Here is a 115,343-nt window from a genome sequence, read left to right as displayed (position 1 = left end):
TATATACTGATGTTTCCAAATCTAAGGTAATGTATACGATGGGTAAGGGACGCACTTATAAAATATTAGCTCAACAGGGAAGTATGCAACAGGTATATTCGTATGGTAAAGGGCAGTATAGAGCTATTGGATGGATAAATGCTTCAAATACAGTTTCTAGTACCATTTCCAGTACAGGATTAAAAGGTGACGTAAATGGTGATGGCAGCGTTAATAGTGATGACTTAAAATTGTTAGAACAATATTTGCGAAATAGTGCTACAGCTATCAATAAAAAAGATGCAGATATGAATAATGATGGAATTATAAATTATGTTGATTATAATCTGCTTGTGAATTTTCTTAATCCTCCGAAACCGATTTTAAAGGGCGATGTAAATAGAGATGGCAAGATTGACGAAGCAGACTATAAATTGCTTAGTCAATATGTGATTGGACAGAAGGTATCTGGCTTTTATCATTATAATGCAGATATGAACGACGATAAGAAATTTACGTCAACAGATTTATCACAATTACGTACAAAATTGAATAGCATGAAACCACCTGTAGCTGAAAATTATACAGTCGTTAATATACAGAATGGTTGGTACGAAATTGCTCCGTTGGCTAATGAACGTATGCGTCTTGACGTAGATGGCGCCAGAGAAGGTAACGAAGTAAATATTAAGCTGTACAATAGCAATGGTAGTGTAGCGCAGAGATTTTACGTTAATAATGTTGGTAATGGCTATTTTACGCTTAGAACAGGCTGTAATGGTTATGTGGATTTAGGATTTGGAAAAACAAGTAACGGCAGTAATATATGGCAGTATGAAAAAGAAGCAGCTAACGGCAAATGTCAAAAGTTTAGAGCAATAAGACGTAACAACGATGCCGGAGTATTCATTGAACCATTGGCAAAGGAAGGTATTGCTGTAGCGTGTGCTAATAACAGTGCAGCTGCTCAGACTAATGTAGTTGTTTGGAGCAGAGAAAATAACAATTATCAAAAATGGAGATTTATTCAGACCTCTGCTGCTCCGGTGCCTGTAAATGTGGATAATGGATTATATTCAATTCAGCCGCAGTGTGCGCCTAATTCCGAGCTTACAGTTTTAAATGCCAGCAAAGACCGTAGTGTACCTGTTGTAATATATAGCAAGAATTCGCAGAATCATAAGCAGAAAAGCCATCAAAAATGGCAGGTTACTAAATTAAATAATGGGTATTATAAAATTACTGCAGAAAATTCTGGTTTAGCTTTGAATAACCACAATGGCTCCAATGCAAATGGCAATCCGATAACTTTATGGGATTATAGCGGTTTTTGCCAGGAGTTCAGATTCCTTGATGCAGGTAATGGCTATTATATTATTCAGCCTAAAAACGTTAATGGTGTTTTAGATGTTTCCGGTGGTAGCAGTGCGAATAATACCAAGATACAATTATTCCAATACAATGGTTCTGCTGCGCAGAAGTGGAAATTAGAACGCAGGGAACCGGGTGAAGATGAAAGATATAATGAATGGCGTGAATGGCCTAAGCGTAACTGTGATGTTTTTGAAAATGCAAATTTGACAGTGAAAAAAGGACGCGTAGATACAGCAGATCCTGTTACTGTTTTTGGTGAAACCGGAAGCTCGTACCATATCCGTTATAAAACGAATAGTGGTGGTATGAAAGAAGGTTGGGTAACGAGGGAGATATTTAAAGAATTGTCAGTTCCTCCTAATAATGAAACTCTTAATTCTTTGATGAATAATTGGGTTGGGAGAAAATGGGATAACAGAAATTATAATGTATTAAAGGGTAAAGAATGTTTAGGATTTGCAAATTACATTTTTAAACAATTGCATGGTTCTATTTGTGGTTATGGTTATACGCCTAATAAATATGTAATTTATAATAGAGAACCTGGTGTAAAGGAAGTAGCTTCTTTAAGCTATACGAACTATAATAATTTACATACCTTTTTCCAGTCACTTAAACCAGGCGATTTTATGCAAGGTTGTAGAAGCAACAACACTTCTCAACATTCTATGATTTTTGTTTCTTACAATTCTAATACAAAGACTGTATGTATTTTTGATGCAAATTTTGTGAAACCCAATACTGGAAAATATAATTTGATACAAAAAAGATATGTCGGGTTATCTGACTTTATAAATAGGTTTGGTAAAGTTTCAGCTTATACTAAGTGATTTAGGAGGTCTACACAATGAAAAAACTTTTATCGCTAACGCTTGCGTTAGCAACACTTTCTGCAACCTGTTATGCAGAACAGCCTAAAGCAGCAGATTACAGAAATATTATGTCATCCGGTAATTATTATGTTGAGTATGAGTATAATTACGCTAAAAAGATTCTTGCAGTGCAGAACGGCAAGCGTATGGATTATACAATGCTGCAAAGCCAGCCTAATACAGCATTGGCGGCTCTCGGTTTTATCAATCCGCTTTTTGCAATTGCCGGATTTTTAGGTGGTGGCGAAAAGAAAGTACCGAGCACCTTGTATCAGGATGGTAAGTATTATCAATTTGAAAGCAAGAAGAAAGCAACTATGGCGTATTATAACCAACTGGATGATCCTAATATCGATCCTGCCGCTGGTTGGAATATGGTGCGTGTAAAGCTGGCGCTGCCGGAAGCATTAGTAACTTTTGCTCCTAATGATGTGTTTAATTCGTTTACCGGTTTTAAAGCACCGCGTTTTATCGAAAGCGGTAAGAAAACTTTCGGCAAGAAAGAGTTCAATTATGACAAGTATTCCACTACTTATAATAATATGAACGGTCAGCCAATGTATAAAAAGAATTTCTACATGCTTTACGATTTGGAGAAAGGTGAGCTGCAAAGTATTAAGGTTATGGTTCGCGTTGGTAATGAAGAAGAATGCGAGGCAGATGAAATAAAGAATATCAAAATTACCGGTGAGCTTCCTGAAAAGATTACCGATATCCCAGAAGGCTGCAAAGTTTATGCGGTTGGCCTGGGTGATATCAATGACCTGGTGCAAAGGCCGGTTTTGGTAGAAAATTACAGCAAAAAGGAGACTGAGGCGAAATGAAAATAAAGAAATTTTGTAAAGTAACATTAGCTTTGGCTGTTGCTGTAAGTACTATGGCTAGTGTTGTTTGTGAAGCAAGCAATCTTGATACTTATCGTAATTTGTTGATGAGAAAGACTTATACAATTAAATATCAGGAAATTACTCCGCAGGCACGTGCAACTAATAAGGACAGAATTAATCTTTATGGTAAAAACAGCATGGATACCGGTACCAGTGATTTGTTTGTTAATAAGCCCACACAAAGTATTTTAGTATGTGACGGAGATAACAAATATGAAGAAATAGGCGTTGGCAATGCCTATCTGGAAAGTGCCGGTGTCAAGAGCGTTGCCACTTGCCGTTTACAAAAAGGGGACGAAGTTTTTAACTATACAAAATATTACGATAAAGATAAGCTTGTATATCGTGGAACAAAGAAGGGTTCTGTGAGTGCGGTAGAGTTTAATATTCTTGCTAACCTTGAACAAGGCGATTCTTTCGGTACAGCAAATATGACTCGTTTGCTGAATGCTATGTTGCCTGATGGTAATAAAGCTGCCGGAATGCCATCATTTAGATATGTTGGTTCCGGCTGGTTGAATAATGGCTTGAACTATGAAGACTATCGCAGCGATTCTAATGGTGTATTTGAAGCGGTAAGATATTATTTCAATGGTTATACTTTAGTGAAGATTGCTTCCGCAACGTATTATACTAACGCTAAGGGCGAACTTGACGGAACACGCTGCATTATTAAGATTGACGAATTTTCTCCGACACCTGATAAGAAGTATTTGAGCTTGCCGGAAGGTCTGAAGGATACTACAAAACGCAAGGCAGCGGATAAATAAGGGGGCAGTGAAAATGAAAAAGGTAGCTATATTGCTGGCAGCCTTGGCTGCAAGCAGTGTTGTGTCGGCGTCTGTTGGTTTTGCGGAAACTCCGACCTGTGTAATGATGAAATTTACAGATGATACAAGATTTGATAAGGTAGATTCTGCCGGAATGTTATCCGATTTGGTTATGGAGAAATTGGTTAATACGGGTAAGCTGAATTTTCGTGGAACTAAAGTTATAAATCAGGATATCGAAAAAATGCTTTATAATGAGCGTGCAGCAGAACTGCGTAATGCACGTCGTGCGATTAGCTGGGGCGATTATAATACTTTGTTTGAAGGCCCCGGCTTTAAGGAAAATATGGCGCAATCTATGGCAACGGCAACCGTTGGACAGATTGTAGATCCGAACCTTACTGCTCCTATCGGCAGAAACAATAGTGCAGAATATCTTATTCAGGGAACTATCTGTAATATCGGTACAGGTCAATGGATGAATACGGATATCAATTCAGCTGTTGGTTATGCTAATATGGCAGCTTCTACACTTGGTATGGCGGGAGTATCCAGTTTCCTTGGCCCAGTAGGCCCATTATTAAGCGGATTACAAAACAAGAAGACCTCTATTGGTTTACAGAGTGAATTGCGCTTGATTAAGGCTGCTACCGGCGAAGTTGTTTGGTATAAAAAATGTACCAGTAAAGTAGAATCTGACCATTTCACTGTTGCCGGTGCAGGCGGCTTGCTTGGCGCAGGTGGTTTAGCTGGTGTTGCTATGGCGAATATTCCTGCTAGCTGGGGCGATGACAAGCTTTCCTCAGAACTGTTATATAAGGTGTTGGATAAAGCTTCACAAGAAATTAGCGACGCTATTGTTGCTGATGTTAATGCAGGTAAGCTGTTTTTGAAATAAGGTGTTATTGTATGAGGAAGTTTATTAGTTCGTTAATAATGGCAGGATTACTTAGTGTTTCTGGAAGCGCTTTGGCCCTTGACAGAAATAGTGAAATTGCTATTATGGATTTTGGCACCAGACCGGGAGCAACTGAAGCAGAGATTAGTTTAAATAATGCCGAATATGTTACAAGCGAATATATAATTGACCGTCTGGTTGATGATAAATGCTTTCTGGTAAAAGAGAAAGATTTTGTTATGGGACAAGTTAATGATGCTGCTATTTCTACGGTTGGTATTATAGATCCTGATACTGCTAAAAAAATAGGTGCTTTACTTAATGTAAAGTATATTTTATGCGGCAATATTACTAACGTAAGTTTGAGTGAAGCGGGTGGCAGTTTAGGTGGAGCAGGCCTGACAAAGAATACTGTGCAGGCACATATAATCGGCAGAGTCATGGATACTGATACCGGTAATATTTTGTATATGACTAAGGGTACCGGCAAATCTGCAAGCACCTATACGAAAGTTAAAGGTGTTGTAGGCGGTACGATTCGGTTTGGAACAGTTCAAGTTACTCAAGATAGTGTTCATAATGCTATCCAAAAGGCAGCTTATGCTATGGTAGATGAACTGAATAAAAAGGTAATTTAAGGAGATGTTAACAATGTATTCAAAGAAAAATTTAATCGCTGCTGTCGTACTTGGCCTGTCCATGTCTTTAACAGGTGTTGCAAGTGCGGATGATGTATCCGTACAGGTAAATGTGCAGCAAAATGTTAAAGGGTCTGTAAACTGGGAAAAGGGTGCTGAGGCTGATGTTGAAGCATGGGGTGTAGGCCTGCCGCCGGAAAACGTGCCTGCTGCACGCGGTACTGCACTTGCGCGCCGTGCTGCCGTTGTTGATGCTTATCGTCAACTGGCAGAAATTATTAAAGGCGTTCAGGTTGATGCTGAAACCACTATGCGTGATCTGGCAATTGAAAGTGATATTGTTAATACTAAAATCAGCGCATTGGTAAAGGGTGCACGCATAGTTGAAGAAACTGCCAATGATGATGGCAGCTACACCGTCAGAATGGCTATTCCGCTGTATGGCGTGAAGAGTGTTGCAACAATTGCTGTACCGGAAGCACAAAAAACAATTCTGCCTGAAGAAGCGCCTGCAATAAGCGAAGATTACACTCCTGCTCCGGAGGTACAGGCTGAAGCTGCTTCCTATACCGGTGTTGTTGTAGATGCTGCCGGCTTAGGCTTGGAGGGTACCTTCTCTCCTGTTATTTATGATGTTAACGGCCGTGCGATTTACGGCATGCGTAACATTGATAAGGACTTTGCTATCAGCAAGGGCATGGTAGAATACTATAACGATTTGCATACTGCAACCGTTAATTCTCGTGCAGGCAGCAATCCTTTAGTTGTAAAAGCTGTGAGCGTTCGCGGTGGTGCTAATTCCGTAAATCCGGTTAACGTTGTTGTTAGTGTAGAAGATGGCGATAAAATTTTATATGCTAATGAAAAATCCGGTATGCTGGAAAATAAAGCAGTTGCCTTTGTAAAATAAACGGCAATGACGAAAGGAATGCTCGCATTAAAGGGCATTCCTTTTTTACTGATAGAAGGTGAGAGCTATGCTGAAAAAGTTGGTATTGGTTTTATCCTGTGCTTGCGCTATGAATACTTGCTTGGCCAATAATATTGCTGATAATGTCGAAGCGGATGCTGAAGCTGCTGCAGCCTATAATTGCTTGTACGATGCTCAGGGAAGAGTAATTTATGCTTCCGGCTGCAATAAATCGTATGAGTACGCAGGGGCGGCGCTGACAGCTTACAGGGAGGCCAGAGCGACAACAGATAAACGGACTGCAAATGCAAAATATACGGAAGCGATAAAAAATATTAATCTTGCGCTGGCGATTATTACGGAAAGTGCGGAATATAGGCTGTTGGCGGCGCAGATTTATCGTCATCGCGGCGGTTTGAGTTACGCAAAAAATTACTTTGCACAAGCATGCACGCTATATGAGAAGCAGCTTAAAGATTATCCCGACAGCGTAACGTTAAATTTGCAGTATGCCATAGCCTGCTATGCCGGTGATGCCCGCTATTATCCCGACTATGAGGACTATAAAAGCAGAGCTTGTTTATATGCGAAGCAGACATTAAAGCTGTTGGAACAGAATAAAAACAAATATAATGAAGCAGAAGCCTTGCTGCCGAGATTATTGGCTTATGTGCTTTTGCAGGAATATGATGCGGCTGCAAGGACAGTAAAGCGTATAAACAGTATTTGCGGAAAATATTCACCGGCATATACTTTGGCGGAAGAATATGAGCGCCTGGCTGCTGACGGGCAATGGTTGTGGCGCGTGAGCAGTAAGGAAGATGCAGAAAAGGATTTCCTGTTATATTCCGTTGATGAATGGGGTATTTAGGATAATCATAGCTTTACTGCAGAATAATAAATTTATTTTATGGAGAGAGAAATGAAAAAGTTTTTTACTGTAATATACTTAATTGCGTTTTGCTTTATCGCTGTCATATCAATGACAAATAGTGCTGCGGCAGCAGGCAGTAATGATTTTGCCAAGCATTCGATGGCAGCCAGACAAAGACAGGCTGCTCAACGTGACCGTGTAGTAAATCAGCGTAAATATGCCTTGGAAAAGCAGGCGAGAGATTGGCAGAAAAGACGTAATCCGCTGGCTGAGCTTTTTGCTCATCATAAGAATAAAAAATTTCATGGCGAACCGGCGCTGAATGCTCCTGCTTTTGCTGTAAGAGTATTGGAGCTTTGCAATACCGAACGCAGCAAGGTTGGGGTTGCTCCCTTAACTCTTGCAGCTGATTTGCAGGATAGTGCGGCAATCAGAGCTGTTGAAATAACGCAGCTTATGTCGCATACAAGACCTGATGGCAGCAGATGCTTTTCTGTTGTAAAAAATAAAAACAATACTCTAGGTGAAAATATTGCCGCGGGAAGAGGTACTCCCGAAGGTGTTGTTGATCAATGGATGCATTCTGAAGGACATAGGGCTAATATTTTAAATCCTGTATTTAAGGAGCTGGGTGTTGGCTATTGTTGTGATGAAAATACTGAGTATGAATATTATTGGGTACAGATATTCAGAGGATAATGCTTAAAGGCAGGCTCTTTTTCTCCATTATTAGAAAATAGTAATAGTATAGCTTTGTAATATGCTTAAATTTATGATAAGCATTATGGCTTTATGCTGTAGTTTTAGCTATTTTTGTGGTCGTTATGCTTGTGTTAGGATATTTACGTTATAGATATAGTGGCGGTGAGACAAGACTTCTTGATTATCTAATTCTTGCTGCATGCACGGTGTTTTTGAGCTGCATCAATGATGTTGGTTTCATTGCGTATTGGCTACAAATATTTGCTTTTAATTATGTCAAAGATTTTGTGATTGGTATGTATGTACCTTGTAGCACTGGCCTAATATATTTTTTTGAAGTGATGATACGTAATGAAGTTTTACATGTTGATTTTTCAAATTAAGGGAATTAGTAGACATAGCGATTTTTCTTGCTATTTATCTAACAACTTCTTATAATTATAATTAGAAAAGTAATTAGCAAGGAGGTAGCTTATGTTAGAGGGTAAGAATATAGAATTCAAGCGTCAATATACTGATGATATTAAATACGCAGTGTTGGCGTTTGCTAATACTGAGGGAGGAACATTATATATTGGTATTAATGATGATGGTAGCGTGGAAGGGGTAGAAAATCCGGATGCTGTGATGCTGCAGGTAATGAACATGATTCGTGATACTATTCGACCTGATATTACAGTAGCAGTTGATTGCAATACTGAGCTTATGGAGAATAAGCATGTTGTTGTGCTCATAATTCAGCGAGGAGTTGCCAGACCTTATTATTTAGCTAATAAGGGAATTAGGCCAGCGGGAGTGTATGTAAGACAGGGGGCATCATCTGTTCCTGCATCAGAGACTGCCATTCTTCAAATGATTAAGGAATCGAGTGGCGACGTTTATGAAGAAGCACGTTCTTTAAACCAAAATCTGACGTTTAAAGAAGCAGAGGCATACTTTGCTAAAAAACACTTGCAGTTTGGCGATGCGCAGAAGCGCACCTTGCAACTAATTAGTGCCGATGGAACCTATTCCAATCTTGGTATGCTGCTTTCTGACCAATGCATTTCTATTATTAAGCTGGCAGTTTTTGAGGGTAGCAAAAAGACTGTTTTTCACGACCGTAAAGAATTGAGTGGTTCGTTGTTCAAGCAGCTTGAAGATGCTTATGCTTATATTAATCAATTTAATTATACACGTTCAGAATTTCCTGGCTTGGAACGAGTAGACACACGGGACTATCCACCTGAGGCTGTGCGTGAGGCTTTATTGAATGCTGTAATCCATCGGGAATATGGCATTGGTGGACCGACGCTGATTAGTATTTTTGATGACAGGATAGAATTTGTGACGATAGGCGGGTTGGTAAAGGGCTTGTCTTTGGCAGATATTAAGCTTGGTGTATCTATGCTGAGAAATAAAAATCTGGCGAATGTTTTTTATCGTTTGCATTTAATTGAAGCCTATGGAACGGGGCTTTTAAAGATCGATGAGTGCTATGCGGATTGTGCAGTGAAGCCACAGCTTTTGGCAACAGATAATGCCTTTAAGCTTGTACTTCCTAATATTAATTTTGCTGCTAAACGGGTGAAAAATTATTCTTTGGCAGATGAAAGTAAGACTGCGTCTAAGAAAGAAGAGCGTTATCAAATTGTACTTGAATTAGCGCGCAAAAATTCTCTGGTTACGCGGAGTATGATAGAGAAGGCTTTGCATGTATCGACATCCACAGCGGTTCTTGTGCTCAAAAAGATGCTGCAGATGGGGCTGTTAAAAAAATATGGCGAAGGCAGGAATGTAAGCTATTCGTTAGCTTGCTGAGAGAGACAATAATTTTTTACTTCCCCTTAACCTATGCTTCATGTAGATTTCATTTTACTGCTGCATTGCTCATCTTTGGCGTATATCGTAATATGTAAAAAAGGCAGACGCTAGCTTGAACGTCTGTAAGCGTCAAATCAACCATGTATGAAAAAAGAGGCTGGGACAAAACCAACTTCGACAAATTAAAGAATCGCTAGAGTTTAAGTTTTTTTTGATTTTTTGCACTAAAAAACCAGCGGATATTTACCCTGACGGTAAACTTCCACTGGTTTTCTTTTTTATGCTGGGTTTTGTCCCAGCTTTTTTAGCTATAAAGAAGTTTGAAGTTGTATTAAGTGCTTTAATACGAAAGTGTGCAGAAAAAATTAACCTTTATCACGTGCGCAAGTTTTAAATTTAAAAGTCCACCCCTTGCAAATTTCTCTATTCTAAATTATGTTACTCATAAGTAATATACTTATGAGTAACATAATCGTGAGTTATATGATTTTGAATAGTGGTGAAGCAGATGGAAAAATTTTATTGTCGTGAAGAGGAATTGCGCAAGCTTAATGCACGTTATGAAAATGAAGAATTTGAGTGCCTGATTATTTATGGCCGTCGTCGTGTAGGCAAAACAGCCTTGATTAAGAAGTTTTGTGCAGACAAGCCAACGATATTTTTTTCTGCACTCAATACAACGGGGAAAGAAAATTTAAAGGCTTTATAAAAAGCAATTATGAGTTACGAAAAGCCTGAGGCTGTGGTTGCGCCGGAGTTTAAAAGTTATGATGATGCTTTAGCAGAGATAACGGAGTTGGCGCGTGAGCAGAGGCTTGTGTTTGTTATTGACGAATATCCTTATTTAGCAAAAGCCAAGCCTGCTATCTCAGCAATGCTTCAGCATTTAATTGATCACCAATGGAGTAAGGGAAAACTTTATTTGATTTTGTGTGGTTCATCTATGAGCTTCATGGAAAATCAGGTACTGGGTCAGGAAAGTCCGCTATATGGCAGAAGAACAGGTCAGTTTAAAATTGAGCCGCTGAATTATAAAGAGACAGCCGTATTCCATCCTGAGCTGACGTATGAAGACAATGCTTTGATTTATGGCATTACTGGTGGTGTACCGCATTATATTAATAAGCTGGGCGTAAAGAAAGATATTGATGAAGCATTGCTGACCAATTTATTTGATCGTTCGGGATATTTGTATGAAGAACCGGCTAATTTGCTTAAGCAGGAGTTACGTGAGCCTGCCATTTATAATGCTATTATTAAAGCTATTGCTGAAGGTTCATCGCGGGCTGCTGATATCTGCGGTAAAGTGCAGGAGACAAGCACAACTGTTTTAAAGTACTTAAAAACATTGATGGAATTAGGAATAGTCAAAAAGGAAACGCCGCTCACAGAAAAAGCAGGGCGCAAGACGATTTATCTTTTAGCAGATAATTTTTTCCGTTTCTGGTATAAGTTTGTGCCGAATAATGCGAATGCCATTGATTCTGGCAGGATTGCAAGGATTTATTCGCAAACGGTAAAACGCTATTTTTCAGATTACATGGGCCTTGTTTTTGAAAAAATGTGTCAGGATTACTTGCTGTATTATGCGAAGAGCTTGCCTATTGAGCTTGTTGATATCGGGCAATGGTGGGGGACGGATGCGCAAAAGAAGAAGCAGGTGCAGATTGATATTGTCGCAACAGGAATTACACCGGATGCTTATATTATCGGTTCTTGTAAATATCGTAATGAGAAAATCGGTTTAGATGAGCTGGAGCTTTTACGCGATTACGCAAGAGTTTTTGGCAAGGGAACAAAGTATTATTTTTATATTTTTTCTAAAGGCGGTTTCACTGAGGGCTTGCTGCAGGCAGCGCAGCGTGGCGAAGTGACGCTTGTGACGCTGGCTGATTTGTATAATTAAGTCTTTTCGTAAGCGTCAAACGGTCAACCGTTAAAACGTCCCTAATCGAGTAGGAGGTAGGTAATTAGTTTACCTACCTCCTACTCGATTCGACAAAGGAAGTTTTGGTTGAGGTTTCTCTTAACGATGAGGCTTAAAGCTGTAACAGCATATATGAAAGAAGTAATAAGGACAACAGATTTTTTCTTTTATTTTGGCAGGCAAAAGCTTATAAAAATCATGCGTAAACATAATATGAGGATATTTAGCTTCGCCAATACTGGAGAGCACTTTTTGTGTACGTTCAATCATATCACTTTGCATAATAAATGTAGGAGACTTACTGTTATGCTGTAGCTGAATAATATTGCAAATCCCTGCTTCCAAAACTACAAGGTAATGTATAGGGCAGTTGGCAAAGCTCTTGTTGGTTTCGCGTAATATTTTATGGATTGTTTTGTGCTTTGCCAGGATGCTTTCTATATTTGCTTTATCAAGATTCCAAAGAATAGTGATAGTATTGTCCTGCTGCTTTATTTCTATACATGCAGGATGCTTATACAGGTCTGTCAACAGCTTATTATAAAAGAATGAAAAGCTGGCAAAGAAATCAGGGGTTCTTCTGAAATTGGAGATTGATGTTTGCGCGTTAATCTTTAATGCGATTACGGCAATAGGAAGTTCAGTAGTCATAATTATTTTTCCTCGTCTGCCTGGAGGGCGTAAATCATAGTACAATAGTTTTCTGGGTTGGAAGTTATAAAATTATTAATAACATCTATGATGAAAATATTTCCTTGGATTTTTTTCTTTTCCTTGGCTAAATTTTGCAGGAAAATATTTACAGCGTTTCGCAAACCCTTTCCCCCGACATTGATAAGGAAACAATAATAGTTTCCATTGGGGACGAAAACTATCTCATCAGGATTGAATTCTTCCGGATGGTCTACTTTCAGACAATAGGTAGGTTTGTCAAAGGCATTGTTTTTTATATTTGCTTCAGTATACATACAGCCTAACTGGTAATGAGGCCACATACCGTTATGAAATCCTCTGATAAACAGGTTATCCGCGATATTGGATTCTGCACTGCCTGCAACTGTATTTAGGCTTAGACTCGGCGAACAGATAATAAACCATTCAGGAAAGTAATTTATAAATAGTTTTTCTCTGGGATTTTTGATAGTCAAGTCATAATAGTATTTAAGACTTGCAATGGTGCCTTGAATAGCCTGCAGCTCATTTATCATCTGTTGAAGGTTATCGTTTATGTGAATATAATGATTATATGATTTATCCGGATTGTCATCAAGAATAATGCTTTTGATTTCACTGAGAAGTACTTTGGCTTTTACACCAAACAGAATACGGGTTAATAAAAATGCCTGCTCCGGCAGATAATATCTGTAATTGTTTTCACCTATATAAGCAGGCTTAAGCAAATCGATTCTGTCATAATGCTTTAGAGTATCAATAGGTGTATGGGTAAGTGTACTGAATTCTTTTATGGTGAGGTAATTATTTTTTTTCATTTTTGGAAAAACCTCCTTGACATGTGAGTTACTCACAGCATTATAATAACATTGTTTACTAATGAAAGCAATTACCAATTTGATGAGTAGGATATTTGCTTTTTGAAATCAGATTACTATATTTTACAATGAAGTCAAGAAAGGGTGTATCGTGAATTGAAGAAGAGAAATTTATTAAGTACAGCAGTAACATTATCAGTATTAATGAGTGCTTTCGCTGTAAGCGGAGCATATGCTGCTGAAAAAATGAATCAATACAATTTAAGTGAGGTTGTTGTTGAGGCTGAACGCGGAAATCTTGCCGGCGGCATGATGCAGACAAGACAAAAAGTAGGTATGTTTTTAGGTGAAAAGGATACCTTGGATGTTCCTCTGCATGAGGTTACCTTTACCAAGGAAGCTTTAGATATATATTCTCAGCCTGGAAGAGGTATGCTGGATACCTTGGCTCTTGATCCCGCTGTAAGAGCTTCTCATGGTTCTATGGATACCAGCGTATCTATCAGAGGCTTATCCTCTCATGGCATGAAATGGACCTTGAATGGTGTACCGGGCATGAGCCATCAGATGCAGATGCCTTATAATTTTGTTGATACTGTTTCTGTTATTGCAGGTCCTTCAATTGGTATTACCGGTATGTCTACCAGCATGTCTACCCAGTCCGGCGGTGTAGTTAATATGGTAAGCAAAAAGGCTCAGGCTGAGCCTAATGCAGATTTAAAGCTTGGCTGGAGCACTAATAATTATTTGACACAGAGTATTGATGTAGGCCAACGCTTTGGCAAAAACAAAGAATATGGCATTCGTATCAATGCTATGAATGCATCCGGCGATTTGTCCGTTGAAGGTACCCATGATTTACAGCGCAATGTTTATATTAACCTTGATAGAGTCGGCAAGCACAGCAATACGAATTTACTGGCAGGCTACGATTATGATAATGAAGACGGCCGCTCTAATACCATTAATCTCACAGGCAATATGAATTCTTTACCGGGAGTACCTAATAATAAAAAGAATTTATCCCCGACATGGTCTAATGATACATATAAGAACTGGACTGCTGTATTGAATCATGAGCAGAAATTTGCCGATAATATGAGTTATTTTGTTAATGCAGGCTGGCATAAAGAAGATTATACAAGCTGGCTGCAACAATGGTCCGGCCGTGCTCTTATTGACGATAAAGGCAATTATAAAGGCACTTATACCCAAATGCCGGTATATCATTCTACACATTACTTTGGTGCCGGCTTAAAGGGTAATTTCGATATCGGTAACTTCAAAAATGAATATGCGTTTAATATTGACCGCAGCTGGTTCCGCAGAGCACGTGTTAATAATGTTACTGCTTCCAACAAGTATTCTGTCAGTGGCAACATTTATACAGGATGCACTACTCCGAAACCGAATATTACCTGGGATCCGGTTACCAAGCAATATACAACAGTTATGACAGGCTGGAGCCTGATTGATACTTTGACAACTAAGGATGGCAAGCTGGCTATTACAGGCGGTGTTCATCATCATAGCGTTGACACTTCTCATAATGATGACAAATCTGCGAGCGGCAGACGCGATCAAAGCTCTGCAACCTCTCCGATTTGGGGCTTGACCTATAAAGTAAATCCGAATACCACTGTTTATGCTAATCATACAGAAACCTTCAGTGAAGGCGGCGTAGTGTCACCTGGTTATTTGAATGAGGGCAGCACTATTCCTCCTTCTAAAACCAAACAGAATGAGATTGGTGTAAAAATGAAGAGCGGTGCTTTCCTGCATACTTTAAGTGCTTTTAAAAATACTCAGCAAAGCAGTATTACTGTTCCTGACAGCAAAGATCCCAGCAAATTCTGGTACACTTTGAATGGCGAAAATGAATATAAAGGAATTGAATATTCTGCAGTAGGTGCTTTAAGTGATAAATGGGATATGATTTTCGGTATTGCTTATATGGATGCAGAAAAAAGCAAAACTCAGGGCGGAAAAAATGATGGACGCAAGGTTTGCGGTATTCCCAAATGGAGCGGAGACCTGGCTTTAACCTATAAACCTGATAAAGCTACGAAATTCATCAGTCGTCTAAATTATACCGGTAAGACACGTATCCATGATACCAGCAGCTATGCAATGCCAATCGGTATTTCTTCCATTACTTTGTTAGATTTGGGTGCAAGCTATGACACCAAGATTGCCGGTTATGATGCTACTATTACAGCTATGTGCTATAATGTCTTCAACAAGAATTATTGGTACGCTAGCGGTGATAACAGTGTTGGCCTTGGCGCTCCTAGAAACTTTATGGTTACAGCAAACTTTAAATTTTAATTAGCTTTGTAATTCAGGCAGGAGTGTTTTCCTGCCTGAATCTTTCAAAAGAGGATTTGTATCAGTATGAAGCGTAAATATATTTTAATGTTTTTTCTATGCTGCTTGTTTATTAGTGGCTGTAAATCAATAGAAACTGATAGGCATCCGGCTTCAGATAAAGCTGTGGCTTTTAGCATTGAAAATTATGATAGCTCAATGAAACCACATATATATAAGTTTACGCAGCATCCGCAGAGAATAGTTGCTTTATGGCAGAATTCAATAGAAACGCTTATAGCTTTAGGTGCCGGTGATAAAATTATTGCCGCTGCCGGGGTGTATAATGAAAAGCATTTAAATCCGGATTATCTGGAAGCTTATAAAAGAATTCCTGTCAGACAAACGCAGATTTTTTCTCAGGAAAATGTTTTAATGATGCATCCTGATTTTATAGCAGGCTGGCTTTTTGATTTTACAGGTAAAGGAAGGTCAATCGGCAGCAGTAGCTTTTGGGAAGAGCGAAATGTTAATATTTATATGAACCTGATGAACGGCGCTGAATTTAAAGCGCATCATACAATAGAAGATGAGCTGCAATATATTACAGATTTAGGAAAAATTGTCGGTAATGAGACTAAGGCAGCGAGTCTTGTAGCAGGCATAAATAATAAAATACTGCGTTGCAGACAGCAGTTGGCTGCCAAGAAACGTTTAAAAGTATTAGTAGTCGGCAATTTTGGTAAGATAATAACAATCTATACACCAAGAACGTTAGCAGGAGATATTTTAACGAAACTAGGGGCAGATGTGATTGGTAAAAACCAGGAAGCTGTTGGTGAAAATGAATATATCAGCTATGAAGAAATTTTAATAGGTCAGCCGGATATTATTTTTCTGCAATGTTCGCCTGAAAATGAAAATATGCTGCTTAAATCAGTTTATAACAATCCTGCTCTGCGAAATGTTAAATGTATAAAAAACAGGCAGGTTTACTGCATACCTTTTTATACAATAAGAAGTCCTGGTGTACGTATTGACGATGCAGTGGATATTTTTGCAAAGGGGTTAATAAAAGGTAGCGAATAGAGGAAGGTAGCCTATATGGAAAAGACTATTTTGGAAAGAATAAAATGTTATTGGGAGCAACGTAGCGATGATTTTAGCAGACAGAGCTTTGCGGAAATGCAGAATGAAAAATATGATTTGTGGAGTAAAGAATTAAAACAAATCATAGGTGAGAGAACAGAGTTGCAAATTCTTGATGTCGGTACAGGTTCCGGTTACATGGCATTGTTACTGGCAAGTGCCGGCCATTTGGTTACGGGAATTGATTTATGCGATAACATGATAGCTTCTGCTATAGATTTACGTAATAAATTAAATTTAGACGCCGATTTTTTGGTTAGTGATGCGCAGCAGTTGCCTTTTGTGGATAACAGTTTTGATTTATTGATAACACGAAATTTGACATGGACGCTGCCAAATTTGGAAAAGGCGTATTATGAATGGTACAGAGTGCTGAAGCCGGAAGGTATTTTAGTTAATTTTGATGCTGATTTTGGCAAAAAAGATTTTACGGTACCTGCTAAGGGGCGTGTATCTAAACATGATCTGCATGGTGATTTAGACTGTGATCAGATAGAGGAATGTAATGCCATAAAGAATTCTTTGGATATCAGTAATCATAGAAGACCATTATGGGATGCTGATTTACTTATGAAAACCGGCTTCAGTAAAATCACTATGGATTTGGCATTAGGCTCAAGAATTAATCAGGCGCAAAAACTGAAAACGCAGGGAATGTTTGGTGTATATGCTTATAAATAAATGAGGGGAAACTTGTGGAAATATAAGTACAATCGCTAAGATTTTATGCTTTTGAAAACATAAAAATTGCTTCTGCAAGAGCTTATAGCATAAGCGTATGAAGCAGATAGGAAAACAGTTGATTTTAATGGGAGGTTAGTTGATATTTCTAACTGATTTCCCGTTAAGTATACTCATACATCATCTCCTACAAAACGCAAAATCAGCCTTTGAGCAAAAGCTCATTGGCTGATTTTGTGTTTTATGCAGCTTTTTATCTAATGATTATTTGTCTGCGGCTTTCCTTCCTCCTTCATCAGCCCCTCGTTATAAATCGCCGGTGAAGCGCCTGCTTCCGTAATGTGCGGCGTTAAAAGCAGCAAAACCTCTGTCTTACTGTGTGAACGCGAACGGTTTTTAAACAGCTCGCCCAAAAGGGGAATCTTGCTCAAAAAGGGCACCTTCTGCATAGTACGCTGCTGTTCCTCGCTTATCAATCCGCCGATAACCAGCGTTTCGCCGCTGTACATGCGCACGTTGGTGTCAGCAGTACGACTGGTGATGCGGTAATTTTTCAGCTCACTGATAAGCACAGGCGTGCTCACCTCAGTGTGGACACTGGCAGTAACCATTTTACCATCTTCGCTGATGATAGGCGCATATTGTAGCTTGATACCGGCGTCAAGATATTCCGTTGCCGTATAGCTGCCGCTGCTGTCGTGCTTTTCTGTCTGCACGGGGATGTGGTCACCGATGAAAATGCTGGCCTCCTTGCCGGGGATGGTGATGATGCGCGGCGTTGCCAAAATGCGCGCTTTGCCGCTATTGATGAGAGCATTAAGCGTAGCGTTGAAGCGGAAGGCAAATCCGCGCCAGAATTTAAAGCTGCCGTCATAATTGCTGCTGTCACTGTCACCATTGTTCGTTTCCTGCGCGCGCTGGGGAATAGTATCCCAGTCCCAGCGCACGCCCATGTTTTTACTGTCCTCACGGCTGACGGCGATGATTTTGGCTTCTAACGTTACCTGTCTTGTTGCTACGTCCAGCTTGGGCAGCAGCTGCCTTAAGCGTGCGTGGCTTTGCTCATCTCCCAAAAGGATGAGGCTGTTGGTGATAGTATCCAGCCCCAGCTTGGTGCCGAAATGTGGCGTCAACGCTTCCTGCACGTCCTTGGCGCGGGCGTAGCTCAGAGAATAGCAGGCCAGGCGTTCGCTGACGGGCGGTGGCAGTGTGGGAATGTTTACTGCAACAGTTTGGCCGATGTTGGCGGGGGAAGGCAAAAAGGGATTGGTGAGCTTATTTTGAGCGTTGCAGGGCAGAGCTAAGGCAAGCAGCAGACTGCTGAGTATTAACGGGAAAAATCGTTTTAGCATAATGGCTCCTTTCAGTGTTATCCGTTAAGATGACGACAACAAGCATTGCATAGTAAATTTCATTTTTTATTTTAGCGCAAGCAGAGAATAATTTCAAGTGAAAATTTAGAAAATAGAGAAAATTTTAAATTATCGTATTGCATTTCGCTTTTTTTATGCTACAATGAATGCAACACATAAAAAATGAGGTGGTGCAATGGAAGTTTTGCGTAATAATAAGCTGGCAGAGAATTTGCTGCATCTTGCATTGGCTCAGGGTGCCAGTGACATGCATATCGAGCCTGACGGACAGGGAGTGCGTGTGCGCATCCGGGTTGACGGCCTGCTGCAACAGCTGTGTGTGCTGCCGCGTACGCAGCAAAGCACGCTGCTGACGCAGCTGAAGGTGTGGAGCGGTATGGATATTGCCGAAAAAAGAGTGCCGCAGGATGGGCGTCTTTTGCTGGAGCATGAAGGCAGCGAGGTGGATTTGCGCCTAGCCAGCCTGCCTACGGTGAACGGTGAAAAGCTGGCTATACGCTTTCTGCAGCGTCAGGATAATCTGCTGCAGCTGGAGCAGCTGCAGTTCAGCGAAAGTAATTTGCAGCGTTACCGTCAGCTTTTTCATCAGCCAAACGGCTTGGTGCTTTTGACAGGACCTACTGGCAGCGGTAAAACAACGACGCTATATGCCACGTTGCAGGAGCTTGATGCTGCGGCCGGCAATATTATAACGCTGGAGGACCCGGTGGAATATAAGCTGGCGGGGATTAATCAGGTGGCGGTCAACCGCAGGAGCGGACTTACCTTTGCCGCAGGACTGCGTTCTGTTGTGCGTCAGGATCCAGATGTTATCATGCTGGGTGAAATCAGAGATGAAGAAACGGCGGCGATGGCGGTACATGCAGCGCTGACAGGTCATTTGGTTTTGAGCACATTGCACACAAATGATGCCATCGGCGCTGTGTACCGTCTGCTTGATATGGGAATTGCTGATTATCTGCTGGCTGCCGGGTTGCGCGGTGTGCTGGCACAGCGTTTGTTGCGCCGTCCGTGCCGCCATTGCGGCGAACGGCGCTTGGCCACGGCAGCGGAGCTGCAGTATCTGGGGCGCAGAGCGGATGAAAGGCTGCAAGTGGTGCAGGCTCACGGCTGTGAGCATTGTCACGGCACAGGCTACAGAGGGCGTCTGGCATTGCATGAGCTGATTGTGTTTGATAAACGTATGCAGCAGCTCTTGGTAAACGGCGCCGATGAAGCAGAGCTTTTGCGGGAGGCACGTAAGCAGGGCTGGTGCAGTCTGTATGCTGATGCAGTTGATAAGGTGCTGCAGGGGGCAACTACGGTTGAAGAATTGTGGCGCGTCGGTATCACCGGGGAGGCTGATAATGCTTGATAAGCTGCTGCTGCAGGCAAAAAGTATGGGAGCCAGTGACCTCCATCTTACACCTGAGGGAATGCCGATGGTGCACGTAGATGGCAGCCTGCAGCCTTTGCAAAACGAAATTATTTCCCGGGAAAAGCTGGAGCAGGCGTTACTTGCTTTGTTGCCGGAGCAGGAAAAACAGCAGCTGCTGCAGACAGGTGAGATTGATACTGCTTTTAGTGACAGACTGCAGGAGCGCTGCCGGCTCAATATTTACCGCCTTGGCAACGGCTATGCGGCGGCGATTCGTCTGCTCCCGAAGGATATTCCTGACTGCAATAGTCTTGGCCTGCCGCAAATTATCAGTCAGCTTGCGGGCAGCAGCAGCGGTCTGCTGCTCGTTACAGGTGCCACAGGCAGCGGCAAAAGCACCACGCTAGCCTCGCTGGTACAGCAGATAAATCAAACGCGCGCTGTACACGTGCTGACGCTGGAGGACCCGATAGAATATGTTTATCCTGCGGGCTTGGCACTGATTAACCAGCGGGAGGTGGGGCGTGATACAAGGAGCTTTGCCAGCGGTCTGCGCAGTGCGCTCAGGCAGGACCCGGATGTTATTTTAGTAGGTGAGCTCAGAGATGCAGAAACAATAGGTATAGCGCTGACGGCGGCGGAAACAGGTCATCTGGTTTTGGCAACGCTGCACACGCAGGATGCTGCAGGTACGGTGAATCGCATTCTTGACGTGCTGCCGGACAGACAGCATGTGTGTACGCAGCTGGCTGACTGCCTGCTCGGGATTTGCTGCCAGAGGCTTTTGCCCCGTTGCGACAGAGCAGGCAGAGCGGCGGCCTTTGAGGTGCTCGTTGCGACGCCTGCCATGCGCAATCTTATTCGTGAGGGGCGCACGCACCAGCTGCAGTCTTATTTGCAGACTGGTGCGCGCTACGGCATGCAGACGATGGAGGATGCAGTGAAGGCCTTACAGCTGCGCGGGATAATCGCATGAAAAAAGCCGCTGCGAAAACAGCGGCTTAATATGAGCTTTATATACAGAAAAATTATAAACGGTATTACAAAATCTCTTCTCTGATTAAGGTGTTCATCATCTTTTGCTTGCCTAATACCCACAGCAAATCGTTTTCTTCGAAAACGAGTGAAACGTGGGGGTTGGTAATGGTAAAGGCGCCACGCTCCAGACCGACAACGAGGCAGCTCCATTTGTTGCGCAAATCTGCAGCCTTCAGTGAGGTTCCCAAAATAGGAGAATGCTTGTCGATGGTAATCGCCAGGGAGAGGAATTGCTGCTCCGGTTTGTTTTGGTGGTTATCCAGCATGAATTCACGCAGGCTTTGCGGCAGGTCGCAGCGCTCCAGGCCTAAGCTGCGCTGCCTTACAGCGGCAGCAAAAACCTGCAGCTGGCTGGCGGTACCGATGAGCAGCAGCTTATCTCCCTGCTCTACTATCTGCTCACCGCCGGGCATATCAACAGTGCGATTATTGCCCAAAAGCTGCAGAACGTTGCAGCCGTAGCTTTCACGGAAGCCAAGACTGCGCAGGCTACGTCCTTTGATGGGAGAATCCTTTTGCAAATCGTAATAGACAAGCTGCAAATCCTCGTCGAACCAGGTGCGGCTGTCATCAGGAGAGCTTTCACGATGCTTGCGCATGTGCTTTTCGTTGAGGTTTACCAAAAAGCGTGATTCGATGCGCAGGTACTCGCTCATCAGCCAGTCGGAGGAGGAGATGAAGTACGCTGCCAGCAATATGGATACGCAGGCCAGAAAGCCATGCAGCTTAAGCAGAGTGTGGAAGATGAAGTACAGCGAAGCAGATGCTACAAGCAGCTTGCCGAATACCAGGAACATCAGCGGCAGATGGTTAGCGCGTTTTTTGAACCAAAGCTTGGAGAACAAATCGCCGTTGCCGGCACGGTTGACAAGCACGGCACGCAAAATCGGCGACATGATGATAAAGGTGGCTGCAGCAGTCAGCAGTCTGCTGTACGGCAGCTTCAAGGTGTTGCCCAGATAAGGCAGCAGGTAATATTCCGCACCCAGGGCGATGGCTGCCAAAAGCGTAATGAAAATCAGCATACGCATAGTGTAGCCGGTAAGCAGGTTTTTCCAGTCCTGATCCTTGTCGTCATCGGTATTGGTACCTGTGTAACGGTCCAGCCAGCTTTTTGCCTGCGGCGGCAGCAACTTCAGCACCAGCTGATAAAAGGGTTCGGCTGCCATGATGCAGAAGGGTGTAGTAAAAGTGGTAATTACAGATACCGCTACGATAATCGGATATAAAAAGCTGCTGATTACGCCAAGACTCATGCCCAAAGAAGCGATAATAAAGGAGAACTCACCGATCTGTGCCAGGCTGAAGCCGCAGTGTACAGAGGTGTTCAGGCTCTGGCCGGAGGCCAGTACACCGCCGGTAGAGAAAATCAGCTTGCCGATAATTGTTGCTACTACCAGCACGAAAATGGGCAGCGCCTGCTCCAGCAGGATAGCGGGATCTACCATCATGCCGACGGATACGAAAAAGACTGCGCCGAACAAATCCTTGATAGGCGCAACGAGGTGCTCGATTTTTTCTGCGTTAGGTGCTTCGGCAATCAAAGAACCCATAATGAAGGCACCCAAAGCGGAGGAGAAGCCAAGCTGAGTTGCCAGCACCACCATGCCAAGGCACAGGCCGATGGAAACAACTACCAGTGTTTCTTCGTTCATCAGCTGCTTGGCCCATTTAAAGAAGCTGGGGACAAGGTACATACCAAGAACAAACCATAAAACGAGGAAGAAAATCAAGCGTCCGATACTGAGCAGCAGCTCCATCGTGGAAACATCTGCGCTGGCTACGGCCATGGTTGCCAGCAGCACCATCATCACGATGCCGGCGATATCTTCGATAATCAGTACGCCGAAAACTATTTCCGTAAAGCGCTGCGCCCTAAGCTTTAAATCGTCGAAGGCTTTGATAATAATCGTGGTGGAGGACATAGAAAGCATACCGCCCAGGAAAAGGCTGTCCATATGGTTCCAGCCCAGCAGCGTACCGGCGAAGTAGCCCACGGCCAGCATGCCGCTGATTTCTACCGCGGTGGCGATGAAGGCTGTACTGCCTACGCTTTTCAGCTTGTAAAAGCTGAACTCCAGTCCCAGCGCGAACAGCAGGAAGATAACGCCGATTTCCGACCAGGCGTGGACGTTGGCCTTATCGGTAATTGTCGGGAAGAAGTTGAAATGCGGACCGGTGATGAAGCCGGCAACAATGTAGCCAAGCACCAACGGCTGATTAATTTTCTTGAAAAGAATAGTCGTGACGCCGGCTACAAGCAAAATCATTGCTAAATCATTAATAATAGTAGGCAGATGAGTCATGGGAATCTCCTTTGCGATATTTTTTGCCAAAATGGCTTTAAATGGTGTATAATAATTGAAATGTAGTCATAAGCTTTTTACAAGCCCTGCAGACTGCAAAACAAATAATCTCAATATATATTATACAATATTTTTGACTGAACTTATTGCATAAATAATGCTTTATTATGTTAATTTATTGTGACAATCGCATTTGGAGGAATAAAGATGAACGAAAATCAACAAGAAAAATTAGTTTTGGTAGATGGCGAGATTATGCCGGAAGCTGAAGCGTTTATTGACGTCAACGACCGTGGCCATAATTTCGGCGATGGTGTTTTTGAAATTGTACCGGTTTATAATGGCCGCTGCTTCGCTTTGCTGCCGCATATGAACAATTTATTTGATTCTGTAATCGCGGTAAAAATCCCCGGCGTTTACATGATTGAAGAGCTGGTAGAGTTCCATGAAAGCCTGCTGGCCGCAACCGGTCTGCAGGACTGCGAAATCTATACGCAGGTAACTCGTGGCAGCGGTGCTTATGCCCTGTCCTATCCGGAGCAGAGCATTCCGCATCTGACTATGTATGCTGTACCGGTTGACCGCGAGGCGCTGGCGCAAAAACGCGCTAAGGGCGTAAACGTTATTACTGTTGAGGATGTGCGTTGGGCGCGCTGCGATATCAATACTCTGAACCGTCTGCCGGAGGTAATGGCTAAACAGAAGGCTGTTATCGGCAACGCTTTTGATTCCCTGTTTGTTCGTGACGGTAAAATTACCGAAAGCACGGAAGCCAGCTTCTTCATTTATAAAGACGGTATTCTGTGGACTCATCCCGAAAACAACTTTATCCATAAAAACATTACCCGCCGTCTGCTGATGGAACGCCTGTCCAAAGACCTGGACCTGCAGATTATCGAAAGAGCCTTTGATAAGGATTTCGCACTCAAAGCAGACGAAGCCTTCCTCTGCGGACCGCGCTGCGAATTTATGCCTGTTACCAAAATCGACCGCAGCTTCGTTGCTGACGGTAAGGTTGGCGAGCTGACACAAAAGCTGCAGGATGCATATATGGCATTTGTAGCTAAAGAATGCCCTGCTAAGCATGAATAACAGCAAGCTGGTGCGGGGCGCGTTATTGGTGGCTTTGGCGTTGGCGCTGCAATCGCTGCGTCTGGTGCTGCCGATGCCGCAACTGCTTTCTACGTTTATCATCGGTACTTTGGTGCATATGATGCTGGTGCTCACGTTGCAGCTGGGCGGCCTGAAGACAGCACTGTTGCTGGCGTTTTTGCTGCCGCTGACTGCTTACGTGCAGGGGCAGGTGCTGCTGCCGTTTCTGATTCCTGTAATCTGGCTGGGCAATTTTATCTTTGTGCTGCTTGTGCGTCAGTTTAAGGGCAGGCATAAGCTGGCTTTATGTGTGCCGCCTGTGGCGAAGGCCTGTGTTATGTTGCTGGCAGCCTGGGCTGCGCTGAGCTTCTTGGCGCTGCCGAATCCTGCGCTGCGCAAGACGGTTATGTTTGCGATGAGCGTACCGCAGCTGCTGACGGCTGTTGCCGGTATTTTGCTGGCAGAGCAGGTCAAAAAGCGCCTGCGTCAGTTTGATTAATACAGGTTTGGCAATAACATAATGTATTTATGCGCGTCGTATTTAACCGACAGCGAAAATAACCGCCGGTGTAAAAGCTGAGCGGTTATTTTGTTTAATGCTTCGGCTTTACTCAGTAACCTTTTGGTAACTGAAGCACTTTTTTGTGCATACTTTACAGAAAAGCTGAAACAGCATATTATAATATAGGCAATGGATAGTAGTTATTTATTTTGTGAAGTTAATGTTAAAAATGCCAATGCAGTGCCGCAAGCTATATTTCATATGCTATAATATACAAGCAGTAATGAGTTTTAGGGGGTTATCAGTATTTTAGAATTTAAACCTGTAACATTGGCGGAAAAGCCTTTGTTTGAAAGCTATATATCAAAATCACATCAAAATGGCAGCGAATGTGCCTTTTCCAATCTTTTTGTATGGCGTGACTGCTACCATATTTACTGGTGCGTAGCGCACGATTTCCTGTTGCTGAAGGTTAAACGCAACAACGTTGATTTTTACATTCAGCCTTTTGGCGGACGCGATGAGGATTTGCCGCGTCTGATGCAGGAGCTGAAGGAGGAGCATCAGGGCAAACCGTTTGAAATGCATGGTATCTATGATTTTACCAAGGAGCGCTTTGAGCGCGTGATGCCGGGTCTGACATATGAAGAAGACCGCGATAACTGGGATTATGTATATCTGCAGGAAAAGCTGGCAACGCTTTCCGGCCGCAAGCTGCACGGGCAGAAGAATCACTACAACGCTTTTGTCAAGGCGCATCCGGATTTCGTTTATGAGCCGATTACTATGGATAATATGATGGAATGCCTGAACTTCGGCGAGCGCTGGTGCGATGAGCATATGGCGGAGGATCCTTCGCTGCTGTGCGAAAAATATGCTATCCAGGAGGCCTTTCTGAGCTTTGAACAGCTGGAGCTGCGCGGCGGTGCAATCCGTTTCGACGGTAAAATTCAGGCCTTCAGCTTTGGCAAGAAGATTAACGACGATACAGCGGTGCTGCATGTAGAAAAGGCGCGTCATGATGTACGCGGCTTGTATACTGCTATTACCAAGGAGTTCGCCGCTCATGCCTGGACGGATGTAAAATATCTCAACCGTGAGGAGGATATGGGACATCCCGGTCTGCGTGAGGCAAAAATGGCGCTGCATCCGGAATTTATGGTGAAAAAATATAATGTAATTATTGGGTGAGGTAGCTTATGATTTACCGTGTCTTGAGCAAGGAGCGCATGTACCAGGCAGAGGAGCTTTGGGATTATTGCTTTGAAAAAAAGACGGAGCCTTTCTTTCGGTACTATTTTGAGCAGTACTGCGGCAAGGACAATATGGTTATCGGTGGCTTTGATAAAGTCGGCGAGGAAGAAAAGCTGCGCATTATGCTGCATGTAAATCCCTATATGCTGCATTTGTGCGGGCAGGATATGCTGGTGCCGTATCTTGTGGGCATTGCCACCGCTCCGGAAGCACGCGGGCAGCATCTTTTGCGTCCGCTTTTGGAAACTGCCTTTGAGGTGCTGCGTTCACAGGGCTTTCCCTTTGTGACGCTGATGCCTATAAGTGCCGGTATTTATCTGCCGTATGAATTTGCTTATTGCTATTATCGTCATGAATATAAAATGCCTTTGGCAAAGCTTCAGCCTGCTGCAATAGGTGATGACCTGTCGGTAGAACGTCTGGATTTAGTTTCCTTGCTGCAATCTGTGACTGAGGAAAAAGCTCAGCCTTGCAATCCTTTGGCAGATATTTACGCAAGTGTTACCGCAGTGTGGAACGGCGTGCCGCAGCGCACTGCGTTTCAATGGCGCAAGCTGTTGTCTGTAGTTACGCAGGAAAACGTGTTGTGCGCTGTTGTCTATCGCGCGGGGAAAGCAGTTGGCTATATGCTTTACTCACTGACTGACGGCACGTTCAACGTGCAGGAGCTGCTTACGCAGGATGCTGCGGCGAAGAACCGTCTGCTGCAATATGCCGCAGGACACAGAAGCGAAGCGCAGGAGTTTTGCTGGCTGGCGGAGCCTTGGGATAAAACATATCTTAGCTTTGCGGACCAGGCGCTTACAGGCAGACTGCAGCCGTTTATGATGGCGCGCTGTCTTGATGCGCGTTTGGCGCTTGCCAAGCTGCCGGTAGCAGCAAGCATGAGCAGCGGCAGCGTTGTCATACTGCTTACGGATAAGATGCTTGAGCGCAATAATCATCTGCTGCAGCTGCGCACGTCACCGGGTAAGCTGGAGGCAGTCAGCACGCTGGAGCAGGAGGAGGTTACCATGGATATGGGCGCCTTTACCCAGCTTTACTTCGGTGCGTTCAGCGCTACGGAGCTGTGGGAAGCAGGGCGCATCAAATGCAGCGATGTGCGGAAGCTGCAGCTGCTCGACGAGCTTTTCTCTAAATGCCGCACTTACAATAACGAATATTTTTAAGTTTACGCAGGCTGTCGGATGTTTCGGCAGCCTGTTTTTCAACAGAAAAACCCATGCCTTACTTAGCGTAAAGCATGGGCTGATTTTTTGTCTGTACAGAATTTATTGTGCTGCAATTTGTTTTTCCATAACGTTATAGGCTACATCACCGTCATGCGGCTGACCATTGACCGTTACATTACCATGGAAGGCTGCAATTTTCGTTTTCCAGCAGTAGCTGCCGCTGTCTGCGGTAATTTTATTGCTGTTATCATTAAAAACAAGATTGCCGTTTACATAGGCAGTTCTGTCGGAATGATATACATCTACCTTATCGCAGGCAAAGCTCATATCGCCGAAGCTCAGACGAATATTGCCCTGGCCGTGAACCTCCATAGCATAAAGATATACCTTAGTGGCATCGCCGGTAATGGTTAAGGTAGTGTCATGTGCGGGGAATTGTACAAAAACATTTCCCTGCAGGTCATATACACCGGTGAGCGGGTTAAAGGTACGGCTGTCACTCTTGATTACCGGATCGGCAAAGCACATAGAAGGCAGCATCATAACAAGCATAGTTAATATTAAAAGTAATTTCTTCATGAATAAATCACCTCTTGTAGCATGAAAAACAGGAGAAATTTTAAGTGTACTCTTTATTATAGTATTTTTAGAGAATCGGCGCAAGCGTTAAAAAAGATTTTTTTAGAAAAAAAGAGGATTTTTCCTTTATACATTGAATATAAATTATGTGTGATATAGTAGTTGGAGGCGGAGAGGGTAATGAACGGAGATTTTGAAAACTTTAAAGAGCAGGTGCGCAGCACAGCTGATATGGTAGAAATAATCTCCGGTTACGTGCCGTTGAAAAAGAAAGGCCAGAACTATTGGGGCTGTTGCCCGTTTCACGGAGAAAAAACACCGTCCTTTTCGGTGAACCCCGGCAAGAGCATGTTTTATTGCTTTGGCTGCCATGAGGGCGGAGATATTTTTAAGTTTATTATGAAAATCGAAAACTGCAGCTTTATGGATGCATTAAAGCTGTTGGCCGGCAGATACGGTATTCCGATACCGGAAAAGCAGAAGACGGCCGCCGAAATTGCGCGCGAGAAACAAAGGGACAGCATTTATAGTGCTAATGAACTGGCGTCAAAATTTTTTCAGGCTTGTCTTATAAAAACTGCTTACGGTGAACCTGCCCTGGCTTATCTTGCAGGGCGCGGAATCGGCAAAGAAATTATTGCCGGCTTTGGCATAGGCTATGCGCTGAATAATTTTACCGCGCTTGTCAGCTCTCTTGCTAAGCGCGGCTGTCAGCCGCAGGTGCTGGAGGCTGCCGGACTGGTGGCCCGTGGGCGCGACGGCTATTATGACAAGTTCCGCAACCGTGTGATTATTCCTATCCGCGATGCGCGCGGACGTATAGTCGGCTTTGGCGGCAGAGTGCTGGACAACAGCACGCCTAAATATCTGAATACAGCGGAAACGCAGTGGTTTAATAAGCGCAGGCTGCTTTTTGGTCTGGATATAGCCTTGAAGGCTATCCGCAAAAGCGGTCGGGCTGTAGTTGTCGAGGGTTATATGGATGCTATCAGCTTGCATGCGGCAGGCTTTGATAATGTTGTAGCATCTATGGGAACGGCGTTTTCCCAGGAGCAGGCTAAGCTTTTGCAGCGTCTGGCGGATGAAGTAATCTTCTGCTATGACAGCGACAGCGCAGGCCGCAAGGCTTCGGTGCGGGCAGTAAGCATTGCCCGGGAAGCAGGCTTGAAGGTGCGCATAGCAGGTGTACCTGACGGCAAGGATCCCGACGAATATGTACGTCAGCATGGTCATGATGCTTTTGCACAGGTGCTGGTGGCGGCGCAGAATGGTATTGATTTTCAAATAGATGAAACTATCCTGCAAAATAATATTGCTAATTTAGCAGGAAAAGTAGAGGCTGTGTCGAATATACTACCATTCCTATTAGAATGTCAAAATGAAATTGAAGCGTCGGAGCATATCCGAAGGCTGGCACAGCGGCTGACTATTGATGAAGGCCTGATTGCGGAAGAATACCGCAAGGCAGCACGCAGAGGCGGCAGACAGCAGACTGGGCAGCCGACGGTGATTCCGGAGGAAAAAAGCGCCGGTATCGGTCAGCAGGCGGAAGAACTGCTTCTGAGATTGCTTTTGGAGCAGCCGCAGCTGTGTGACGAATGCTGTGCGGAGGTAAAGGAAACAGGCTTTGAAGATGCTGTGCTGGCACAGCTGTTTGACAGGTTGTGCGAGCTTGGCACCGCTTATACAACGGATAAGCTGAATAATGTCCTGGACGACGCGGCGCAGACAGCGCTGGCACGTATTTTGGCACATCAGCTTCCGGAGGGAGATATGAATAAGCTTATGCAGGACTGCCTCAGGCAGATGCGGCGGCTTCGTCTGGAAAAAGAATATGAAAAGCATCGTCTGCTGGCGGATGAATACGAAAGATCGGCAGATGAGCGCTTTCTCAGTGAATTAATGGAAAGTCAAAGGATAAAGAATGAAATCAAAAAACTCTATGGAAACCAAAATAAATAAGGAAGGAGGGGACACCATGGCTGCAGCTACTAAAATAACGCAGGAGCAAATTGATGAGCTTATCCGTAAGGGTAAGGCTAATAAGGGTGTTCTCACCTATGGCGATGTAATGAACCTCACCAATACTTTGGAAGATATTACGCCCGAAGATGTTGAGCATATCTACGAGGTTATTACACGTAAAGGTCTGGAGCTTGTTGATGATGACAATGCCTCCGACGAAGATATACTGCCTTTGGTAGGAAACGACGAAGATAATGATGAGCCCAGCAGCAGCGAGCTGGAAAACATGAGCGTTCCCGAAGGCATCAGCATTGACGATCCTGTACGCATGTACCTTAAGGAAATCGGCAGAGTACCGCTGCTTATCGGTGAGGATGAGGTTAAGCTCGCTAAGCGTATGGATAAGGGCCGTCAGGCAGAGCGTATTCAGCGCGGCAGAATGATTGAGCTGGAGGAGCCTGCTTTTACTGCTGAGGACAGCGGCAGCGCATTGATTGAAAAGCTGCGCGAGAGCTTGAAAGAGGAATGGCAGATTACCAATATGCGTTCTGTCTTCCGTGTAGCGCAGATGATTAAAAAGCGTCAGAGCGTAGGTCAGCCTTATACTGTTGATGATTACGAGGACCTGATTTTTGAATTTACCAAAGATGAGCGTCTGCATCTGCAGCGCCTGATGGCAGAACAAAGATGTCTGATTCCGGGCTGTGAGCAGTTCGTAGTAACGCGTGAAACAAGCGATATAGATGATCATAAGCTGTACCAGATTAAGGCGATACTCAATGAGCTCAGAGAGCGTATGAGTGACGGCAGAGAAAAGGATTCCGCTGTTGTTGAAGCCTACTGCAATCTGGATGAGGATTTCGAAAAGCTGTTAAAAGCAGTTGCTCATCAGGGTGACGAAGCTAAGCAATGCTTGTCCGAAGCCAACCTGCGTCTGGTAGTAAGTATTGCCAAGCGTTATGTCGGTCGCGGTATGCTGTTTCTGGATTTGATTCAGGAGGGCAACCTGGGCCTGATTAAGGCTGTAGATAAATTCGATTATAACAAGGGCTTTAAATTCAGTACCTATGCTACATGGTGGATTCGTCAGGCGATTACCCGTGCGATTGCCGATCAGGCACGTACTATCCGTATTCCCGTACATATGGTGGAAACCATTAACAAGCTCATCCGTGTTTCCCGCCAGCTTCTGCAGGAGCTTGGCCGCGAGCCTTTGCCGGAAGAAATTGCCAAGGAAATGGATACCTCCGTTGACAGAGTGCGCGAGATTATGAAAATTGCGCAGGAGCCTGTTTCTCTGGAAACTCCTATCGGCGAAGAAGAGGATTCGCATCTGGGCGATTTCATTGAGGACCACGATGCACCGGCACCTGCCGACGCTGCTTCCTTCACTTTGCTGCGTGAGCAGCTGGAGGAGGTTCTGGAAACGCTTACTATCCGTGAAAAACGGGTATTGGAGCTACGCTTTGGTCTGGAGGACGGCCGTAGCCGTACTTTGGAAGAGGTTGGCCAGCATTTTGGCGTTACCCGTGAGCGTATCCGTCAGATTGAGGCTAAGGCATTGCGCAAGCTGCGTCATCCCAGCCGCAGCAAAAAGCTGAAGGACTTCTTGGAATAATAGTTGACAAACAACTGTAACTATTATAAAATATTACTGTTTGGTAGCTTGCATGGGCCTATAGCTCAGTGGTAGAGCCGCCGGCTCATAACCGGCTGGTCGTAGGTTCGAACCCTACTGGGCCCACCAATACCTTACATCAGCAAAACGAAGTGAACGCAGGTCGAAAGGCCTGCGTTTTTAATTTTTATGAGTTGACATTTATCTGCTTATAGTGACATAATTAAATAGTTATCAAGAATATGGATTCATTTCACTGAATAAGTTTGAATAATTACCAAGGAGGCAAGAATGTTTACTTTAAAAAATGGTGACGGTATGGTTTGGCCTGACGGCAAGCGTATCGCCGTGATGGTTACCTTTGATTTTGATGCGGAGCTGCTGCGTAAATCTGTAATCGGCAAGCGAACAATCGGCTTTTCAGATACAAGCAGAGGTCAATATGGTCCTGATGAGGGCTTGAAGCGTTGTCTGGATATGCTTGAACGGCAACAGCTCAAAACTACCTTTTTTGTTCCCGGCCGCATTGCGGAGCTTTATGCAGATAAGGTGCAGCAAATAGCGGATGCAGGACATGAACTTGCCTATCACGGCTATCTGCACGAAGCCTCTGTAGATATGCCTGCTGATGAGGAAAGAGAGAATATGGCCAAGAGTGAGGCGCTTCTGGAAAAAATAAGCGGCCGCAAGGTTGTCGGCTATCGCGGTCCGCTGGATTTATTGCCTAACTGTGCAATGCAGCTGATGGCTGAACGTGGATATTTATACGGTTCTACACTTAAGGATTGCGACTGGGCGTATGTGCATGAGGACTACCCGCTTGTGGAGCTTCCTACTGAGCCTACGCTGGATGATTTCTCCTGGTTCTATTTTTCCTATGCTGATGAAGCTACTATCACCTGTAGTTATCCGGTGGACTATGTTTACGATATCTGGAAGGATAATTTTGACGAGCTTGCCAATGAGGGCGACAAAATTTTTGTGCTCAAGCTGCATCCGCAGCTTATCGGCCGCAGCAGCCGCGTGCGTATGTTGGAACGCTTTATTGCCTATATGAAGGCGAACGGCGCATGGCTTGCAAGCTGCGAAGATGTAGCGCGTTACGTAAAGGAGTTTTATGCTAAACGTGCGGAAGGAGGCGAAGCATGATGAACTGGAACTGGCCTGATAATAAGCGCATTGCGTTACTGCTTTCCTTTGATATTGATGCGGAAACTCTGTGGCTTACACGCAACGATATCAATGAACGTCATCTGGTGCACATGTCCCGTGGTCTTTATGCCACGAAGCAGGGCTTGCCGCGCATCCTGAAGATGCTGGAGGAGGAAGGTCTTAAGGCAACCTTTTTCACTACTGCCTATACGGCGGAAATTCATCCGGAAATCATTCAATACATTGCAGCGCAGGGACATGAAATCGGCTATCACGGTTATCTGCATGAAGTAAAGGATAACTATGAAGAGGAAAATGCACTGATGGATAAGGTTGATGCTATCTTCCGCAAGCTTACCGGCAAACGTCCTGTAGGTGTGCGTATGCCTGACGGTATTGTGCATGATTTTCATAAGCAGCTCTGGCTGGACCGCGGTTGCATCTATTCCTCCAACTGGCGTAACAATGACGGGCCTTTCCTGCTGCAAATAGACGGCAAGGAAATACCTATCGTTGAGCTGCCGAAGGATGGTATTGTCGATGATACCTCCTATGACATGTACACTCTGCAGCATCCTGAGCATTATTATCTGCGCAGCGGACGCGAAATGGTGCAGATTTGGCAGGATGAGTTTGACGGCCTGGCAGATGAGGGCCGCATCATTAACTTTGTTATGCATCCGCAGTTTATCGGTCGTCCGGGATATGTTCGTGCATTGCGTTCATTTATTCATTATGCAAAAGAAAATGGTGCCTGGATTACTACTGACGAAGCCTGCGCTAAACATGTTTTAAAGCAGAAGGGTTATGATATTGAGGTTCATTACTGATTGAAAAAAATCTGTTGGCAGTGTCGTTGATTCTATGGTATAATAATTCATTATATGAGCAAGTTTACTCATTAAATGTACGGAGTAAACAGATATTAAAAATTGAGAGGGGTTTTTCTAATGAAAAAGTTTACAATGAAAAGTATTTTTGCTTTCCTGGCAACTGCAATGCTGGCTATGATGCTGGTAGGCTGCGGTGGCGAGAAAAAAGATGCTGCAGCTGATGCAGGCAAGGGTGACAAATGGGTTGTTGCTATCAACTCCACCTTCCCGCCGTTTGAATCCGTAAAGGAAGGCACCAAGGATTACCAAGGTGTTGATATTGATATCGCTCACTACATCGCCAAGAAGATGAACAAGAAAATCGAATTCACCGATATGAAATTCGCTTCTTTGGTACCTACTCTGCAAAGTGGCCGTGCTGATGTTATTATCTCCGCAATTTCTCCGACTTCCGAGCGTGAAAAGGTTGTATCCTTCTCCAAGCCTTATTATTTCCCGATGAAGGCTATTCTCTGCAAAAAGGGTGCAGGCTATGACGCTATGGATAAACTGAAGGGTAAAAAAGCCGGTGCTTCTATGGGTACTACCTATGCTAAAGAGCTGAAGGCTGTCGGCGGTATCGAAGTTGTTGAAATGGATACTACTCCGCTGGTTGTTCAGGATATTAAAAACGGTCGTCTGGCTGCAGGTCTGTTTGATTCTTCCCAAGCTGCTGTTTTCGTAAAACAAAATCCTGATCTGGAGCTGCACGTTCTGCAGGGAACTGTAGTAAAAGACGATACCTTTGCTATTGCGCTGCCGAAGGATTCCAAGGATGTTGAAAAAATCAATGAAATCCTGAAGGAAATGCGCACCAATGGCGAGCTGCACAAAATTCTCGTAGCTCATCTGGGTGAAGAAGGCACTAAAGAATATGAAGCTGCAATTGAAAAGCTGGATATTGCAAAGCTGTAAGAGGTGAATTGAGCAGATGTTAGATTTTTCCGTTCTGGAACCTTATATACCGCTTTTGGCAACCGCTGTCTGGATTACACTTAAATTCACTTTCTTCTCCACAATTATGGGCTTTTTCGGAGGCTTTATCCTGGCGCTGATAACCCTGTCCAAAAACAGAGTTCTTTCCTTCCTGGCGAAGGTTTATATCTCTGTCTTCCGCGGTACACCGCTTCTAGTACAGCTGATGCTGATTTACTTTGCGACACCGCAGCTGACAAGCTATACTATTTCTGCCCTGGAGGCAGGCGTGCTTTCCTTTGGCCTGAACAGTGCCGCATATATTTCCGAGGCACTGCGCGGCGGTATTCTTGCTGTCGACAAAGGTCAGTGGGAGGGAGCAATGTCCTTGGGTGTGCCTAAGCATCGTTTCCTGCTGGATATTATTCTGCCGCAGGCTATTAAGAATGCATTGCCTTCTCTGGTAAACGAAAGCATTATGCTGCTGAAGGATTCCAGCCTTGTTTCCGTTATCGGCGTTGCCGATACGCTGCGTTGGGCGGATTTGATTCAGGCCAAAACCTTCCGTGCGTTTGAAGCCTTTATCGTAGCAGCTGCTGTTTATTATGTTTTGGTTATGGCCCTGAACTTTTTGGGCGGTTTGTTAGAAAAGAAGGTGCGCGTCAGTGATTGAGATTCAACACCTGTCTAAAAGCTTTGGTAATTTAGAGGTTCTTAAGGATGTTTCCCTGACAATAAAAAAAGGTGAGGTTGTTACCATTATCGGTTCTTCCGGTTCAGGAAAATCTACGCTGCTGCGTTGTATTAATCTGTTGGAGCAGCCTACCGGCGGAGCAATTTTATTCGAAGGTAAGGACATCGTAAATTCCAAAATTAAAATTGAAGATATCCGCAAGAATGCCTGCATGGTGTTTCAGCATTTTAATCTTTTTGCCAATATGACTGTTCTGGAGAATATGACCTACGCTCCCCGCGTAGTCAACGGCGTTTCCAAGCAGGAGGCAAAGGAAAAGGCTATGAAGCTGTTGGCAAAGGTTAATCTTTCCGACAAAGCCAATGAATATCCCAGCCGTCTGAGCGGCGGTCAGAAGCAGCGTGTGGCGATTGCGCGTGCTTTGGCGATGGAGCCGAAGGTACTGCTTTTGGATGAGCCTACCTCCGCACTTGATCCGGAAATGGTCAAGGAGGTATTGGATGTTATTAAGCAGCTGGCCAATACCGGCATTACAATGGTTCTTGTTACCCACGAAATGGGCTTTGCCAAGGACGTATCGGATACAGTTTATTTTATGGACGGCGGTTATCTGATTGAAAGTGGTACGCCGGATGAAGTATTCAACCATCCGAAAACGGAACGCGCGAAGAAGTTCCTTGCTTCTGTTTTGGTATAAGGATATACGAATGAAAATATTTATAATTAATCCTGACTTTGGGGTTACTCCTGAGCAGATGGCAGCACGCTGTCATCTGCTCAGTGCGTATGTGGGTCCTGATGTGGAGCTGCACATGGAGTGCCTTGTTGAAAATCATATTGAAATAGATTCTGCTCTTGATGCTGCGCTTGCCGCACCTGAAATTATCAAAATGGCTGTGCGTGCGGAGAGCGAAGGCTATGACGCAGTCGTGCTTTACTGCTTCAGTGACCCCGCGGTGGATGCCTGCCGTGAGGTGGTAAGCATACCTGTAGTAGGCGGCGGTCAGGCTAGCTGTCTTCTGGCTCCGCTGGTAGGCAGGCAGGCCGGGCTTTTGCTGGCAGATACTGCGCGTTATGCGGAAAAGCAGCTTTTTGTCGCTCAGTGCGGTGTTGATCCTGCGCGTATTGCTGCAATCGGCGGTATTGAAGCCCGCGGTGTCGATTTGTGGGCGGAGCGTGAGCATGTATTAGACCTGCTTACGGAAGCCGGCAGAGAGTTGCTGGCTGCAGGCAGAGTACAGGTACTGCTTTTGGGCTGCTTATCATTTTTAGGCTTGGCGCACCCTCTCAGTGAGCGTCTGGGCGTTCCTGTTGTTGACCCGGCGGTGGCACCTGTGGCGCTGGCGGAATGCCTTGTACGTCAGGGACTCAAAACAAGCCGCAAGGCTTATCCTGCGCCGCCGTTGCGTAAACGGACATGGCAGAGCGGTCAATTATAAACAGCTTGCTTTTCTATAGGAAATAGTGTAAGATAATATTAGTATTAAAATCTTAAGAAGAGAGGTTACTGTTTTAATGAAAAAGAGCTTACTGACTTTGATTATGGCTTTGGTTATGGCTTTAGCTTGCGCAACCAGTGCGTTTGCTGCCGAAGAATTGGGATATGTAAATGTTGAACGTGTTTTCCGCAGCTATCCTGATATTCAGACTACTATGAGCGTTATCAATCTGGAGCGCCAAAAGGCTGAAAATGAATTCAACGAAAAGGCTCCGAAACTTGACGACAAGGGCAGACGCGAGCTGGGCGAAAAATTATCCGCTCAGGTAGATAAGAAGGAAGCATCCCTGCTGAATCCTATCCGCGAAAAAATCCGCAAAACTATCGGCCAGGTAGCAAAAGCTCATGGTATTGCTAATGTAGTTGATGCAAGTGCTGTTGTATTCGGCGGCAAAGATCTGACTGAAGAAGTTATCGCTGCTGTTGCTCAAGGCAAATAAAGATTAATGTTATTGAAGGCTGTCGCAGGTAAGCGACAGCCTTTTTTATGAGTGTGTTATAATATAAGTAATTTTAGGCGAGGTGAAGCGGATGGCGTACTGTCCCTTTGATTTTTTTACTGACGGGAAAAAACATAATATCTGCCTTGTCGGCGGCGGCGGTAAAACGACGGTTATGTATGAGCTGGCAGCGGCTTGGGCAGCCTGCGGACGCAAGGTGCTGGTGTTGACGAGTACGCATATCCTGCAGCCTGCAGATGGCAGTTTTGCTGCGGACGCAGCAGCAGTACATAATTTGTGGCAGCAGCGGCGCTATGCTGTTATCGGTACACCGGAATTGTCAACAGGTAAGCTGACGGCACCGCCGCAAAGCGTGTATGAAGCGCTGAAGCTGCAGGCTGACGTAATTTTGTGTGAGGCTGATGGTTCCAGACATCAGCCCTGCAAGGTGCCTGCGGAGCATGAGCCTGTGCTTTTGCCTGACTGTGACATGGTACTTGCTGTTGCAGGCATGGATGCTTTGGGCAATTCGCTGCAGCAGGCTTGCCAGCGTCCGCAGCTGGCAGCAGAGCTTTTAGGCTGCGGCGCAGAAAAAATACTTGATGCACAGATGCTGACAGTGCTGCTTTTGTCTGAGCAGGGAGCACGCAAAAATGTCGGTAAACGCGCTTATTATATTGTTTTGAATAAATGCGACCTGATAAAAGCAGCGCAGCAGGAGAAAATGCTTCGGCTGTTAGTGGGTGCAGGCATGGACGAGCATAGAATATGGCTTCGTGAAAGGGGAGAATAACAAATGCTGAAGATTATTGTACGCGGTGGCGGTGACCTGGCAACAGGCGTTATCCATCGCTTGTGGGGTGCAGGCTTTAAGGTGCTGGTGCTGGAATGCGCTAAGCCTGCGGCAATTCGTCGACAGGTAGCGCTGTGCGAAGCGGTGTATCAAGGCAGCGCTCAGGTAGAAGGTCTGACTGCAAGATTGATAAATTCACTGCCTGAGGCAGACGCTGTCTGGGAGCATGATGAAGTGCCTGTGCTGGTTGATGAAGCAGCGGATAGTGTGCATGCTTTTGCGCCTGATATTGTGATTGATGCGATTATCGCCAAGCGCAATTTAGGAACGAACAGTGCAATGGCACCGCTCGTGATTGCCTTAGGCCCCGGCTTCAGCGTGGGCGCAGATGCCGACGTAATTGTAGAAACGAAGCGCGGTCATAACCTGGGACGCATTATCCGCAGCGGCAGTGCTGCACCTAACAGCGGCGTGCCAGGTAACATTGCAGGATACAGCAAGGAGCGTGTGCTGCACGCACCCTGCGCAGGCGTTCTGCATGTTGTTCATGACATAGGCAGCATTGTGGAAAAGGGAGAAACTATTGCAACTATTATCGACGGCGCTAATCGGGTGCTGGTAACGGCAACTCTCTCCGGACTTATTCGCGGCATGATTCGCGATGGCTTTGTTGTTACCGAAGGCTTCAAAATTGCTGATATTGACCCGCGTAAGGAAGAATTAGCCAACTGCTTTACGATTTCGGATAAGGCACGCTGCATTGCCGGCAGCGTTCTGGAATTAGTCTGCCGTTATGCACAGGAGAAAGAAAAATGAAGGATTTAATGAAAAAAATACAGGAGCAGGCTTTGGATTCGCAGCCTTGCTATCTTGTTGCTTTGATTGAGAGTGAAGGCTCTACTCCGCGCACCAGCGGCGCCTATATGCTGGTCGGAGAAAAGGGTTTGCTTTACGGAACCATTGGCGGTGGCGGTATGGAATATGCGGCGCAGCAGCTGGCACAGCAGCGTCTGCAGAATGGTGGCGGCAGCTTTGTCAAAACGTTTGACCTCTCTCCGGCAGCAGGCATGGCCTGCGGAGGCAGCTGTCAGGTGCAGTTTTGTTACCTGCCTGTGGGGGAAGAAACGGGGGATTTGGCAGAGGAAGCTCTTAGTGCAATGAAGCAGCGTGCTCCCTGGTGGTTTTTACTGCCTTTGGGTGAAGGCAACGCACTGCCGCAAATAAAAAAAGACCTGCAGCTTGCAGGTCGCAGAGTTGTAATCAGTATAGATGGCTGCGCTTATTATGCGGAGCAGTATGATTATGACGGTTCGGTTTATGTTTTTGGCGCAGGTCATGTTGCGCGTGAGCTGGTGCCGCTTTTGAGTCATCTCGGGTTTAAATGCATCGTGCTGGACGACAGAGCGGAGTTTGCGGATGCAGCAGCCTTTCCGCAGGCGGAGCATGTACAGCAGGTTGATTTTACTAAGCTGCAGGAGGTTTGCAGCCTGACGGCTAAGGATTATGCGGTAGTAATGACGCGCGGCCATGTGCATGACGCTAATGTGGAGCGTTATCTGTTGACTACGCCGGTCGGTTATATCGGCATTATGGGCAGTAAAAATAAAGCAGCCATGGCCAGAGCAGCTTTGCTGGCAGATGGCTACAGCGAGCAGCAGCTTGCGCGTGTGATTACGCCCATCGGAATCGATATAGGCAGTGAGACGCCGGCGGAGATTGCGGTGAGTATTGCAGCACAATTAATCCAAACTAGGGCAGGACGCATATAAGGCATCATATACTTCATCGTGAATACCTCGACGTACTTGTAGTACGCCGTCGGTGCTCCTTCTTCGTCTCCGGTACTTTCTCCGCGTTCTGCTGATGAGTGAAAGGTAATGCACCACATACTTTATCTATATAAAAATGAGCACCTCAACGTAGCAAAAGTACGTAGTCGGTGCTCATTTTTAAATTTCTCGCTTGAATTGCGAACGAAAAAGGCTATCTGATAAAATTTATACGGATTTTCTCTGTAATTTTCTTTACAATATTGCCTGATATGCGATAAAATATATGCATGAAAAAATGAAGGGGTGCTTATATGTCTAAGTTTGTTAAACTGTCTGAGGAAGCCTACAAGTTTGAAGGCAAGCTGTCTTTGAGCTCGGCTATTCCTTTAGGTCTGCAGCATGTTTTGGCTATGTTTGTCGGCAATCTTACGCCGGTTCTGATTATTGGCGGTGCCTGCGGTATTGTCGGCGGTGCCGGTTTTGAACAGTTGCAGGTTGTTTTGATTCAGAATGCGATGATTGTTGCAGGTCTGGTAACATTGCTGCAATTATATTCCGTTGGTCCCTGCGGTGGCAAGGTGCCTATTATCATGGGTACAAGCTCCGGCTTTATCGGCGTATTTGCCGGTATCGTTGCAACCTTGGGCAGCGGTGTTGTCGCCTATGGCGCTATTATGGGTGCCTCGATTATCGGCGGCGTTTTTGAAGCAGTGCTTGGTCTTGTGCTCAAGCGCATCCGTCGCTTCTTCCCGCCTGTTGTCTGCGGCACTGTTGTACTGTCTATCGGTCTGTCGCTGATTTCCGTAGGTATCAATTCCTTTGGCGGCGGCTTTAAGACTAAGGACTTCGGTTCTATCGAAAACCTGCTGCTTGGCTTGTTTGTACTTTGTGTTATTCTTTTTTTCAAGCATGGCACTAAGGGCTTTTTGAGTTCTTCTTCCATTCTGCTTGGTATTATTGCAGGCTATATCGCTGCGATTTTCATGGGCTTTGTGCTGCCTACAACCGCAGTTACTCCCGACGGTGTAGAATATACCAAGTCCTGGGTACTGCATTGGGATAAGGTAGCGAATGCTTCCTGGTTCGCTGTGCCTCAGCTTATGCCGGTTGATATCGTATTTGATATGCGTGCTATTATGCCTGTATTGATTATGTTTGTTGTTACCGCAGTAGAAACTGTTGGTGATATTTCCGCAGTTGTCGAAAGCGGTTTGAACCGTGAAGCTACGGACAAGGAATTGTCCGGCGGCGTTATTTGTGACGGCATTGGCTCTGCTATCGCTGCTGTTTTCGGCGTACTGCCCAATACTTCCTTCTCCCAGAATGTAGGTCTGGTTGCTATGACGAAGATTGTTAACCGTTTTGCTTTGGCAACCGGTGCGGTATTTTTGATTCTCTGCGGCCTGATTCCCAAGCTTGGTGCTTTGGTTTCCATTATGCCGCAATCCGTTCTGGGCGGCGCTGCTGTAATGATGTTCTCATCTATTGTTGTCAGCGGTATTCAGCTGGTTACTAAAGAGAAGCTTAACCCGCGCAGCCTGACGATTATTTCCGTTGCTTTAGGCGTTGGCTACGGCATGGGCGCTACACCCGGCATCCTGGCACACTGCCCGGAGGCTATGCGCATGATGTTCGGTGAATCCGGTATCGTTCCGGCAGCCTTTGTAGCAATTCTGCTGAATATTATTCTGAATAGGGGCGAAGACGCTCAAGCTTAGTTTTATCCTGCTGTGTATCTATATCCAGCAACTCGTTGATATCCTGAACCGGTACTTTTACTACCAGTTCAGGATATTTTTTTGTCAGTACGGAACCGCCTTTGTCCTGCGGCAGCTGTTGCAGCTCGTCGGCAAATTTTGCAGGGAAGATAATGGGATTGCCGGGAGTTTCTTCGTAATACAGGCGATGAATTTTTTGCGGCTGCGCTAAAAAGCTGTCGGCGAGGCGGATGAGCGAAGCCTGCTGCAATAACGGCTGGTCGGCAACGGCAAAAAGCAGGCCCTCGGCCTGTGGCAGCTGCTGCTGTATATATGATGTGCCAAGGCGCACGGTGTCGCTCAGATATGGCTTGTCGTGGAGCAGGCAGGGGATTTGCTGCTGCGCGCAGATTTTCGCCACCTCCTTGTGGCGTGTAACGACGATACGCTTGGGGAAAAGTCCTTGGCTGATATCAAGGATGTGCTGCAGCATGGGCGCTCCGTCGATGGCTGTCAGCAGCTTGTTGGCGCCGAAGCGGCGGCCTACGCCGGACGCCAGGATGATGCAGGCCATTTTAGAATATTTTACGTTCATAAAGTTACCTCACGGTTCTGATTATATATCATTATTATAAGACTGAATGATGGTGCTAACAAGCGGGGGAGTACCGGTTAGCAGAAAAATATATTTTATCCACAAAAACAAAAAACTCTGTAACCGAAGTTACAGAGTTTAGTTTCAAGTGGTGGCCCTGGCAGGATTCGAACCTGCGACCTTTTGATTCGTAGTCAAACGCTCTATCCAACTGAGCTACAGAGTCACATCAGCGTTGCTGTTGTTTCAAGCAACAATGATATTATAGCGAAAAGTACACTTCTTGTCAACACTTTTTTAAAATTATTTTTTAGATTTTTTGCCGACAGCTTTTTCTTTGGCAGCAGGCTTATGTTTTTCCAGCCAGCCGCAGTAAATGAAGAAGCCTAAGGCAACGAGGAAGAAGCCTAAGCTGGTTGCCTGAGCGGATTTCAGTCCGAACATCCAGGGCTCGGCGTAGTCACCGCGCAGCATTTCCAAAAAGAAGCGGACTACGGAATAAAGCATAGCGTACATGCATAAAGCCTGACCGCGCGCATGCTTGGTGGTGCGGAACAACAGCAGCAGGGCAAAAATAATGATGTCCAGCTGACCTTCCCAAACCTCTGCCGGCCACAGGGGTACGGGGCCGTAGGTTTTGTAGGCCAGTGTGCCTTCCGGGTACAGAATACCGAAGCTGCCGCCGGTAGGTGTGCCGAAGGCATCGCCGTTGAGCAGGTTGGCCATGCGTCCGATGGATTGGCCGATAAGCAGAGAGGGCGAAATGATATCCGCCAAGGCTACCCAGTCGATGTCATGCAGCTTGCAGTAAACAATGCCGGCAGCAATGCCTGCCAGCATACCGCCTTGCACGGCCATGCCACCCTGCCAGACGAAGGGGATTTCCAACAGATGATGGCTGTAGTAATCCCAGTCGAAGAAGAAAACATCCCACAGCCTGCCGCCGATGAGGCCTGCAAAGCCGCCGTAGATGCCGATGTCTAAAATGTGCTCGTGCCAGCGGCCGTCCTGCTTAGCCAAAAAGTAGGCAGTGCCGGTAGCCAGAAAAATTGCTGTACAGAGCATCAGACCATACATACGTATGGGAAAATCGCCGATAAAAAAGAGATATTGATGCATTATGAATAAGGCCTCCTAAAAAATCTAACTAATATTTTAACACATTCCGGTGTTTTTATCAGCGAAAAAGTTGTGATTTCTTTATTCAGAAAGCTTCTTGAATTTAACAGCGAAGATAGTATTGCGTGACATGTTGCTTATGTCATTATCCACAGCGTCAATATTATGATATAATGAGGGAAGCGATATGAGCTTCAGTGAAGCAAAAAATAGAGAAAGAAGGCCTGCAAATTTATGAAAGCATTAACTTATATTGAACACGGTAAGTTTGCTCTGCAGGAAAAGGCCAAGCCGCAGCTTGTTTCTGCGCGTGATGCTCTCGTGCGCGTAACCTTGGGAAGCATCTGCACCAGTGATTTGCATATTAAGCATGGCTCGGTACCTCGTGCTGTGCCGGGAATTACCGTGGGCCATGAAATGGTGGGCGTGGTGGAAGCGGTCGGCGCTGAGGTAAAAACCGTGAAGCCCGGTGACCGCGTGACGGTAAACGTAGAAACGTTCTGTGGTGAATGTTTCTTCTGCAAGAAGGGCTTTGTCAACAATTGCACCGATCCTCATGGCGGTTGGGCACTTGGCTGCCGCATTGACGGCGGACAGGCGGAATTTGTGCGCGTGCCCTATGCTGACCAGGGGTTGAACAAAATTCCCGACAGCGTTACCGATGAACAGGCGCTTTTTGTAGGCGATATTCTTGCTACCGGCTTTTGGGCAACACGTATTTCGGAAATCACCGAGGAGGATACCGTGCTGATTATCGGTGCAGGTCCGACGGGTATCTGCACCCTGCTGTGCGTTATGCTGAAGCAGCCGAAGCGCATCATCATCTGCGAGAAGGATGCTGCCAGAGCGGAGTTTGTCAGAAAGCATTATCCCGATGTACTGCTTTGCGAGCCTGAGGAATGCGAAGCGTTTGTTAAGGAGCATTCCGACCATGGCGGTGCGGACGTTGTTCTGGAGGTTGCCGGCGGTCGCGACACCTTCCAGCTCGCGTGGAAATGCGCGCGTCCGAATGCTATCGTAACGGTTGTGGCGCTCTACGATGAAGCGCAGAGCCTGCCTTTGCCCGATATGTACGGCAAGAACCTTATTTTCAAAACCGGTGGCGTGGATGGCTGCGACTGTGCGGAGATTCTGCGCCTGATTGAAGAAGGCAAAATTAATACCACGCCGCTGATTACGCATCGTTTTAAGCTGGCGGATATCGAGGAAGCTTACCGCATTTTCGAAAACAGATTAGACGGAGTTATCAAGATAGCGATTACCGAATGATTTTTTTGCAAAGTATGTTCTAAGAGGGGCGATTTTATGATTAAGCATATAACAACAACACCGGCAAAGGCCTTAGAAAAATTAAAAGCAGGCAACACCAGATATATTGATGCCAAGGTCAACAGCGAGGACATTTCGCAGGCAAAGAGAACAGATACCTTGGTTAACGGTCAGAAGCCGTATGCGATTATTATTACCTGCTCTGATTCCCGCGTGATTCCGGAGAATATTTTTATGACAGGTATCGGCGAGCTGTTTGTTATCCGTATTGCCGGTAATGTGATTGATGAGCATCAGCTGGGCAGTATTGAATACGCTGCCAGTCATCTGGGCGCACCGTTGATTGTTGTTATGGGGCATACGCATTGCGGTGCGGTGCATGCTGCAATCAATCATGATCCGGAGGGCTATATCAAATTTATTACGGATAAAATTAAAGCAGCGATTGGCGACGAGTGCGACCCGTATAAGGCTGCCTGCCTGAATGTCAAAAGCTGTGAAGCGGAAATAGAAGCAAGCCTGGAGATTCAAAAGGTTGAGCATCAGGAGGGCTTGCGCGTTGTCGGTGCCATGTATCATCTGGAGAACGGTCTGGTAGATTTTATCTAAAGCAGATTATTTTGAGCTGCCTTGAGCTTATCGTCTTGAGGCAGTTCTTTTTGTAAGTTAATTTCTCAAAATTCACAATAATGCGCTTGACAGAATTGTGGCTTGAATGTATTATGTATACATAATACAGATTTCGATTAAAAGCAGCTTTTACACGCTTTGGGAGAAGGAGGCAAATGTATTATGCGTAAAGAACACGACTTTTTAGGTGAATTAGAAATTCCTGATAATGCATATTATGGTGTACAGACCATGCGTGCCATGGAAAACTTCCAGATTACAGGCTATACTGCCGATCCGCTTTTTATCAAAGCCTTGGGCATGGTAAAAAAGGCTGCGGCCTTGGCCAATATGAAAATCGGTCTTTTGGATGAAAAAATCGGCAATGCTATGGTTCAGGCCTGCGATGATATCATCAGCGGCAAGCTGAACGACCAGTTCCCGACAGATCCGATTCAGGGCGGTGCAGGAACATCCTTCAATATGAATACGAACGAAGTAATCTGCAACCGTGCTTTGGAAATTCTTGGTCGTCCGCGCGGCGATTATAATTATATCAGCCCCAACAACCATGCTAATATGTCGCAGTCCACGAACGACGTTATTCCTACGTCCATCCGTGTCTGCGCTCTGATGCGTGCTGAACAGCTCATTATTGCCTTGGAAAACCTGGCAGATTCCTTCGATAAGAAGGGCGAGGAATTCAAGGATGTGCTGAAAATCGGCCGTACCCATCTGCAGGATGCTGTGCCTATTACCTTAGCCCTGGAGTTCAAAGCCTTTGCTTCCTCCATGCGCAGACGCAGTAACTACATTCGCCGTAGCTGTGAACTGCTGCACACCATGAATATGGGTGCAACAGCAGTCGGCACCGGCCTGAATGCCGATCCCGAATATATCAAAGAGGTTTGCGAACAGCTTACACTGGTTACCGGCGAGAGCTTCACTACCGCGGACAATCTTGTTGATGCTACCAGTAACACGGATATCTTCACCGATTTATCCTCCAGTTTGAAAACATCGGCACTTTCGCTGATTAAAATTTCCAATGACCTGCGTCTGATGGCCTCCGGTCCGAGAGCAGGCTTCTGCGAAATTACGCTGCCGCCACGTCAGCCCGGTTCCTCCATCATGCCGGGTAAGGTAAACCCCGTTATCCCCGAGGTAGTGGATCAGACCTGCTATCAGGTAATTGCCAACGATTTGGCTGTGGCCTTCGGCGTAGAAAACGGCCAGTTCCAGCTTAATGTTATGGAGCCTGTTATGGCCTACAATATTTTCAATTCCTTGCGTTTCCTGACCAATGCCGTTAATACTCTGCGCACCCGCTGCGTAGACGGAATTAAGGCTAACCGTGCCCAATGCGCGGAATGGCTGGATAAGAGCGTGGGCATTGTTACGGCGTTGCTGCCGCATATCGGCTACGAAACCTGCTCCGTTTTGGCGAAGGAGGCGCTGGCAACCAACAGAAACATTAAGGACCTGCTCATTGAACGCAAGGTGCTGAGCAAAGAGGATTTGGATGTTATCCTTGCTCCTGCGGAAATGACAAGACCGGGTATTGCCGGTAAGGAGCTTTTGAAGAAGATTCATGAGTCCAGAGAAGAGCTGGTGTAAAGCACAAGAGAGCAGTTCTGTTATAACAATAGAATAAAAGCAAAAGCTGCAGCTATGCTCCTGAGTACGGGAGCAGGCTGCAGCGTTTTAATTTGAGCTTTGGAAAATTTGCTTGTTAGCACAAGAAAATTTCTTCCGTCCCACCCGAAATCATGCTTTGGGGTGGGGGAAAAAGAGCTTCTTGTTGCTATAATTATAATGACAGGATTGATGAATCTAATTTAGGAGGTTGATGAATATGTGTATTGCTAAGAAATTGTTTTCCTGCTTAGCCTTATTTTTACTTTGCATCGTGTGCTTGCTTGCGGATGCTCCCAAGGTTCGGGCAGCGGAATTCCTGACTGCTGATGATGGAATATTTCTTTATATGAACAGCAGAGAGCTGGCAATCAGTGATGAGGAAGAAGGCGTGCAATTCTTCCTTGCCGATGACGGCACTCTGCAGCTGATGAACAAAAATACCAAAGATGTTTATAAGACCTTTGTTCCTGCGGAGAATGGAATGGTTGGCTATAGGGTGCGGGATGTTTTTACTGCCAATCCAGAAAATATATTTTTTGAAATAAATGCCACTATCGGTGCTCATGAGCAGAACTGCGGTTATTGGCTTATCGGTAAGGAAAACGGACAATGGGTGACATATGTAACCTTGGAAGATTTGGCTAAAAACGGCTATGCCATTGACCAATGGCGGCAAATTGTGACCAAGATTAATACGGATGGCAGCGGACGTTTTATTCTGCTCAGCCAATATGAATATATGCCTCCGGAAGCTACCTTCGGCATGCAGAGAAGATATTTCACGGATTTGCAGCTGGAGCTTTTGTGGGATGATGCTACGCAAGGATTTGTTATGCGCAGATTGTAATGTTAGTAGTAAAAATATGGCTATTGCTTAAAAAATGCATATTTTGTTAACAATAAAACAACTAACTAAGAATATAGATTGTTTATATTATAAATTTATAATATAAACTTGATGTTAGTGAAGAAATGCACTATAATAAAATTGTACATAGCGTGCGGTCATCCCCAATGCGCATGCCTAAATATGTATACCTTGTTCATATGCATTCTGTTCCAATTTGCCTGGATTTTTCCAGGCTATTTTTTTTGTGTTATACAGGGAATTTTTGCCTATGACCACAAAAGTTGTACTAGGATGATCAACAGATTTGAACTAGGTCGAGCATAAGAATGAATTATATAAATTACAAAATGTATCAGGCCTTAATCACTAGGTCAACACAAGTAATAAATAATGGACTAATGCCATTTTTATGCATAGGTAGATATTGGCCTGGGTCTACAATATAAGTGTTGATAGATCTAGAAGTTTGTTAGATGTTTAAGAATTTCTTGAAGTCTGGTAAATAATGGCGTGAAACAGGAATTTCTTTATAGTCACAGTTTTCTAAAGTGAGTATAAAGGTATCATTGAACCAAGGAATTATCTCTCTGATTTTACCAATGTTAACTATATATGATTTATGGGTACGAAGAAAGCCGTGCTCCTTAAGTTTTTGCTCTAAATCTTTTAAAGGGGTATTGATTTCAAATTCACCATTATTAGTAGAAACAATAATTTTTTGTTCTTGTGCTCGTATAAGACTTATCTCAGTTTCCGGGTTTAGCAGAATCATTTTATCGTTATGCCAAATAGGAAGTTTAAAACTATCCTTATGTTTAATATTATCAGTTTGCTTTTTGAAATTTCTATATCGCATTATTGTAATAAGGATGCGCTCCTGAGTATATGGTTTTAAAACATAATCAAAGGCCTGCAAATCAAAAGCTTGGACAGCGAACTGACCATAACCAGTAGAGAAAACAATTTGTGGTGGGTTAGGGATGGTGGTGCGTATAATACGCGCAATATCTAAGCCGTTAATTTGAGGCATTTCGATATCGAGAAAAACAATATCTACAGTACTGTTTTGAAGATAATCAAGGAGTTCTTGACCTATAGCACATTGAGCTACAATTTCAATATCACTGATATTGCTTAGAATAGTAGCTAGCTCTTGGCGAGTTGGGTATTCATCATCTACAATTATAGTTCTAATCATTGTTTTCGCTCACCTCTTGAAAAGGAATTTTCATAATAACTATGGTACCATTATTCATGCTACTATAGATTTTAAGTTTGTTTTTTGGACCATAAAGAGTAATTAAGCGTTGGTTTACATTAGTAAGTCCTATTGAATTCTTAGGCTTCGTGTTGTCAAAAATATGTTTCAATCTATCTGATGTCATACCTAGCCCGTCATCAATTACGGCAATACGGAAAGAATTTTTTTGCTTGTCAATTCGAATAATAATTCGTCCACCCTCAAGTTTTTGATACAGTCCATGACGGATAGCGTTTTCAACAATAGGTTGTAGTATGAGAGCTGGGACTAGGAATGATTCTTCGATGTTTATGTCATAATCTACTTTTAATCTGTCACCAAAGCGTGCCTGTTCTAAATGAATATAAGCATTGATATGCTGAAGTTCGTTTAGAATAGAAATCATGGTATTTCCATCTGTCAAATTGTTCCTATAATAGCTAGCGAGATCATTGATAAGAGATTTAGCAGTTTGAGGTTGTTGAGAACAGTAGAAACTGATAGTACTCAAAGCATTGAAAAGAAAATGGGGATTAATTTGAGATTGTAGAGCTTTAATTTCTGCCTTATCGTATAGACCCGCCTTTTCTTTAATGCTATGAACAGTGATTTGGTTGGTAATCATAGTACCAAGGCCATGAGCTAATGTGGTTTCAAAAGGAGTAGTTTCGGAGTCTAGAATATGGCCGACACAGAAGTAACCGACATGGTGTTTATCATTATAAATAGGAACATTAATATAGGAGCGAATAACATCTAGATTCTTCGCATCTTGCTTGAAAGAAGTTTTGAAAAGATTTTGAAAGTCATCTACTAAAAAAGAGACGAAGGGGGCTTCGGTGCGGTAGGAGGAAAAGCCTAATATCTCATCTAACGATGTAATAGCTACAAAATCAAATGTTTCTGCTTCCTGAAGAATAATATCAGCAGTTTCTGAAGCACTGGTAGTATTTAAGCCGTCTTGTAAAATAGAGATAGAATTATTAGTGATTTTTAACGCTGTTTTGGCACTGATTCCTTCTATTTTTTCTTGTTGATTATAAAAATCTTCTAATATACCCATAAATGCGCCAGCACCTATAGAATAACTAAAGAGAGTAGGAAATAAGATATCTTCAACAGTATAACTGTTAGGCATCGTAGTAGTGTTTAATGATATATTAATGACAAGGTAGAAAAAAGTGAACATTAAACCTAATATAGAGGCATCAGCATAAATGGCATGTTGCTTCTGAAGCCAGGTAGCAAAAAAGCCTGCAATAAGACCGATTAAAATTACCAATATATAGTGATATGAAAACGGAGCATAAGGTACAAGAAAAAAAGCAAGGATAGAGCTGATAAGACCTGTAGCTGTACCTACGATTGGCCCGCCGATAAGTCCTGAGACCATAACAAAGGCAAGCTGATTATTAATGCAGCGAGTAACTAGTTGAGCTCCGAAAAAAGCATCTACAAGGGAAAATGCTACAAAGATTGCAATGAATTTTAGTTTACTTAGATTGTTTTTTGCAAGGGTGTTGATTGTGTTCCTGATTACTGATGTACGGCAAAGGAGAGAAAATAGGATAGTAGCAAAGAATAGCCTTGCACATAGATTAATTATAACATTATACCAAAGCATAGAAAACTCCTTAAATGTAGTTAGATAAACAACAATCTATATTATTATTCTAACACAAAAATCTCTCATTAATAATAAAAAAAACAAGATACGGGAAAATATCTCTAACATGCATGTGAGAGAATTATAATGCAACTTTCTGGGATAAGATTATAAAAAATAGAGATTTAAATGCATATTTGGCAAAAAGACTATGATGATAAAATTCTAATGTTGCTGCTAACAAGGGAATTCTATAAGTGATGATTTGTGTATCAATATTTAAAAATATACATTTGATTCACTCTAAATTTTTAATTTACAGCAACAATAAAAAATCGTTTTTATAAAATATGTTAGAGATATATTTGTTATCTTGTTGAATGGCAGATAGAAAAAATATGTTACATGAATTCATGACTATCCTACAGTATCTTAGGCAGGATTTTCCGCAACTTACTTCTAAAATGAAATACAGTTATTTTTGTATGCTATAATACAAATAAGTAATATAACTGAATTTATCACAGGTTTTTGCGAACAAAAATGTCGAAAAACGATATATATTTACGAGTGTAAAGGAGGAGGATTTTTTATGAAAATTAAGGTTGCAGCTATCCAAATGAATTGTGAGTTGGCAAATGTTGATGCTAATCTCGCTAGAGCAGAAAAATTGCTGAAGGAAGCAGTAAATCAAGGTGCTAAATGGGTGGTATTTCCAGAACTTTTTAATACGGGCTACTGGATTCCCAAACAAGATGTGGAATTAGCTGAAGATATTCCTTCTGGTCGTACTACTAAATGGATGATTGAACAAGCTAAAAAATACCAAATTCTTGTTACTGGTTGCATTATAGCTACTACCAAAAACAAAGGTATTGTTACAGATACCGCTTTGACAGTAAATGAAAATGGTCTGATGGGTAAATATGACAAGGTTCATCTTTGGGATAATGAGGAGCTGCGGTTCCAAAATGGATGCGAAGTTCCTGCTCCTGTAGAATATGGTGATTTGAAGATTGGGCACCAAATTTGTTATGAAATTGGCTTCCCAGAATTATCTCGTTTGATGGTACTTAAAGGTGTTAATGTTATTGCTTATCCGTCTGCTTTTGGTAGAGCACGTTATTATGTATGGGACATCCAATCTAAAGCTCGAGCATTAGAGAATGGTATTTATGTAGTCGCTGTTAACCGTGCAGGCGTCGATGATAATACAGTTTTCTTAGGTGGTCATTCTCGTATTATAGCTCCAAATGGCGAAGTTCTGTGTGAAGCTGATAGAGATAGCGATGCGGTACTTGTTGCGGAAATAGACGTTGATAAGTGTACTGAAGCTCGTAGGACGGTTCCATATCTGCGTGATTTAAACAAAGCTTTAGTTAAATCTGAGTGGGAAAAAGTATAATTTGATTATATTTAAGAGAGGAGGTCTGTAATTATGTCATTAAATACCTGGATGATATGCGGACTGGCACTATATGTTTTATTTGTAGTATACGTTGGTTTCTTAGGAGCAAAAAAAATCAAGGGTTTAAGTGATTTTGCTGTAGCCGGCGAATCTATGGGACCAATTCCTTTAGGACTTGCTTTTGCAGCATCCTTCTTCTCTGCAGCAACGTTTATGGGGTATGTTGGCTTCTGTTATGCTTGGGGAGCTACCGGCCTGTGAATTTTTCTTGCTATTTTTATGGCATCAACCCTGGGATTTATTCTGTTAGCTAAGGGCGTACGTAATACTAATATAGAGCTTAAATCTATATCAATGGCCGACTGGTTGGCAAAACGCTATGATAGCGATGTGTTACGTGGTTTGTGTTCCATAGTATTTATCATTCAAATTTTTTACATTGCCGGTCAATTTTCAGCAGGTGGCAGTTTGTTGTCTGGTATGATTCAAGGTCTTGACTATACTACTGCTATTATTGGCGTAACCGTTATTACTGTTTTGTATGTAACTGTTGGTGGCCTGTTTGCTGATATCTATACTAGTATCGGTCAAATGTGCCTCATGATTTTCGCAGGCGTATTCGTATTCATATCCGGTATAATGATGTTTAAAGGAGGGTTAACAGAAGTTTCTGATCTTTTGGCTGCTCAAAATCCTAACTTTGTAACAGTGCTTAATCCTGACTCTCTTCATATGTACAGCTATGCAGCAGTATTTGGTGTTATGTTTATTGAATTTGCTTTTGCCGGACAACCACAGTTGCTTAACAAAATTATGGCACTGAAGAATCCTAAGGATATGTCCAAGATGATTTGGACATGGATAGTAGCATCTTTCTGCTGCCTCTTAGTAATGTTTGGCGGGTTATATATGAGAGCTATTGATCCTAACCTGAAAGTAGCAGATATGGCTGTTATAGAATATGTAAAGTTGTTCCATCCGATTATTAGTACGATATTGTCAGTAGCGATTGTGGCAGCATTGATGTCTACTGCGTGCGGTCTGATTCTTGTTATTACTACTTGTATTAGTAATGATTTATTTTTGCAGACTCTTGTTAAGCATAGAATTATTCCTATGGAGCAAGATGAAGCTGAGAAATTAGCTTATCGCATGACAAAGGTTTTACCAGCGTTAATTGGAGCGTTTTCTCTTTATCTGGTATTTAATCCACCTCCATTTATGGGTGTTATGGTTTGGATTGGTATTTCGGGCGTATCCGCGGCTACTCTGGCACCTTTGATTTTTGCTCTGTTTATGCCTAAACTGGCAAATGCTAAGGCCGCTATTATTGGTGCTATCGTAGGTGAAGGTGTATATTTCTATCTGTATTTGATTGCTCATATTGAGCGTTCTGTAATGGCAGCTGGTGCTTGGGGTGTTATAGTTAGCTTTATTGTAATGTATGTTTTGGCAAGTATGTGGAAAGAAGATACTAAAAAAGCTCAAGCGATTCGTGATGCTAAATTAGCTAAGAAATAAGAGGAGGTTATCAAAATGTTGTGGCATAGTTCAATGTTAACTGTGTGGGCAGCTCTTTCTGTTCTTACTGTAGTAATCTCTTACATTCTATTGAAAAAATGGTATTAACCAATGGATTCTTTGTAATCTAAAATTAGAAAAGGCATTAGTATAATTTTTGTGGTTAATCTAGTTTATGCTAGTATGGGTTAATGGCTGGGGCATATTGCTCCAGCCATTTTTGTCTTTAAAGAGTATCAGAGCTCTCTTCTTTTATTCAATGCAACTGTTATTTATACGTCATAAGCGTCAAAGCAGCTACTTAATAACACTGGATTGAAAATTTAGTTATAAGATCTTTTGGTTTGAGTGTATGTAAAAGTATAGATATATCGACAGCTAACGGCAAGCTTACAGAGGGTATTAAAGTTGCTGTAGCAGCCTTTTATTCTCGCAATTTATCTATCAAGGTAAAACGTGGCAAAAAAGAGAATTTGTTGCAGAAAAATCATAATGGAGGAATTTCTCCTTTGGGGTATGACATAGCGCCGGATGGAACGTATGTTATTAATGAATATGAGGCTATAGCTGTCAAAAAAATCTTTTCTATGAAGATTGAAGGTGCAGGCTATGGAAAAATAGTTGATTGGTTAAAAGCAAATGGCTATAAAACCAAGCGTGGTGGAGATTATAGTAAAGGCGCTATACATGATATATTGCGTAACCGCAAATATATAGGTGTCTTGGAACTTGGCAAGAGTACCAAGCATAATAGTAGAAAGAAGGCTGACAACTATATGGAATTTGAAGATGCTCTTCCTGCGATTATAGAAAAAAAGGATTTTTTGACTGTAGAAAAGATTATGGCTAGATGTCGTAATGGCGCAACAAATGCGAAAGAAATATATGCGCTTAGTGGCCGTATTTTCTGCGAGTGCGGAGCAGCTATGTCTGGAACTAGAAGTGGAGCCAGAGGAAATAAATACATTTATTATGCTTGTAGCAACCAAAAAAATAAACATGGTAATTGTGACGTTTCTATGGTGCGCAAAGACAAAATAGAATATGTTGTTTATCTTGCTATTGTTGACTACATAAAGGCTCACAAGCAGTCTATTATTGCGGAATTTTTAAATCAGTCTGAGAATAGAGAGGAGAAAGTTCGTGCGGATGAACTGCGTCAAAAAATTGGGGTACAAAAAAACAAGGCTAAGAACCTTCTTGCCTTGTATGATGGAACAGATGATATGGTATTAAACGCTTATAAAGAAGCTAAGAAAACTTTAGATATGATGGAGGCAGAACTTATTGAGTTGAACAAGAATGACTATTCTGCTATCAATCAAGATATTCTGGAAGCTTTCATTGATTCGTTCATTACTGAAGTAGGGGTTTCTGACGCTTTCCTGAAGAAGTTTTTTGACTCCTTGGATGTAAAAGTAATTGTAAATAATAAAAACGCTGAAATTCAGTTGAATCTCAGCGTTTTGCCTTTCGTGGTAGCGCTAAAGGGAATCGAACCCTTGATTTCGCCTTGAGAGGGCGACGTCTTAGCCGCTTGACCATAGCGCCATTTGGCTCCGGGACTAGGACTCGAACCCAGACCGAATGATCCAGAGTCACTTGTGCTACCATTACACCATCCCGGAGTAGCAGTTCTTTTTGAGCACGCTCATCAGAACAATAACGATTATAGCAGATAGATAGCAGTTGGTCAAGTGCTTTTTTTGAAAAAAGTAGAATTTTTTTAGAAAAAGTTTTAGAGGACCGGCAACGTTTGTTTGAATTATAGATTGACGCATATGCTTTAACATGATAAAATCAAGATAATACAACGATTAAATAACAGTGAATAAATATTCGTGACAGGGAGTGATAGCATGAAGCTTTTACATTTGTCGGATCTGCATTTAGGAAAAAAACTCAATGAATTTTCTCTTTATGAGGACCAAAAATATATTTTACAACGTATTGTACAGATGATTTGCGCCAAGCAGCCTGATTGCGTACTGCTTGCCGGAGATATTTACGATAAACCTGTGCCGCCGGCAGAAGCTGTCGTTTTGTTTGATGATTTTCTGAATCAGTTGGCGGAACTGAAGGTGCCTGTGTGCATCATCAGCGGCAACCATGATTCGGCGGAGCGCCTGGCGTTCGGCGCGCAGCTGATGAGCGGCAGCGGCATTCATTTTGCGGGCAGCTACAGCGGTGAGGAGCAGAAGCTTGTGCTGGAGGACGAATTCGGCAGGGTGAATATTTTCCTGCTGCCATTTTTGAAGCCTGCTGTTGTGAAGCATTGGGCACCTGAGGAGGATGTAGCAGAGATTACAGGCTACCATGATGCGGTGAAATATGCTGTGTCGCAGCTGCAGTTGGCACAGGACGAGCGCAATGTGCTTGTTGCGCATCAGTTTGTTACCGGCGCTGTTACCGCAGGCAGCGAGGCTGTTAATGTGGGTGGTCTGGATAATATCGGTGCAGAGGTTTTTGCTGCTTTTGATTATGTGGCCTTGGGACACATCCATAATCCGCAGAATGTCGGCGGTAATGAGCGCATCCGCTATTGCGGTACACCGCTGAAGTATTCCTTCAGCGAATGGCAGCAGCAAAAATCCGTGACGCTGGTGGAGCTTGCCGAAAAAGGCAATATGAAGGTTACGCAGCTGCCGCTGACGCCGTTGCGTGAGGTGCGCTATTTAAAGGATACCTTTGAGAATTTAATGACAAGACCGAATTATGCCATGTTTCCGATGGATGAAAATGGCTTCCTGCAGGATTTTTATTATCTGTCGCTTACGGATGAAAACGATGTAACTAATGCTATGCAACGCCTGCAGACTGTATATAAGAATTTGCTGCAGCTTGATTATGACAATAAGCGCACGCAGGCGAATGCAGAATTGGAAATAACGGAAGATTTGGTAGAGAAAACACCGTTGGAGCTTATTGATGATTTTTATCGCCTGCAGAACAATCAGGAGCTGAGCGAGGAGCAGAAGCAGTATCTGACGAATCTGCTGTCGGAAATGGGAGGTGACGTATTATGAGACCGCTGAAGCTGGTTATGAGTGCGTTTGGTCCGTATGCTGGGCAAACCGTTATAGATTTTTCCAAGCTCGGAGAGCAGGGGTTGTATCTGATTACCGGTGATACCGGTGCCGGCAAAACCGTAATTTTCGATGCTGTTTCCTATGCCCTGTACGGACAGACGAGTGGCGGTGTGCGTGATGCCAACATGCTGCGCAGCCAATATGCGGATGCCGATACGCCGACGTTTGTGGAGCTGGAGTTTTCCTTCCGCGACAAGTGTTACAGGGTAAGACGCAATCCTGAGTATCGCCGTCCGTCGAAGCGTGGCGGCGGTATGACAAAGGAAAAGGCCGGCGCCGAGCTGTACTATCCGGATGGACGCGTACCGGTAACGAGAATGTCTGATGTAGACAAGAGCATTGTGGAGCTTTTGGGGCTTAATCACAAGCAGTTTACGCAGATTACGATGATTGCTCAGGGACAGTTCCGCAAATTTTTGGATACTAATACGGATGAGCGCAGTAAAATCTTCCGTGATTTATTTCATACATACTTCTTCCAACAGCTGCAGGATAAGCTGAAGCAGGATGCTGCGGCTAAGCGTAATGAATTTATCGAGCAGCAGCGCCGAAGCGAGCAGGCGCTGAACGGCATCAGCTGCATTTATTCTGCTTATACGGAAAAGCTGCAGAGCTTTGCTTTGCGTCACTATGAAGGCTGTGTTGAAGAAGTACTGGCCTTGGTTGACACAATTATTGCTCTTGACGAAAAGGAACAGCAGCAGGTGGCGGCAGCGGCGGCTATTGTGATGAAAAATCTGACTGCGCTGCAGGACAGTTTGGGAGCTATTGATAAAAAGCAGCAGCTTGAAAAGTATATGCAGACGACAGAAGCCAGAATAGCAGGCATGCAAAAGCAACTGGAGCAGGAAGCAGCTGCAGCAGTGCAAAGACAGGAAGCTCTGCAAAAGCTTGAGGCAGAGGTCAGCGAAGCGCAAAAGGGCGAGGTGGAGCTGGCACAACTGCAAACAGAAAGGCAGCAGCTGGCTGCACGGCAAAGAGAGCTGCTGCAACTGCAGGATATGCAGCAGCGTTACCAAAGGCAGGAGGTTGCACTTCTGCAGAAGCGTCAGGAGTATAAGCAGGCCTGCGATAATTTCAATCATCTTAATGAGCTGAGCGACGCTTGCTTTGACAGATTTTTGGGCGCGCAGGCGGGACTTTTGGCACACGATAAGCTGAAGCCCGGCAAGCCCTGCCCGGTTTGCGGTTCCTGCGAGCATCCGCAGCCTGTGCAGCTGGCGCAGGACGCACCTACCGAAAATGATGTTGAGCAGGCGCGCGCTAAAGCTGAGGCTGCTCAGAAGATAAGGGATGGTCTTATAGGTGAAGGCAAGGCTTTAAAGGAACATCTGGAGCTGGACAAAACCTTGCTGCTAGGCAAGGGCGTGGAGCTGCTTGGCTGTGATGATTTGAAGCTGATTGCCGAAAGAGCGCAGGCAGAACTAAAGGATGTTAATAATAAGATTACGTCCCTGCGTCTGAAGATGGGCTTCTTGCAGGAAAAGGTGGAGCAATACCGTAAGCTGGCGAAAACTTTGGAGCAGCAGAAGGCTGCCGACAAGCAAGCGGAGACTGCGGCACAAAACTTAAGGCAGCAGATGGCAGGTGCCGAAGGGCAGCTGCAGGAGCTGAAAAAGCAGCTTGCCGAGCAGAATGAGCTGCTGACGGATGTGGATGAACAGGAGCTGCAGCAGGAGCATGAAAAGCTGTTGGCGCAGCAGCGTGAGCTGGAGCTGCAGGATAAGCGATTGTATGCCGCCATCAAAAACAATCAGCGTATTAAGCAGGAGGTCAGCGGCTACGAAGCGCGCAGGGCAGCCTGCGAAGCTGAGTACAGCTTGATCAACAGCCTTTCCGCCACGCTGAACGGAACCTTGACTGGCAAAAAACGCGTTAATCTGGAAACCTATGTGCAGATGCACTACTTCGATAAAATTCTGCAGCGTGCCAATGTAAGGCTGTTGCACATGAGCCGCGGCCAGTACGAGCTGTGCCGTGATAAAATGCAGGATGCGGACAGCAAGACGGGCAACAGCAAAACAGGCCTCGATTTGGAGGTCAAGGATTACTACAGCGGTAATTTGCGCAGCGTCAAAACCTTAAGCGGCGGCGAATCCTTCATGGCATCGCTGGCGTTGGCGCTGGGGCTGGCGGATGAGGTGCAGTCCTGCGCAGGTGGCATTCAGCTGGATACGATGTTTGTCGACGAAGGCTTCGGCTCGCTGGATGACAGCAGTCTGCAGCAGGCTATTGCTACGCTGCAGGGCCTCAGTGAAGGCCATCGCCTTGTAGGCATAATTTCACATGTACATGATTTGCAGGAAATGATTGACAAAAAAATTCTCGTCAGGAAAAAACGCGGCCAACAGGGGACAGGCAGCGAAGTCGCACTGGTGGTAGATTAAGGTAAAAATATCTCTACGGAAACAGAAAATCACTTTACCATAGATTGTCAGTGTGATAAAATAATCTTTATACTTAAAAAGCAAATTTATTGCTGACATGTTCGTAGCAGCAGTTAAAAAAACAATTTATGGAGGGCTTGACGATGAAATTATTGGAAGAAAAAATTGTTAATGACGGTGTTATCAAAAGCGGTAATGTCCTGAAGGTTGACAGCTTTTTAAATCATCAGATTGATGTGCCGTTTGTTGCGGAGCTTGGTAAAGAATTAAAGCGCTTGTTTGCAGACAGGAATATTACTAAAATCCTGACTATTGAAGCCTCTGGTATCGGTATTGCCTGCGTTGCGGCAATGTATTTTGGCGTTCCGGTAGTGTTTGCCAAGAAATCCAGCGGCAGCAATATGGATAAGGATGTTTACTTCACTCAAATTTATTCCTATACCCATAGCAAAACAAACGACGTTGTTGTTTCCAAAAGATTCCTGTCCAAAACAGACCATGTGCTGATTATTGATGACTTTCTGGCTAACGGTTGTGCATTGGAAGGACTTATCGATATTGTACGTCAGTCCGGCGCTACTGTTGAAGGCGTTGGCGTTGCTGTAGAAAAAGGCTTCCAGGGCGGCGGCGACAAGCTGCGCAAAGCCGGCTACAACCTGCATTCCTTAGCTATTATTGATAAGATGGATGCAAAAACCAACACAGTAGTGTTCAGACATGAGGAAGCGTAATGAGCGAAAAACAATATAGTGATACGATATACGACTTAGACGGAAAAATATCTGTAAGCATAGCGATTCCCTTCGGCCTGCAGCATATTCTGGCGATGTTCGTAGCGAATATCGCTCCGATTCTGATTGTAGCCGGTGTGGTAAAAATGCCGGTAGAGCAGAGCGGTGCTCTGGTGCAGTCGGCAATGCTGGTAGCAGGCATCGGTACGCTGATTCAACTTTATCCAATATGGCGCGTGGGCAGCGGGTTGCCTATCGTTATGGGCATTAGTTTTACTTTCGTATCTATCGCCTGCGTTATCGGTGCTAAGTACGGTTACGGCGGCGTTATGGGTGCGGTGCTGGTTGGCGGCTTGCTGGAAGGCTTTTTAGGTCTGGGCGCAAAATATTGGCGCCGTCTGATTCCGCCGATTGTTGCTGCTACCGTTGTTACCTCTATCGGTTTCTCTTTGCTGGCGGTAGGTGCTAACTCCTTCGGCGGCGGCTTCGGTAACCCGAACTTCGGTGATGCTCCTTATATTATTGTAGGCACGATTACTTTGGTAAGCTGCATTGCCTACAATATTTTCGCCAAATCCTTTTACAAGCAGCTTTCCGTGCTTTTTGGTTTGATTGTCGGCTATGTAGTTGCTTATTTTATGGGCATGGTAAACATGAGCAAGCTCGCTGAGGTTAAGCTGATTGCTATTCCTCAGCTGATGCCTTTTACCATGGAATTCCATCCTGATGCAATTTTTGCATTCTTTTTGATATTCCTGGTTTCCGCTACCGAAACCATTGGTGATACCTCCGCCATGACTGCTATCGGTCTGCGCCGTGATGTTAAGGAAAAAGAAATTTCCGGCTCCATTGTCTGTGATGGTCTGGTAAGCAGCTTGTCTTCTGTTTTCGGTTGCTTGCCTATCACCTCCTTCAGCCAGAACGTAGGCCTGATTGCTATGACGAAGGTTGTTAACCGTTTTGCTATCATGACAGGCGCTGTTATTATGATTATGGCAGGCCTGTTCCCGGCGCTTGGCGTACTGCTGGCATCTCTGCCGGAGGCTGTTTTGGGCGGTTGCACCTTGATGATGTTCGGTTCTATCGTAGTCAGCGGCGTGCAGATGATTGCCAACTGCGGCTACAATTCCCGTAATGTAACGATTGCTTCTCTGGCACTCAGCATCGGCATTGGCTTTACTCAGACACCGGCAATTTTTAAGATTTTCCCGGATCTGATTAAGAATGTTTTTGCAGAAAACTGTGTAGCTGTAGTTTTTATCGTGGCTATGGTGTTAAATATCATTCTGCCTAAAGAGGAAGAAGAATAGCGATACGTGTTTTAAAATAAAGAGGGGTTACAAATGAAGATTATTGATGCCCATATGCATTATTACAATGTTGATGGTTTTGTGCAGGTTGCAGCCAATGCAGGTTATGAAAATACAGCGACCTGCTGGCAGAAAATATGCGAAGAAAACAATATCGTTTTTTCCGTAGCTATGGGCAACACTAATTATACGTCTTCGAAATACGGTGGTGTTACACCGCGCATGATTGACCTTGCAGCGCCTTTTGACGAGGAGCATTACAATCAGCCGCAGAACATTGGCTATTGCATGGGTGTAAACAGCGAGGCTATAACCGAAGCAAATGCGGAAAAAACAGCGCAGGAATTTGAACGCTTCATTAAGGACCCGCATTGTCTGGGCATTAAGCTCTATCCCGGGTATAATGCTGTCTATGTCAACGATAAAAGGCATTGGCCGCTGTTTGAACTGGCGCGTGCTTATAATGTGCCTGTTGCAATTCACACAGGCGATACAGCCTGGCCCAGCGGTCTTTTGAAATATTCGCATCCGCTGACTGTTGATGAAGCAGCAGTGGAGTTTCCTGATGTTACCTTTGTTATAGCGCACTGTGGTTGCCCATGGTTCGCCGATGCGGCGGAGGTGGCCTGCAAGAATGCCAACGTATGTATTGACCTTTCCGGTCTGGTGGAGGGCAATCCTAAACCGCTGATGCTGCTCGAAAGACAGCGTGGCTTTTTGCGCCAGCTGCATACCTGGCTGAATTATCTTGGTAATTACGAAAAAATCATGTATGGCAGTGATTGGCCGCTTGTAAATATTCCCCTGTATATCTGGATGATCAGCCACGTTGTTCCCGAATGCTATCACGAGGATGTATTTTATAACAATGCAGTAAGGATTTACAGTAAAATCGGCAAGCTGCTGGAAAAGTGCGGAGGTTGAGATGGGACAGCCTGATATCAAAGAAATAGAGGCAGGACTTAAAGATTGGGACTTTGTGCGCAATCTGCCTGCTGCTATAGGTGATTATACCCTTGTGCCGGGCTCCGGCATCGACGGACAGATTTTGAATATTGCAGCCTATGTGCACGAAGCGTCGCACTGTCGTCTTGATTTGACTTATACAAAAGAAACCTTTGACTATGTGCCGGTAAAAACCGTTGGCTTGCACACGTTTCGTGATGTGCGTTTCTTTTGCCGTGACCGCGAGCACTTTGCCGACATGATGGGCAAGAGCCTGCCGGATATTCTGGCCAGCATGGACAAGAAAACCGTGCATACGCTGCCGTATGAAGCGAAAGCGCTGCATTTTGAGCAGTGGGACTACTGGCGCTCGCTGCCTGCTCAGGTAGGCGATTATGAGCTGTATATTACGCCCGATAATCCCTTGCCTTATATCAATGGTTCCTTTATCTTTTTGGATTATACTGATTTTAAGCATGGCAATCAGATATACTTTTCCTATAATATTTTCCGTGATGAGCTGTTTGCGGAAATGCGCAAGAATCATCTGCCATTGACCACAGACGCTTTTGACGTGCTGGGCAACGTGCCGGCAGAGGATAAGCTGCAGGCGTTGCAGGTGCATATGGAAGCAAATTTAATGGCTACATTGGAAAATTTAAAAAAAGTATAAAAAGCTGTTGACAAAACAAGGTCAAGCCTGTATAATATAATTCGTAGTTGATTGGCCCGGTGGTTCAGTTGGTTAGAATGCCGCCCTGTCACGGCGGAGGTCGTGGGTTCGAGTCCCATCCGGGTCGCCAATCATGCCTCGGTAGCTCAGTTGGTAGAGCAAAGGACTGAAAATCCTTGTGTCCACAGTTCGATTCTGTGCTGAGGCACCATATTGCGGAAATAGCTCAGTGGTAGAGCACCTCCTTGCCAAGGAGGGGGTCGCGAGTTCGAATCTCGTTTTCCGCTCCACCTTTTAAGGCGACATAGCCAAGCGGTAAGGCAGAGGTCTGCAAAACCTTTATCCCCAGTTCGATTCTGGGTGTCGCCTCCATTTTTATTTCTTAAAAGGTGTTAATTAGTTATGTCTGCCGCGGTGGCGGAACTGGCAGACGCAAGGGACTTAAAATCCCTCGGGTAGTGATACCCGTACCGGTTCGATTCCGGTCCGCGGCACCAGATATGCGCAAACATTTTGTGTAGAGAGTGTAACTTTTATCACAGTTCCAGTAACAGTTACATTAGTTACGAGGAGGTCTATCGCACGTTTGGCGTAGTCCATATTGTTCTTCACAAAAATTTCACTTTTAATAGTCGTCAAAAAGGCGACTATTTTTTTATTATCCAGACTTTCTACGGATTTCACAGAAACTTCACAAATAGATTTATTGATTTCTCTCAGCTCCACCTTAATCTGGTTCAGCCGTTGGCGGTCAAACTCGTCTGCTTCGCCTTCTTCAAAAATTTTATAGATATTGTTCAATTTCTTTTCGGCAGCGGCTTTACGTTTTGCAAGAGCTTCTTGTTCTGCAGCATGTCGGGATTCTTCTTCTTGGTAGCCTTTGGCGATGGCATCGGCTATCCTGCGCATACCGGACACAGTAAAGACAACGCGCTCTAATATCTGCATTACCCAGTGCTCTAATACTTCGGCACGTATCATGCGTTGCTGACACTTTGAAGTAGGAGTCTGTTCTTTGCGCGTGCAGCCATAATAATAATAACGCTGGCGCACACGATGGCCAACCATAGCACTTCCACACTCGCCGCAGAATACTTTACCGGAAAGCAGGTAATCATGTTTGGCTGTATATTTGGCGGCGTGGCAGCGGTTGCGTTCGCGTTTTGCTTGTACGATGAAGAAGTCTTCTTTGCTGATAATTGCTGGCAGGGCATCTTCGATAGAGATATAATCATCTGGCCTTTTTTGAGAGTGCATATTACGTTTCCCTTTACCTTTCGGAATTTTGTTGAATGTATATGTGCCTATATATTTCTCATTGCCGAGAATATCATACAGACTGTTTTTACCGAACGGCTTGCCGCTTTTAGTGGTGAAGCCTTTGCTATCCAACTCACGGCAGATTTCAGCATAACCTTTGCCTGCAAGGTATAGCTCAAAAATAAGGCGCACAGCAGCAGCTTCACTTTCATCAATAACATATTTTTTATCCACAATCTTATACCCAAGAGGTGGACAACCGCCGTTAAAGAGTGCCTTATAGGCGTTTTCGTTCAATCCCTTCTTTGTTTCTTTTGCGAGGTTGCGGGAATAATAGGCAGACATACCAACCATAATAGTTTCCATTACCTGGCCTTCAGGAGAAACAGTATCAATGGGTTGGGCAGCATATTCATAGCTTATGCCCAGACGTTCGAGTTTATCTTTGAATGTAAAATAATTTAGCTCGTTTCTGGAATTGCGGTCAATCTTATGGAAGATTATTACGTCGAATTTGTCTTCCATAGCATCGGCCATCATCTTGTTGTAAGCGTCGCGCTTTGTTATTTCGCGCCCGCTTTTAGCTTCGTCGGCGTACGTGTCGACGACGATATAACCTTTGTTTTTTGCATACGCTTTGCAGGCGCGCAGCTGCGCGTCGATGCTCTCTTCACGCTGCATGTCGGAAGAGAAGCGCGCGTAGATAACTGCTCTTTGCATAGAGTCATCTCCTTTTAAAATTATTGAGGTGTAAAATATGGGTGATACATTAATAATTTTATTAGCAGTAGCTGTTATAGCTATCGCAACAGCATACTACTATAAAAATGTAGCTAAAAATAAAGATTTAGAAATACTTAGATGGAGAAAAGAAGTAGATGATTTGTTTAATGAATTGTCAGATGAGAAGAAAATTACAGAACGACTAAAACTAGCTAATGATAATATAGAAAAAGAGTTTGCAAGAATTGCAGATGTTAGCGAAATGAGAAAAAAATATCTACAAGATTATGCTAATAGTATAAATGAACTCAAATCACATAATGATGATCTACAAGAAAAATTAGCTGAGGCTGAAGAACTATCGAAGCAAGAAAAAATAAAAGTCGTCAAGGAATATTATGAGTTAAAAAATAACATCATAAATGAATATAAAGATAAAAAAGCAAATTTATTTAGTGACTATAACAGTACAAAAGCTAATGTTATTAGTGAGTTTAATCTGGCATTGAATGACTTGAAGCAAGAGAAGCAACAGTTAGCTGAACGTGAAGCACGACTTGCCCAGGAACGAGAGCAAGAGAAGCAACAGTTAGCCGAATGTGAAGCACGACTTGCCAACAAGGAAGCTACGCTGCTTACCAAGGTTAAAGAGATTCCTGTTTTAGCAAAATTTTTTGCAGACATAGAATATCAAAAAGATAAAATTAGGGAAGAATATTTGCTTTATAAAGAACGACCAGCGATAAAGGCTTCAAATATTGTCAATGAAATACGACGTGAAAAATCTGAGTTAAACATTAAGCTCAAAGAAGCAGAGTACCGCGTCAAATATTATGAGCAAGTTGTCCCTTGGCTTGCGCAAGTCGATGACGATTATCTTGATTCAGAGCTGAATAAAACTGGTAATACAGATTTTGACAATAGCGAGGATGCTGCCAGCTTCTGGCTTTCCAAAGATGAATTTACCCAGCTTACGAGTCAGGAAAAATATCAGTTAGCTTTAGAGCGATATAAAAAACGTGTTAAAACTAATGCTGAAATTGGACGTGACTATGAAAGATACGTCGGCTATCAATACGAAACCCAAGGATACGCTGTAGAGTATCGAGGTATAGTAGACGGATTTGAAGACAGAGGACGCGACCTGCTTTGCCATAGGGACGGAAAAACCTTAGTTGTTCAATGTAAATATTGGTCTAAGAAAAAGACGATACACGAAAACCATATCAACCAGCTATTTGGTACAACCTTAAAATATTTTCTCGAACAGCATCCAAGGGCAACATTCTATGATTTCTTTACTGCTTTAGAAAAACGGACAATAGCGCCGGTGTTTGTAACCTCAACGACATTATCCGAAACAGCTGCAGAGTTTGCTTCATCACTCAATATAAGTGTTGCAGAAAATAAGATCCTTGGCGATTACCCAATCATTAAATGCAATATCAATAGAAGTACCGGCGAAAAGATTTATCATCTGCCATTTGACCAGCAATACGATAAAGTTAAAATCAGCGGCAAAGGCGAATGTTATGCTATGACTGTTGCAGAAGCAGAAGAAAAAGGTTTTCGCCGAGCTAAAAGATGGCTAGGCGAATAGCTTGCTTGACTTTTGTACACAAAAAGCAGTAACAGCTTGACTTCTAAAAGTAAAGTTGTTACTGCTTTTTTAGGTGAAAAGTCAAGTTCAGTTTACTCTGCAAGAGCACGTACTAACTGCAGTACTGCTTGCTGATTTTTTACGCTTAGTTTATTAAAGCTATTAACGATTTCGGGGGCCTCATCTGGACCCCAACCCACGATGTACGCAGGCGATACGCCGAAGATTTTGGCTAAAGTCTCTATTTTATCATATGGTATATTGAGTACCTTGCCCGTTTCATATCGTTGATATAATGGTGTCTGTATACCGGTCATTCGGCTGACCTCTGGCTGGGTCATGTGATTTTTCTGACGCAGACGCTTTAATCTATCTCCGATCAGCGTCTTCACCACCTCCTTCTGTTGACACAATAATAACACTAAATGCAAACAAAATCAATTAAAATTTACAAATAGCGCAAATTTATGACACAAGATTCTGCTACAATAAAAATGTGATTTGAAGACGCGGACCTCATGGAAGGAGGACGCATCATGCAGGAATTGATTTTAGCTACTATCATCAAAATTGAAGACGAGCATATATTGGAAGTTATATATGCCTTCATAACCGAACTTATATCAGATGAATAGCGGTGCAGCGGTAACGAAAGTTGCCGCTTATTTTTTTGCACAAGAAAAGCCCTAAGCATTAACGCTCAGGGCTTTTTCTTTTACTCTTTTTTGTGTTCTTGATAAAGCTTGTCGACAAACTCTTCAAAAGCAGTTTTAAGTTCTGGTGGCAGTTTGAGATATTCCAGAACCAGACGTTTTGTGAAGTCATCGTCCGACTTGATAAGCCGTCCAACCTGGTGCGCCAGCTCAACATCCACATTAGTTTCCTGACGGAACATTTCGCCGCTTCCGGTACGCAACCACACTTCATTAACATTAAAAGCATTGCAAATGTCGAGAATAGTACGCTCAGGAATGTTCTTTTCCTTTTCGTAATCGGCTACAGTGTTTTGTGCACGATTAATTTTTTCTGCTAAGGCTGTTTGCGTTAGTCCTAGACGTTCGCGTAGCACCTTTATTCGCTCGTTTATTTCAGCCATATAATCACCTCGCTTTATTCCATTATAGCAGGAGAAAAGAAAAAAGCAAGAAAATTTATCGAAAAAAGATAAAAAGCATTGACGGTACGATAACAGAAGAGTATAATTATCGTAAAGAGCTAATAAAAAATCTTATAGCGATAAATCGGAAAGGCAGGTAAAGGTGATGAGTGAAGAATTTCGGAGGATAGAGCTTATGGCGATGCCGCCAATCAAAGGAGTGAAGCGAAGAAAAGAGGATTTAACATGAAACTTGAGCTTAGCTATGATGAGATTTCAACCATTGTCGCTGCTCTGCTGACTAAGGTTATGACCGCAGAGAGCAATGCGCTGAAATGTGCAAAGTATGGCATGGATAAAGATGTTGAGTTTTGGCAAGAAAGAGCTGAAATCTACAAAAAGGTCTATAAGGTGGTAGCGGCTCAATTCGAACAGGCTTGCAAGGAATGCGAGCAGGCAGATGCGGCGCTGAAGGAAAGCGAGTAAAAGCCATGATGATGATGAAAACCAAAAAGGTAAAACTGTACGGCGAGAAGCTGCGCAAACTAAACACCGCTATCCACGAGCGGGACAACAACTGCTGCATTATCTGCGGTAAGTACGTGGACCCTAACGAGAAGTTCCATCATGAACCTTGCGGGGCAATGAAAAGTGATGAAATTTCAAAAGGCGTAACACTCTGTTATGACTGCCACGCTGAACGCCATTTTGGCAAAAACAGTAATGCAGTCAGAACACAGATTAAAGAATATCTGCAAAGCATTTATAGTTAAAGGAGGGTAACACAATGATTATTGTAACTGATAAGCAGAAAGAAACCATCAAAAAAGTGGAGGATATGGGAAAGGCCGATATTGATGGCCTGAAAGCAGCCGCCATTTTTCTGAAGGGCCTGCAAACGGCGATGATTATTCTTGCGGAAGACAAGCAGGAAAACAAAACGGCATAAGGGGCGAAGTGTTATGAACAGACCTGAAGACTACACCATTGTAGTCGAAAACGAAGGCGAACTGAGCGACTACGCAGTGAATATGTTTGCAAAGTGGGCCTTGGAAATCGGGCGCAAGCAGGGCTTGTGCGATAAAGAGGGTGAAAAGAAATGTGTAAAGCAAAGCGCATGACGTGTGCTGAACTGGAAGATAAGATTATTGACCATGCGAAGCGTTGCAAAAAATACAAGCCTAACGCAGCAATCAGAGAACATGAGGCCAGCATGAAATACGAGCGCCTGATGCGTGAACGCCGGGCACAGCTGGCACGTGAAGCTGATGAAAGAATGAATGCCAGCACTGCCTATGCACTGAGATTCATCTTTAAGGGGCGATATAAAAATGGCCAATGAAAAAACTGTTGTCTGGTATCGTCCGGGCAAACCGGTGAAGGCCGTGCGTGTTGAGCTTAGTTTGGCCAATATGCAGAAGCTGGTGGGCGGTAAGATACAGATCGTACCGCTGGAAGCCAAAGGCAGCAGCCCAGAATATACGCTGATATGTAATGAGGACGGCAAGAACAAATATCACAATGACGCTTTGTTCCCGCTGCTGAACAATAATGGCAATATCGTAGACGTTATATTCGGCCCCTGCTTTATCGCCGGTAAGCTGATGACTGATGAGGACGGCGAAGAAACATTTATCGACCTGCTGCGTGAAGACTATCTGAGAATAGTCCGCCGCTTTGGGAAAGGAGCTGTGAAGAATGAGAAGAAGAAAACTGCGGAAACTGAGGCTGCTGACCTTAGGCAGCTTACTGCTTGCCGTAATATGCTTGCTAGATTACGGGCCCGCAAGAATGGTAAGTGCAGCTTATCAGATGGTTAAAGGCCAGGGAGTTACCGAGATTGTTGTACCTTACCATGTATTGGAAGAAGGAGACACTTTGGAAGGAATCTGCTGCAGATTAAAAGATGAATACGGCGATAAGCGTGACTGGCGCGAAATTGCTTTTTATGTCTGCAAGGATAACAACAAGAAAGACGGCTGGGTATATCTCGGGGAAAAAATCAATGTGCGCCTGCATGTCCCGGTCGAAACAAAATAAAAAAGCCGCCTGCATAAAGCGCAGACGGCATGGGGATGTATGAAGTTACCAGCATCCATACATCCCTATTTTAGCATATAAGAGTGATGAGAACAAGGAGGCAAAAAAATGGATTATGACGTCAAATTTGTGGAATACAAAGGCGGCAACATCAAGGTAAGCTATACCGTCACTCCGCTTAACTCACATGAGGAAGCGAGTATAATCAGCCGCATTGACAAACCGCATGAAGATTTCATGCGTACCTGGATGGAGCTGCCTGAAATAGCACGTAGACTGTTGGAGTTTCCGCTGGCCAACGAAGACGGCGAAGAGCTTGGCATTATGGTTACCAAGGTAAACTTTCTGACAAGCAAAAACTTTGGCAGAGGCATGCAGCTGGTGGCGCTGCTGCTGGGCTTCAAGAACTGCAAGCAGCCGCTGCAGGTAGTGACGCAAAAGTTTTATGAGAATGCCGTAGATCATAGCAAGAGATACACGGATGAACCGTTTCCTTTGCAACAGTTAACGCCGCGAGAAGCTGATGTTATGTTCCTCATAAAGAAGGAAGCCTTTGACTATGCGTATCACTGCAAGCGTGAACAGCCAACAATAGATGAGGCGCAGGACGCCTACGAGAATGGCGGTTATCCCGACGAAGAAGAATAAAAGGAGTTGAATGAAATGGCTGTAGTAAATATGCCGGTAGAATGTCTTATCCCGCATCCGCAGAACCCAAGAAAAGACCTGGGCAATCTGGAAGAACTGACAGCGAGCATTAAAGAGAATGGCATCTACCAGAACCTTACCGTAATCCCGGTCAACGAAGCTGTACCGGGTGAAGAACCCAAGTATATGGTGGTTATTGGCCACCGTCGCCTGGAAGCTGCGAAACGCGCCGGGTTGCAGGAAGTGCCGTGCGCTATCGTAAGAGGCATGACGGAAACGCGGCAGCTGCAGACTATGCTGTTAGAGAATATGCAGCGTAGCGACCTGACAGTTTATGAACAGGCTCAAGGCTTCCAGCAGCTTCTGGACTTTGGTATGGATATCGAAGATATCTCCCAGCAGAGCGGCTTCAGTAAAAGCACTATCAGACGGCGCTTGGAAATCGCTAAGCTGGACCAGAACAAGCTGAAGAAGCTAAGCTCTACCCGCCAGCTTAGCCTGAAAGAGTTTGACGCGCTGGCAAAAATCAAAAACATGGAAGCCAGAAACGAAGCAATGGAGAAGATTGGCACAAATGATTTTGCTTTGGCGGTAAAGCGTGCTATGGATAAAGAAAAGCTTGAAGCTGCTATGCCGGCGTTCCTGGCAGATATGGAACGTCTTGGCATCAAGGAATTTCCGAATAGTGCCAATAAATACAGCAGCAAATATAGACGCATTGGCAGTTTGGACCTCTATGAGTATGAGGTAACAAAAGATAAAATTCCCAAGAAAACAGCTGGGGTGTATTATGAGGCCAGCTATCCGAGAAACGTAGAGTTTTACGTCAAGGAAACAAAAAAAGGTAAGGTTAAAGAAAAAAGCGCCAAGGAGAATGAAAAAGAAAAACGTATCAAGGAAGCATGGTTTAAAGTCGATGCTATGGCTGCAACGCATTATGAGCTGCGCAAAACATTTATGGAAAATTTTAAAGCTACCACTAAACAGAATGAGCTCGTGCTGATGGGAGCCTATAGCGTGGCGGTATTGCAGGGAGTTGCGTACATAGGATTGGGCAGCGTAAACAAAGAAGCTGGGATAGATAACAAATACTTCGATCCCAAGCGAGACGAGAAAGCAGTCAAGCTGGCCTTCGATGGTTACTTTGATATCCAGCAATGCGCAAAGGTTATCTACAAATTGTTCGGTGACAGTGAAAAAGAAGATTATGCCGACAATAGCCGCTTTGGATATCCTGCATATAAAATCAATCCAAGACTTGAGGCGCTGTATCATTGGCTCGTTGCTCTTGGCTATCAGATGAGCAACGAAGAAAAGCTTCTGGCAACTGGCCAGCATGAAGTATTTCAGCAGATTAAAGGAGCTTAAAAATGGACACGGCAATAGATGAATTTACAATCAACCTGGCCATTACAATTATCGTTATGGTATGCGCATTGGCGCTGGTAGGAGGAAAAAACGATGAACGATAAAGAAAGAACAATTATGGACTGCGTAAACAGAGCGCAGCTGGCCATCAATGACTGGCAATGCAGCGGCGAGATTTATTATCTGGAGCAGGCAAAGGCAGAGATTTCTGAAGCTGTTCTCTTGTCTGATGAGCTGGCCAAGGAAAAACCAGTTTTTCTTCAATATAGCGCAGAGGTGCAGGGCTGCGTTGTTTCTAGCGATTTGTGCGATACTCCGGAGGAAGCCTTGGAAGATATTCGTCCCGACCTTGTTGTGGGCGAGTTGGTTATAGTCTATAAACAAAAAGAATCCCAATGGCATCCTTATATTGATATGGATGATCTGATTGAAAATTTTATAAGCCAAGCAGATGATGAGGCTGGCGAAGGTGCAGAAGCATGGTGCGATTTTATTTCCGGTAATGCGCTGGCGCAGGCGAGAAAAGAGCTTGATGAACAGCTCAACGATGTATTGGAGGCATGGCTCAGAAAACATAAAGTTGAAGCCGGTTGGTATGACAGAGCCGGCATTGAGGGAACGTATAGATTTTGCGGTGATAAGTTTATCCGTGTTAGCAAGGCTGGCGATGACGCATGAGCCAGCTAAGAAAAATGGAACGCAGAAAGCAGAAGAAGCTGCATCTGTTGGGCGGTGAAGAGCGGCTGAAGATTAAGGCCGGAGACAATGAACCCTTTGGCATCAGCAAGGCCGGCTATAATGCTATCTACCAAGCTGGCTATGAAGCAGGTATGCAGGCAGAGCGCGATAAGATGATACCGTATTATGCTAAATACTTCACCCATCAGATACTGGCAGTCTGCTGCAAGATACTCATGGAGAACTATGGCGAAATCCATGTACGCCATACACGACTGGATAAATTTGTCGAGCTTTACGCCCGCGGTCTTGAGACATTGGGCGAAGATAAAACCACAGAGCAGTATCTTGAGTACATCGAACAATATGGAATGCACATCAATTGGAAGGAGCCGGTGACGTGAACGCAAATCAGAAGCTATGCTGCCTGGAAATAGACTATATCGTATATCGCCTGCTGGCTACCAGAAGAATCCGGTATGCTCAGCATCTGGCCTGCATGAGAAAAAGAAAGCTCAGAAGCTACCTGAGCAAACACAGAAGCCTGCGTGACAAATGCTTTCTGGAAGCACGGAAGCTGCCGCGCTTCTGCAAGACAAAAAAATAACTATATATAATAGTAGAAAATGGGCAGGTGAAATACCTGCCCAAAGCTTGATAAAGCATATTAGTTGAGTGGCATATCAGTGCCGGAAAAAATAACAGCCAAAATAACTTGGGCAGAATGGAGCGGAAGAATGTATGTAAAACGGACATGGAGATGTGGTAAATGCATCGAAGTAGAAAAATACCAGACCTTCCGCTACAAGGGAAAGATGACAGTACGTGCTCCGCAAAGCAATCCTACTCCGGAAGCTATGGCCAAGGTAAACGAGCGCAACAGCTACAAGAATCTTCGTCGTCTGCTTAATACTAATTTTGGCAAAGGTGACCTGCATTGTGTATTGACCTATGCTCCGGATAAAAGAGCAACCAGTCCGCAGGAAGCAAAAAAAGATATTCAGAAATTCTGCCGCAACGTGAAACAGAAATGCAAGCGTCGCGGCTCAAATTTCAAATATGTGGCTGTAGCTGAATACGGTAAGCGCTCTATGCATTTTCATGTTGTTATTCATAGCGGGCTGAAGCTGCAGGAGCTTGGCGATATGTGGCCACATGGACGTATCCATGCAACGGAGCTGGACGGCAGCGGAGATTATGACAGGCTGGCCAGCTATCTTATCAAGCAGACCAACAAGACCTACAACGATCCGGAACGCAGAGTGTTTGCCAGACGTTATGTTACGAGCCGTAACCTTGAGCAGCCGGAGTGTAAGATTGAGAAAGTCAAGGCTGACAGCTGGCGTGAGACGCCGTCTGCACCTAAAGGCTTTTATGTGCTGCAGGATACTATCGTCCAGGACGTCAGCGAGATTACCGGATATCCGTATCAGTATTACCGTTGCCTGGCACTAGGTGGCGGGAAACCATTGAAAACAAAAAGACTACGCAGGTAAAGGGGGAATAAGATTGCTGGCAAAGCACTGGCAGCGCGTCGCAGAGACACGCTTTAAGTATCACAAAAAAATTCAGATGGCCGTGGATGAAGCACGTGCCTGCAGGCATCCGCATGGGCTGAAGGACAAGCTGAAGCCTAATCCTACCCAGCAGGACGCACTCAAGGGAATACTGCCGCTGAAAAAGGTTAGCGTATACATTGGCCGCCGAAGCTATGAGCTTGTCATTGAGCAGCCGGAGGAGTGGCTGGCGGTGATAAGGGAGACGTATGCCTTATACAAAGACTCTCCTATTGGCCACGTCATGCACAAATACTATGACAATTACGAGAACAGGCACGTCCAGCCGGAGGTTATCAGCGGGCTGCAGGGAGTGAGCCGTCAGACGTTCTATGCCTGGCGCAATGAGTTTTTAAGTGACGCTGCAATAATAGCAGCGCAGCATGGAATAAAAATTTTTTAAGCATTGCCGTTTTGTACTTTACAAATCGGCGCTTTTGACGTGGTAAAATAGTATTGTGCAAAATAGCAAGTAAAAATAAAGGCCCTGACGGAGCGTTCTGTCGGGGCTATTTTTATGCCAAAAAACAAGGGAGGTGAAGGCACTATGGCACAGGCAAAAAAAGCAGTCAAAAAAACTATTAAAAATTCCGGTAAAAAATCCACCCTGAAAGCGGGTAAAAAAACCACGTCGGAAACACTCAGTCCGGCGCAGGAGAAATTCTGCCTGGAATACCGCAAGCATGAGGGTAACGGCACTGCTGCAGCCATAGCTGCCGGGTACAGTGAGAGGACCGCCGCGCAGCAGGCTACAAGGCTGTTAAGAAATGTTAACATTCTGAAGCGCATAAAAGAGCTGGCAGATGACGCTATCAGAAAGCAGATTATCGGGCTGGATAAACGCGCTCTGGTGCTCAGTAAAATTGCCGAAGATGACGCTGCTGATGTGCAGGCCAGAATCAGGGCGATTGACGTCCTGAACAAAATGGATGGCGTGTATGTCATCAAGACTGAAGTTAAGATTAGCGGCAACGTTAATGTGTTGCTGAAAAGGCGAAAGAAGGAGTAATGGACCATGAAACCTCAAATTAGCCAGGAAGACTACGATGCTTTAGTAGGCTATCTTGCTGAGTGCCAGCATGATCCGGAGCTTTTCGTAAAGCTTTCTTTCCCTTGGGGTGAACCTGATACTCCGCTGGAGAATAAAACAGGTCCTGAGAAGTGGCAGCTTGACATACTGCGTGAAATAAAGGACGAAGTAAAAACTGCTGATGTTGCCATACGTGAAGCAGTAGCCAGTGGCCACGGCATTGGCAAATCGGCGCTGGTGAGCTGGCTCATTCTTTGGGCGCTGGGTACTTGCTCTGATACGCGCGGCGTTGTTACCGCTAACACTGAGGCGCAGCTTCGCACTAAAACATGGGCAGAGCTTAACAAATGGTACAACATGTGGATAGCTAAACCATTGTTTGATTATACTGCGACAAGCATTTTCTGCAACGTTGACGGTAACGAAAAGACTTGGCGTATAGACGCAATTCCGTGGAGTGAAACAAATTCTGAAGCGTTTGCTGGCTTGCATAATCAGGGCAACAGAATTTTGATTATCTTTGACGAAGCATCAGCGATACATGACACCATCTGGGAAGTTACGGAAGGTGCCCTGACTGACGCGGATACGGAAATCATCTGGTGCTGCTTTGGTAACCCGACACGTTCCAACGGCCGCTTTTATGATTGCTTTCACAAGCACAGAAATTATTGGCACACTCGCAGGGTGGATAGCCGTAGTGTAAGCTTTTCTGATAAAAAGCAGATTGAAGCGTGGCGCGAAATTTACGGCGAGGACAGCGACTTCTTCAAGGTCCGCGTGCGCGGCGAGTTTCCGTCGGCCAGCGACAAGCAGTATATCTCGCAGGCTGTCGTGGATGAAGCACGGCAAAGAGTGCTCAAGCCGTATCAGTATAATTTTGCTCCGGTTATCATTGGTGTAGACCCTGCGTGGACCGGCGCGGATAAAATCTGCGCATACCTCAGGCAAGGCAATTACAGTAAGCTGCTCTTTGAATATCCGAAGAATGATAACGACCTGCAGCTTGCCGGCAAGATTGCGGCGCTGGAGGATGAATACCACGCTGATGCAGTCTTTATTGACCTTGGCTATGGTACTGGCATCAAGAGTGCAGGCGATGCCTGGGGCAGAAGCTGGACGCTGGTGTCATTTGGCGGCACTAAAGGCATACCGCCTAATTGCGTCAACAAGCGAGCAGCTATGTGGCAGGATATGCGGCGTTGGCTTATGGAGGGTGGAGCAATATCACCTGATGATAGCGTGCTGGCTGATGACCTCGTAGGACCGGAGCTTGCTCCGCGTGATGATGGCAGAGTTCAGCTGGAGAGCAAGGAGAGTATGAAAAAGCGTGGGCTTCCATCTCCTAACAGGGCGGATGCATTGGCGCTTACCTTTGCTTTTCCGGTGCTGAGCAGAAAACAGGAACATGAATACGCCTGGAGCGTCGACAATGGCGCGCAGGAAGAATATGATCCGTTTCATGGAATGTGGTAGGAGGTGAGACCATGGAAGAAATCATTATGCAGCTGCATGGCGGCGGTGGTGGTGGCGGCGGAACGCAGATTAAGCAGAACGCACCCGGAAGCCAGAGCGCCGCAACTATTGACAGCGCAACTGAAGGACAGCGTGAATCGCTGCGTGAAAAGCTGAGCAAGGCAAGAGGCCGTAACTTTACCAACAAGACCGGCGGCAGCATGGTAGATACAATCAAGAAAGCATTGCTGGGGGAATAGCAATGTTTGAAGAAATCTATCGAGACACAAAGCTGCTGAAGGATAAGCGCTTCGTTCTGGAGCAGATGTACCAGCGGCGCACGTCGTTTGAACCGACGTGGCAACTGCTGTCACGGTATATCGTTCCTTACCGAGGGCGCTTCCATGAACGCGGCGGCAGCATGGACGGAGAGCGGCGTGACCGCTATCTTATCGACCCTTATCCGATGGATGCTGCAGGCAAGTGCGCTGCAGGCCTGCAAAGCGGATTGACGTCCCCGAGCCGTCCGTGGTTTGAGCTGTCTTTAGCCGATCAGGAAAAGGCTGAATATCATCCGGTGCGTCAATGGCTGGATGATGTGCGTGACGTTATGATGGCCATATATGCACGTGGCAATACATACGCTATGCTGTACGATATCGAGGCTGAGCTTTGCCAATTTGGCACGGCGGCGGCGCTGATGATGCAGGACTATGATACCGCTCTCTGGCACCGCAGCTACACCTGCGGAGAATATGCAGGCGGTGTGGATGCAAGAGGCAGGCTTTATTCCTTTGGCAGGCGTTTTGAATTGACCGCTCCACAAATGGTAGCGGAATTTGGCATTGATAACGTGAGCGTGGCCGTAAAGACCGCGTACAACAACAATGACCATACACAGCGCTTTGAGGTTGAAATGCTCATCGTCAAAAACAATGAGTATAAGCCTGAGCTATTAAAGCCCGGTAACTTCCCTTGGCAGAGCTTTTATTGGGAGCGTGGCAATCAGCAGCAGTTCCTGCGTATCAGCGGTTACAAGGAGCAGCCTTTTATTATGCCGCGTTGGACTAAGGTGGCCAACTGCGAATATGGTTATGGTCCTGGGCATAATGCCTTGGGTAACTGTATGCAGCTGCAGCGTATTGAAAAAGCAAAGCTCCGCTGCATGGATAACGAGGCTGACCCGGCTATGATGTTCCCAGCAAGCCTGAAGAAAGTCAACCGCCAGCCAGGTGCGAATAACTTTATCCCCGATGGTACACAGATGAATGCTTATCCGATGATACCGCCGGGAGCAAAGCGCTACGAAGGCATGATAGCCTTGAGCAACGATAAACGCCAGCAGATAAGCGCTACGTTCTATAATGACCTTATGGTAATGCTGACGCAGGCGCAGAACAATCCGCAGATGACCGCCAAGGAAGTCGCGGAACGTCACGAGGAGAAAATCCTTATGCTGGGGCCGGTGCTGGAGCAGTTCCATAATGAGGTTCTGGACCCGCTGACCTTGCGTACGTTTGGGCTCTGTATGCGCAACGAGCTTTTCCCGCCTATGCCGGAAGAGATTACTGCAGACGAGCTGAAGGTTAATTTTGTGAGCCTTTTGGCGCAGGCGCAGAAGATGGTAAGTCTGCCGAGTGTACAGAATGTACTTGGCATGGTAGGTAACGTAGCAGGTATCTATCCTGAAGCTGCCGATATTATCAACATCGACAACGTAATCCGTGAGGTTGGCGTTATCAGCGGTACGCCTGAGAAAATCATGCGCAGCGAAGATGAGGTGCAGCAGCTCAGAGAGCAACGCCAGCAGGCACAGGAAGCACAGATGCAGCAGGCGCAGATGGCACAGGGCGCAGAAGCGGCCAAGACCGGTGCGGAAGCTGCAAGGCTTTTGAGTGAGGTGCCGTCCAATACGGATAATGCTCTGGATGATATGCTGAGCAGAATGGGGATGAGCTGATGGAAAAGCAAAGATTTGCTGAACTGCTCGTAAACGTCATGCAGACGCAGACGGGTAGGGAATTTATTTATGAGCTGCTCGACACAATGGAAGTGAATACCCCTAACTATGTTGTCGGGCGTGAAAGTGTCATGGGGTACGAGATTGGCCGGCGCAGCGTTGGCGAAGAACTGCTCCGTATGCTGAGAGATGATACTGAGGAAGGCCTGCAGCTGGAGCTGCTGATGCGGCAGGAAGCGCGGGACCGTCCCAAAGAAAAACACAAAGATGAATTCTATGACCAATTTGAAGGAGGTAATGTTTAATGCGAAAGAAATGGTTGTTCTTTCTGGCTCCTGACGGCGGCGATGCTGGCGGCGGTGAAGGCGGAGCTGGTGGCGATGGCGGCACCGGTGGTGACGGTGGTGCTGCAGGTGGCAGTAAAAGTATCTTTGATAATCCTGATGGCGGCAATTCCCCTGGTGACGGTGGTGGCAATCCTGCTGGTGCTGGCGGCGGCGCTGGCGAAGTACCGGAAAACTATGAGTTTAACCTGGGCGAAGGCCTTACAATCACCGATGAACAAAAAACAGCGTTTACCGCCATAGCTAAGGATGCAAAGCTTTCGCAGGCACAGGCTGACAGCCTGCTGAAAATGCACAGCGAGATTATCAACGGCTATCTGCATGCTGCAGAAGATGCCGTTGAAAAAAATATCGCTGAATGTCAGAAGTTGGGGCTGACCAGTCAGGAAAACCTTGGCTTTGCCAGAACTGCTGTAAATACCTTTGGCGGCAGTGAGGCGATGCAGGTATTGATTGATACCGGTGCTATCAATCATCCGGCAGTCTGCAAGCTCTTTGTAACTATCGGCCAGCTTATCAGCGAAGATAAACCGGCAGATACTCATGTCGGCGGTGGCAAGGGAACCCCGCGGGCAGAAGATATCCTCTTCCCTAACAGCAAATACTAAAGGAGTGAATTAAATGGCACAAACCGGACTTTATAACAACACCGGCCTGGCAACTATGTATGATATTGCACAGCAGTATCGCTCTGCAGGCAATGAAGCAGCGGCGCAGGTCGTAGAGCTACAGGCAAAAACCAACCGTCTCTGGGAAGTATTCCCTATGAGAACCTGCAACAGCGGCAGCGTTGAAAAAGCGCTTATCAGAACCAGTCTGCCGGATGTTGCATGGCGTATTATTAACCGTGGCGTAGCGCCTACTAAATCCAGCACTGGCCAGGCAAGCTTTACTACCGGCGGTGTTGAGGCTATTGCACAGATTGATGAGCGACTGATGAAGCTCAACAAGAACAGCAATACCTATCGGCTTAATGAAAACTATGCACATCAGGAAGCTATGAGCCAGAAGATGTCTACTACCTTCTTCTATGGTGATGAACAAATCAACCCTGCAGGCTTTACCGGCCTTGGCGCTTTTTACTATGATAAGGCTGGGCAGGATGAAATCTACGCCAATCAGATTGTTGACGCGGGCGGTACCGGTAATAATCTGACCTCCCTTTGGGTAGTGACCTTTGCACCTGATACTGTTTACGGCATCACTCCGGAAGGTGTGCCTGGCGGTTACAGCTATCGTGACAACGGACGTGTTAAAGTGAGAGATGAGAACAACCTTGAATACTGGGGCTATGAATCTCAGTACAACTGGGACGTAGGCCTCTGCGTACGTGACCCGCGCTATGTAGCACGTCTGGCCAACATTGATACTACCAATACCAGCAGCACTGACTTCATCGATAAACTGATTGAAGTATATGACTGCATTGAAAACCCTGACCATGGCCGTACTGTTATCCTCTGTAACCGTAAGGTGCAGACCATGATCAATATCATTGCGCAGAAGAAAAATAATGTTAACCTTTCTCTGGAAGACTTTGGCGGTAAGCGTATCCAGCATTTCTGGGGCTCTCCCATCCTGCGCAACGATGCTATCCTGAGCACTGAATCTAAAGTGCCGGTAGAATAAGGAGGTAAGAATATGGCTGTAATGATTGATGCAAAGCTTATTCTTTGTGAAAATGTCGATACTGCAGCGACTGTCACCAGTAAGGCGCTTGATATCGGCCGCAACAAATCTTTGAGACCGCTCTATGTTGATGTTAAACTGACTAAGGGCGTAACTGCCGGCCGCGTAAAAAGCGTAGAGCTGCAGTCCAGCACTGACGAAAGCTTCTCTGCTTCGATAACTGAGATGGTGGTGACTATCGGCAAAACCGCTGAGCAGCAGAAGCACGCCTGCCAGCTGGCGCAATTCTTCGCGTCTATCCAACCGCAGGGCCGTTATGTCCGCGTAAAAATCACCGGTGATACTACCGTTCCGGCAGGTGGCAAGATTTGGGCATATCTGTCCCCAGATATTCAGGTACCGGTATGAGATACAAAGTAATCCGCACCTGCTATTGGCAACACAGACTTTGGGAAAAGGGCGAAAAGGTGGAGCTGGAGGGGGATGTACCGGAGCATTTCAAACCGCTCTATGATCCAGCCGAAAGATTGTCCCTAAACAAAAATGCTGAAGAACCTTCGGACGAAGTATCTGGCGATATGGAAAACCCGGATATCATGCCTTCTTCTTTGGAAGAAATGAATGTTGGCCAGCTGCAGAAGCTGGCACGTGCAAGCGGCTTGGAACCACCGAAGAATGCAAAAAAACAAGAATTGATTTCCGCTCTGCGCGGAGAATAACATCGGGCCGGAGCTTATTCCGGCCTTTTGTTTTAGGAGGAAACCATGAACAACATTGAAATCTGCAACCTTGCGCTTGGCCGTATCGGCGTAGACGAAATCAACCGCATGGATGAGGCAAGCCAGCCTGCGAGAATCTGTACACGTTATTTCAATTTTACCCGTCAGAATGTATTGCGCCGCTTTCCTTGGACGTTCGCAACGAAGCGTGTGCAGCTGGCGCTGCTTAATGAAACGGCACCTGATTATAAATACGTCTATCAATATCCTTCTGATGCTCTGGCGATACGCCTTATGTACAATGACAGCTTTGTTGGCCTGCCTAAAGATAACTACTTCCGCATTATGAACGGTAACGGCGGACGCAAGATATACAGTAATATCTCTAACGCCTATGTGGAATATACTGCAGACGTAAAGGACAGCGAAACATTCGACAGCCAATTCATTGAAGCCTTCAGCTGGAAGCTAGCGGCGGAGATGGCGTTCGCTTTGACCGGTAATATTAACCTTGCGACAAATGCTATCCAGGCATACAATGCTTACTTTACGGAAGCAGCTGGCGAGGATGCTGCAGAAGACAATCAGGAAGAAGCCGTACAGGATAGACTGGTCAACGCCAGATGGGAGGGTTGACAATGGGACTGTATCAACTGAAGCCCAGCTTTGCCGGCGGTGAATTGTCGGATAGCATGTACGGCCGCGTCGATATCAACAAATATGATAGCGGCGCTGCCACGTTGAAAAACTTTATGGTGCAGCGTTATGGTGGCGTGCGTAACCGCAACGGCTTCCGGCATATTGGCGTAACCTATGAAGGTAAGCGTGCCTTCTATATCCCCTTCCTGTACAACACCAATGAAACCTATATCATAGAAGTCACTGCAGGGCATTGCCGTTTTCTGTACAACGGCCAATACATAGTAGAGGATAACGGAGAGCCTTATACAATAAGCAACAATCTTAATCCAGCCGACCTGCAGGGCATCTGCAAAATAAAATATACGCAGAGTGCTGACGTGCTTTTTATCGTGCATCCTGACCATTATCCTATGACGCTTACGCGCTACAGTACATACGACTGGCGCTGGGAACAGATGCCGATAACAGGCGGTCCGTTTGAGGACAGTAACGGCTCTGCGGCAACGGAAGAAGAACAGACGGTACAATTATATCGTTATGGTCCTGGAACCTACGAGCTGACGCTTCCCGATACCGTAACAAATATCTCAGTAGAGATGGCTGGCTCTGGCGGCGGAGGTGGTGGCGCTGCAATCTTTGGACAGTACGTTGCTCCGGGCGGCGATGGCGGCACGGGTGAATATATTCGTTTTTCAACTGATGTGCAGGCTGGACAAAAATATAAGATTGAGGTTGGCGCAAGTGGTGCAGGCGGCAACGGCAAACAAACGGAGTCGCTGGGTAAATTCCAGAGCATAACAGGAGAAAATGGCGGAGCTGGCGGCAATACTGTTGCGTTCGGTCGAACAGTTAAAGGTGGCGAGGGAGGAACAGGTGGTAAAGTTTTTTTCCGTTCAGTAATTACACCCGGTAGCCAAGGAACGAGTTATAGCGGCGGCGCTGTCGGTGGCACCAAAGGAACCGACGCTGGCAACATCAACGGCAAAAGCGGCGGTGACGGGTACTGTAATATCCGCTTCCGCTATGGCAGCAAGGCGGCGAAGATAACTGCCAGTGCAACCGAAGGCGAGGTTACACTGGCAGCAGATAAGGATATCTTTGAGAAAGATACCATTGGCAGCCTTATTGAACTGACTCATTATAAAAAAAGTGAATACAAAAAAGGTGTGCCCGATGCAACGGATGCGCTGCTGGTAAGCTGCCTGCCGGGCTCTAGCGTCTATGTAGAGAGCTTCGGCTTCTGGAAGGGAAACTTCTCACTGGAAAAATATAATGAGAACAGCTCTATGTGGGAGCTTGTAAGAACGCAGGACGGCAATCACAGCCAGAACTACAACTTTACCGAAAAGAACGAAGAGGAATACATTGTCAGGTACAGGGTAACCTCAACAGAGTTTGATACAACAATCTGGAGCGGTGAGAATGAGAATCAGACCGGTTATGTCACTGTGCAGAGCTTCGGTAATGATTATAGCGGTATTGTGAAAATTACTGAGTACATCAGCGGTAAAAAGGTTAAAGGCAAGGTGCTGCGCACGATTGGCAGTACAGATGCTACGCAGATCTGGGCTTTTTCTCCGTGGAGCAGGAGCAAGGGCTATCCGACTGCAGCAGGCTTCTTTGAGGACCGCCTGGTATTTGCCGGCAGCACAAGATATCCGCAGACGTTCTGGAGCAGCAAGGTAGGAGATTATTATAATTTCGGTGTATCGACACCGGTGGTAGACGATGATGCGGTAACGGCTACTCTAAACGGCGGCCAGATGAATGGCATCAAAGCCATGGTAGCCTTTGGAGAATTGATTCTGCTGACAAGCGGCGGCGAATATAAGGTAAGCGGTGGCCAAGGCAAAGCGCTCACGCCTAGCAATACTTCAAGTCAGGCGCAGGAATACCGCGGCATATCTGACGTGTTGCCGGTAACTGTAGGCAGCAGAATTGTCTTTGCTCAGCAGCAGGGCAACATCATCCGTGACCTGGCATACAGCTATGAGGCTGATAAATACACCGGCGATGACCTCAACCTACTATGCTCTCATCTCTTCGATGGCCACAAAGTAGTAGCTATGACCTACCAGCAGACTCCTGACAGCATCATATGGTTTGTCCGAGATGATGGCCTGCTCTTGGGACTGACCTATATCAAGGAGCAGGATATCTACGCATGGCATAAGCATAGCATTAAGAATGCGCGCTTTGTCAATGTCTGCTGCATCCCTGGCGGAGAATGTGACGAGCTTTATGCTGTCATAGAACGTAACGGCCAATACGAGAACGTTATGCTGGAAAAGAGGAACGATAACGATGTGCCGGAAGAACAGATTTATGTTGACGACGGCATAACCGTACGTGGCAGCGATATAAAAGAGGTAACAGGCCTGACGTGGCTGGAGGGTGAAACCGTGGCCATACTGGCTGACGGAAACGCGCTGCCGCCGCAGAAGGTTGAAAATGGCAAGATTATACTTAGCAATAAACATGGCTACAGTGTTGTGCATGTAGGACTGCCTATTGATGCAGTCATAAAGACACTGCCGATAGAATTCCAAATGCAGGACGGCAGCTCCATTAGCCGCAAGAAGCGCATAGGTAATCTTTCCGTCCTCTTTAAAAACACGCGTGGCGGACTGTATGGCCTGAGTGAGGAAAAACTGGATGAAATCAAATGGCGCGATACCGAAGCATATGGCCAGCCTACAAAACTTTTTACCGGCAAGAAAAAAATCGTCCTGCCTGCTGCAGGCTGGGACGAAACGCAGCAGCTTATCATTAAGCAGGATGCGCCGCTGCCGATGACGGTATTGGCCATTGTGCCGGAGATTGTGCCGGGAGGATAATATGGCGGAATATACTTTTTCTCGTCCGTCTGATAGAGATATTGAATACGTGGCCGCACATCTGCGGCAGGACAACAGGCAGGAGCTGGCGGCGCTGTATGGTGCTGGGCATGAGCTGGATGTTTTAAAAAGAAGCGTCAGATATAGCGAACTGATTGGCTGTTTTTATATTGACGGCGTACCTGCAGCTATCTATGGAGTAAGAAGCCCTGCTGCAATATGCTCTGTAAAGTGCGTCTGGCTGCTCATGACCGACGAAACATTGAAGCATAGGTTAGTAGTAGGGCGATATACCAAACGCTTTCTGAGGGCGATTGTGGAGGCCTATGGGCCTATGTCCAATAAGGTTGATGCTGGGAACGCAGAAATCCTGCGCTGGCTCAGATGGCTTGGCGCTGAGATATCGGAACCGGTGCAATGCGGAATCTACAATCTGCCGCACAGGGAATTTTATTTTGACGAAAGAATTTTAAAGGAGGGATAGCATGGGCGTAGGAGTAATGATTGGTGCAACTCTCTTGGGCGGTTATCTGCAGGGGCGTGCAGCACGTCAGCAGGCCAACGCGCAGGCGGCGCAGGCTCAGGCAAATGCTGATATCGCCTATAACAATGCGCAGAAGCTGCAGGAGCAGGCCGAGAAGCAGGCGCAGAACAATGAAATCAACGAGGAAAACAAACGTCGCAGGCTGCTGCAGCTGCAGGGGCAGCAGAGAGCCAACATCGGCGCGGCCGGAATCACGGCAAGCGGCAGTGCATTGGCGGCGATGGCAGACAGCCAGTTTAACCAGGAGCAGGAGCTTGCCTTTGAAAGATACAATGCGCGTCAGCAGGTAGATAATATCTTCCAGCAGAGTACGGACAATTTGAATCAGGGCGATGCCTATGCGTCGAGCGCCAGAGCCTACCGTAAGGCAGGCAAGCGCGCTATGATGAACAGCATGCTGCAGGCAGGGCTGAGCGTAGCGGCTAATCTTTATACGGCCAAAAGTATGGGAGCATTGAAAAGCTCAGCCGGTAAAAGCGTAGGCCTGCAAAACTACAGTGTACCGGGCTACACAGAGATGAAATGGCTGCCTGCTCATACCGGTGGCGGCATCTCAAGCTACAGTAATGATGGCTGGGCAAAAGCAAAATGGTAAAAATGTCATTTTGTACTTTACAAATCGGCAAAGTATGTGTGTTAAAATGATAGTGCGGAAGGGAAGCCATTCTCCCATTTTCATCATACTCTAAAAAATTAGCAACGTAGAAAGCATCTGAGGCTAAGCCTTGGGTGCTTTTTGCGTATATAGGAAAGGAGCAGAATATGGCAGTAATTGATGTTTACGAGAACCAGGCAAAGCTCGGTACGCCTGCAAGCCAGACGAGCGGTGTGCATCCTGATATGGGCGGGCAGATGGCACTGGCAAGGGCAAATGCAAATCTTACCAATACGATGGTAGAGGGAGGGCAGAAGCTCTATGAGCAGATAGCCATTGCCGACGTGATGAAGGCCAATAATGATTACAATATGCAAATGAGCAGGCTGCAGAATGAGCTGCTGCAGAACAAGGAAGAAAATGCCAGGGATAACCTTACCAAGTACGAGGAAGGGCGCAAGAAGATTATCAATGGCATTATGCAAAAAGGACCGTCTACGTTGCGCGGGGTGCTGGGAAGCAAGGCTTTTTACAATACCATTGAGCGTGACTGGAGCGGCCAGCGTGCCCAGATGGAACGTTATACCATGGGCGAGATGGAGAAGTACCAGGATACGCAGCTTAACAATCAATACAAATTAGCTTTGAAGGACGTAGCTGTAAACTGGCACAACAATGATGATCTGGACGCTGTTATGCGCCGCGGCGATTTTATGACTGCAGCAAGGTACGCTAACTATGGCCAGGAAAAGATTACTGAAGCAAGCAACAAATGGAAGGCTGCGGTAGCAGAGACGGCAGCGCAGGCAGCTATCAATTCAGACAGCAGCGAAGGATGGACGCGTGGCGGCGAGATACTGCAGGCCTACGGTTATCTTATGGACCCGCAGAAACGTATCCAATACGACAAGATTATCAGTGCAAGGGAGAAAAGCAATAATCAGCTTAATACCTTTGCCGGAATCTATGCCAAGTATGGCAGTGATATAAACGGCGGTGTGCAGGCGCTCTTGTCTACGCAGACCGGTACGGCAGATATCGCCAAAGGTTTGGCATTTGCACAGGGAGAGGAAGGCAAGGCTTGGGGCAGCAATCAATGCGCCAACTTTGTAAAAAAATATATTCAGACGGCTGGCGGTGATTATGACATTACCAGCAGCCTGGCTGACGGTACCTACCTTAACGCAGAACGTAAAGGGCTGACGTTTAATGACCGTAAACAATTAAGGGACGGAGATATTGTCTATTGGCAGGTAGATGGCAGTAAGTACGCTACGAGCGACAACCCGGATGATGTGCATTCTGACACTAAAGCCTATAAGGGCATTACCCATGTCGGTATATACAATGCCAAGACTGGCAAGGTTATCCAGAGCGGTGAGCATGGAGTGAGTGAGCTGGCGCTGGATGCTGCCGGATATCATACGGTAGGCTACAGCCATATCGGCGGCAGAGCTATGGACGCTACAGAGCGCGAAGAATTAAAAAAAGGTTATATGCAGTACGCGCTGCAGCAGGTGCAGCAGAAGCGTACAAGCACTAACCTTATGGTGGAAAGAGCTTCTGATGAAATGTTTGCTGCCTACAATAATGGCATACGCGACCCGGCGTATTTTGAAAACATGGCCAAACAGATAGCAGGCAACGATTATAGCGCTTATAAAACTTTGCATGCTGTAGCCAAAAGCTTTACATCTTCGGGCGTACACAAATTAACTGTAGGCGAGGCTATGGAAATAGAAGATGCCATAGACAAGGGCGGACTGTCGCAGGATGAGCTGATCCAAAAGTTGTCTGATGCAGGCTGCAGCACGGAAACAATTATGAAATACGTGCATATGAATAAGCAGGCGGCGAAAGCTGCAGCTAGGGGCGAAGGCAAGGCATCATTTGACTGGGACAGCGTTATGGAAGCCTTTTACAGTAAGATGGGCGGAAGAAATAAGGTGCCGGAAGCGTGGCGTCCGGGATTGAAACGGTACGCCAAAAGAGCAATAAACGAATACATAGCTAAAGAAAACCGCACGCCTACCGTAGACTGGGTGATGGATATTATGGAGCAGGGACTGGTTAAGGGCGTTGGCGGTGTTACGATAGAAGGTGAACACTTCTGGAACAGTGACGTATCGTACAACATGGCACAACTTGGCAACCATGATATCTATTATATCGGTAATGCAGATGACGGTTACGTCAATGTATGGTTTTATGGCAATGCTCAGCCGGTGCGCATGAGCAAGGCAGCGTTTAAGCAGACGATGGGAGATTAACATTATGGGAACTTTTAATTTCAGTAATATGCAAGGTGGCAAACAGCAGGAAACTCAGAACATTCCGCGTGAATTTCGTCCTGCTGTTGAGCAGGCGAAAACGGAACCGGTCGGCTCTTACGGTAACAACAAAACAGGCTTCTGGGACGGAGTGAAGAATTTTTTCTCCGGCGCTGATGTTGATACCGGTGCCGGCTTTATTGATGAAACAGGAACATGGAACAATGGCACTAAACAGGAGCTTGCTAAATACTATCCTACACAAATGAGTGCGGAAGATCTTGAAAAGGACAGACTAGGCTCTTTGTGGGACAGAACGTATAAAAAATATCATTACAGCAAAGACGATGTGTTGCTGGAAGCAAAGAAAATCAGCGCGGCCACAAACATTCCGGAGAATGCTATCCTGGCTAACGCTGATAATCTGGCCAATGCACGCAATGTATATAATTATCAGCAGAAGGCTATGGACCCTCAGGCAGTGTTTAAGGCCTACCCTGAGCTGAGCGAGCTGGCCAAGCTGAGTGATACCGACGCTGCTATTGCTCTGCATAACTTAAAGAACGTACGCCAGACGCAGGGCATTATTGAAGCAGCTAAGACCGGCTGGGAGCTTGATAACCTGATGAGTGAGCGCGGCCGTATGGGCTACGCCGCTATGAACGGCAAAGAGCTGACGGATGCTGACATTGCACGTTTGGGAGAAATTGAAAAAGCACAGAAAAATTCCAAGGAACTGCCGGGACTTTTTGAGGACCCGATGAGTGCTATTGTAGGCGGCACAGTGCAGAGCGGTAAGATGATACTGCGTAATGCTCTTAATGGCCAGAAGATGGGCGTATACGGCGCTGGCTTCGGTGCGCTTCTCGGCGGTATTGCCGGCGGCGGTGCAACGCTGGGTGCCGGTACTGCTGCAGGCGCGGCCGCAGGTGCCAAGATTGGTTATAGTGTCGGCAGCCGTATCGGTATGGCGCAGGATATGTATGACGAAATCGCCGGCAACAACTACCTTGATTATAGAGGCTATAAGGATAAGCAGGGCAGGCAGCTGCTGACAGATAACCAGGCGCGCAGCTATGCTGCTGTAGCAGCAGCGCTGGAAACAGGCATTGAATTCAGCAACGCAGACAAAATCCTGAACGTCATCAAAGGCGGTGCAGGTGCGCAGAGCATTAAAGAAATTATCAGCAGTGCCAAAGACAGCACGGAACTGCAGAGCCTGCTTGCCGCATATCTGCGTGACAGCGCCAAGAACATCGGAACAGTGGCCATCTCTGAGAGTGCGGAAGAAGGCGTGCAGGAGATGAGCAACAGAATTATTTCTGATATTGCTGCAGCAAACAATCCGGGCGGTGATATCCCTACATATACGGCAAAGGACGTTATTGTTGGCGGGCTGGAGGCAAGCTGGCAGGCGCTGCCTGCGTCTATCGGCTTTGGCGCTGGTGCGCATGGAGCAAGCACGGTATCTTTTATGCGTCGTGCATCCGCGGCGCTGCAGCAGAAAAGTGAAGAGCAGAAGGCTAACCTGCGTGATGCTAACGGTATATCTATGCTGAGAAGTCTTGCCGAGGATATCAAAAATAACGCTTTGTTTAAAAAAGCTCCGGAAGTATATAACGAGGTACTGAATAATCAGCTTAAAGGTACAGAGCTGGAAACTATTAACATAGATACAGAGTACGTCCTTAATCAGCAGGGCGGCTATGAGCTTTTGAAATCTGCAGCAAAGGCAGCAGGCATAGGCGAACAGTATCTTAAAGACATTATCGATACTAAGGCAGACTTGAAAATCAGTACAGCTGATTATGTATCTAAGCTGCTGCCGACTGAAATCGGTGCTCATCTGGAAGACTACATCACATTCAGCGATATCAGCGAATGCCTGGCACGCAACAGAGAATATGCCGGCAGGATGCGCCGCGAGATGGACCGCATATTGGCATATGAGAACCGCCAGCGTGAAGATGCTTTGAATACCTACCTTGATAATAACTTCCATACTCCGGAAACCCGTGAGATAGCGGAGGCAGTATTGCGCCGCTTCCCGGATAATCCTAAGGAAGGCGTAAAGGAAGTCAGAAAATCACTGCAGGCCAAGATTGACGAGCCGCTTAATCAGATTATCGAAGAGCTGGAAAAGGGTATGGGCAACGGCGTAGCTGTAATAGAAATCCCGGAATATGATAATCAGATGCGTGGCCGTGGCATCAAGGTAAGCAATAACGACCCATGGTATCAGCGCTACTATAAAGAGAATAAGCATAAGCCCTCTAAGATGGAGCTGCGTGAGCTGGCGCGTGAAATCTGGACCGGTCACAACGAGTATGGACTTTTTGGCTGGGAAAACCGCACTCCGGAAGATAACCAATGGTATGAGAATAACAAGGCAGCTATGGAAGCAACGGAAGAAGCTATCCGCAGATTGGATGCATTGACTCCTGCTCTGGAAAAAATAGATCCGGGCGAACTCTCTATTACTGAAGGCCTGAGCGAAGAAGGCTTTGAGGTATACCGTAAGCTGCGTGGCAAGCTGGAAGGCGCTGAAAGCAAAGAAGTGCGGCAGGCAGCACAGATGAGTGCTATCCTTGCCGCACGAATGGCAGACCGCATGGCTGAGCTGCATAGACAGGTTGGCCATACTAAATATACTGCGCTTGATTATGCGCGTAGTATTGGGCTTATCAGAAGTGAGAGTGAAGCTGCTGAGCAGAAGTTTAATCAGGCAGTAAATGTAGGTATAAATGAAAATACCAAATATAAACTTTTAGATTTAGATGTTTTGCAAGACAATATAGGCACCGACAAAGAAACTCCGGAGGCTAATCAAAAAGCCATAGATTACATTAAACATGTATTAACTGAAAATGAGCCGGTCACTACAAAAGATTTGTCAAGTGTATTTGATTTTAGCAAGATGAGTGAATATGATCAGCGTCATATTGTTTTGGCAAAATCGCAAAGAGGGCGAAAAAACAAAACGGAAAGGCAGGGAAGAAATTTAACCATCAGTAATCCTAGAGAGATTTTGCAAAATGCAGTTTTAGTTGAGATAAATCCATCAAAGCATTCTAATGAAGTAGACAATAAGTTACGTGAGGATATCAAAGGTTCATTGTCATATAGATTTGTTATACCAGTAAAGTTAAATGGACAGGCTCAAACGTTGGTCATTACTGCTATTGGGACATCTGCTAATGTACTAAAAAAATTAAACGAAGTAACTTTATACGAAGTTTACACAACAAAAATCCCGCCATCCCAGAGACAAGCTTCCCTGAAAGATGGCGGGATAGGGGATGCTTCAAAAGAAACAATTCCCTCTGAATATAGTTTAGCAGAGATTTTAGCAAAAGTCAAAGACCTTAATCATAAACCTTATGTTGATAAAGAAACAGGCAAGCTAATAATAGAAGACCAGATGGCTATAGGCTCTATGAAATTAGACCAGAAAGCATGGCATGGCACGCCTTACAATTTTGAAAGGTTTGATATTGGCAAAATCGGCGATGGCGTTGGTGACCAGGTACATGGCTGGGGCCTGTACTTTGCTAAGGATAGAAAAATATCAGAGGCATACAAGGAAGTGCTGGGGGCTGACGCTGGCGCAGTAATTGTAGATGGGGTTACGTACAAAATTGATGAGGAGGGAGATTGGGAAACAGCAGCAGGACAGAAGCTTATTGACAATGAGCCGTTAGAATTTGTTTTGGATACGTTTGATGCAATGAGCGGAAGCAAGAATAAGGAAAGTGCAATAAAAAGCTTAAAGGAAAGAATTGCCGGAACCAAAAGAACGGCTAATACAGAAAGCTATATTGCCAAACTAGAAGAAGCGATAAACATTATTGAAAAAGCTGACGTGAAGTACGAAAATACTTCACGCTTGCTGAAAGTGGAAGTTCCGGAAAACAATGTATTGCTAGATGAGCAGAAGACTTTCATTAATCAGAACAAAAATGTACAAGCGCTTTTGAAAAATACTATAGAATCTTTGAATGAAGAGCAGTCAATGAAGTTCTGGGAAGATTTGCTGAATTTCAAATTAAGAGCTTTTGATAATGCTGGCAAGGTTCAGTTTAAGATTGATGGCTTCAATAAATTAGCAGATGGCATTGGTAAGCTTTTAGAGAGCAATTCTAATACATTTGGCTATAGAACGCTTGCAAGAAGCTTGGAAAGATACGGATATAGCAAAGAAGAAATTGAAAAGCTAAAGTCAGATGGTGAGTATCGTAATCAAGAACAAGAGAAGCTCAGAAGCCAGGCTGCTGCTTTAGAAGAAGAATTAGAGCGTGCCAAAGCAGAAGATGCTGCTGCAAAAGAGAAGGTTATCAACCAGGCGAAAGCTGATATTTCCGGTACGCTAGGGGGCATGTTTACAGGCAACAAGATTTACGATGCTCTGGCGAAGGCTGTAGGGGAAGAGGATTATAATTGGCGTGGCGCGTCTGAGCTGCTTAATGAGCACGGAATTAAAGGCATAGCTTACGAAGGTATGAAGGATGGCCGCTGCTTTGTCGTCTTCGATGATAAGAGCATTGATATTATAGAGCGCTATAACCAATCTGCTGGCGAGCGTGCTATGACGGCCAACATGGAGAAGCTGAAGGAAGCAAAAGAAATGCTTGCCAAAGATGCGGATATGGAAACCATCTACAAAAAGACCGGCTGGCATCGTGGCGCTGATGGTAAATGGCGTTTTGAGATACCGGATAATTTGGATAAGATAGATGCTGCTAAATTTCCGGAAGAAGGATATGCTATACCGTTAGGAGAGATATATACTAATCCTAAACTGTATGAAGCTTATCCGTGGCTAGCTGATGTCATGGTTCAGTCAGAATCGATGGAAGAGCAGACCTTGGGAGTAGCTGCTGGAGAAGGCTACATTGGAATAAACAGCAATCTGCTAGGAGACGGCATCAAGCAGGAGATAATCATAAACGGCATAAAGTATAAACGCGTAGTAAGCAAGGATGGGGCTAAGGCTGGCAAGTTCTTTTCTCATGGTGACGAGTTCATAGAGTATGCACTTAATCATGGTATTAAAAATAACACGTTTAACAAAAAGGCCGCAGTGAATAGTTTGAAGGAGCTGATACAAGAAAAAGAATCTGTTATAGAAAAACTTAAAAGCAAAAATAATAATGGGCAGTTTAATAAAGGCATACTGGATAGACAAAAAGAATTGAGCAAGATAAGAGGAGCAGCAGAGTTTGTTGGCAGGGCGGATATTAGTTTTAATGGAATCAAAAAGGCTGACAGAGATGTAGAAGCAGCTCACAAGAATTTAGCTGAAACTCTCATCCATGAAATCCAGCATATCATCCAGAATGCAGAAGGCTTTGCTGGCGGCGGCAGCCCGGGCAGAGTCAATGAACAGATGAAGCGCCAGATGCAGAAGTACGATGAAGAAATAGAGCGCCTATATCCTAAAGGTAAAGAATATGTTACGGCTATGCTCGAATATGACATAGCTGACTTTGAACATGACACCGGTGAAATTTCCGATGCTGCTTTTTCTGATATCAAAAATAAGGTTAAAGAGCTGGAAGAACAGATATCCGAAGAAAAAGTAAAGCGCCTGCAGAAAATCAAGGAGCTGCAGACAGATTTGCAATGGCAAGCTGAAGACGAAAGCTCTAGCGATTATGAAAAATACTTCCGTTTGCATGGAGAGCAGGAAGCCAGAGTAGCATCAATGAAAGCACGGCTCTATACCATGGGCGCAAGCCAGAAAAGAATTGATAACGAAGTGTTGAACGCTATCGATAATCCTATCATTGTATTTGGCGGCAGAAGCTACAGCATGGACTCTGATCAGCGCGGCTTATGGCAGCTCAAAGGCCAGACTGCCTTTAAAACTACCGGCGAGAAGGTTATTTCTCTGTTTAAGGCTGCAGACCAGTCGACATTTATGCATGAGATGGCTCATATCTATCTGCACGATATGCTGGCGCTGGCAGAATTACCGAATGCTCCGAAGCAGCTGCTGGATGACGTGGCCACGATTAACCGGTGGGCTGCATGGAACGATACGCAATTTGTCAAAGAGTACAAAGGCACTGCTATGGAGAGTGAATTTAAAAAGCTCAACGAGCAGATGAAAACTGCAGTTGCCAAAGGCTCCGTTGAAATCGAAGGCAAGAAAATGACCTTGGAACAGATGCAGCGGCTCTGGATGCAGGAACGCTTTGCCCGTGGCTTTGAAAATTATCTGAAGAGCGGTGACGCACCTACAGAAGCAACGCGCAGTATCTTCCGGCGCTTCAAGCAGTGGCTGACTAAAATCTATCGTGCATTCAGCCAGATTGGCGGTGCTCCGTCCAAAGAGGTTAAAGCTGTTATGGACCGCATGATTGCCAGTGAAGATGAAATCGACATTGCTATGAGGAAAAAAGGCGTAGATGATTTTGCCGAAAGCGGCGGCATGGATTATCTGGAAGGAAGCACGAAGGACGTATATCGCCGTATGGTAGAGCGCGCCAAGGCTGACGCTGAGGAAAAGGTGCTCAAAATAGCACTGAAGGATGTCAAGGAAGATTACCGGCAGCAGGAAAAGGAACTGTTTGAGCGTGAAGAAGCGGAATACCATGAGAAGCTGGCCGCAGAACCGGTATTTATTATTCGGGAGCATATCAAGAATAACCCTGATATGAGCACGTCTGTTATCTGCGAAACATTGGGCATGAACGTGGAAGATTACGTTAAGCAGCTTAAAGAGTATGGCGGCAGCTTGGATGCTGCGGTAGAAGCTCATATGAAAGAGTTTAAGGAGGGGATAGATAACAGTGGCATAGATGCTCAGTATTTCCGCGAACGCGCGGAAGAAGTCGTGCAGGAGAGCAAATACCGTAAGCTGGCCACGGCGATGGAGCTGGAAGCGTTTGAGCGCATTGCCAAAAAGCAGCGTAACCTGACTACCCAAATAGAGGCCGACGGCAAGAATGATGCTGCAGAAAAAGGCGTCATTAAGACGGTAGACAAGATGACCAGGCAGAGCAAGCAGATAGAAGAGCTTACTGCAGAAACAAAGGGACTGAAGAAGGATAAACGTGAACTGCTTGCTAATGTGCGTGGCCTGCGTGATGCAGCACTCAGTCATTACAAGGACTATGTGCAATTCGTTGAGATGAAGCTGGAGGTTATGCCTATTGAGGACGCCAACAACTACCAGATGTGGCGCAGAAAGTCGGCGCAGGCACAGTACAATTCTGAGCAGTCTCTTGTAAAAGGCAACTGGGATAAGGCCGTCAAATACAAACAGGCTCAGCTGATCTATGACATGTTTGCTGACAGAGCTGTCCGCAACGCCAAGCAGATCAAGAAGATTGAAGATGGCCTGAAGCGTAAGCAGCAGACTATCAGCAAGGCGAAGAACATATCTGCAGATGAACGTTATGCGTATAATCATCTTATGTATGTGTTTGGCTTTTCTGACGCAGACGCGCCGGTACCGCCGCATTATGAGGGCATCATGGAAGTGCTGATGAAAGCAGATGCTACAAGGGAAGAAGGCGGCCTTATGCTGGAGTCTCCGTTCTTCGGACCGGATGGCCAGACCAATCTGCCTGAATGGTTCCTGCAGGCGGCAATGAACAGCAATAAACGCAAAGCTGGGCATAAGGATTTGAGCAATATGCAGGTTGATTTGGTGGCACAGGTTATGCATATCATCTATAAACGAGGCATGGATAATATGAAGCTGGCCACGATTAAAACCAAGGATGGCAGAACCTTGACTGTTGATGAAGCAGTTGCTGAGATTGAAGGGCAGACACGCCAGCGCATGATAGAACGCGCTAACGCCGACCCGACTGGTGCCAATAAAAACAGATGGCAGGATGATGCTGCAAACTTTATCGACCAGGCTGACAGGGTACTGATTAAGCCGGAGGTGGAGCTGAAAAAGCTGGGTGATGTGGCGCTGAGGTATATCTACGACCCGCTGAAGGAAGCTGCAGACAAAGAGCTGAAGATGGCCGTAAATATGCAGAACAAATTAAAAGGGCTGTTTGATGCTTATTCTTCCAAGGAACTGGCAGATATGCGTAACAAACGCCTCTATGATTTTGGTTCGTCGAAGATTACCAAGGAACAGGCGATTATGATTGCGCTTAACTGGGGCAATGAAACGAACCAGCAGCGTGTTCTGGACGGCTATCACGTCAATGTAGCGCAGGTTAAAAATGTGCTGCAGTATCTGGATGAGCGCGACTGGAACCTTGTCAACAGTATCTGGAAGCTTTACGATATACATTGGGACCAGATAAGAGAGATTGAAGCACGCATGACCGGTGCCGTACTGCAGAAGCAGGAAGCCAAAGGCTTTGTTGTTGTTGGGCAGGACCGAAAAATCTATACCTTAGATGGTGGCTACTTCCCTATTAAATACGATCTGCGGGATTTGCGTACGCAGGAGCAGGCTGACGCTGCACAGCAATCGGCAATGAGCAATATTGCAATGTCTTTAGGCAAGGGATTCCTGAAAGAACGTACTCAGCATAAGGTTGAGCGCAGGCTGGATCTTAGGTTTGAAGTTATCAGCGGTAGCATTACTGACGTTATTCATCTGGTGGCATTCCGCGAACCGGTACGCGACGTACGCCGTATCGTGCTCAATGAGAATTTCAAAAACATTGTCTATAATTACCTTGGCCAGAACGCTTATAAGAATCTGAAAAAGTGGACCAGCGATTGTTGGGCGGAAGAACCGATACCGAGGACGGCCTACGAAAAGGGCATGGCCAAGCTGCGTAATGCTCAGACAATGGGAACAATGGGCTTCAGGGTAACAACGGCACTGCTGAATATCGCTAACGCTCCGAGCGTAGCTCATTATATGGGCGCTGCTGAGCTGCTGCACTCGCTCAAAAAGTTTTACAGTGCCCCGCGTCAGTATACGGATTTCGTTTTCCAACGTTCTGTATTTATGGCGGAACGTGCGGAAACCATGGATGCCAGCATCCATGATGCGCTGAAAGGACCTAATATCCTAGATGGTATTCCGGGCATTGGCAAGGCTATCAAAAACAACGCGTTTAAGATGATAACCTGGACAGACCTGATGCTGGCATTGCCGCTTTGGCAGCACGAATATGAAAAGACCTACAATGCAGAGGTGGATGCCGGACGTTCGCCGCAGCAGGCGAGGGAAGCAGGCGTAAATGCCGGCGATTCTGCAGTGCGCTGGTGCTTCGGCTCCGGCCGTACGGTAGATAAAGCTGCTATCCAACGCAAGGGCAGCGAGCTGATGAAGCAGCTCACTATGTACTACAGCTATAACTCTACAGTCTATAATGCTCTCAATTATAAATTATGGGAAGCGAAGGTAGGTTACAAGAAGGCTGTAGCGGCAAGCGCAAAGAATAAAAGCATGGCTCTGATGAAAGCTGTAGCTCATGCTGGCAATGCGCTGCTGATGTGGGTACTGTTGCCGGCGGTTATCTCAGCGCTGCTGCGTGCCGGTGCAAACGGTGACGATGATGACTGGAAGATTGAAAAGCTTATCAAGAGCATGGGGCAGGAATCTCTTACAGGCATTGCCGGTGGTATACCGGTGCTGCGTGATGCTGTACCTTACTTTATGGCCAAGGTATTTGATGAGCATCAATTTGCTCCAAAAATTCCTATCCAAAATACCATTGAGCAGACAAACAGAGTTATCCAAAGCGCTGTCAGTGACAAGAAAACTATCAGCGATACGCTCCGGGAGATGGGCAAACTGACAAGTCAGGTTACCGGCGCTCCCAGCACGTTGATAGATAGCTTTACAACAACGCTGCAGTATCTGGAAAGCGGCTTCGATGAAAGCGTTGCGGATTATCTGCGCGCCTTGATCTTTGATAAAAAGCTGAAGAAAAATCAAAAATAGTCATTTTGTACTTTACAAAACGGCCTGAAAGCCGTGGTAAAATATTATTGTCAATAAGTATGTAAAAAGCCCTGGCTGATGCCGGGGCTTTTGCTTTATGGAAAGGAGCAGAAGATGACAGTACAGAAAGACGTTACTAAAAACATCTATGTTGGTAACGGCTCAACAAGGACATTTCCGTTTACCTTTGAGTGTCCTGCAGAGCATCCGGAATATATTAAGGTATATCTGATGCAGGACGATGGAACGGCACTGGCCACAAGCGATTATCAGCTGGACATGGATGCAAGGCAGATAACATATCCTAGCAGCGGAACAGCGCTGCCGGAAGGCAAGAAACTGGTTATCATGCGCGAGCTGCCGCTGCAGCAGATGATGAACCTTGTAAACAACGGGCCGTACTTTCCGGAAGATGTTGAGACAGCGTTTGATGAAAACGTAATGGCTATGCAGCAGATAGCTGAAAAGCTTAACCGCAGTATTATCATGAGTGTGGATATAGATGGTGATGCTTTTGTCAATGAAGTGCCGTTCGAGGCCGGCAAATCGTTTAGAATTGCGGATGATGGCAAGAGCATTGTTTTAACGGAAGACCCGGGCAAGGTAATTGATGAAGCGAAGGGATTAGCAGAGGAAACGGCGACTAATGCGCAAGAAGCAAAGCAAGCAGCCGCAGAAATCAAGACTATCTACAACAGCGGAGGCTTAACGCCTATCACGGATTTAGCTGGCAGCATCGGTACAGCAATAAAGCGCTGGGGTTACATCTTTGCCAACAAGGTATTTGCTATGAATTTGCCTATCGTCTATAAATCTGTCGCAGAGATGAAAGCCGACAGCTTACTATCTGCAGGCATGACAGCCTGCACTCTTGGCTACTACGCTCCCAACGACGGCGGTGGAGCTACGTATATCATACGTGCTAAACAAGAATCTGACGTTGATGATGGTGGCTCGTTGCATACGCTGGCGAATGGGAATGTAGCGGAGCTGGTGGTGGAGAATGGCATGGTAAATGTTAAGCAGTTCGGTGCGAAGGGGGATGGGGTGACGGATGATACGGATGCCTTTCAGAAAATTAATGGTAAAGTGTGTATAATACCTAACGGAACATTTATTGTTTCTTCTGTGACTTATGGAAAAGAAACGCAACTTAAAGGCACAGGTATTGGTAAATGTGTAATAAAGCAAATTCAAAACTGTAATCAAGATATGCTCGTGTTTAAAGATGCTGTTAATGCTGAACTTACAAATGTATTATTACTAGGAAGAGCAAATGATAATAATGAAGATGCCAACATACATACATATGAGAAGCAAGCACTTTTGAAAATTAGCGCAGATGTATTAAACGGGCATGGTTGCCGTTTTGAGCATATTCGCATAATGTGGAGTAATAGCATAGGAATGTTCATAGGCAGTGAAAACGTAGTTGACGCGAACAATCCTAAGCATAATTGGGTATATCAGTTTAATGATATACGTATTGAGTATTGCAAACGATATTGCTTATATGACAAAAGTACAGATAATCGGTTTTCTAACTTTTATTTGAGTGAAGGTGGTTTAGCTTGTTTTTATGCGCATGGGGTAACTAATGTATACAATAATTTCAAAATAGACCAGCCATATAGCACTTTTAAATCCGAAGCTTATGGAACAATAGACGGGGTTGAGGATGGGGCAGCTATGCTAATATTGGGTAATGGCTGCATATTTACTAACTTTGATATACAAAGTCCTAATGTAGTTGGACTAAAGTGTAGAGGAAAACGTCATATCTTTGAAGGACTTATACAAAATAATGGTTGGACTAAAAAAACTGATGGCGTTGCTCTTATTGCAAAGGATGCACAAAACTGTACTTTTAGATTTTCTTATACATATTCTACAAATATATCTACTAAAAATAAATATTGCGTAAAAATTCTTGATGGATGTCGAAATGTTGTGTGTTATTTACAAGGTGACGTTGCACCATATATTAATAATAACACAACTACTTGTTCTGTTATATATAACGGAAATGCTCAAGCTCAGAATTATAATATGGATTTTATTGTAAATAGAAAAATAGTAAATTCTCATCCAGCTCCGCTTATAGAAAATATAAAAAATGCAACAACAGTAAACGTTACTATTGATACAGAACATAAAGTGGTGGGCAGTAATTCTTTGAAAATGCAAACTGATGATGGCTACGCAAATATTGATTATGTTTTAAAAGTAGATACGGATAGCTATTATTTATTAGCTATTGAAACTTACATTGAAAAAGAAGGAACAGAGGCTAACAACACAAGTGTATATCTAGCTTCAAATCAGCAAATTTACAACAGATATTATTCGACACCTAATAAAGTAGGGAGACATATTTGTTATCTTGTTGCTAAAACTTCTGATTCATCTACATTAACAATGTTTATTCATTTGCAAAATCCCAATTCCGTAGTTTATGTTGGGAATCTTTTGGTATGGAAAATTAGCGGAAGTTTACTTGATTCTAAACTTAATACAGATGATTACGCTGCTTTTTATGACTATCTTTCAAACCATATAGGGGAAGAGTTTGGTACATTAAATTTCCCTGAAACTGTTGCTGTGAGAGATATAATGGCATCAATAAAACGATTAATGGAATAAAATAGGTGCTACTTTGACTTAGGGCTAATTCAAATTTAAAACGAGGTGACCAGACATGAAAATTTCCTACGACAAAAAACTACACTTCCTCTGTGGCTTACTAATATCCCTGCTCGTCGGTCTGTATGACCCAGCCTACGGCTTATCCGCAGGCGTGACAGCAGGAGTAGTCAAAGAATATTATGACCTTTTTAATTATGGTCTGTTTGATACAAAAGATATGCTCTTTACATGGGTAGGTGCTGTGATTGGTACTTGCTTATGTATGATTGCTCAGATTTAAGTTAAAGGCAGGTGATGTCAATGCTTGTATAAACCTTATCCAAAATAAAAAATAAAGAGGTGCTATATGATAGAACAGATGATTTCCCACGTTCTGAATTTAATCTTGGGCGGTGTTGTAAGTTACATCTTTGCTCTGTACCGTCAAAAGAAGAAGGAAAATGATGCGTTAAAGGCAGGCCTGCAAGCCTTGCTGAGAGATAGAATTATCCAGGCTTATAATCACTATGTCCAGGATAAAGGCTGGATACCAATCTACGCTAAAGAAAGCATTGACGCCTGCTACCGGAGTTACGAGGCTCTGGGCGATAATGGCGTGATTGACAATTTGATGGAGCAGATTAACGAGCTGCAGAACTATCCGCCAAAGAATCGAGGTGATGAAAATGCGTAAATTGCTTAATATGCTAAAGAAAGACGATAATGCCTATAGCGTGGGTAGAATCTGCGCTGTTATAGGTTTTATTGTCTGGGTATTGGTTACTTTATGGCTTGCTTTTTTTGCCATAACCTGGAGCGGCTACGAGAGTTGTACACTTGGTATGGTTACGCTGCTGCTTGTACAGTTAGGCAATAAAGCGATTGAAACAAGAATGTTTAAAGTGAAAAGCGAGGAGCGGAACGATGAGTGATTGGAACAAAAGCCTTGCGAGAGAAATCGCAAAAGGCATTGAAGGCGGTTATGACAGCGTAGCAAAGTCTACGGCTTATAATTATCCGTCAATCGGCGTGTCACAATGGGAAGGCAACAGAGCTGATGAGCTTTTGAGAGCTATTCCCGGCGGCAAAGAATTTGTCGGCAGAACCTATATCGATATTAAGGCAAGTGGCGAATTGCCGATGCTGAAAGAGCTTTTGAGAAGCGACGCAGGACAGCAGGCGCAGTTAGAACAGTTGTCACGTGACTGCCTGCAATATGTCGAGGTGCTTCAACAGGTGCCGACGTTGGATGATACACGCTGCCTTATTTATGCTGGCATGTGGTGTCCGACTAGCACTTATGTTGTAAAGCGTTTCCTGGAGAATCGTTTTGAGCGCGTCAACCTGCGTAGTCTGGAGGCACTTTACAAGCTGTTTAAGAATTACTATTGGATTGCTGCCGATGTTGGTGAGATGTACCGTATTGGTTATGCCAACAGAGCGCAAACTACTTATGAGTATGTTGCTGGCATTGACTTAACTACTTCCTATGGCATTCCTGCCTATGGTGAAGCTGGCAATGGAAGATAAGGAGGAAATCAAAATGAAAAAGTTATTTGTCTCTTGCCCTATGAATGGGAAAACCTTTGAAGAGATTGTAGAAGTAAGAAAAGAAGCAATCAAGTTAATGAAAGAGAAATTCCCAAATGAAGAATTTGAGGTGCTGAAAACTTTCTTTGATTTTGAAGAAGGTACGCATCCTTTAAAGTATATGGCCGAATCTATCAGAATGTTGGCCGACGCTGATATTGCGTTTTTTGCTAACGGCTGGGACAAAGCTCGTGGCTGCAAAATCGAACATGAATGTGCAGCTGCTTATAATATTGAAATTGTGGACGAATACGCAGAATCAAAAGAGGAAAAAAGAATGAAAAAGTATATTGGTTGCAAATGTGTAGAAGCTGAACCCTGCAAAGCATGGAAAGAAATGGGCACTCATAAAGTTGGTGAAGATGGCTATAAGGTTGCTTATCCCGACGGCTATGTCACATGGTCTCCGAAAAATGTTTTTGAAGCGGCATATGTTGAAACTCCTGAGAGTGTTACACAAGATGTTTTGCGTGATTGTACAAAGCAAATTGTTTTAGGAGTGGTAGTTACCGGGACCTCAGAAAACTTGAAATAATAGGAGGTGATACAATGGAAGAACTGAAAGCATTTGTTATTGACAAGAAATTTGTTGTTGGTTTGGTTGCAGGTTTTATACTTGGTGCGCTGCATCATTACTTTGCTCTCTAATCTGAATATTTAACTACAAGAAGGCGTAAATTCGCGCAAAAATACTTCGCCTATGAGCGTTTTAAAATTAGTGCCGCTTATGATTTATCCTACGGCGAGCTAAAGCCGCTTGTAGGCGAAGTTTGTGCGTCTGACACGATTTATAATGTTTTGCAAATACAGGTATTTATATGAGGTAATAATGAAAGATGAAACAAGACGTAAGATTGATAAAGCTGTTAAGATTAGTCTTATTGTTGCTGGTCTTTTGCTTATCTGTAATGACGTGTACTGGCGTTGGCACGGCGGAAGCGGCACCCAAGCAAATAACGCTGTCAATCGAACAGTGGAATCAATTCAAAAATCAAACAAATCTGCTGGAAGCGAAATTGAATCTAGCAGACGAGAAATTGAAACAGCAGAAAAACACGTCAACAGAACTGCTGACGCAATTAAGCGAAGCGAAGAAACAGCTCGCTCTAACGCAAGAAGCACTGACGAACTCCAAGCGCTCATTAGTGAATGCAAAGGAATCGTTGAAGCGCAGCGAGAACTTATACGAGAAGTTGAAGCTGCAAATGGAATCGGAACGCCAGAAGGCAAAGAGGGTTAAGCACCAGCGGAACTTATATGCTGGTTGCGTAATCTTCGCAGTTGTTTATGCAGCTGTGAAATAAAAATACGGATGGTGAAATGATGGAAGAAAAGGAACTGGTCCCCGCCGGTCTAGTAACGATGTTGCTGACCGGCTATCTTAGAACAATTTATATTATGGCAGCAGGCTGGGTATTGACCACAGTTGCGTTGCTTGGGTACATATTTCTGAGTAGGTGATAACAGCATGAATGAGATGCTACGAAAGACGCGCGAATGGCTGAACTGTTCAACGCGACGTTCTTTCAGTGCGGTTCTCCACGAAGCAAAAATTACGCCGCGTCAGATGCAAGTTTGTGAGCTGAAATTTGTAAAAGGTTTGACCAATTACCAGATAGCAGCAGAGCTGAATGTATCTGACAAGACAATAGAAAAGGAATTAAACCGTGCTTATAAAAGCATTACAAATGTTTTAAAATCCCTCTAATCAGCCGCCCTGTTTCAGGGCGGCTTTTTACTTGCCGAAAATAGGGAAAGCATAGGGAATATCAAGGGAACATTTTTCCTCCGCTGCCTTATAATAAAATCATAAGGAGTGAGCGGCTATGAATATCATGGAACAAAAAACTACAAGCATCAACGTGCAGCAACCACAGCAATTCTTGGCACAGCTCGAAGGGCAGAACATCTACCAGCTTAACGGCTTTGGCTTTGGCAATAGTAACCGCGTGCAGGTTGGCGTGAGTCTGCAAGCCTATAACGAACTGAAAGCAATGTGTCAGCAGTATTATGACAAGCTTGTGGAAGTTGGCGTTATCCAAAAAGAAAAAACGCCCGCGGAATTGCAGGCTGAACAAGCACAGATGATGGCTAATATGTTGGCTGTCGTGAAGGAATTAAAGTCTGAAGTGGAGGCACTAAAAAATGAACGTAGGAACAATAGCGAAGTGGTTGAATCTGCCGCCGGATAAGCAGACAGCACTTGAAAAGGCGTGGGAGGTAGCTAGTGTAGCGGCGCAAGGAGTTAGCAGCAGAGAGGACGCTATGCGCGTTCTGGCAGAGAAGAATATCGGCGCTGATATTCTTGATAAGGCCGCAGGCTATTTGAATAACCCAATCGCCAGCGTAGCGGCTCAGGCTATGGGTATCAACCTTGATAAGATGAGGAAAGACATTAACAGCCTGCGTGGTGCGACGGGCGCTGCATTTAATGCGTTGCCGCCACGACAACAGCAGCAGGCTAGTAGCTTAGATGCGCAAATGGATGCGCTCCGTAAAGGATTGCAACAGCTCAAATGAGCTGAGGTAATAAAACGTTCAAGGAAAGGAGATAAGTACCATGAACGAAAATATGACTATTTCTAATTTCAGCGGCTGGGGTATCGTTATTTTCTTCGTTATCATCATTGCTGCTTTTGCCTGGTTCGTGCGTGACGGCCGCGACCGCTATCCGGGTTATGGCTGCGCCGCAGTTACGAATTGCCAGGTGGAACGTCAAGGCTTGGTTAGCGCGGCGGAGACGAACTACCGCATTATTGACGAATCGCGCAATACTCGCGACGCACTGAGCGCACAGATGAGGGCACAGTGGGATGCACAACAGGGCGAGAAAATCTTTGATTTGAAAATTAACGCACTGGCTATGCAGAACGAATCTAATCTGAAGCTCATGCAGAAGGATGCTACCATTGAGCGCATGACTCTTGCAGCTAACCTGGATGCTAAACTGAACGCTCTTGCAGCAGCTATCGGCAATATTAATTGCCAGATGCTGAAGAAGCCGGAAGTTACCGGTGTTGGTGTATGTTGCCCGCCGCAGGCTGTTTTGAACGGCCTTGGCGTGCAAAGTCTTGCTCAGTTGCAGGGCTGCCAGACTGCTATGTAATTCCGTCCTAACGGCGGCACAGGGGACGGAGTAATCTGTCCCCTTTTTCTTATACGTGCGGAGGTATAGCGATATGAAACGAGACGAATCTAATCTTGTTAGTTTGCTTATTGGTATAGGCATAGGCTGGCTAGGCTTTACCGCAGATGGCCAGCAAGTAGTACGAAACGTACTACACACGGCAAAAACGAAGTATCAAGTCGTTGGAACTAAGGAAAAGAAAGAAGGGAACGAAGATGTTAAAGAATCCGAATAACTGTCATTATAAATCTAGCCTTGATGTGGCTGCTACTAATCAAGCAGTTTTAGCTGATGGCCTTATCAATTTTGATATTATCAATACCAATACTGGTGTGAGTATCGACTATTCTACAGGCAAGGTTGTAACCTTAAAGCAACCTGGACTGTATCACGTTGACCTGCAAGCCACGGTTGAGCCGACGGCGGCAGGACTGGTTACAATGAATCTGCTGAAAGGCGGCGTTGTTATCCCCGGCAAGAATCCTGCTGCGGCAGCAACTGCGGTCGGCAGCGCCGTAAGCTTGACGACTGCGGCCGATATTTATATTCCGTGCTGCGGCGTTCCCGCTACAATCAGTGCGCAGATTGATGTAGCAGGTACTGTGGTTAGCGCAACTATGGTAGTTACAAAGATGGCGTGAGGTGAACTATCATGCACAAGAGGTTTAAAGATTACTTGGAAGAGGCGCAGGGCAGCGACGTTAAAGAGCAGGAGCTGACGGATATTGTCTGCGACGCACTGGACGAACTGCGGATGCACTGCCCACGGCTTTACTGGGACACCATGTATAAGATGCACTGCGCTGTATACGGTCCACACTTTGACGAGTGCTTGGCGAAAAAGGCTGTTGCAAAGATGAAGAATGTGGACGGCACGCACGGCGAGTACTGGACATATGAGCAGACTAGTCAACTTGCAGAGCAACAGGGAATCAAACATAAAGCTGATTGGTATTACGTTATGAATATGTTGCACTCCGACTACTCCGAAATTTACGGTAATGACATTAATATGTATATCCGTGTAGCAAAAGCTTACATGAACGATCCAGACGCGTCGGAAGGCAAAGTGCTTGACATGTGGTTAGCGCAGATAGTATAATAACAAAAAAAGACTGACACGATAATGTGGCAGCCTTTTGTAAAATAAGCGCTATATGAACGATTAGTATTTATGCAGCTTTAGTATCTATTGATATACTAAAATTATATGCGCTCGGCTGTGTCCGAGTCCGCGGCACCAACATAAATTATGTTGGAACAATATATAGAATGAAAATGCTGATTGAACTTGCAGAAGTCAATCAGTTTTTTTGTGTTTAAATTTAAATGCTCATTGTATAATGATATTCTGTTTAAAGTTTTTCGTGCCAACAAAAAAAGCAGCTATTACACATGCATGAAGCTTGCTGATAGCTGCCTTTTGTTATGCCCACTTGACAAACCGCTTTGACAAATATATCATATAGACCTTCGCCTTACGTAATCTACGGTTTCCGATTTATTCAGCCACGCAGAAGACAGGTCTGAGCCTTCGGGAGCGACCCTGAGCTTCCTGCCCCTTTTGCCTGCCGCGGGAATGGTTACCCACAAATTTCACCCATCTTTCAGAAAAATGTTTTCTATCTCTGGTTTTCAAGACCAGAATAACTTTTGGCATTGAGCTACTTTTACCTCAGAATTCTGTTATACACGGATTTCTCCGCTTCACTACCAACAGCTTGCTTCGGAGTTTCCGCTAAGTTCGCTGCAGCATCCCTGCTGCAGGTTTCACGGATTTTTCTAGCCTTTCGAGCTAGCGTCTATTGTCGCTGCCAGAATCCTTTGTGCTTTAATCGGCACCAAGATCCGCACATACCGTTCTGTGTTGCCTTTTGGGCTTCTCTGTCAGTCCTCACGGAGCAACAGAAACCTCACTGCCGCAGTATCCCGCAGGCAGCCTGGTCACAGCTTCCGGTATTCTCGGAGGGGTTGATAACCCTTTAGTGCACCGAGTTATACGATATATTTGTCAAAACAATTTTCAAGGAGCATGTCGGTGTTCAACCGATGAACAAAGTATAACATATAATAATGAAGTAATCGTGGAAAAAAAGGTGCGCGTTGATTTCTTGCTGCTTGGTATGAGGGGGATTGATTAAGTCCTTTAGTTCGAATATGCTTCCTGCAGTTTGTTGCTGTTGCTGATTTCACATGCAGTATTAACTCCGCCGCATAAAAGTAGGTGATATAACCACAAAGAAATCTTCGTTTTAGGTATCATAATTCCTACCATTGTAGTATAATTAAATTAACGAAATAAACTTTTATATAAGGATGGTGAAGTAATGGAGACTTTCATGGGAATTCTTATTCCATTTATCGGAACAACACTCGGTTCGGCGTGTGTGTTCTTTATGAAAAAATCGCTTAGCGATATGGTGCAGCGCTCGCTTGCGGGCTTTGCTGCCGGTGTAATGGTTGCAGCGTCTATCTGGAGCCTGCTGATTCCTGCTATCGAGCAATCCGAAAGCATGGGAAGGCTGTCCTTTCTCCCTGCGTTTATCGGCTTTTGGATTGGTATATTATTTTTACTCATGCTTGACCACTTGATTCCCCATCTGCATGTGGGAAGTGAACAGACGGAAGGCCCCAAAAGCAATTTGAGCCGCACTGCGATGATGGTTTTGGCAGTCACGCTGCACAATATACCTGAGGGAATGGCAGTTGGTGTTATGTATGCCGGCTTTCTGGCGGGGAATACGCCAATTACGGCAGCAGGGGCGCTTGCCTTGTCCATCGGTATTGCTATTCAAAACTTTCCGGAGGGTGCGATTATTTCTATGCCGCTTCGCGCAGAGGGAGAGACTAAGAACAGAGCGTTTTGGGGCGGTGTGCTTTCCGGTGTTGTGGAACCAGTCGGTGCAGTGCTGACGATACTTGCTGCTCAGCTTGTAATACCGGTCCTGCCGTATCTTTTGAGCTTTGCTGCCGGTGCGATGCTTTATGTTGTTGTAGAGGAGCTGATTCCTGAAATGTCGCAGGGAGAGCATTCCAATATCGGCACGATTTTCTTTGCCGTGGGATTTAGTGTTATGATGGTGCTGGATGTTGCGTTAGGGTAGAGAACAATTTCGGTATATCAGAATGGTGCTGCTTCACAGTAATCTCTCTTTAGTTAAACAGTTTATCTGGCATGCCTAACATCTTCTTTTGCAGATAGACAGATTCTGACGTACTCATGGTTTATAATATACTTGTACCTGAGGAAAAATCCTGCTGATAACCATAGAAAATTGAATTTACGGATACTAGCAAAAGCAGATTTTAAGGAAAAGGCGGTGCTTGATGATGATGCTTACTGTAGATGACTATTATGATTGGTATCTGAAGGGGAAAAGCTTGCCGGAAATTATGCGGGAGATAGAAAATCTAAGAAAAACAATGGCGAGTTTGAAAAGTAAGATGGAAAGCCCTAAGTATAACAAAGAGGAAAGTTGTTGGCCTAATGAAAAAATGCAGATATGCGCAACGCGTGCATATCTTAATCGAGCTAAAGAAGCGTATGCTGAGGCAGGTGGCGTATATGAGCCTACAAAAGCAGAGAAGAAAGCTGCTGATTTTGCTGCAAGGATTCCTTTGATTGACAAAATAGTTTTAAATATTGATAGCTTTAATTTAGGTCTTGAAATTAGAACAGTGAGGTTTAGGGGCGAGAGAACATATTTGAAAATAAACAATCCCTTCTACTCTTATCCATCCGGAAAGACTTGCAGGCATCAACTGCCGATTTCCAGAGAATTGTTTTTACAATCAATAAAAGGCCTAAACATAGGAGAGTGGCGGCCTAAGTATAATGTGAAACGCTTTGGCTATACTGTTATAGATGGTAGTGATTGGAGCTTAGAGATTTACTTTTCAGATGAGGATAAACCTTTTAAAGTTTATGGTGATAATAATTATCCTTATAATTTTGCTGACCTGTATGAATTATTATCTTTTGATAAGACAGGAGCTTCGCTGCCTGGAGAAACAAGAGGATTATATTTTAGAGTTGAATGGTTAGGTGCACGTTCATAAGTAGAAAAAGCTGATACTACGGCAGGTCGCGAGACTTGCCGGGTATCAGCTTTTTAATATGACAGCATCAAGTTATATAGAAAAAATATTCCTTATTGCTTGCACGGGTATTTTTATGGTGGTAGACTAGATTAAACAATACTCGGAGGTCTTAACATGAATATAACAGTATATCTTGCCTCGTCGACAGGCAATGATCCTAAATTTGAGGCTGCAGTTAAAGAGCTTGGCACCTGGATTGGTGCGAGCGGTAATACATTGGTTTATGGCGGTTCCAAGACAGGCTTGATGGGAGAGCTGGCACAAAGCGTTCTGCAGGCAGGCGGTAAGGTTATTGGCGTGGAGCCGCAATTTTTTATAGATGAAGACTATCAATATGAGGGACTGACGCAGCTGATAGTTACCAAAGATATGGCAGAGCGCAAGACGAAGATGATTGAGCTTGGCGATGCCTTTATTGCTTTTCCCGGAGGCGTGGGAACGCTGGAGGAGGTCAGTGAGATTATGTCCAAGCTGTCACTGGGACAGCTGCAGGCACCGTGTATCTATTATAATCTTGATGGTTATTATGATGATGTGAAGCATTTTTTGCAGCAGATGATTCTTAAAGGTTTTTCTTCAGAGGAAAAGCAGCAGGGCGTATATTTTGCGGAAAGCTTGGAAAAAATTAAGGTATTATTGAAATAAAAGAGTTGATGAGAATATAAAAAGGCTGACGCTGTGCATTTACGCAAGGCGTCAGCCTTTTTGCTGCCTTAAATATTCTGCGTTTAAGCAATATTATTCATATCCGGAAACACTTTTGCAGTGCATTATACTCGCCTAATGCCAGCATTGTTATATCGTCGGATAATATGGTATCGGGCGTAATTGAGACGTCAGTTTTTCCCAAGTGCTTTATGCCAAGAATATTAATGCCAAACTTTTTGCGGACATCCAACATACCGATGCTTTTACCAACCCATGCTTTGGGCACCTCTACTTCAAAAATAGCGTGCTGCTTGTCAATCTCTATATAATCGAAAATGTGGTCTGCAGTGTAGCGTTTGGCTGCCCATACAGCCATCTGCTTTTCAGGATAGACTACATTGTCTGCACCGTTACGAAGCAGAAACTTTGCCTGGACATCGCGTTCAGCACGAGATACTACACATTTTGCTCCCAGTTCTTTTAAAAGAGAAGTAGTTTCCAGCGAGTTTTGAAAATTACCGCTGATAGTTACGAAGCAAACGTCAAAATTTCCGATGCCGAGAGCACGTAAAAACTCTGCATTGGTGCTGTCACCGATTTGTGCTTTGGTGACAAACGGCAGTACATCGTTAATTCTTTCCTCATCAGTATCAACTGCCATGACCTGATGCCCTAATTGTGAAAGCTGTATAGCGATATGCCGCCCGAAATGACCTGCTCCGATCAGTAAAATATTTTTCATAGGATATCTACTCCTTTTGTTTAGCCAATAGTGATTTTTTCCATCGGCAGTTTTGAGTTAACTGCTTTTTTGCCGGATAATGCTGCGTACATGAGCGTAAGGCTGCCTACTCTGCCAAGATACATAAGTAAAATCAGTATCAGTTGTGAGGGTACATGCAGCTGCGGTGTAATTCCCAACGTCAGTCCGACTGTTCCCAATGCCGATGCTGTTTCATATAAGCAGGATGACAGTGGCAGGTCCTCATAGGCACTGATAAAAATTCCTCCCCAAAAAAATAGTGCAATATACATGGTGAGGATAGTAGAGGCAAGCTTGATTACATTGTAATCGACTCTGCGATCAAAAAAATGGGCACTGTCCTGTTGGCGATAGGTCGCAACAATGTTGGCAAGCAGGACGGCAAAGGTTGTCGTTTTCATACCACCGGCTGTTGAGCCCGGTGAACCGCCAATCAGCATCAAAAGTATCATAATGCCTTGCGACGAGCTGGACATAGCAGATAAATTTACCGTATTGAAGCCCGCTGTTCTTGTTGTAACCGACTGGAACAGGGAAGCCTGAAGCCGTGCTTCTATGGGGAGAGCAGCAAAATCAGCAAAGAAGAAAAAAATTGCCGGAAAGACAATCAGGATAACCGTCGAGATAAGGATTACTTTACTTTGCATTCTGTAGCGTCGGAACTGCAGCTTGTTTTCACAAATGTCCTCCCAGGTCAAAAAACCGATACCGCCAATTATGATAAGCAGCATAATCGTTATATTTATCATAGGATTCTGCGTGTAACCGGTAAGAGATGGATACAGATTGTTTGCGGTTCCCAAAATATCAAAGCCTGCATTGCAGAAGGCCGAAATAGAGTGAAAGGTTGCCAGCCAAATACCGTGCCAGCCATAGTCGTGGCAGAACACTGGCAGCATGGCAAGTGCACCAATCAGTTCAATCAAAAATGTTCCCCACAGGATAAACTTCGTAAGCCGGACGATACCGCCTACATTTGGCGCTGATATTGCGTCCTGAAGGGTGGTGCGCTGCATCAAAGATATTCTTCGCCTGGACAGAAGTGCAAATGATGCCGCTACAGTGACAACACCAAGACCGCCAATCTGTATCAGCGTCAGAATGATTGTCTGACCAAAGGCCGACCAGTAGCTGCCGGTATCATGTATTACAAGACCGGTTACACAAACTGCGGAGGTTGCGGTAAAAAGCGCTTCGTTAAATGGAGTTGTGCAGCCTTCCTGCGTAGCAATCGGCAGCATCAGCAGTAATGCACCCAGCAGGATTACTCCCGCAAAACCTAATATGATAATTTGAAAAGATGAAAGCTGAAATCTTCTGCTAATCATTTCTTCTGACATAGCTACACCTTCTTGTTAATCTGTTTATACATTCATTGTGCTTGTTGCGGACACAATGTAAAAGCCGTATATTGAACACTGCTTTGCTTGTTCCTATCATAGCATTTTTTCGGTGTAGATTTGGTAAAGAAACGATCGTAGAGCATCAGTATCTTGTGATAAATCTTGAAGCGCTTTTGTTCGTGAAGTATAATGAAGTTGTAAAAATAATTAGGAGAAGCATTATGAAGCATCAACAACGAAAAGAAGATATTTTGTTTTCAGTCTGCGTTTTTTTCGGCGCTTTTGCCATTAATCTTCTGATTCGGAAGCTCTTTACAACGCAAACGCTAGTTCCTATGATTTTTGTATTCGGCGTTTTTCTGATATCGCTGAAAACGCACGGGTATTGCTATGGTATTATTTCTGCTTTCTTAAGCGTATTTGCCGTAAATTTTGCCTTTACTTATCCTTATTATACTTTGGATTTTTTCGTAGAAGAAAGTATATTATCCGCTATAATTATGCTGCTTGTTGCCGTTTCCACCAGTACGTTGAACAGTAGGATACGTGATCAGGAGAATTTGCGGGCAGAAAGCGAAAAGGAGAGGATGCGGGGAAATCTGTTGCGGGCAATCTCTCATGATTTGCGTACGCCTCTTACATCAATATACGGCTCAGCTTCTACGCTGATTTCCAAGAAGGATGCACTTTCGGAAGGACAGCAGCTAAAGCTGTTGGGAGAAATTCAAGAGGATAGTGAATGGCTTATCCGTATGGTTGAAAACCTGTTGGCTGTTACAAGAATCGACGGAGCAAAGGTCAAGATTGTGAAAACGCCAATCGTTTTAGATGAGCTGATTGACTCAGTTCTGATGAAATTCGCCAAAAAACACCCGAATCAGAAGGTGATTACGCAGATACCGGCCGACTTTGTGGATATTCCTATGGATTCTATCCTTATCGAGCAGGTGTTGCTGAACTTTTTGGAAAATGCTGTGTTTCATGCGAAAGGTATGACAGAGCTGAAGCTGTCGGTTTCCCTTGCAGGAGATAAGGCCGTATTTGAAGTTGCCGACAACGGATGCGGTATTCCGGAGGAGATTTTGGATAAAATTTTTACCGGATGCTATAAAAAGTCTGCAGCACCGATAGACGGAACGCGCAGTAATATGGGCATCGGTATTTCGGTTTGTGCTGCTATTATTAAGGCGCATGGCAGCGAGATTTTTGTGGAAAATCGGAAGGGCGGCGGTGCTGTATTCCGCTTTTCTTTGGCAAGAGGGTGCGATGATGAGCAATAATAAATTCAAAATTCTAATTGTAGAAGATGAAGCAAATATTCTAAGTTTCATCAAAGCCAACTTGGAAATAAGTGATTATCAGGTAATCTGTGCAGAAACATGTGCGCTCGGCATGATGATGTACGCTTCTTATCATCCGGATCTCATTGTTCTGGATCTCGGGTTGCCGGACCGTGATGGCTTGAGCTTGATTCGGGATATCAGAGAAACAGATACTGTTCCCATTATTGTTCTTTCTGCCCGTTCAAGCGAAATGGACAAGGTGGAGGCTCTGGACCTTGGTGCGAATGATTATATTACCAAGCCGTTTGGAACTGAGGAACTGATGGCTCGTATCCGTGCAGTGCTTCGCAGTCATCGTTACAGTGAGAAAAACGATGGTAATCACATCGGAAAATTTCAATTTCAAGATTTGATGATTGATTACGATAAAAGGCAGGTTTTGGTCGATGGAAAGGACATCGAACTGACACAGACGGAATATAATATTTTGACTTTCCTCTCCATCCATGCGGGAAAGGTGCTGACTTATGCTGCCATAATCCAAGCAGTATGGGGTTATTCTGATTATGGGAGCGTCAAAAAGCTACAGGTAAATATGAAAAATATCAGGAAAAAAATGGGTGTGACCCCGGGAGAAAAGCGCTATATCGTTAATGAGCTTGGTGTAGGCTATCGTATGCTGGCAGAAGATGAAGAATAAGATTTGCCGGAAAGTGTACAGATGGCTAATATCATGATAAACTAAAATCCGTCCTTATGCTTTCACAGTACAGGGGCGGGCTTTCTTTTAATATAGGTGTTATGATTTATACGAGCATGGTATAATTAAAACAATAAAAAAGAAGGAGAATGCTAATGAAACTGGTAGTCCTTGCAGATAACAACACCTACATTGATCAATATTATCTTGCCGAGCCCGCTTTAAGTATATATATAGAAAACGGTGAGAAAAAATATCTTTTTGATACAGGTTATAGCGATGTGTATTTGAAAAATGCCGCAAAGCTGGGGATAGACCTTGAAAATCTTGATGCTGTAATCATTTCGCATGGGCATAATGATCATACCGGCGGTTTGGCTTTTTATCCCAAGTTGCATAAAAAGCCTTTGCTTGTAGCTCATCTCGGAATTATGGAGTCAAAAAGAGCAGAAGGCCTGAGTATTTCGCTTCCCGTTTCGGAGGCTTATCTTCAGGAAAGGTTTATTTTTAAGCTGACAAAAGAGCCTCTGTGGCTTGATGAGCAGTTTGTGTTTTTAGGTGAGATTCCCAGAGTGAATGACTTTGAAAATAAAAAGCCTGTGGGAGAGCATTGCCTGACTGACGGCTGGCATGATGATTATGTGCTGGATGATTCGGCGCTGGTCTACAAGAAGAAGGACGGGATTTACATAATAACCGGTTGCTCGCATGCAGGTATTTGCAATATTGCTGAATATGCCAAAAAGGTAACAGGCTGCAATGTGATTAAGAGCATTATCGGTGGCTTGCATCTTTTCAGCGGTAATTCGCAGCAGACCTTAGCGACAGCAGATTATCTGAAGCAAAATGTTGAGGGAAATATCTATCCCTGCCATTGTACAAATCTGGCGGCGAAGTTTGCTTTGCATAAGGAGCTGACTGTGAAGGAGGTCGGTGTTGGCCTGACCTTGGAGTGGTAAAGAAATGACAGAAAAAATAAACGCGCAAATTTTTTTCAATGATTTTTTGGAGTCCGTATTGTAAAATACTGTTAAAGATAATTGATGGCGAGGTGTGGTGGCAATGCGGGAAGTAATCATTGAAAAGCTAAAGCAGATAGAACAACAGGAAAATATTACGATTCTTCACGCGGTTGAATCCGGCAGCCGTGCGTGGGGCTTTGAATCACCGGACAGCGATTTTGATGTGCGTTTTATCTATGTGCGCCCAAAAAATTATTATTTAAAATTAGAACAGACGCGGGATGTGCTTGAATTTCCTATCAACGATTTGTTGGATGTAACCGGCTGGGATTTGCAGAAGGCATTACGGCTTTTGCATCGCTCCAATCCGTCGGTATTCGAATGGTTCAAGTCGCCGGTTGTTTATAGGGAAACTGCTTTCAGCCATGAATTTATTCCTCTTATGGAAAACTATTTTTCAACGAAGAGCGGTCTTTACCATTACCTGAATATGGCAGACGGAAACTATCGGGAGTACCTGCGGGGAGAAATGGTGCGAGCTAAAAAATATTTTTATGTTTTGCGGCCTCTGCTTGCCTGCAGATGGATTTTTAGGACTAACACTCCGCCACCGATGCGTTTTGCGGAACTGATGGCCTCCGATTTGCCTGCGTATCTTAATGAATCCGTGCAGGAGCTTTTGCGCATTAAGATGGAAGTGCCCGAGCTGCAATTTATTCCCAAAGCAGATGTAATAAATACTTTTATTGAAGAGGAAATTCCGCGACTTAAAGAGAAAATCAGGAGCTTGCCTGAGGAACGCAGACATGGGTATGATGAGCTTAATACACTGTTTTTGAAGTATTTGCGGTAGAATTGTTCATAAGTTTTATGATATAATTTGAATACGAAATTGAGCAACATATCGGAATTTATAAAGGAGAATATTGATGAAAATATTTTTATGTTCGCACTTTTCAAGTGTAGGAAGTCTGATAAAGGAAGAAATTG

At 44.8% G+C, this 115,343-nt stretch carries 109 protein-coding genes, 9 tRNA genes and 2 pseudogenes (1 of these 120 running past the window's edge); 103 read left to right on the top strand and 17 right to left on the bottom strand.

Going from position 1 to position 115,343, the window contains the following annotated elements; translation table 11 throughout:
- The 11 genes and pseudogenes from Q7Q81_RS02805 to Q7Q81_RS02755 form a co-directional block, all read left to right on the top strand.
- On the top strand, window positions 1-2,183 hold the 3' portion of the coding sequence (locus tag Q7Q81_RS02805; RefSeq protein WP_304273563.1) for an RICIN domain-containing protein. The gene continues 484 nt to the left of window position 1, outside the view; 2,183 of the gene's 2,667 nt are visible here — the last part of the coding sequence; its start codon lies off the left edge, out of view; the stop codon is at window positions 2,181-2,183.
- A 17-nt stretch (window positions 2,184-2,200) separates the two neighbouring features.
- Window positions 2,201-3,049, top strand: coding sequence for a hypothetical protein (locus Q7Q81_RS02800; RefSeq protein ID WP_304273561.1), 849 nt, complete (start codon window positions 2,201-2,203; stop codon window positions 3,047-3,049).
- Window positions 3,046-3,882, top strand: coding sequence for a hypothetical protein (locus tag Q7Q81_RS02795; protein WP_304273559.1), 837 nt, complete (start codon window positions 3,046-3,048; stop codon window positions 3,880-3,882). Before Q7Q81_RS02800 ends, Q7Q81_RS02795 begins: the two co-directional genes overlap by 4 nt.
- Window positions 3,883-3,895: 13 nt before the next feature.
- Complete coding sequence (locus Q7Q81_RS02790) at window positions 3,896-4,780, top strand: hypothetical protein (RefSeq protein WP_304273557.1); 885 nt, start codon at window positions 3,896-3,898, stop codon at window positions 4,778-4,780.
- A gap of 11 nt (window positions 4,781-4,791) precedes the next feature.
- Complete coding sequence (locus tag Q7Q81_RS02785) at window positions 4,792-5,418, top strand: CsgG/HfaB family protein (protein WP_304273555.1); 627 nt, start codon at window positions 4,792-4,794, stop codon at window positions 5,416-5,418.
- A gap of 13 nt (window positions 5,419-5,431) precedes the next feature.
- Window positions 5,432-6,328, top strand: coding sequence for an LPP20 family lipoprotein (locus tag Q7Q81_RS02780; RefSeq protein ID WP_304273553.1), 897 nt, complete (start codon window positions 5,432-5,434; stop codon window positions 6,326-6,328).
- A 67-nt stretch (window positions 6,329-6,395) separates the two neighbouring features.
- Window positions 6,396-7,199, top strand: coding sequence for a hypothetical protein (locus tag Q7Q81_RS02775; protein ID WP_304273551.1), 804 nt, complete (start codon window positions 6,396-6,398; stop codon window positions 7,197-7,199).
- Between the two features lie 111 nt (window positions 7,200-7,310).
- Window positions 7,311-7,901 (top strand): CAP domain-containing protein, encoded by a 591-nt coding sequence (locus tag Q7Q81_RS02770; RefSeq protein WP_304273549.1) that lies wholly within the window; start codon window positions 7,311-7,313, stop codon window positions 7,899-7,901.
- 477 nt (window positions 7,902-8,378) lie between these two features.
- Window positions 8,379-9,704, top strand: a complete 1,326-nt coding sequence (locus tag Q7Q81_RS02765) for an RNA-binding domain-containing protein (protein WP_304273547.1) — start codon at window positions 8,379-8,381, stop codon at window positions 9,702-9,704.
- 511 nt (window positions 9,705-10,215) lie between these two features.
- Window positions 10,216-10,824: pseudogene (locus Q7Q81_RS02760) on the top strand (AAA family ATPase); the annotation flags it as partial.
- A 234-nt stretch (window positions 10,825-11,058) separates the two neighbouring features.
- Window positions 11,059-11,613: a DUF234 domain-containing protein gene (locus Q7Q81_RS02755; RefSeq protein ID WP_304273583.1), complete on the top strand. Its 555-nt coding sequence runs from the start codon at window positions 11,059-11,061 to the stop codon at window positions 11,611-11,613.
- A gap of 120 nt (window positions 11,614-11,733) precedes the next feature.
- Here Q7Q81_RS02755 and Q7Q81_RS02750 read toward each other — a convergent pair whose 3' ends face one another.
- Entirely contained in the window at window positions 11,734-12,285 is a 552-nt protein-coding gene (locus Q7Q81_RS02750; protein WP_304273545.1) for a hypothetical protein, read from the bottom strand.
- Between the two features lie 2 nt (window positions 12,286-12,287).
- Window positions 12,288-13,124: a MerR family DNA-binding transcriptional regulator gene (locus Q7Q81_RS02745; RefSeq protein ID WP_304273543.1), complete on the bottom strand. Its 837-nt coding sequence runs from the start codon at window positions 13,122-13,124 to the stop codon at window positions 12,288-12,290.
- 246 nt (window positions 13,125-13,370) lie between these two features.
- On the opposite strand from Q7Q81_RS02745, the gene Q7Q81_RS02740 reads away from it, so the two are divergent.
- The 3 genes from Q7Q81_RS02740 to Q7Q81_RS02730 all read left to right on the top strand — a co-directional run bounded on the left by Q7Q81_RS02740 (window position 13,371) and on the right by Q7Q81_RS02730 (window position 17,261).
- Complete coding sequence (locus Q7Q81_RS02740; protein WP_304273540.1) at window positions 13,371-15,452, top strand: TonB-dependent receptor; 2,082 nt, start codon at window positions 13,371-13,373, stop codon at window positions 15,450-15,452.
- Window positions 15,453-15,518: 66 nt separating this feature from the next.
- Entirely contained in the window at window positions 15,519-16,520 is a 1,002-nt protein-coding gene (locus tag Q7Q81_RS02735) for an ABC transporter substrate-binding protein (protein ID WP_304161151.1), read from the top strand.
- 15 nt (window positions 16,521-16,535) lie between these two features.
- Window positions 16,536-17,261 carry a class I SAM-dependent methyltransferase gene (locus tag Q7Q81_RS02730; RefSeq protein ID WP_304273538.1) on the top strand — a complete coding sequence of 242 codons (726 nt, stop codon included), beginning with the start codon at window positions 16,536-16,538 and terminating at the stop codon, window positions 17,259-17,261.
- A gap of 257 nt (window positions 17,262-17,518) precedes the next feature.
- Here the strand turns inward: Q7Q81_RS02730 and Q7Q81_RS02725 are convergent, their stop codons facing one another.
- Entirely contained in the window at window positions 17,519-18,613 is a 1,095-nt protein-coding gene (locus Q7Q81_RS02725) for a type II secretion system protein GspD (protein ID WP_304273536.1), read from the bottom strand.
- 196 nt (window positions 18,614-18,809) lie between these two features.
- Between Q7Q81_RS02725 and Q7Q81_RS02720 the strand changes: the two genes are divergently transcribed.
- Window positions 18,810-19,988, top strand: coding sequence for a GspE/PulE family protein (locus Q7Q81_RS02720; protein ID WP_304273533.1), 1,179 nt, complete (start codon window positions 18,810-18,812; stop codon window positions 19,986-19,988).
- The gene (locus Q7Q81_RS02715) at window positions 19,981-20,967 is read left to right on the top strand and encodes a type IV pilus twitching motility protein PilT (protein WP_304273531.1); all 987 of its coding nucleotides are present in this window, start codon (window positions 19,981-19,983) and stop codon (window positions 20,965-20,967) included. The genes Q7Q81_RS02720 and Q7Q81_RS02715 overlap by 8 nt, the downstream gene beginning before the upstream one ends.
- Before the next feature lie 64 nt (window positions 20,968-21,031).
- On the opposite strand, the gene Q7Q81_RS02710 is transcribed toward Q7Q81_RS02715, so the two are convergent.
- A complete protein-coding gene (locus tag Q7Q81_RS02710; protein ID WP_304273529.1) occupies window positions 21,032-23,335 on the bottom strand; it encodes a cation:proton antiporter in 2,304 nt (767 codons plus the stop codon).
- A gap of 207 nt (window positions 23,336-23,542) precedes the next feature.
- On the opposite strand from Q7Q81_RS02710, the gene Q7Q81_RS02705 reads away from it, so the two are divergent.
- The 4 genes from Q7Q81_RS02705 to Q7Q81_RS02690 all read left to right on the top strand — a co-directional run bounded on the left by Q7Q81_RS02705 (window position 23,543) and on the right by Q7Q81_RS02690 (window position 27,352).
- Complete coding sequence (locus Q7Q81_RS02705; protein WP_021720730.1) at window positions 23,543-24,427, top strand: aminotransferase class IV; 885 nt, start codon at window positions 23,543-23,545, stop codon at window positions 24,425-24,427.
- The gene (locus tag Q7Q81_RS02700) at window positions 24,420-24,926 is read left to right on the top strand and encodes a hypothetical protein (protein WP_303710830.1); all 507 of its coding nucleotides are present in this window, start codon (window positions 24,420-24,422) and stop codon (window positions 24,924-24,926) included. Before Q7Q81_RS02705 ends, Q7Q81_RS02700 begins: the two co-directional genes overlap by 8 nt.
- Before the next feature lie 348 nt (window positions 24,927-25,274).
- Window positions 25,275-26,120, top strand: coding sequence for a DUF2156 domain-containing protein (locus Q7Q81_RS02695; protein WP_246869339.1), 846 nt, complete (start codon window positions 25,275-25,277; stop codon window positions 26,118-26,120).
- Window positions 26,121-26,128: 8 nt separating this feature from the next.
- A complete protein-coding gene (locus Q7Q81_RS02690) occupies window positions 26,129-27,352 on the top strand; it encodes a GNAT family N-acetyltransferase (protein WP_304273527.1) in 1,224 nt (407 codons plus the stop codon).
- Window positions 27,353-27,454: 102 nt separating this feature from the next.
- On the opposite strand, the gene Q7Q81_RS02685 is transcribed toward Q7Q81_RS02690, so the two are convergent.
- On the bottom strand, window positions 27,455-27,934 hold the full coding sequence (locus tag Q7Q81_RS02685; RefSeq protein ID WP_304273526.1) for an OstA-like protein: 480 nt from the start codon (window positions 27,932-27,934) through the stop codon (window positions 27,455-27,457).
- Between the two features lie 180 nt (window positions 27,935-28,114).
- On the opposite strand from Q7Q81_RS02685, the gene dnaG reads away from it, so the two are divergent.
- From dnaG to Q7Q81_RS02615, 14 genes are all read left to right on the top strand, one after another.
- On the top strand, window positions 28,115-29,896 hold the full coding sequence (gene dnaG, locus Q7Q81_RS02680) for a DNA primase (protein ID WP_304273524.1): 1,782 nt from the start codon (window positions 28,115-28,117) through the stop codon (window positions 29,894-29,896).
- 16 nt (window positions 29,897-29,912) lie between these two features.
- Window positions 29,913-31,517, top strand: a complete 1,605-nt coding sequence (rpoD, locus tag Q7Q81_RS11120; protein WP_293812004.1) for an RNA polymerase sigma factor RpoD — start codon at window positions 29,913-29,915, stop codon at window positions 31,515-31,517.
- 54 nt (window positions 31,518-31,571) lie between these two features.
- A tRNA-Ile gene (locus Q7Q81_RS02670) sits at window positions 31,572-31,646 on the top strand.
- Window positions 31,647-31,808: 162 nt separating this feature from the next.
- Window positions 31,809-32,666, top strand: a complete 858-nt coding sequence (locus tag Q7Q81_RS02665; RefSeq protein WP_299824047.1) for a polysaccharide deacetylase family protein — start codon at window positions 31,809-31,811, stop codon at window positions 32,664-32,666.
- Window positions 32,663-33,499 (top strand): polysaccharide deacetylase family protein, encoded by an 837-nt coding sequence (locus Q7Q81_RS02660; RefSeq protein ID WP_304273522.1) that lies wholly within the window; start codon window positions 32,663-32,665, stop codon window positions 33,497-33,499. The genes Q7Q81_RS02665 and Q7Q81_RS02660 overlap by 4 nt, the downstream gene beginning before the upstream one ends.
- A 120-nt stretch (window positions 33,500-33,619) precedes the next feature.
- A complete protein-coding gene (locus tag Q7Q81_RS02655; protein WP_293808799.1) occupies window positions 33,620-34,456 on the top strand; it encodes a substrate-binding periplasmic protein in 837 nt (278 codons plus the stop codon).
- 16 nt (window positions 34,457-34,472) lie between these two features.
- On the top strand, window positions 34,473-35,129 hold the full coding sequence (locus Q7Q81_RS02650) for an amino acid ABC transporter permease (RefSeq protein ID WP_249747942.1): 657 nt from the start codon (window positions 34,473-34,475) through the stop codon (window positions 35,127-35,129).
- The gene (locus tag Q7Q81_RS02645; protein WP_304273520.1) at window positions 35,122-35,847 is read left to right on the top strand and encodes an amino acid ABC transporter ATP-binding protein; all 726 of its coding nucleotides are present in this window, start codon (window positions 35,122-35,124) and stop codon (window positions 35,845-35,847) included. Before Q7Q81_RS02650 ends, Q7Q81_RS02645 begins: the two co-directional genes overlap by 8 nt.
- A gap of 10 nt (window positions 35,848-35,857) precedes the next feature.
- Window positions 35,858-36,589 (top strand): aspartate/glutamate racemase family protein, encoded by a 732-nt coding sequence (locus Q7Q81_RS02640; protein WP_304273518.1) that lies wholly within the window; start codon window positions 35,858-35,860, stop codon window positions 36,587-36,589.
- Between the two features lie 76 nt (window positions 36,590-36,665).
- Window positions 36,666-37,088, top strand: a complete 423-nt coding sequence (locus Q7Q81_RS02635; protein ID WP_299824056.1) for an OmpH family outer membrane protein — start codon at window positions 36,666-36,668, stop codon at window positions 37,086-37,088.
- A 91-nt stretch (window positions 37,089-37,179) separates the two neighbouring features.
- Complete coding sequence (gene yqeC / locus Q7Q81_RS02630) at window positions 37,180-37,881, top strand: selenium cofactor biosynthesis protein YqeC (RefSeq protein ID WP_304273516.1); 702 nt, start codon at window positions 37,180-37,182, stop codon at window positions 37,879-37,881.
- A 3-nt stretch (window positions 37,882-37,884) separates the two neighbouring features.
- Entirely contained in the window at window positions 37,885-38,697 is an 813-nt protein-coding gene (yqeB, locus tag Q7Q81_RS02625; protein WP_304273514.1) for a selenium-dependent molybdenum cofactor biosynthesis protein YqeB, read from the top strand.
- Complete coding sequence (locus tag Q7Q81_RS02620) at window positions 38,694-39,650, top strand: XdhC family protein (protein ID WP_304273512.1); 957 nt, start codon at window positions 38,694-38,696, stop codon at window positions 39,648-39,650. The genes yqeB and Q7Q81_RS02620 overlap by 4 nt, the downstream gene beginning before the upstream one ends.
- A 314-nt stretch (window positions 39,651-39,964) precedes the next feature.
- Complete coding sequence (locus tag Q7Q81_RS02615; protein ID WP_210684171.1) at window positions 39,965-41,371, top strand: uracil-xanthine permease family protein; 1,407 nt, start codon at window positions 39,965-39,967, stop codon at window positions 41,369-41,371.
- Here Q7Q81_RS02615 and Q7Q81_RS02610 read toward each other — a convergent pair.
- The 3 genes from Q7Q81_RS02610 to lgt form a co-directional block, all read right to left on the bottom strand.
- Window positions 41,337-41,945 carry a nucleotidyltransferase family protein gene (locus Q7Q81_RS02610; RefSeq protein WP_304273511.1) on the bottom strand — a complete coding sequence of 203 codons (609 nt, stop codon included), beginning with the start codon at window positions 41,943-41,945 and terminating at the stop codon, window positions 41,337-41,339. The two genes, Q7Q81_RS02615 and Q7Q81_RS02610, sit on opposite strands and share 35 nt — an antisense overlap.
- Before the next feature lie 149 nt (window positions 41,946-42,094).
- Window positions 42,095-42,171 (bottom strand) — tRNA-Arg (locus Q7Q81_RS02605).
- Window positions 42,172-42,248: 77 nt separating this feature from the next.
- Window positions 42,249-43,064: a prolipoprotein diacylglyceryl transferase gene (gene lgt, locus Q7Q81_RS02600; protein WP_304273510.1), complete on the bottom strand. Its 816-nt coding sequence runs from the start codon at window positions 43,062-43,064 to the stop codon at window positions 42,249-42,251.
- 234 nt (window positions 43,065-43,298) lie between these two features.
- Here lgt and Q7Q81_RS02595 point away from each other — a divergent pair, with 234 nt between their 5' ends.
- From Q7Q81_RS02595 to Q7Q81_RS02580, 4 genes are all read left to right on the top strand, one after another.
- Window positions 43,299-44,333: an alcohol dehydrogenase gene (locus Q7Q81_RS02595; protein WP_304273509.1), complete on the top strand. Its 1,035-nt coding sequence runs from the start codon at window positions 43,299-43,301 to the stop codon at window positions 44,331-44,333.
- Window positions 44,334-44,369: 36 nt separating this feature from the next.
- Window positions 44,370-44,942 carry a carbonic anhydrase gene (locus Q7Q81_RS02590; protein ID WP_304273508.1) on the top strand — a complete coding sequence of 191 codons (573 nt, stop codon included), beginning with the start codon at window positions 44,370-44,372 and terminating at the stop codon, window positions 44,940-44,942.
- A 183-nt stretch (window positions 44,943-45,125) separates the two neighbouring features.
- The gene (locus tag Q7Q81_RS02585) at window positions 45,126-46,559 is read left to right on the top strand and encodes an aspartate ammonia-lyase (protein ID WP_304273507.1); all 1,434 of its coding nucleotides are present in this window, start codon (window positions 45,126-45,128) and stop codon (window positions 46,557-46,559) included.
- Between the two features lie 238 nt (window positions 46,560-46,797).
- Window positions 46,798-47,427 (top strand): hypothetical protein, encoded by a 630-nt coding sequence (locus Q7Q81_RS02580; protein WP_304273506.1) that lies wholly within the window; start codon window positions 46,798-46,800, stop codon window positions 47,425-47,427.
- A gap of 472 nt (window positions 47,428-47,899) precedes the next feature.
- Here Q7Q81_RS02580 and Q7Q81_RS02575 read toward each other — a convergent pair whose 3' ends face one another.
- Window positions 47,900-48,628 (bottom strand): LytR/AlgR family response regulator transcription factor, encoded by a 729-nt coding sequence (locus Q7Q81_RS02575; RefSeq protein WP_303710848.1) that lies wholly within the window; start codon window positions 48,626-48,628, stop codon window positions 47,900-47,902.
- Window positions 48,621-50,294 carry a histidine kinase gene (locus tag Q7Q81_RS02570; protein WP_304273505.1) on the bottom strand — a complete coding sequence of 558 codons (1,674 nt, stop codon included), beginning with the start codon at window positions 50,292-50,294 and terminating at the stop codon, window positions 48,621-48,623. The genes Q7Q81_RS02575 and Q7Q81_RS02570 overlap by 8 nt, the downstream gene beginning before the upstream one ends.
- A 574-nt stretch (window positions 50,295-50,868) precedes the next feature.
- Between Q7Q81_RS02570 and Q7Q81_RS02565 the strand changes: the two genes are divergently transcribed.
- The 4 genes from Q7Q81_RS02565 to Q7Q81_RS11035 all read left to right on the top strand — a co-directional run bounded on the left by Q7Q81_RS02565 (window position 50,869) and on the right by Q7Q81_RS11035 (window position 54,722).
- Complete coding sequence (locus Q7Q81_RS02565; RefSeq protein WP_293808772.1) at window positions 50,869-51,681, top strand: carbon-nitrogen hydrolase family protein; 813 nt, start codon at window positions 50,869-50,871, stop codon at window positions 51,679-51,681.
- 33 nt (window positions 51,682-51,714) lie between these two features.
- The gene (locus Q7Q81_RS02560; RefSeq protein ID WP_304273504.1) at window positions 51,715-51,945 is read left to right on the top strand and encodes a hypothetical protein; all 231 of its coding nucleotides are present in this window, start codon (window positions 51,715-51,717) and stop codon (window positions 51,943-51,945) included.
- 18 nt (window positions 51,946-51,963) lie between these two features.
- A complete protein-coding gene (locus Q7Q81_RS02555) occupies window positions 51,964-53,205 on the top strand; it encodes a sodium:solute symporter family transporter (RefSeq protein ID WP_304273503.1) in 1,242 nt (413 codons plus the stop codon).
- 344 nt (window positions 53,206-53,549) lie between these two features.
- The gene (locus tag Q7Q81_RS11035) at window positions 53,550-54,722 is read left to right on the top strand and encodes a recombinase family protein (RefSeq protein ID WP_368502103.1); all 1,173 of its coding nucleotides are present in this window, start codon (window positions 53,550-53,552) and stop codon (window positions 54,720-54,722) included.
- On the opposite strand, the gene Q7Q81_RS02550 is transcribed toward Q7Q81_RS11035, so the two are convergent.
- Together Q7Q81_RS02550 and Q7Q81_RS02545 are read right to left on the bottom strand one after the other, a co-directional pair.
- A tRNA-Glu gene (locus Q7Q81_RS02550) sits at window positions 54,682-54,756 on the bottom strand. The genes Q7Q81_RS11035 and Q7Q81_RS02550 overlap by 41 nt on opposite strands.
- Before the next feature lie 3 nt (window positions 54,757-54,759).
- Window positions 54,760-54,833, bottom strand: a tRNA-Gln gene (locus Q7Q81_RS02545).
- A gap of 231 nt (window positions 54,834-55,064) precedes the next feature.
- On the opposite strand from Q7Q81_RS02545, the gene Q7Q81_RS02540 reads away from it, so the two are divergent.
- The 11 genes from Q7Q81_RS02540 to Q7Q81_RS02490 all read left to right on the top strand — a co-directional run bounded on the left by Q7Q81_RS02540 (window position 55,065) and on the right by Q7Q81_RS02490 (window position 62,837).
- A complete protein-coding gene (locus Q7Q81_RS02540) occupies window positions 55,065-56,231 on the top strand; it encodes an exonuclease SbcCD subunit D (protein WP_304273502.1) in 1,167 nt (388 codons plus the stop codon).
- Window positions 56,228-58,681, top strand: a complete 2,454-nt coding sequence (locus Q7Q81_RS02535) for an AAA family ATPase (RefSeq protein WP_304273501.1) — start codon at window positions 56,228-56,230, stop codon at window positions 58,679-58,681. The genes Q7Q81_RS02540 and Q7Q81_RS02535 overlap by 4 nt, the downstream gene beginning before the upstream one ends.
- Window positions 58,682-58,824: 143 nt before the next feature.
- A complete protein-coding gene (locus Q7Q81_RS02530; protein ID WP_021719273.1) occupies window positions 58,825-59,412 on the top strand; it encodes a xanthine phosphoribosyltransferase in 588 nt (195 codons plus the stop codon).
- Entirely contained in the window at window positions 59,412-60,722 is a 1,311-nt protein-coding gene (locus Q7Q81_RS02525; RefSeq protein ID WP_304273500.1) for a uracil-xanthine permease family protein, read from the top strand. Before Q7Q81_RS02530 ends, Q7Q81_RS02525 begins: the two co-directional genes overlap by 1 nt.
- A 33-nt stretch (window positions 60,723-60,755) precedes the next feature.
- Window positions 60,756-61,646, top strand: coding sequence for an amidohydrolase family protein (locus Q7Q81_RS02520; protein WP_304273499.1), 891 nt, complete (start codon window positions 60,756-60,758; stop codon window positions 61,644-61,646).
- A gap of 1 nt (window position 61,647) precedes the next feature.
- Complete coding sequence (locus Q7Q81_RS02515) at window positions 61,648-62,340, top strand: hypothetical protein (protein ID WP_304273498.1); 693 nt, start codon at window positions 61,648-61,650, stop codon at window positions 62,338-62,340.
- Between the two features lie 53 nt (window positions 62,341-62,393).
- Window positions 62,394-62,470, top strand: a tRNA-Asp gene (locus tag Q7Q81_RS02510).
- A 5-nt stretch (window positions 62,471-62,475) separates the two neighbouring features.
- A tRNA-Phe gene (locus Q7Q81_RS02505) sits at window positions 62,476-62,551 on the top strand.
- Window positions 62,552-62,555: 4 nt separating this feature from the next.
- Window positions 62,556-62,630 (top strand) — tRNA-Gly (locus Q7Q81_RS02500).
- Window positions 62,631-62,638: 8 nt separating this feature from the next.
- Window positions 62,639-62,712: transfer RNA gene (locus Q7Q81_RS02495), tRNA-Cys, on the top strand.
- A 36-nt stretch (window positions 62,713-62,748) separates the two neighbouring features.
- Window positions 62,749-62,837: transfer RNA gene (locus Q7Q81_RS02490), tRNA-Leu, on the top strand.
- 457 nt (window positions 62,838-63,294) lie between these two features.
- Here the strand turns inward: Q7Q81_RS02490 and Q7Q81_RS11030 are convergent.
- Window positions 63,295-64,281: pseudogene (locus Q7Q81_RS11030) on the bottom strand (recombinase family protein); the annotation flags it as partial.
- 76 nt (window positions 64,282-64,357) lie between these two features.
- Between Q7Q81_RS11030 and Q7Q81_RS02475 the strand changes: the two are divergent.
- Window positions 64,358-65,923 carry a restriction endonuclease gene (locus tag Q7Q81_RS02475; protein WP_304273493.1) on the top strand — a complete coding sequence of 522 codons (1,566 nt, stop codon included), beginning with the start codon at window positions 64,358-64,360 and terminating at the stop codon, window positions 65,921-65,923.
- A 92-nt stretch (window positions 65,924-66,015) separates the two neighbouring features.
- Here Q7Q81_RS02475 and Q7Q81_RS02470 read toward each other — a convergent pair whose 3' ends face one another.
- Window positions 66,016-66,315 (bottom strand): helix-turn-helix domain-containing protein, encoded by a 300-nt coding sequence (locus tag Q7Q81_RS02470; protein WP_304273491.1) that lies wholly within the window; start codon window positions 66,313-66,315, stop codon window positions 66,016-66,018.
- Window positions 66,316-66,638: 323 nt separating this feature from the next.
- Window positions 66,639-67,019, bottom strand: coding sequence for a helix-turn-helix domain-containing protein (locus tag Q7Q81_RS02465; protein ID WP_304273490.1), 381 nt, complete (start codon window positions 67,017-67,019; stop codon window positions 66,639-66,641).
- Between the two features lie 246 nt (window positions 67,020-67,265).
- Here Q7Q81_RS02465 and Q7Q81_RS02460 point away from each other — a divergent pair, with 246 nt between their 5' ends.
- The 45 genes from Q7Q81_RS02460 (at window position 67,266) to Q7Q81_RS02240 (ending at window position 109,299) form a co-directional block, all read left to right on the top strand.
- A complete protein-coding gene (locus tag Q7Q81_RS02460; protein ID WP_304273489.1) occupies window positions 67,266-67,505 on the top strand; it encodes a hypothetical protein in 240 nt (79 codons plus the stop codon).
- 5 nt (window positions 67,506-67,510) lie between these two features.
- Window positions 67,511-67,792 carry a hypothetical protein gene (locus tag Q7Q81_RS02455; protein ID WP_304273488.1) on the top strand — a complete coding sequence of 94 codons (282 nt, stop codon included), beginning with the start codon at window positions 67,511-67,513 and terminating at the stop codon, window positions 67,790-67,792.
- 14 nt (window positions 67,793-67,806) lie between these two features.
- Window positions 67,807-67,968 carry a hypothetical protein gene (locus Q7Q81_RS02450; protein WP_304273486.1) on the top strand — a complete coding sequence of 54 codons (162 nt, stop codon included), beginning with the start codon at window positions 67,807-67,809 and terminating at the stop codon, window positions 67,966-67,968.
- A 13-nt stretch (window positions 67,969-67,981) separates the two neighbouring features.
- Entirely contained in the window at window positions 67,982-68,140 is a 159-nt protein-coding gene (locus tag Q7Q81_RS02445) for a hypothetical protein (RefSeq protein WP_304104365.1), read from the top strand.
- Complete coding sequence (locus Q7Q81_RS02440) at window positions 68,119-68,361, top strand: hypothetical protein (protein WP_304273483.1); 243 nt, start codon at window positions 68,119-68,121, stop codon at window positions 68,359-68,361. The genes Q7Q81_RS02445 and Q7Q81_RS02440 overlap by 22 nt, the downstream gene beginning before the upstream one ends.
- Window positions 68,351-68,839: a DUF3846 domain-containing protein gene (locus Q7Q81_RS02435; RefSeq protein ID WP_304273480.1), complete on the top strand. Its 489-nt coding sequence runs from the start codon at window positions 68,351-68,353 to the stop codon at window positions 68,837-68,839. Before Q7Q81_RS02440 ends, Q7Q81_RS02435 begins: the two co-directional genes overlap by 11 nt.
- Window positions 68,811-69,059, top strand: coding sequence for a hypothetical protein (locus Q7Q81_RS02430; protein WP_304273478.1), 249 nt, complete (start codon window positions 68,811-68,813; stop codon window positions 69,057-69,059). The genes Q7Q81_RS02435 and Q7Q81_RS02430 overlap by 29 nt, the downstream gene beginning before the upstream one ends.
- A gap of 108 nt (window positions 69,060-69,167) precedes the next feature.
- Entirely contained in the window at window positions 69,168-69,707 is a 540-nt protein-coding gene (locus Q7Q81_RS02425; RefSeq protein WP_304273476.1) for a hypothetical protein, read from the top strand.
- Between the two features lie 15 nt (window positions 69,708-69,722).
- A complete protein-coding gene (locus Q7Q81_RS02420; RefSeq protein WP_304273474.1) occupies window positions 69,723-71,075 on the top strand; it encodes a ParB/RepB/Spo0J family partition protein in 1,353 nt (450 codons plus the stop codon).
- Between the two features lie 93 nt (window positions 71,076-71,168).
- A complete protein-coding gene (locus tag Q7Q81_RS02415) occupies window positions 71,169-71,753 on the top strand; it encodes a hypothetical protein (RefSeq protein ID WP_304273470.1) in 585 nt (194 codons plus the stop codon).
- Between the two features lie 14 nt (window positions 71,754-71,767).
- On the top strand, window positions 71,768-72,157 hold the full coding sequence (locus Q7Q81_RS02410; protein ID WP_304273468.1) for a hypothetical protein: 390 nt from the start codon (window positions 71,768-71,770) through the stop codon (window positions 72,155-72,157).
- 333 nt (window positions 72,158-72,490) lie between these two features.
- Window positions 72,491-73,249: a rolling circle replication-associated protein gene (locus Q7Q81_RS02405; protein WP_304273466.1), complete on the top strand. Its 759-nt coding sequence runs from the start codon at window positions 72,491-72,493 to the stop codon at window positions 73,247-73,249.
- A 13-nt stretch (window positions 73,250-73,262) separates the two neighbouring features.
- A complete protein-coding gene (locus Q7Q81_RS02400; RefSeq protein WP_304273464.1) occupies window positions 73,263-73,712 on the top strand; it encodes a hypothetical protein in 450 nt (149 codons plus the stop codon).
- A gap of 144 nt (window positions 73,713-73,856) precedes the next feature.
- Window positions 73,857-74,318: a terminase small subunit gene (locus Q7Q81_RS02395; protein WP_304273461.1), complete on the top strand. Its 462-nt coding sequence runs from the start codon at window positions 73,857-73,859 to the stop codon at window positions 74,316-74,318.
- 6 nt (window positions 74,319-74,324) lie between these two features.
- Window positions 74,325-75,815: a terminase gene (locus Q7Q81_RS02390; protein WP_304273458.1), complete on the top strand. Its 1,491-nt coding sequence runs from the start codon at window positions 74,325-74,327 to the stop codon at window positions 75,813-75,815.
- Between the two features lie 11 nt (window positions 75,816-75,826).
- Window positions 75,827-76,054 (top strand): hypothetical protein, encoded by a 228-nt coding sequence (locus Q7Q81_RS02385; protein WP_277249616.1) that lies wholly within the window; start codon window positions 75,827-75,829, stop codon window positions 76,052-76,054.
- Between the two features lie 2 nt (window positions 76,055-76,056).
- Window positions 76,057-77,754 carry a portal protein gene (locus tag Q7Q81_RS02380; RefSeq protein ID WP_304162756.1) on the top strand — a complete coding sequence of 566 codons (1,698 nt, stop codon included), beginning with the start codon at window positions 76,057-76,059 and terminating at the stop codon, window positions 77,752-77,754.
- Complete coding sequence (locus tag Q7Q81_RS02375) at window positions 77,754-78,059, top strand: hypothetical protein (protein WP_304273456.1); 306 nt, start codon at window positions 77,754-77,756, stop codon at window positions 78,057-78,059. Before Q7Q81_RS02380 ends, Q7Q81_RS02375 begins: the two co-directional genes overlap by 1 nt.
- A complete protein-coding gene (locus tag Q7Q81_RS02370; protein WP_304273453.1) occupies window positions 78,059-78,706 on the top strand; it encodes a hypothetical protein in 648 nt (215 codons plus the stop codon). Before Q7Q81_RS02375 ends, Q7Q81_RS02370 begins: the two co-directional genes overlap by 1 nt.
- Before the next feature lie 13 nt (window positions 78,707-78,719).
- Entirely contained in the window at window positions 78,720-79,727 is a 1,008-nt protein-coding gene (locus Q7Q81_RS02365; RefSeq protein WP_277220196.1) for a major capsid protein, read from the top strand.
- A gap of 12 nt (window positions 79,728-79,739) precedes the next feature.
- The gene (locus Q7Q81_RS02360) at window positions 79,740-80,135 is read left to right on the top strand and encodes a hypothetical protein (RefSeq protein ID WP_304273450.1); all 396 of its coding nucleotides are present in this window, start codon (window positions 79,740-79,742) and stop codon (window positions 80,133-80,135) included.
- Window positions 80,132-80,446, top strand: a complete 315-nt coding sequence (locus Q7Q81_RS02355) for a Rho termination factor N-terminal domain-containing protein (RefSeq protein ID WP_304273448.1) — start codon at window positions 80,132-80,134, stop codon at window positions 80,444-80,446. The genes Q7Q81_RS02360 and Q7Q81_RS02355 overlap by 4 nt, the downstream gene beginning before the upstream one ends.
- Before the next feature lie 45 nt (window positions 80,447-80,491).
- Window positions 80,492-81,082 carry a hypothetical protein gene (locus Q7Q81_RS02350; protein WP_304273445.1) on the top strand — a complete coding sequence of 197 codons (591 nt, stop codon included), beginning with the start codon at window positions 80,492-80,494 and terminating at the stop codon, window positions 81,080-81,082.
- Window positions 81,083-81,084: 2 nt separating this feature from the next.
- Window positions 81,085-83,925, top strand: coding sequence for a hypothetical protein (locus tag Q7Q81_RS02345; protein WP_304273442.1), 2,841 nt, complete (start codon window positions 81,085-81,087; stop codon window positions 83,923-83,925).
- A 1-nt stretch (window position 83,926) separates the two neighbouring features.
- Window positions 83,927-84,409, top strand: a complete 483-nt coding sequence (locus Q7Q81_RS02340; protein ID WP_304273439.1) for a hypothetical protein — start codon at window positions 83,927-83,929, stop codon at window positions 84,407-84,409.
- 1 nt (window position 84,410) lies between these two features.
- The gene (locus Q7Q81_RS02335) at window positions 84,411-85,064 is read left to right on the top strand and encodes a virion core protein, T7 gp14 family (protein WP_304273437.1); all 654 of its coding nucleotides are present in this window, start codon (window positions 84,411-84,413) and stop codon (window positions 85,062-85,064) included.
- Window positions 85,065-85,231: 167 nt separating this feature from the next.
- A complete protein-coding gene (locus Q7Q81_RS02330) occupies window positions 85,232-87,334 on the top strand; it encodes a hypothetical protein (protein WP_304273434.1) in 2,103 nt (700 codons plus the stop codon).
- A gap of 4 nt (window positions 87,335-87,338) precedes the next feature.
- Window positions 87,339-97,211 (top strand): LPD23 domain-containing protein, encoded by a 9,873-nt coding sequence (locus Q7Q81_RS02325; RefSeq protein ID WP_304273431.1) that lies wholly within the window; start codon window positions 87,339-87,341, stop codon window positions 97,209-97,211.
- Between the two features lie 114 nt (window positions 97,212-97,325).
- Complete coding sequence (locus Q7Q81_RS02320; RefSeq protein ID WP_304273426.1) at window positions 97,326-99,854, top strand: glycosyl hydrolase family 28-related protein; 2,529 nt, start codon at window positions 97,326-97,328, stop codon at window positions 99,852-99,854.
- Window positions 99,855-99,909: 55 nt separating this feature from the next.
- Window positions 99,910-100,137: a hypothetical protein gene (locus Q7Q81_RS02315; protein WP_304273423.1), complete on the top strand. Its 228-nt coding sequence runs from the start codon at window positions 99,910-99,912 to the stop codon at window positions 100,135-100,137.
- 66 nt (window positions 100,138-100,203) lie between these two features.
- Complete coding sequence (locus Q7Q81_RS02310; RefSeq protein WP_304273420.1) at window positions 100,204-100,530, top strand: hypothetical protein; 327 nt, start codon at window positions 100,204-100,206, stop codon at window positions 100,528-100,530.
- Window positions 100,523-100,768: a hypothetical protein gene (locus tag Q7Q81_RS02305; RefSeq protein ID WP_304273418.1), complete on the top strand. Its 246-nt coding sequence runs from the start codon at window positions 100,523-100,525 to the stop codon at window positions 100,766-100,768. The genes Q7Q81_RS02310 and Q7Q81_RS02305 overlap by 8 nt, the downstream gene beginning before the upstream one ends.
- Entirely contained in the window at window positions 100,761-101,366 is a 606-nt protein-coding gene (locus Q7Q81_RS02300; RefSeq protein ID WP_304273416.1) for a hypothetical protein, read from the top strand. Before Q7Q81_RS02305 ends, Q7Q81_RS02300 begins: the two co-directional genes overlap by 8 nt.
- 13 nt (window positions 101,367-101,379) lie before the next feature.
- Window positions 101,380-101,961: a DUF4406 domain-containing protein gene (locus Q7Q81_RS02295; RefSeq protein ID WP_304273413.1), complete on the top strand. Its 582-nt coding sequence runs from the start codon at window positions 101,380-101,382 to the stop codon at window positions 101,959-101,961.
- A gap of 294 nt (window positions 101,962-102,255) precedes the next feature.
- Entirely contained in the window at window positions 102,256-102,666 is a 411-nt protein-coding gene (locus Q7Q81_RS02290; RefSeq protein ID WP_177358225.1) for a hypothetical protein, read from the top strand.
- A 228-nt stretch (window positions 102,667-102,894) separates the two neighbouring features.
- Entirely contained in the window at window positions 102,895-103,134 is a 240-nt protein-coding gene (locus Q7Q81_RS02285; RefSeq protein WP_177358224.1) for a sigma factor-like helix-turn-helix DNA-binding protein, read from the top strand.
- Between the two features lie 118 nt (window positions 103,135-103,252).
- Window positions 103,253-103,618: a hypothetical protein gene (locus tag Q7Q81_RS02280; RefSeq protein WP_304273408.1), complete on the top strand. Its 366-nt coding sequence runs from the start codon at window positions 103,253-103,255 to the stop codon at window positions 103,616-103,618.
- Window positions 103,572-103,946: a hypothetical protein gene (locus Q7Q81_RS02275; protein ID WP_304273405.1), complete on the top strand. Its 375-nt coding sequence runs from the start codon at window positions 103,572-103,574 to the stop codon at window positions 103,944-103,946. The genes Q7Q81_RS02280 and Q7Q81_RS02275 overlap by 47 nt, the downstream gene beginning before the upstream one ends.
- 40 nt (window positions 103,947-103,986) lie before the next feature.
- Window positions 103,987-104,532 (top strand): hypothetical protein, encoded by a 546-nt coding sequence (locus Q7Q81_RS02270; RefSeq protein WP_304273404.1) that lies wholly within the window; start codon window positions 103,987-103,989, stop codon window positions 104,530-104,532.
- A 73-nt stretch (window positions 104,533-104,605) separates the two neighbouring features.
- Window positions 104,606-104,788, top strand: a complete 183-nt coding sequence (locus tag Q7Q81_RS02265) for a hypothetical protein (protein ID WP_304259664.1) — start codon at window positions 104,606-104,608, stop codon at window positions 104,786-104,788.
- Complete coding sequence (locus tag Q7Q81_RS02260; RefSeq protein ID WP_304273402.1) at window positions 104,769-105,194, top strand: hypothetical protein; 426 nt, start codon at window positions 104,769-104,771, stop codon at window positions 105,192-105,194. The genes Q7Q81_RS02265 and Q7Q81_RS02260 overlap by 20 nt, the downstream gene beginning before the upstream one ends.
- Before the next feature lie 11 nt (window positions 105,195-105,205).
- A complete protein-coding gene (locus Q7Q81_RS02255) occupies window positions 105,206-105,655 on the top strand; it encodes a DUF7841 family protein (protein ID WP_304273398.1) in 450 nt (149 codons plus the stop codon).
- A gap of 1,225 nt (window positions 105,656-106,880) precedes the next feature.
- Window positions 106,881-107,657 (top strand): ZIP family metal transporter, encoded by a 777-nt coding sequence (locus Q7Q81_RS02250; RefSeq protein ID WP_304273395.1) that lies wholly within the window; start codon window positions 106,881-106,883, stop codon window positions 107,655-107,657.
- Window positions 107,658-107,880: 223 nt separating this feature from the next.
- The gene (locus Q7Q81_RS02245; RefSeq protein WP_304273392.1) at window positions 107,881-108,612 is read left to right on the top strand and encodes a hypothetical protein; all 732 of its coding nucleotides are present in this window, start codon (window positions 107,881-107,883) and stop codon (window positions 108,610-108,612) included.
- Window positions 108,613-108,768: 156 nt separating this feature from the next.
- A complete protein-coding gene (locus Q7Q81_RS02240; RefSeq protein ID WP_304273389.1) occupies window positions 108,769-109,299 on the top strand; it encodes a TIGR00730 family Rossman fold protein in 531 nt (176 codons plus the stop codon).
- Between the two features lie 97 nt (window positions 109,300-109,396).
- On the opposite strand, the gene Q7Q81_RS02235 is transcribed toward Q7Q81_RS02240, so the two are convergent.
- Together Q7Q81_RS02235 and Q7Q81_RS02230 are read right to left on the bottom strand one after the other, a co-directional pair.
- Window positions 109,397-110,044 (bottom strand): potassium channel family protein, encoded by a 648-nt coding sequence (locus Q7Q81_RS02235; RefSeq protein WP_304273386.1) that lies wholly within the window; start codon window positions 110,042-110,044, stop codon window positions 109,397-109,399.
- 20 nt (window positions 110,045-110,064) lie between these two features.
- Complete coding sequence (locus Q7Q81_RS02230) at window positions 110,065-111,405, bottom strand: TrkH family potassium uptake protein (protein WP_304273381.1); 1,341 nt, start codon at window positions 111,403-111,405, stop codon at window positions 110,065-110,067.
- Window positions 111,406-111,629: 224 nt separating this feature from the next.
- Here Q7Q81_RS02230 and Q7Q81_RS02225 point away from each other — a divergent pair, with 224 nt between their 5' ends.
- From Q7Q81_RS02225 to Q7Q81_RS02210, 4 genes are all read left to right on the top strand, one after another.
- Window positions 111,630-112,688, top strand: coding sequence for a sensor histidine kinase (locus Q7Q81_RS02225; RefSeq protein ID WP_304273378.1), 1,059 nt, complete (start codon window positions 111,630-111,632; stop codon window positions 112,686-112,688).
- On the top strand, window positions 112,678-113,391 hold the full coding sequence (locus tag Q7Q81_RS02220; RefSeq protein ID WP_368502102.1) for a response regulator transcription factor: 714 nt from the start codon (window positions 112,678-112,680) through the stop codon (window positions 113,389-113,391). Before Q7Q81_RS02225 ends, Q7Q81_RS02220 begins: the two co-directional genes overlap by 11 nt.
- Window positions 113,392-113,546: 155 nt before the next feature.
- On the top strand, window positions 113,547-114,350 hold the full coding sequence (locus Q7Q81_RS02215; protein ID WP_304273372.1) for an MBL fold metallo-hydrolase: 804 nt from the start codon (window positions 113,547-113,549) through the stop codon (window positions 114,348-114,350).
- Between the two features lie 103 nt (window positions 114,351-114,453).
- A complete protein-coding gene (locus tag Q7Q81_RS02210) occupies window positions 114,454-115,206 on the top strand; it encodes a nucleotidyltransferase domain-containing protein (RefSeq protein ID WP_304273371.1) in 753 nt (250 codons plus the stop codon).
- Window positions 115,207-115,343 lie beyond the last annotated feature (137 nt).

It is taken from the genome of Phascolarctobacterium succinatutens, assembly GCF_958453765.1.
Lineage (GTDB): Bacteria > Bacillota > Negativicutes > Acidaminococcales > Acidaminococcaceae > Phascolarctobacterium_A > Phascolarctobacterium_A succinatutens_B.
This window is presented reverse-complemented; position numbering and strand designations above follow the sequence as displayed.

Bases quoted from the DNA above. Each gene is read 5' to 3' on its own strand.
- Q7Q81_RS02800 (WP_304273561.1), top strand. From the start codon at position 2,201: ATGAAAAAACTTTTATCGCTAACGCTTGCGTTAGCAACACTTTCTGCA.
- Q7Q81_RS02795 (WP_304273559.1), top strand. From the start codon at position 3,046: ATGAAAATAAAGAAATTTTGTAAAGTAACATTAGCTTTGGCTGTTGCT.
- Q7Q81_RS02790 (WP_304273557.1), top strand. From the start codon at position 3,896: ATGAAAAAGGTAGCTATATTGCTGGCAGCCTTGGCTGCAAGCAGTGTT.
- Q7Q81_RS02785 (WP_304273555.1), top strand. From the start codon at position 4,792: ATGAGGAAGTTTATTAGTTCGTTAATAATGGCAGGATTACTTAGTGTT.
- Q7Q81_RS02780 (WP_304273553.1), top strand. From the start codon at position 5,432: ATGTATTCAAAGAAAAATTTAATCGCTGCTGTCGTACTTGGCCTGTCC.
- Q7Q81_RS02775 (WP_304273551.1), top strand. From the start codon at position 6,396: ATGCTGAAAAAGTTGGTATTGGTTTTATCCTGTGCTTGCGCTATGAAT.
- Q7Q81_RS02770 (WP_304273549.1), top strand. From the start codon at position 7,311: ATGACAAATAGTGCTGCGGCAGCAGGCAGTAATGATTTTGCCAAGCAT.
- Q7Q81_RS02765 (WP_304273547.1), top strand. From the start codon at position 8,379: ATGTTAGAGGGTAAGAATATAGAATTCAAGCGTCAATATACTGATGAT.
- Q7Q81_RS02755 (WP_304273583.1), top strand. From the start codon at position 11,059: ATGGAATTAGGAATAGTCAAAAAGGAAACGCCGCTCACAGAAAAAGCA.
- Q7Q81_RS02750 (WP_304273545.1), bottom strand. From the start codon at position 12,285: ATGACTACTGAACTTCCTATTGCCGTAATCGCATTAAAGATTAACGCG.
- Q7Q81_RS02745 (WP_304273543.1), bottom strand. From the start codon at position 13,124: ATGAAAAAAAATAATTACCTCACCATAAAAGAATTCAGTACACTTACC.
- Q7Q81_RS02740 (WP_304273540.1), top strand. From the start codon at position 13,371: ATGAATCAATACAATTTAAGTGAGGTTGTTGTTGAGGCTGAACGCGGA.
- Q7Q81_RS02735 (WP_304161151.1), top strand. From the start codon at position 15,519: ATGAAGCGTAAATATATTTTAATGTTTTTTCTATGCTGCTTGTTTATT.
- Q7Q81_RS02730 (WP_304273538.1), top strand. From the start codon at position 16,536: ATGGAAAAGACTATTTTGGAAAGAATAAAATGTTATTGGGAGCAACGT.
- Q7Q81_RS02725 (WP_304273536.1), bottom strand. From the start codon at position 18,613: ATGCTAAAACGATTTTTCCCGTTAATACTCAGCAGTCTGCTGCTTGCC.
- Q7Q81_RS02720 (WP_304273533.1), top strand. From the start codon at position 18,810: ATGGAAGTTTTGCGTAATAATAAGCTGGCAGAGAATTTGCTGCATCTT.
- Q7Q81_RS02715 (WP_304273531.1), top strand. From the start codon at position 19,981: ATGCTTGATAAGCTGCTGCTGCAGGCAAAAAGTATGGGAGCCAGTGAC.
- Q7Q81_RS02710 (WP_304273529.1), bottom strand. From the start codon at position 23,335: ATGACTCATCTGCCTACTATTATTAATGATTTAGCAATGATTTTGCTT.
- Q7Q81_RS02705 (WP_021720730.1), top strand. From the start codon at position 23,543: ATGAACGAAAATCAACAAGAAAAATTAGTTTTGGTAGATGGCGAGATT.
- Q7Q81_RS02700 (WP_303710830.1), top strand. From the start codon at position 24,420: ATGAATAACAGCAAGCTGGTGCGGGGCGCGTTATTGGTGGCTTTGGCG.
- Q7Q81_RS02690 (WP_304273527.1), top strand. From the start codon at position 26,129: ATGATTTACCGTGTCTTGAGCAAGGAGCGCATGTACCAGGCAGAGGAG.
- Q7Q81_RS02685 (WP_304273526.1), bottom strand. From the start codon at position 27,934: ATGAAGAAATTACTTTTAATATTAACTATGCTTGTTATGATGCTGCCT.
- dnaG (WP_304273524.1), top strand. From the start codon at position 28,115: ATGAACGGAGATTTTGAAAACTTTAAAGAGCAGGTGCGCAGCACAGCT.
- rpoD (WP_293812004.1), top strand. From the start codon at position 29,913: ATGGCTGCAGCTACTAAAATAACGCAGGAGCAAATTGATGAGCTTATC.
- Q7Q81_RS02665 (WP_299824047.1), top strand. From the start codon at position 31,809: ATGTTTACTTTAAAAAATGGTGACGGTATGGTTTGGCCTGACGGCAAG.
- Q7Q81_RS02660 (WP_304273522.1), top strand. From the start codon at position 32,663: ATGATGAACTGGAACTGGCCTGATAATAAGCGCATTGCGTTACTGCTT.
- Q7Q81_RS02655 (WP_293808799.1), top strand. From the start codon at position 33,620: ATGAAAAAGTTTACAATGAAAAGTATTTTTGCTTTCCTGGCAACTGCA.
- Q7Q81_RS02650 (WP_249747942.1), top strand. From the start codon at position 34,473: ATGTTAGATTTTTCCGTTCTGGAACCTTATATACCGCTTTTGGCAACC.
- Q7Q81_RS02640 (WP_304273518.1), top strand. From the start codon at position 35,858: ATGAAAATATTTATAATTAATCCTGACTTTGGGGTTACTCCTGAGCAG.
- Q7Q81_RS02635 (WP_299824056.1), top strand. From the start codon at position 36,666: ATGAAAAAGAGCTTACTGACTTTGATTATGGCTTTGGTTATGGCTTTA.
- yqeC (WP_304273516.1), top strand. From the start codon at position 37,180: ATGGCGTACTGTCCCTTTGATTTTTTTACTGACGGGAAAAAACATAAT.
- yqeB (WP_304273514.1), top strand. From the start codon at position 37,885: ATGCTGAAGATTATTGTACGCGGTGGCGGTGACCTGGCAACAGGCGTT.
- Q7Q81_RS02620 (WP_304273512.1), top strand. From the start codon at position 38,694: ATGAAGGATTTAATGAAAAAAATACAGGAGCAGGCTTTGGATTCGCAG.
- Q7Q81_RS02615 (WP_210684171.1), top strand. From the start codon at position 39,965: ATGTCTAAGTTTGTTAAACTGTCTGAGGAAGCCTACAAGTTTGAAGGC.
- Q7Q81_RS02610 (WP_304273511.1), bottom strand. From the start codon at position 41,945: ATGAACGTAAAATATTCTAAAATGGCCTGCATCATCCTGGCGTCCGGC.
- lgt (WP_304273510.1), bottom strand. From the start codon at position 43,064: ATGCATCAATATCTCTTTTTTATCGGCGATTTTCCCATACGTATGTAT.
- Q7Q81_RS02595 (WP_304273509.1), top strand. From the start codon at position 43,299: ATGAAAGCATTAACTTATATTGAACACGGTAAGTTTGCTCTGCAGGAA.
- Q7Q81_RS02590 (WP_304273508.1), top strand. From the start codon at position 44,370: ATGATTAAGCATATAACAACAACACCGGCAAAGGCCTTAGAAAAATTA.
- Q7Q81_RS02585 (WP_304273507.1), top strand. From the start codon at position 45,126: ATGCGTAAAGAACACGACTTTTTAGGTGAATTAGAAATTCCTGATAAT.
- Q7Q81_RS02580 (WP_304273506.1), top strand. From the start codon at position 46,798: ATGTGTATTGCTAAGAAATTGTTTTCCTGCTTAGCCTTATTTTTACTT.
- Q7Q81_RS02575 (WP_303710848.1), bottom strand. From the start codon at position 48,628: ATGATTAGAACTATAATTGTAGATGATGAATACCCAACTCGCCAAGAG.
- Q7Q81_RS02570 (WP_304273505.1), bottom strand. From the start codon at position 50,294: ATGCTTTGGTATAATGTTATAATTAATCTATGTGCAAGGCTATTCTTT.
- Q7Q81_RS02565 (WP_293808772.1), top strand. From the start codon at position 50,869: ATGAAAATTAAGGTTGCAGCTATCCAAATGAATTGTGAGTTGGCAAAT.
- Q7Q81_RS02560 (WP_304273504.1), top strand. From the start codon at position 51,715: ATGTCATTAAATACCTGGATGATATGCGGACTGGCACTATATGTTTTA.
- Q7Q81_RS02555 (WP_304273503.1), top strand. From the start codon at position 51,964: ATGGCATCAACCCTGGGATTTATTCTGTTAGCTAAGGGCGTACGTAAT.
- Q7Q81_RS02540 (WP_304273502.1), top strand. From the start codon at position 55,065: ATGAAGCTTTTACATTTGTCGGATCTGCATTTAGGAAAAAAACTCAAT.
- Q7Q81_RS02535 (WP_304273501.1), top strand. From the start codon at position 56,228: ATGAGACCGCTGAAGCTGGTTATGAGTGCGTTTGGTCCGTATGCTGGG.
- Q7Q81_RS02530 (WP_021719273.1), top strand. From the start codon at position 58,825: ATGAAATTATTGGAAGAAAAAATTGTTAATGACGGTGTTATCAAAAGC.
- Q7Q81_RS02525 (WP_304273500.1), top strand. From the start codon at position 59,412: ATGAGCGAAAAACAATATAGTGATACGATATACGACTTAGACGGAAAA.
- Q7Q81_RS02520 (WP_304273499.1), top strand. From the start codon at position 60,756: ATGAAGATTATTGATGCCCATATGCATTATTACAATGTTGATGGTTTT.
- Q7Q81_RS02515 (WP_304273498.1), top strand. From the start codon at position 61,648: ATGGGACAGCCTGATATCAAAGAAATAGAGGCAGGACTTAAAGATTGG.
- Q7Q81_RS02475 (WP_304273493.1), top strand. From the start codon at position 64,358: ATGGGTGATACATTAATAATTTTATTAGCAGTAGCTGTTATAGCTATC.
- Q7Q81_RS02465 (WP_304273490.1), bottom strand. From the start codon at position 67,019: ATGGCTGAAATAAACGAGCGAATAAAGGTGCTACGCGAACGTCTAGGA.
- Q7Q81_RS02460 (WP_304273489.1), top strand. From the start codon at position 67,266: ATGAAACTTGAGCTTAGCTATGATGAGATTTCAACCATTGTCGCTGCT.
- Q7Q81_RS02455 (WP_304273488.1), top strand. From the start codon at position 67,511: ATGATGATGATGAAAACCAAAAAGGTAAAACTGTACGGCGAGAAGCTG.
- Q7Q81_RS02450 (WP_304273486.1), top strand. From the start codon at position 67,807: ATGATTATTGTAACTGATAAGCAGAAAGAAACCATCAAAAAAGTGGAG.
- Q7Q81_RS02445 (WP_304104365.1), top strand. From the start codon at position 67,982: ATGAACAGACCTGAAGACTACACCATTGTAGTCGAAAACGAAGGCGAA.
- Q7Q81_RS02440 (WP_304273483.1), top strand. From the start codon at position 68,119: ATGTGTAAAGCAAAGCGCATGACGTGTGCTGAACTGGAAGATAAGATT.
- Q7Q81_RS02435 (WP_304273480.1), top strand. From the start codon at position 68,351: ATGGCCAATGAAAAAACTGTTGTCTGGTATCGTCCGGGCAAACCGGTG.
- Q7Q81_RS02430 (WP_304273478.1), top strand. From the start codon at position 68,811: ATGGTAAGTGCAGCTTATCAGATGGTTAAAGGCCAGGGAGTTACCGAG.
- Q7Q81_RS02425 (WP_304273476.1), top strand. From the start codon at position 69,168: ATGGATTATGACGTCAAATTTGTGGAATACAAAGGCGGCAACATCAAG.
- Q7Q81_RS02420 (WP_304273474.1), top strand. From the start codon at position 69,723: ATGGCTGTAGTAAATATGCCGGTAGAATGTCTTATCCCGCATCCGCAG.
- Q7Q81_RS02415 (WP_304273470.1), top strand. From the start codon at position 71,169: ATGAACGATAAAGAAAGAACAATTATGGACTGCGTAAACAGAGCGCAG.
- Q7Q81_RS02410 (WP_304273468.1), top strand. From the start codon at position 71,768: ATGGAACGCAGAAAGCAGAAGAAGCTGCATCTGTTGGGCGGTGAAGAG.
- Q7Q81_RS02405 (WP_304273466.1), top strand. From the start codon at position 72,491: ATGTATGTAAAACGGACATGGAGATGTGGTAAATGCATCGAAGTAGAA.
- Q7Q81_RS02395 (WP_304273461.1), top strand. From the start codon at position 73,857: ATGGCACAGGCAAAAAAAGCAGTCAAAAAAACTATTAAAAATTCCGGT.
- Q7Q81_RS02390 (WP_304273458.1), top strand. From the start codon at position 74,325: ATGAAACCTCAAATTAGCCAGGAAGACTACGATGCTTTAGTAGGCTAT.
- Q7Q81_RS02385 (WP_277249616.1), top strand. From the start codon at position 75,827: ATGGAAGAAATCATTATGCAGCTGCATGGCGGCGGTGGTGGTGGCGGC.
- Q7Q81_RS02380 (WP_304162756.1), top strand. From the start codon at position 76,057: ATGTTTGAAGAAATCTATCGAGACACAAAGCTGCTGAAGGATAAGCGC.
- Q7Q81_RS02375 (WP_304273456.1), top strand. From the start codon at position 77,754: ATGGAAAAGCAAAGATTTGCTGAACTGCTCGTAAACGTCATGCAGACG.
- Q7Q81_RS02370 (WP_304273453.1), top strand. From the start codon at position 78,059: ATGCGAAAGAAATGGTTGTTCTTTCTGGCTCCTGACGGCGGCGATGCT.
- Q7Q81_RS02365 (WP_277220196.1), top strand. From the start codon at position 78,720: ATGGCACAAACCGGACTTTATAACAACACCGGCCTGGCAACTATGTAT.
- Q7Q81_RS02360 (WP_304273450.1), top strand. From the start codon at position 79,740: ATGGCTGTAATGATTGATGCAAAGCTTATTCTTTGTGAAAATGTCGAT.
- Q7Q81_RS02355 (WP_304273448.1), top strand. From the start codon at position 80,132: ATGAGATACAAAGTAATCCGCACCTGCTATTGGCAACACAGACTTTGG.
- Q7Q81_RS02350 (WP_304273445.1), top strand. From the start codon at position 80,492: ATGAACAACATTGAAATCTGCAACCTTGCGCTTGGCCGTATCGGCGTA.
- Q7Q81_RS02345 (WP_304273442.1), top strand. From the start codon at position 81,085: ATGGGACTGTATCAACTGAAGCCCAGCTTTGCCGGCGGTGAATTGTCG.
- Q7Q81_RS02340 (WP_304273439.1), top strand. From the start codon at position 83,927: ATGGCGGAATATACTTTTTCTCGTCCGTCTGATAGAGATATTGAATAC.
- Q7Q81_RS02335 (WP_304273437.1), top strand. From the start codon at position 84,411: ATGGGCGTAGGAGTAATGATTGGTGCAACTCTCTTGGGCGGTTATCTG.
- Q7Q81_RS02330 (WP_304273434.1), top strand. From the start codon at position 85,232: ATGGCAGTAATTGATGTTTACGAGAACCAGGCAAAGCTCGGTACGCCT.
- Q7Q81_RS02325 (WP_304273431.1), top strand. From the start codon at position 87,339: ATGGGAACTTTTAATTTCAGTAATATGCAAGGTGGCAAACAGCAGGAA.
- Q7Q81_RS02320 (WP_304273426.1), top strand. From the start codon at position 97,326: ATGACAGTACAGAAAGACGTTACTAAAAACATCTATGTTGGTAACGGC.
- Q7Q81_RS02315 (WP_304273423.1), top strand. From the start codon at position 99,910: ATGAAAATTTCCTACGACAAAAAACTACACTTCCTCTGTGGCTTACTA.
- Q7Q81_RS02310 (WP_304273420.1), top strand. From the start codon at position 100,204: ATGATAGAACAGATGATTTCCCACGTTCTGAATTTAATCTTGGGCGGT.
- Q7Q81_RS02305 (WP_304273418.1), top strand. From the start codon at position 100,523: ATGCGTAAATTGCTTAATATGCTAAAGAAAGACGATAATGCCTATAGC.
- Q7Q81_RS02300 (WP_304273416.1), top strand. From the start codon at position 100,761: ATGAGTGATTGGAACAAAAGCCTTGCGAGAGAAATCGCAAAAGGCATT.
- Q7Q81_RS02295 (WP_304273413.1), top strand. From the start codon at position 101,380: ATGAAAAAGTTATTTGTCTCTTGCCCTATGAATGGGAAAACCTTTGAA.
- Q7Q81_RS02290 (WP_177358225.1), top strand. From the start codon at position 102,256: ATGAAAGATGAAACAAGACGTAAGATTGATAAAGCTGTTAAGATTAGT.
- Q7Q81_RS02285 (WP_177358224.1), top strand. From the start codon at position 102,895: ATGAATGAGATGCTACGAAAGACGCGCGAATGGCTGAACTGTTCAACG.
- Q7Q81_RS02280 (WP_304273408.1), top strand. From the start codon at position 103,253: ATGAATATCATGGAACAAAAAACTACAAGCATCAACGTGCAGCAACCA.
- Q7Q81_RS02275 (WP_304273405.1), top strand. From the start codon at position 103,572: ATGAACGTAGGAACAATAGCGAAGTGGTTGAATCTGCCGCCGGATAAG.
- Q7Q81_RS02270 (WP_304273404.1), top strand. From the start codon at position 103,987: ATGAACGAAAATATGACTATTTCTAATTTCAGCGGCTGGGGTATCGTT.
- Q7Q81_RS02265 (WP_304259664.1), top strand. From the start codon at position 104,606: ATGAAACGAGACGAATCTAATCTTGTTAGTTTGCTTATTGGTATAGGC.
- Q7Q81_RS02260 (WP_304273402.1), top strand. From the start codon at position 104,769: ATGTTAAAGAATCCGAATAACTGTCATTATAAATCTAGCCTTGATGTG.
- Q7Q81_RS02255 (WP_304273398.1), top strand. From the start codon at position 105,206: ATGCACAAGAGGTTTAAAGATTACTTGGAAGAGGCGCAGGGCAGCGAC.
- Q7Q81_RS02250 (WP_304273395.1), top strand. From the start codon at position 106,881: ATGGAGACTTTCATGGGAATTCTTATTCCATTTATCGGAACAACACTC.
- Q7Q81_RS02245 (WP_304273392.1), top strand. From the start codon at position 107,881: ATGATGATGCTTACTGTAGATGACTATTATGATTGGTATCTGAAGGGG.
- Q7Q81_RS02240 (WP_304273389.1), top strand. From the start codon at position 108,769: ATGAATATAACAGTATATCTTGCCTCGTCGACAGGCAATGATCCTAAA.
- Q7Q81_RS02235 (WP_304273386.1), bottom strand. From the start codon at position 110,044: ATGAAAAATATTTTACTGATCGGAGCAGGTCATTTCGGGCGGCATATC.
- Q7Q81_RS02230 (WP_304273381.1), bottom strand. From the start codon at position 111,405: ATGTCAGAAGAAATGATTAGCAGAAGATTTCAGCTTTCATCTTTTCAA.
- Q7Q81_RS02225 (WP_304273378.1), top strand. From the start codon at position 111,630: ATGAAGCATCAACAACGAAAAGAAGATATTTTGTTTTCAGTCTGCGTT.
- Q7Q81_RS02220 (WP_368502102.1), top strand. From the start codon at position 112,678: ATGAGCAATAATAAATTCAAAATTCTAATTGTAGAAGATGAAGCAAAT.
- Q7Q81_RS02215 (WP_304273372.1), top strand. From the start codon at position 113,547: ATGAAACTGGTAGTCCTTGCAGATAACAACACCTACATTGATCAATAT.
- Q7Q81_RS02210 (WP_304273371.1), top strand. From the start codon at position 114,454: ATGCGGGAAGTAATCATTGAAAAGCTAAAGCAGATAGAACAACAGGAA.